73 protein-coding genes and 1 pseudogene are annotated in these 97,880 nt (G+C 71.1%); 41 read left to right on the forward strand and 33 right to left on the reverse strand.

Translation table 11 applies throughout. From position 1 onward, the window contains the following. Window positions 1–1,065 (reverse strand): ABC transporter ATP-binding protein (locus G3I42_RS05575; protein WP_164282908.1); only part of this gene is annotated, 1,065 nt, incomplete at its 3' end. Between the two features lie 158 nt (window positions 1,066–1,223). On the opposite strand from G3I42_RS05575, the gene G3I42_RS05580 reads away from it, so the two are divergent. Next, window positions 1,224–1,967, forward strand: a complete 744-nt coding sequence (locus tag G3I42_RS05580) for a hypothetical protein (RefSeq protein ID WP_164282910.1) — start codon at window positions 1,224–1,226, stop codon at window positions 1,965–1,967. A gap of 140 nt (window positions 1,968–2,107) precedes the next feature. Here the strand turns inward: G3I42_RS05580 and G3I42_RS05585 are convergent, their stop codons facing one another. After that, entirely contained in the window at window positions 2,108–5,044 is a 2,937-nt protein-coding gene (locus G3I42_RS05585) for an FAD-binding and (Fe-S)-binding domain-containing protein (protein WP_164282912.1), read from the reverse strand. Between the two features lie 67 nt (window positions 5,045–5,111). Further along, a complete protein-coding gene (locus G3I42_RS05590) occupies window positions 5,112–5,639 on the reverse strand; it encodes a MarR family transcriptional regulator (protein WP_164282914.1) in 528 nt (175 codons plus the stop codon). Window positions 5,640–5,784: 145 nt separating this feature from the next. Between G3I42_RS05590 and G3I42_RS05595 the strand changes: the two genes are divergently transcribed. Both G3I42_RS05595 and mltG read left to right on the forward strand, forming a co-directional pair. Continuing rightward, a complete protein-coding gene (locus G3I42_RS05595) occupies window positions 5,785–7,647 on the forward strand; it encodes an ABC transporter ATP-binding protein (protein WP_164282916.1) in 1,863 nt (620 codons plus the stop codon). A gap of 31 nt (window positions 7,648–7,678) precedes the next feature. Further along, window positions 7,679–8,578, forward strand: coding sequence for an endolytic transglycosylase MltG (mltG, locus tag G3I42_RS05600; RefSeq protein WP_164282918.1), 900 nt, complete (start codon window positions 7,679–7,681; stop codon window positions 8,576–8,578). Window positions 8,579–8,613: 35 nt separating this feature from the next. On the opposite strand, the gene G3I42_RS05605 is transcribed toward mltG, so the two are convergent. Next, a complete protein-coding gene (locus tag G3I42_RS05605) occupies window positions 8,614–9,726 on the reverse strand; it encodes an FAD-dependent oxidoreductase (protein WP_164282920.1) in 1,113 nt (370 codons plus the stop codon). A 53-nt stretch (window positions 9,727–9,779) separates the two neighbouring features. Here G3I42_RS05605 and G3I42_RS05610 point away from each other — a divergent pair, with 53 nt between their 5' ends. Then, window positions 9,780–10,205 (forward strand): YjbQ family protein, encoded by a 426-nt coding sequence (locus G3I42_RS05610; RefSeq protein WP_203606405.1) that lies wholly within the window; start codon window positions 9,780–9,782, stop codon window positions 10,203–10,205. A 356-nt stretch (window positions 10,206–10,561) separates the two neighbouring features. Here the strand turns inward: G3I42_RS05610 and G3I42_RS05615 are convergent, their stop codons facing one another. Then, the gene (locus G3I42_RS05615; protein ID WP_164282924.1) at window positions 10,562–11,785 is read right to left on the reverse strand and encodes a carboxylesterase family protein; all 1,224 of its coding nucleotides are present in this window, start codon (window positions 11,783–11,785) and stop codon (window positions 10,562–10,564) included. Next, a complete protein-coding gene (locus tag G3I42_RS05620) occupies window positions 11,782–12,171 on the reverse strand; it encodes a hypothetical protein (protein WP_239096278.1) in 390 nt (129 codons plus the stop codon). Before G3I42_RS05620 ends, G3I42_RS05615 begins: the two co-directional genes overlap by 4 nt. A 29-nt stretch (window positions 12,172–12,200) precedes the next feature. Here G3I42_RS05620 and G3I42_RS05625 point away from each other — a divergent pair, with 29 nt between their 5' ends. Then, window positions 12,201–12,596 (forward strand): ATP-binding cassette domain-containing protein, encoded by a 396-nt coding sequence (locus tag G3I42_RS05625; RefSeq protein ID WP_164282926.1) that lies wholly within the window; start codon window positions 12,201–12,203, stop codon window positions 12,594–12,596. On the opposite strand, the pseudogene G3I42_RS37395 reads toward G3I42_RS05625, so the two are convergent. Continuing rightward, window positions 12,508–12,699 (reverse strand): annotated as a pseudogene (locus G3I42_RS37395) (hypothetical protein); the annotation flags it as partial. The gene G3I42_RS05625 and the pseudogene G3I42_RS37395 sit on opposite strands and share 89 nt — an antisense overlap. Before the next feature lie 117 nt (window positions 12,700–12,816). Here G3I42_RS37395 and G3I42_RS05630 point away from each other — a divergent pair. The 15 genes from G3I42_RS05630 (at window position 12,817) to G3I42_RS05700 (ending at window position 28,239) form a co-directional block, all read left to right on the forward strand. Further along, window positions 12,817–13,410 (forward strand): DJ-1/PfpI family protein, encoded by a 594-nt coding sequence (locus G3I42_RS05630; protein ID WP_164282928.1) that lies wholly within the window; start codon window positions 12,817–12,819, stop codon window positions 13,408–13,410. A 421-nt stretch (window positions 13,411–13,831) separates the two neighbouring features. Further along, entirely contained in the window at window positions 13,832–15,370 is a 1,539-nt protein-coding gene (locus tag G3I42_RS05635) for a PepSY domain-containing protein (RefSeq protein ID WP_164282930.1), read from the forward strand. Next, window positions 15,367–16,056, forward strand: coding sequence for a DUF5134 domain-containing protein (locus tag G3I42_RS05640; protein WP_164282932.1), 690 nt, complete (start codon window positions 15,367–15,369; stop codon window positions 16,054–16,056). The genes G3I42_RS05635 and G3I42_RS05640 overlap by 4 nt, the downstream gene beginning before the upstream one ends. 193 nt (window positions 16,057–16,249) lie before the next feature. Continuing rightward, on the forward strand, window positions 16,250–16,474 hold the full coding sequence (locus G3I42_RS05645; protein WP_164282934.1) for a hypothetical protein: 225 nt from the start codon (window positions 16,250–16,252) through the stop codon (window positions 16,472–16,474). Then, entirely contained in the window at window positions 16,474–18,756 is a 2,283-nt protein-coding gene (locus tag G3I42_RS05650; protein ID WP_164282936.1) for a heavy metal translocating P-type ATPase, read from the forward strand. Before G3I42_RS05645 ends, G3I42_RS05650 begins: the two co-directional genes overlap by 1 nt. Continuing rightward, on the forward strand, window positions 18,756–19,274 hold the full coding sequence (locus G3I42_RS05655) for a copper chaperone PCu(A)C (RefSeq protein ID WP_164282938.1): 519 nt from the start codon (window positions 18,756–18,758) through the stop codon (window positions 19,272–19,274). Before G3I42_RS05650 ends, G3I42_RS05655 begins: the two co-directional genes overlap by 1 nt. 166 nt (window positions 19,275–19,440) lie before the next feature. Beyond that, a complete protein-coding gene (locus tag G3I42_RS05660; protein WP_164282940.1) occupies window positions 19,441–20,223 on the forward strand; it encodes a hypothetical protein in 783 nt (260 codons plus the stop codon). Window positions 20,224–20,507: 284 nt separating this feature from the next. Further along, a complete protein-coding gene (locus tag G3I42_RS05665; RefSeq protein ID WP_164282942.1) occupies window positions 20,508–21,143 on the forward strand; it encodes a sigma-70 family RNA polymerase sigma factor in 636 nt (211 codons plus the stop codon). Window positions 21,144–21,399: 256 nt separating this feature from the next. Continuing rightward, on the forward strand, window positions 21,400–21,633 hold the full coding sequence (locus tag G3I42_RS05670; protein WP_164282944.1) for a hypothetical protein: 234 nt from the start codon (window positions 21,400–21,402) through the stop codon (window positions 21,631–21,633). A 554-nt stretch (window positions 21,634–22,187) separates the two neighbouring features. Continuing rightward, window positions 22,188–22,442, forward strand: coding sequence for a type B 50S ribosomal protein L31 (locus G3I42_RS05675; protein WP_164282946.1), 255 nt, complete (start codon window positions 22,188–22,190; stop codon window positions 22,440–22,442). Next, window positions 22,439–23,620, forward strand: a complete 1,182-nt coding sequence (locus G3I42_RS05680) for a GTP-binding protein (protein ID WP_239096279.1) — start codon at window positions 22,439–22,441, stop codon at window positions 23,618–23,620. Before G3I42_RS05675 ends, G3I42_RS05680 begins: the two co-directional genes overlap by 4 nt. 496 nt (window positions 23,621–24,116) lie before the next feature. Next, entirely contained in the window at window positions 24,117–24,902 is a 786-nt protein-coding gene (locus tag G3I42_RS05685) for a TIGR03084 family metal-binding protein (RefSeq protein WP_239096280.1), read from the forward strand. A gap of 92 nt (window positions 24,903–24,994) precedes the next feature. After that, window positions 24,995–26,305 carry an AarF/UbiB family protein gene (locus tag G3I42_RS05690; RefSeq protein ID WP_164282948.1) on the forward strand — a complete coding sequence of 437 codons (1,311 nt, stop codon included), beginning with the start codon at window positions 24,995–24,997 and terminating at the stop codon, window positions 26,303–26,305. Between the two features lie 213 nt (window positions 26,306–26,518). Further along, window positions 26,519–27,541 carry an NAD-dependent epimerase/dehydratase family protein gene (locus tag G3I42_RS05695; RefSeq protein WP_343244464.1) on the forward strand — a complete coding sequence of 341 codons (1,023 nt, stop codon included), beginning with the start codon at window positions 26,519–26,521 and terminating at the stop codon, window positions 27,539–27,541. Further along, window positions 27,538–28,239: a maleylpyruvate isomerase family mycothiol-dependent enzyme gene (locus tag G3I42_RS05700; protein ID WP_164282952.1), complete on the forward strand. Its 702-nt coding sequence runs from the start codon at window positions 27,538–27,540 to the stop codon at window positions 28,237–28,239. The genes G3I42_RS05695 and G3I42_RS05700 overlap by 4 nt, the downstream gene beginning before the upstream one ends. Before the next feature lie 147 nt (window positions 28,240–28,386). Here the strand turns inward: G3I42_RS05700 and G3I42_RS05705 are convergent, their stop codons facing one another. The 5 genes from G3I42_RS05705 to G3I42_RS05725 form a co-directional block, all read right to left on the reverse strand. Beyond that, window positions 28,387–29,184, reverse strand: coding sequence for a helix-turn-helix transcriptional regulator (locus tag G3I42_RS05705; RefSeq protein WP_164282954.1), 798 nt, complete (start codon window positions 29,182–29,184; stop codon window positions 28,387–28,389). 358 nt (window positions 29,185–29,542) lie between these two features. Further along, window positions 29,543–30,598, reverse strand: coding sequence for a carboxymuconolactone decarboxylase (locus G3I42_RS05710; RefSeq protein ID WP_164282956.1), 1,056 nt, complete (start codon window positions 30,596–30,598; stop codon window positions 29,543–29,545). A gap of 274 nt (window positions 30,599–30,872) precedes the next feature. After that, the gene (locus tag G3I42_RS05715; protein ID WP_164282958.1) at window positions 30,873–31,754 is read right to left on the reverse strand and encodes an SDR family NAD(P)-dependent oxidoreductase; all 882 of its coding nucleotides are present in this window, start codon (window positions 31,752–31,754) and stop codon (window positions 30,873–30,875) included. Beyond that, on the reverse strand, window positions 31,751–32,386 hold the full coding sequence (locus tag G3I42_RS05720; protein WP_164282960.1) for a peroxidase-related enzyme: 636 nt from the start codon (window positions 32,384–32,386) through the stop codon (window positions 31,751–31,753). Before G3I42_RS05720 ends, G3I42_RS05715 begins: the two co-directional genes overlap by 4 nt. Window positions 32,387–32,639: 253 nt before the next feature. Beyond that, entirely contained in the window at window positions 32,640–34,187 is a 1,548-nt protein-coding gene (locus G3I42_RS05725) for a GMC family oxidoreductase N-terminal domain-containing protein (protein WP_164282962.1), read from the reverse strand. A gap of 304 nt (window positions 34,188–34,491) precedes the next feature. On the opposite strand from G3I42_RS05725, the gene G3I42_RS05730 reads away from it, so the two are divergent. Genes G3I42_RS05730 through G3I42_RS05750 form a run of 5 tightly spaced genes read left to right on the forward strand, consistent with a single transcriptional unit; the run spans window position 34,492 to window position 44,417 of the window. Then, window positions 34,492–36,471, forward strand: coding sequence for a VCBS repeat-containing protein (locus G3I42_RS05730; protein WP_164282964.1), 1,980 nt, complete (start codon window positions 34,492–34,494; stop codon window positions 36,469–36,471). Further along, window positions 36,468–37,487 carry an enediyne biosynthesis protein gene (locus tag G3I42_RS05735; RefSeq protein ID WP_164282966.1) on the forward strand — a complete coding sequence of 340 codons (1,020 nt, stop codon included), beginning with the start codon at window positions 36,468–36,470 and terminating at the stop codon, window positions 37,485–37,487. Before G3I42_RS05730 ends, G3I42_RS05735 begins: the two co-directional genes overlap by 4 nt. Beyond that, window positions 37,484–43,369 carry a type I polyketide synthase gene (locus G3I42_RS05740; RefSeq protein ID WP_239096281.1) on the forward strand — a complete coding sequence of 1,962 codons (5,886 nt, stop codon included), beginning with the start codon at window positions 37,484–37,486 and terminating at the stop codon, window positions 43,367–43,369. The genes G3I42_RS05735 and G3I42_RS05740 overlap by 4 nt, the downstream gene beginning before the upstream one ends. Continuing rightward, on the forward strand, window positions 43,366–43,842 hold the full coding sequence (locus G3I42_RS05745) for an acyl-CoA thioesterase (RefSeq protein WP_164282968.1): 477 nt from the start codon (window positions 43,366–43,368) through the stop codon (window positions 43,840–43,842). Before G3I42_RS05740 ends, G3I42_RS05745 begins: the two co-directional genes overlap by 4 nt. Further along, entirely contained in the window at window positions 43,839–44,417 is a 579-nt protein-coding gene (locus tag G3I42_RS05750; RefSeq protein ID WP_343244465.1) for a flavin reductase family protein, read from the forward strand. Before G3I42_RS05745 ends, G3I42_RS05750 begins: the two co-directional genes overlap by 4 nt. 167 nt (window positions 44,418–44,584) lie before the next feature. Here G3I42_RS05750 and G3I42_RS05755 read toward each other — a convergent pair whose 3' ends face one another. After that, window positions 44,585–45,982 (reverse strand): cytochrome P450, encoded by a 1,398-nt coding sequence (locus G3I42_RS05755; protein ID WP_164282970.1) that lies wholly within the window; start codon window positions 45,980–45,982, stop codon window positions 44,585–44,587. Next, window positions 45,979–46,962, reverse strand: coding sequence for a DUF1702 family protein (locus G3I42_RS05760; protein WP_164282973.1), 984 nt, complete (start codon window positions 46,960–46,962; stop codon window positions 45,979–45,981). The genes G3I42_RS05755 and G3I42_RS05760 overlap by 4 nt, the downstream gene beginning before the upstream one ends. A 268-nt stretch (window positions 46,963–47,230) precedes the next feature. Between G3I42_RS05760 and G3I42_RS05765 the strand changes: the two genes are divergently transcribed. Beyond that, entirely contained in the window at window positions 47,231–48,199 is a 969-nt protein-coding gene (locus tag G3I42_RS05765; RefSeq protein ID WP_164282975.1) for a hypothetical protein, read from the forward strand. Window positions 48,200–48,245: 46 nt separating this feature from the next. On the opposite strand, the gene G3I42_RS05770 is transcribed toward G3I42_RS05765, so the two are convergent. After that, window positions 48,246–48,896 (reverse strand): TetR/AcrR family transcriptional regulator, encoded by a 651-nt coding sequence (locus tag G3I42_RS05770; protein WP_164282977.1) that lies wholly within the window; start codon window positions 48,894–48,896, stop codon window positions 48,246–48,248. Window positions 48,897–48,976: 80 nt separating this feature from the next. On the opposite strand from G3I42_RS05770, the gene G3I42_RS05775 reads away from it, so the two are divergent. After that, the gene (locus tag G3I42_RS05775) at window positions 48,977–50,362 is read left to right on the forward strand and encodes a carotenoid oxygenase family protein (RefSeq protein WP_164282979.1); all 1,386 of its coding nucleotides are present in this window, start codon (window positions 48,977–48,979) and stop codon (window positions 50,360–50,362) included. 145 nt (window positions 50,363–50,507) lie between these two features. Here the strand turns inward: G3I42_RS05775 and G3I42_RS05780 are convergent, their stop codons facing one another. The 3 genes from G3I42_RS05780 to G3I42_RS05790 all read right to left on the reverse strand — a co-directional run bounded on the left by G3I42_RS05780 (window position 50,508) and on the right by G3I42_RS05790 (window position 52,965). Beyond that, window positions 50,508–51,944, reverse strand: a complete 1,437-nt coding sequence (locus G3I42_RS05780) for an MFS transporter (protein WP_239096284.1) — start codon at window positions 51,942–51,944, stop codon at window positions 50,508–50,510. Window positions 51,945–52,165: 221 nt separating this feature from the next. Next, a complete protein-coding gene (locus tag G3I42_RS05785; RefSeq protein WP_164282981.1) occupies window positions 52,166–52,522 on the reverse strand; it encodes a metalloregulator ArsR/SmtB family transcription factor in 357 nt (118 codons plus the stop codon). Then, the gene (locus tag G3I42_RS05790; protein WP_164282983.1) at window positions 52,519–52,965 is read right to left on the reverse strand and encodes an SRPBCC domain-containing protein; all 447 of its coding nucleotides are present in this window, start codon (window positions 52,963–52,965) and stop codon (window positions 52,519–52,521) included. The genes G3I42_RS05785 and G3I42_RS05790 overlap by 4 nt, the downstream gene beginning before the upstream one ends. 480 nt (window positions 52,966–53,445) lie before the next feature. On the opposite strand from G3I42_RS05790, the gene G3I42_RS05795 reads away from it, so the two are divergent. Further along, a complete protein-coding gene (locus G3I42_RS05795) occupies window positions 53,446–53,787 on the forward strand; it encodes a VOC family protein (RefSeq protein WP_164282985.1) in 342 nt (113 codons plus the stop codon). Window positions 53,788–53,927: 140 nt separating this feature from the next. On the opposite strand, the gene G3I42_RS05800 is transcribed toward G3I42_RS05795, so the two are convergent. The 8 genes from G3I42_RS05800 to G3I42_RS05835 all read right to left on the reverse strand — a co-directional run bounded on the left by G3I42_RS05800 (window position 53,928) and on the right by G3I42_RS05835 (window position 61,640). After that, a complete protein-coding gene (locus tag G3I42_RS05800; RefSeq protein WP_164282987.1) occupies window positions 53,928–54,335 on the reverse strand; it encodes a GFA family protein in 408 nt (135 codons plus the stop codon). A 98-nt stretch (window positions 54,336–54,433) separates the two neighbouring features. After that, window positions 54,434–55,150, reverse strand: a complete 717-nt coding sequence (locus tag G3I42_RS05805; protein ID WP_164282989.1) for an NAD(P)-binding domain-containing protein — start codon at window positions 55,148–55,150, stop codon at window positions 54,434–54,436. A gap of 57 nt (window positions 55,151–55,207) precedes the next feature. Next, entirely contained in the window at window positions 55,208–56,392 is a 1,185-nt protein-coding gene (locus tag G3I42_RS05810) for an acyl-CoA dehydrogenase family protein (RefSeq protein WP_164282991.1), read from the reverse strand. A gap of 33 nt (window positions 56,393–56,425) precedes the next feature. Beyond that, window positions 56,426–57,373, reverse strand: a complete 948-nt coding sequence (locus G3I42_RS05815; protein ID WP_164282993.1) for an alpha/beta hydrolase — start codon at window positions 57,371–57,373, stop codon at window positions 56,426–56,428. Window positions 57,374–57,646: 273 nt separating this feature from the next. Further along, on the reverse strand, window positions 57,647–58,393 hold the full coding sequence (locus G3I42_RS05820; protein ID WP_164282995.1) for an SDR family oxidoreductase: 747 nt from the start codon (window positions 58,391–58,393) through the stop codon (window positions 57,647–57,649). Between the two features lie 141 nt (window positions 58,394–58,534). Next, window positions 58,535–59,233: a DUF899 domain-containing protein gene (locus G3I42_RS05825; RefSeq protein ID WP_164282997.1), complete on the reverse strand. Its 699-nt coding sequence runs from the start codon at window positions 59,231–59,233 to the stop codon at window positions 58,535–58,537. Between the two features lie 23 nt (window positions 59,234–59,256). Continuing rightward, window positions 59,257–60,819, reverse strand: a complete 1,563-nt coding sequence (locus G3I42_RS05830) for an AMP-binding protein (protein ID WP_164282999.1) — start codon at window positions 60,817–60,819, stop codon at window positions 59,257–59,259. Next, window positions 60,816–61,640: a p-hydroxycinnamoyl CoA hydratase/lyase gene (locus G3I42_RS05835; RefSeq protein ID WP_164283001.1), complete on the reverse strand. Its 825-nt coding sequence runs from the start codon at window positions 61,638–61,640 to the stop codon at window positions 60,816–60,818. Before G3I42_RS05835 ends, G3I42_RS05830 begins: the two co-directional genes overlap by 4 nt. 495 nt (window positions 61,641–62,135) lie before the next feature. On the opposite strand from G3I42_RS05835, the gene G3I42_RS05840 reads away from it, so the two are divergent. The 5 genes from G3I42_RS05840 to G3I42_RS05860 all read left to right on the forward strand — a co-directional run bounded on the left by G3I42_RS05840 (window position 62,136) and on the right by G3I42_RS05860 (window position 78,161). Further along, entirely contained in the window at window positions 62,136–62,909 is a 774-nt protein-coding gene (locus G3I42_RS05840; RefSeq protein WP_164283004.1) for a DUF6008 family protein, read from the forward strand. A gap of 1,275 nt (window positions 62,910–64,184) precedes the next feature. Next, window positions 64,185–65,003: a helix-turn-helix transcriptional regulator gene (locus tag G3I42_RS05845; RefSeq protein ID WP_203606406.1), complete on the forward strand. Its 819-nt coding sequence runs from the start codon at window positions 64,185–64,187 to the stop codon at window positions 65,001–65,003. Window positions 65,004–65,733: 730 nt separating this feature from the next. Then, window positions 65,734–76,785: a LamG-like jellyroll fold domain-containing protein gene (locus tag G3I42_RS05850; RefSeq protein WP_164283006.1), complete on the forward strand. Its 11,052-nt coding sequence runs from the start codon at window positions 65,734–65,736 to the stop codon at window positions 76,783–76,785. A 75-nt stretch (window positions 76,786–76,860) separates the two neighbouring features. Further along, complete coding sequence (locus G3I42_RS05855) at window positions 76,861–77,364, forward strand: hypothetical protein (protein ID WP_164283008.1); 504 nt, start codon at window positions 76,861–76,863, stop codon at window positions 77,362–77,364. 254 nt (window positions 77,365–77,618) lie between these two features. Continuing rightward, window positions 77,619–78,161, forward strand: coding sequence for a BMP family ABC transporter substrate-binding protein (locus tag G3I42_RS05860; RefSeq protein ID WP_164283010.1), 543 nt, complete (start codon window positions 77,619–77,621; stop codon window positions 78,159–78,161). A gap of 132 nt (window positions 78,162–78,293) precedes the next feature. Here the strand turns inward: G3I42_RS05860 and G3I42_RS05865 are convergent, their stop codons facing one another. The 6 genes from G3I42_RS05865 to G3I42_RS05890 form a co-directional block, all read right to left on the reverse strand. Then, window positions 78,294–79,997: an ATP-dependent DNA helicase RecQ gene (locus G3I42_RS05865; protein WP_164283012.1), complete on the reverse strand. Its 1,704-nt coding sequence runs from the start codon at window positions 79,995–79,997 to the stop codon at window positions 78,294–78,296. 212 nt (window positions 79,998–80,209) lie between these two features. Then, window positions 80,210–81,217, reverse strand: a complete 1,008-nt coding sequence (locus G3I42_RS05870; protein ID WP_164283014.1) for a YdcF family protein — start codon at window positions 81,215–81,217, stop codon at window positions 80,210–80,212. A 70-nt stretch (window positions 81,218–81,287) separates the two neighbouring features. Further along, a complete protein-coding gene (locus tag G3I42_RS05875; protein WP_164283017.1) occupies window positions 81,288–82,079 on the reverse strand; it encodes a phosphatase PAP2 family protein in 792 nt (263 codons plus the stop codon). 3 nt (window positions 82,080–82,082) lie between these two features. Next, window positions 82,083–83,036: a YihY/virulence factor BrkB family protein gene (locus G3I42_RS05880; RefSeq protein ID WP_164283019.1), complete on the reverse strand. Its 954-nt coding sequence runs from the start codon at window positions 83,034–83,036 to the stop codon at window positions 82,083–82,085. Then, on the reverse strand, window positions 83,037–84,770 hold the full coding sequence (locus G3I42_RS05885) for a diacylglycerol kinase family protein (RefSeq protein WP_164283021.1): 1,734 nt from the start codon (window positions 84,768–84,770) through the stop codon (window positions 83,037–83,039). 298 nt (window positions 84,771–85,068) lie between these two features. Beyond that, a complete protein-coding gene (locus G3I42_RS05890) occupies window positions 85,069–88,464 on the reverse strand; it encodes a GH92 family glycosyl hydrolase (protein ID WP_164283023.1) in 3,396 nt (1,131 codons plus the stop codon). Window positions 88,465–88,684: 220 nt separating this feature from the next. On the opposite strand from G3I42_RS05890, the gene G3I42_RS38180 reads away from it, so the two are divergent. From G3I42_RS38180 to G3I42_RS05940, 7 genes are all read left to right on the forward strand, one after another. Then, window positions 88,685–89,917 (forward strand): hypothetical protein, encoded by a 1,233-nt coding sequence (locus G3I42_RS38180; protein WP_275405225.1) that lies wholly within the window; start codon window positions 88,685–88,687, stop codon window positions 89,915–89,917. Between the two features lie 351 nt (window positions 89,918–90,268). After that, window positions 90,269–90,841, forward strand: a complete 573-nt coding sequence (locus tag G3I42_RS05910) for a suppressor of fused domain protein (protein WP_164283031.1) — start codon at window positions 90,269–90,271, stop codon at window positions 90,839–90,841. 586 nt (window positions 90,842–91,427) lie between these two features. Then, entirely contained in the window at window positions 91,428–91,625 is a 198-nt protein-coding gene (locus G3I42_RS05920; RefSeq protein ID WP_164283033.1) for a hypothetical protein, read from the forward strand. Between the two features lie 31 nt (window positions 91,626–91,656). Next, complete coding sequence (locus G3I42_RS05925) at window positions 91,657–92,112, forward strand: hypothetical protein (protein WP_164283035.1); 456 nt, start codon at window positions 91,657–91,659, stop codon at window positions 92,110–92,112. A 150-nt stretch (window positions 92,113–92,262) separates the two neighbouring features. Continuing rightward, window positions 92,263–92,862 (forward strand): tetratricopeptide repeat protein, encoded by a 600-nt coding sequence (locus G3I42_RS05930; protein WP_164283037.1) that lies wholly within the window; start codon window positions 92,263–92,265, stop codon window positions 92,860–92,862. A 20-nt stretch (window positions 92,863–92,882) separates the two neighbouring features. Next, on the forward strand, window positions 92,883–93,101 hold the full coding sequence (locus G3I42_RS05935) for an SEL1-like repeat protein (protein WP_164283039.1): 219 nt from the start codon (window positions 92,883–92,885) through the stop codon (window positions 93,099–93,101). Between the two features lie 24 nt (window positions 93,102–93,125). Beyond that, on the forward strand, window positions 93,126–93,782 hold the full coding sequence (locus G3I42_RS05940) for a hypothetical protein (protein WP_164283040.1): 657 nt from the start codon (window positions 93,126–93,128) through the stop codon (window positions 93,780–93,782). Window positions 93,783–94,283: 501 nt separating this feature from the next. On the opposite strand, the gene G3I42_RS05945 is transcribed toward G3I42_RS05940, so the two are convergent. Then, on the reverse strand, window positions 94,284–96,509 hold the full coding sequence (locus tag G3I42_RS05945) for a catalase (RefSeq protein WP_164283042.1): 2,226 nt from the start codon (window positions 96,507–96,509) through the stop codon (window positions 94,284–94,286). A 392-nt stretch (window positions 96,510–96,901) separates the two neighbouring features. On the opposite strand from G3I42_RS05945, the gene G3I42_RS05950 reads away from it, so the two are divergent. After that, complete coding sequence (locus tag G3I42_RS05950; protein ID WP_164283044.1) at window positions 96,902–97,714, forward strand: SigB/SigF/SigG family RNA polymerase sigma factor; 813 nt, start codon at window positions 96,902–96,904, stop codon at window positions 97,712–97,714. The last annotated feature ends 166 nt before the right edge of the window (window positions 97,715–97,880 follow it).

Genomic DNA, 97,880 nt, shown 5'->3' on the forward strand with positions numbered 1-97,880 from the left:
CCCCGCGCCGGCCACCGCACCCTCGTCCGGGGCCCCCGCTTCCCCGCCCGTCGGCTCCGCGACGCGCCGCAGCGACAGCACGCGCGCCGCGCGCCGCGCCGAGGGGCGCGAGAAGGAGTAGGCCATCGCGATCTCCTCGAAGTGGCGCATCGGCCACGCGAGCAGCGTCACCATGCTGTACACGGTGACCAGTTCCCCGACCGACACGGTGCCCTCGCGCGCGAGCCGCACCCCGTACCAGACCACCGCGATGAGCAGCAGCCCAGGGATGAGCACCTGCACCGCGGCGATGAGCGACCACAGCCGCGCGCTGCGCACGGCGGCCCCGCGCACCTCCTGCGAGGCCGCCCGGTAGCGGCCGAGGAACAGCTCCTCGCCGCCGATGCCGCGCAGCACCCGCAGCCCGGCGACGGTGTCCGAGGCGAGTTCCGTCGCGTGTCCCGCCTTCTCGCGCTGGACGTCGGCGCGGCGCACCGAGGGCGGCAGGAGCGGCAGGACCGAGAGCGCCACCACGGGCGCGCCGATCGCCACGACGACCGCGAGGTGCGGCTCGTAGAAGAACAGCCCCGCGCAGATGAGGACGACCGTGAGCGCCGCCGCCATGAAGCGCGAGAGCGCCTCGACGAACCATCCGATTTTTTCCACGTCGCCTGTGGAAACCGCGACCACTTCTCCCGCCGCGACCCTGCGGGTGAGCGTCGAGCCGAGCTCCGCGCTCTTGCGGATCAGGAGCTGCTGGATGCGCGCCGCCGCGGTGATCCAGTTGGTGACCGCCGTGCGGTGCAGCATGACGTCGCCGAGCGCGACACCCGCGCCGAGCGCGAGGAGGAGCAGTCCCGCCAGGGCGAGCCGGCCGCCCGCCCCGTCGCCGCCGTCCGTGACGGCCTGGACGGCTATGCCCACGGGGTAGGGCAGCGCCGAGAGCGAGCCGAAGTTGAGCAGCCCCCAGGCGAGCGCGCGCAACTGGCCGCCCCGCTGCTGCCGTCCCAGCCAGTACAGGAAACGGGGGCCTGACCGTACGTCGGGGGTTCCGGGGTCCGCGTACGGAAGATCCTTGATGCGCATGAGAGTCCAGGCGGAGAGTCGAACAAATGAGGCAAGCCTTACCTGTCGGTCCCGGAAGAGCAAATGACTTTTCGTCGATCGGCAAAGGAATCGGCAGGTCCCGGGCCCGGACGGCCTTCCGGCGCAGGACCCCGCGCGCTGGGTGGGAGTATGACCGTATGCACAGTACGGGTGGCACGGTGAAGGTCCTGATCGGTACGGCGGCGGTGCTCGCGCTGCTCACCTCCTGCTCCGGACAGGGCTCCGGCCAGGACGGCGGGGACGGCGCGAAGAAGGCCGCCGCGTCCTCGGCCGCCGCGCACCGCGCCCCCGAGGCCGACCCGACCCGCATCCCCGGCGTCGGCGCCCGCCTCCTGTCACGCATCCCCGCCCAGAGCCGCCAGGTCGTCGCCGTCTACGGCAAGGGCGTCGACTCCGCCGACTCGACCGTCGTGCTCTACACGAAGACCGGGAAGACCTGGAAGAAGTCCGCTTCCTGGCAGGGGCACAACGGTAAGAAGGGCTGGACCACGGCCCACCACGAGAACGACAAGCGCAGCCCCGTCGGCGTCTACACGCTGAGCGACGCGGGCGGCGTCCTCGCCGACCCGGGCGCCGCGCTCCCGTACACGCAGACCGCCTCGATCCAGGCGCCGCACTACTGGTCGAAGTCGCACTGGCACGACTTCGACTACGTCATCGCCATCGACTACAACCGCGTCAAGGGCACCGCGCCCAACGACCCCACGCGCCCCGAGGGCCAGACCAAGGGCGGCAGCATCTGGCTGCACATGGACCACGGCAGCGGCACCTCGGCGTGCGTGAGCATCCCCAAGGCGGGCATGAGGTCCCTGCTCACGACCCTCGACCCGGCCCAGCACCCGGTGGTGGTCATGGGCGACAAGAAGAACCTGGCGGCCTGAGCGGGGTGTTCCGGCGGTAGGGGAGTGAGCGGGGCAGTACGGGAACGGGAACGAGCGCGGCGGCAGGGGGACGAGACCCGCCAGTACGCAGCCGCCCGCGCCCGCCCCGTACCGCCCGGCCCCCCCCGCACCCCGCCCCCTCAGCCCCGCGGCGGTCGCGTCGCCCGCTCCAGCTGCATGAGCACCGAGGCGTAACCCTTGCCGCCCGTCGCGTGGTCCATCCCGACCTCGCACATACGGTTCGCCGAGAGGTACGCGTCGAAGTCCCTGGCGGTCACCTCGGCCGCCTCCGCCGCCGTCGCCGACTCCGTCAGCTCCCGGTGGAGCATCCCCCGGTCGCCCGCGAAGGCGCAGCAGCCGACGTCGTCCGGCAGGACGACCTCATGGGCGCACGCCCCGGCCAGCTCCACGAGCTGGTCGACGTCGCCGAGGTGCTGCATCGAGCACGTCGGGTGGACGACGGCGGACTCCACCTTGCGGTGGACGGTCAGCTCCGGAAGCAGTTCCTCGGCCGCCCACACGAGTGAGTCCACGATCGTGAGCGCCTCGTGCAGTTCCTTGTTCTCCGGCGTCAGGTACGGCACCACCTCGTGGGCGATCCCGAGCGTGCACGAGGAGGCGTCGACGACGAGCGGCAGCCGCCCGCCGCCCGTCCAGCCCCAGGCCGCCTCGACGATGCGGTTGGCCATGACGGTGTTGGCGTCCTCGTAGCCCTTCGAGTGCCAGATCGTCGAGCAGCACGTGCCCGAGACGTCCTCGGGGATCCACACCGGCTTGCCCGCGCGCCGCGCGAGCAGCACGACGGCCTGCGGCAGCGAGGGCTCGTAGTCGCCCTCGGGACCGCCGAAGATGCGGTTGACGCACGCCGGGTAGTAGACGGCCGTCGCCGCCGACTTCTCCGTGCGCGGCAGCCGCCGGGCCGCCGCGCCGGGGATCTCCGGCAGCCACTCCGGCACGAGGTCGGGGCGGACCGCCTTGCGCGCCGTGCGCGTCACCGCGGTGAGCAGCCGGTCGCTGATCTTCTCCGCCGAGGCCACCGCGAGCCGCGCCCCGCTCTCCACGAGCTTGAAGTCCTTCGCCGTGTACGTGGCGATCTTCTCCTCGCGGGGGCTGTGCCGCTGGTGGCGGAACTCCTTCATCATGGCGCCCGTGTCGATGCCGACGGGGCACGCGAGCTTGCACGTCGAGTCGCCCGCGCACGTGTCCACGGCGTCGTAGCCGTACGCGTCGAGCAGCCCGGTCTCGACGGCCGAGCCGTCGGGCTGGCGCATCATCTCGCGGCGCAGCACGATGCGCTGGCGCGGCGTCGTGGTGAGGTCGTGGCTCGGGCAGGTCGGTTCGCAGAAGCCGCACTCGATGCACGGGTCGGCGACCGCCTCGACCCGCGGGATCGTCTTGAGGCCGCGCAGGTGGGCCTTCGGGTCGCGGTCGAGCACGATGCGCGGGGCGAGCACCCCCTCCGGGTCCATGACCTGCTTGATCCGCCACATCAGTTCCGTCGCGCGCGGACCCCACTCCAGCTCCAGGAACGGCGCGATGTTGCGGCCCGTCGCGTGCTCGGCCTTCAGCGAGCCGTCGAAGCGCTCGACGGTGCTCGCGCAGAACGCGTCCATGAAGTCGGCGTAGCGCCGCACGTCCTCGGGCTTCGCGGCGTCGAAGGCGAGGAGGAAGTGGAGGTTGCCGTGCGCGGCGTGACCGGCGACCGCGGCGTCGAAGCCGTGCGCGGTCTGGAGTTCGAGGAGCGCCTCGCACGCCTCGGCGAGCCGCGAGGGCGGCACGGCGAAGTCCTCCGTGATGAGCGTCGTGCCCGAGGGCCGCGTACCGCCCACGGCGGTCACGAACGCCTTGCGCGCCTTCCAGTACCCGCCGATGACCTTCGCCTCGCGCGTGAAGGCATTGGTCACCGAGGCCACCGGGGCCACCAGTTCAAGGCTCTCCATCACTCCGGCGGCGGCCCGCTCGTTCGCCTCCCGCCCCGCCTCGTCGGACGCCCGGAACTCCACGAGCAGCGCCGCCGTGTCCTTCGGCAGGTCCGCCCAGTCCGCGGGCACCCCGGCGACGCTCGTCGAGGCGCGCAGCGTGTTCCCGTCCATCAGCTCGACGGCGATCGCGCCCGCCTCGTTGAACTTCGGCACGGCGGCGGCAGCCGCGGGGAGCGAGGGGAAGAAGAGCAGCGCCGTGGAGTTCAGGCGCTCCAGCGGCAGCGTGTCGAAGACGACCTCCGAGATGAAGCCGAAGGTGCCCTCGGAACCGACCATCAGCCCGCGCAGGATCGACACCGGGTCGTCCCCGTCGAGGAAGGCGTCGAGCCGGTAACCGTTGGTGTTCTTGATCTCGTACTTCGCGCGGATACGGGCCGTGAGCGCCGCGTCCGCCTCGATCTCCGCCTTCAGCGCCATGAGCCCCGCGCACAGCTCCGGCTCCGCCGCCGCCAGCTTCTCGCCCGCGTCGGGCGCACCCGTGTCCACGACCGTGCCCGAGGGCAGGACCACGGTGAGCGAGCTGACGAGGCGGTACGAGTTCCGGGTCGTCCCCGCCGTCATGCCCGAGGCGTTGTTCGCGACGACGCCGCCGACCGTGCACGCGATGGCGCTCGCCGGGTCGGGCCCGAGCACGCGCCCGTGCCGGGCGAGCGTCGTATTGGCCCGTACGATCGTCGTACCGGGGCCGAGGCGCACGCGCGCGCCGTCGTCGAGCACCTCGACGCCCGCCCAGTGCCGCCGCACGTCCACGAGGATGTCCTCGCCCTGCGCCTGCCCGTTGAGCGAGGTCCCGGCGGCGCGGAAGACGACCTTGCGGCCCTTGTCCCGCGCGTACCGCATCACCGCCGCGACGTCCTCGGCCGACTCGGGGACCGCCACGACCTGGGGCAGGAAGCGGTAGGGGCTCGCGTCGGACGCGTAGCGCACGAGGTCGGAGATGCCGGAGAGGACCTTCCCGGGCCCGAGCAGCGCGCCCAGCTCGGCGCGCAGGGGTTCGGGGGTGCCGCCGGCGAGCCCCGCGGGGACCAGGTCCGGTGCGGTCTCCTCGCGCCCGGAGGGGCGCAGGGCGTTCGGGCTCGGTTCCAGCAGCGGCATGGGGCGGCACTCCTTCGTCCACGGTGCGCCGCCGGCACCACGGGGCGCCCGGCGGCGGAGGTCCCGCCTATTCTCGCTCCTCGCCCTTCCGCCCAGGCGTCCGGGGCGGCTGCGCGCAGTGTCCGTGCGCCTCCCCGGGCCCCCCGCTGACCAGCAGCTCCAGCAGGCCACCGAGCTGGGCGCGCTGTCCCGGGTCCAGCGGCGAGAGCACCTCCTGGGCCGCCTCGCGCCGCGCCCGGCGCAGTGCCTCCAGGGTCTCGCGCCCCTCGTCGGTCAGCTCGATGCGCGTCACCCGGCGGTTGCCCGGATCGGGCACCCTGCGCACCCGGTGGCTCGCCTCCAGGGCGTCCACGAGCGTCGTGATCGCGCGCGGGACGACGTCGAGCCGTGCGGCGAGGTCCGCCATGCGGGGCGGCTCGGGGAAGACCGTCACGGCGCGCAGGAGGCGGCTCTGCGCGGGGGTGATGCCGAGCGGTCCGAACTGGTGGCGCTGGAGGCGGTGCAGGCGGCGGTTGAGGCGGAGCAACTGCTCGGCGAGGGCGGCGTCGCTGTCGGGGGCGGCGTGAGGTGCGGCGTCGGGGGCGGGGGAGCGCATGGCGGAATATTATCAGGACAGCATTCATTGTGTACATAGGTAACAATGACTTATGCTCTCCGAGAGCCTTCTGCCGCTTCCCGGACGCGGGCCGCCGCTGCCCGAACGTCGTCCACGCCACCCCGCCACCTCGCTGAAGGAGCCCATGCGCCCGCCCGAGATCAACTGGACCCCGCCCGCCAAGCCCGCTCGCGAGGACCAGGAACCACGCCAGATCCGCCGCATCCTGCGGCTCTTCCGCCCCTACCGGGGCCGCCTCGCCGTCGTCGGCGTGCTCGTCGCCGCCTCCTCGCTCGTCTCCGTCGTCACCCCGTTCCTCCTCCGCGAGATCCTCGACACCGCGATCCCGGACGGGCGGACGGGCCTGCTGAGCCTCCTCGCGCTCGGCATGATCCTCAGCGCCGTCCTGTCGAGCGTCTTCAACGTCCTCCAGACACTCCTGTCGACCACGGTCGGCCAGCGCGTCATGCACGACCTGCGCACCGGCGTCTACGCGCGCCTCCAGCGCATGTCCCTCGCCTTCTTCACGCGCACGCGCACGGGCGAGGTCCAGTCCCGCATCGCCAACGACATCGGCGGCATGCAGGCGACGGTCACCTCGACGGCGACGAGCCTCGTCTCCAACCTCACGTCGGTGATCGCGACGGTCGTGGCGATGCTCGCGCTCGACTGGCGCCTCACGGTCGTCTCGCTCGTCCTGCTCCCCGTCTTCGTCCTCGTCAGCCGCCGCGTGGGGCGCGAGCGCAAGCGCATCACGAGCGAGCGCCAGCGCCAGATGGCCACCATGGCCGCGACCGTCACCGAGTCCCTCTCGGTGAGCGGCATCCTGCTCGGCCGCACGATGGGCCGCGCCGACTCCCTCACCCGCTCCTTCGCGCGCGAGTCCGAGGAACTCGTCGACCTCGAAGTGCGCTCCAACATGGCCGGCCGCTGGCGGATGTCCGTCATCAGCGTGGTCATGGCCGCGATGCCCGCCTTCCTCTACTGGGCCGCCGGACTCGCCCAGGCCAACGGCGCCGCGATCTCGCTCGGCACCCTCGTCGCCTTCGTCTCGCTCCAGCAGGGCCTCTTCCGCCCCACCGTGAGCCTCCTCGCGACCGGCGTGCAGGTGCAGACCTCGCTCGCGCTCTTCCAGCGCATCTTCGAGTACCTCGACCTCCCCGTCGACATCACCGAACGCGAACAGCCGGTCCACATCGACCGGGTCAAGGGCGAGGTCCGCTTCGAGAAGGTCGCCTTCCGGTACGGGGACGACAGCCCCGTCCTCGACGGCATCGACCTCACCCTCCCGGCCGGAGGGTCCCTCGCCGTCGTCGGCCCCACCGGCTCCGGCAAGAGCACCCTGAGCCAGCTCGTGCCCCGCCTCTACGACGTCAGCGGCGGACGCGTCACGCTCGACGGCGTCGACGTGCGCGACCTCGACTTCGACACCCTCGCCCGCGCCGTCGGCGTCGTCTCGCAGGAGACGTACCTCTTCCACGCCTCCGTCGCCGACAACCTCCGCTTCGCCAAGCCGGACGCGAGCGACGAGGAACTGCGGGCGGCGGCCCGCGCGGCCCAGATCCACGACCACATCGCGGGTCTTCCGCAGGGGTACGACACGGTCGTCGGCGAACGCGGGCACCGCTTCTCCGGCGGCGAGAAACAGCGCCTCGCCCTCGCCCGCACGATCCTGCGCGACCCGCCCGTGCTCGTACTCGACGAGGCCACGAGCGCCCTCGACACCCGCACCGAACGCGCGGTCCAGGAAGCGCTCGACACCCTCGCGGCGGGGCGCACCACGCTCACCATCGCCCACCGCCTCTCCACCATCAGGAACGCCGACCAGATCGTCGTGCTCGACGGCGGCCGCATCGCGGAGCGCGGCACCCACGAGGAACTCCTCGCCCGCGACGGCGCCTACGCGGCCCTCGTGCGCAGCGATTCCCGCAAGGGCGAGGCGCGTGGGGGCGAAGCTCCCGAGCAGGTGATCCTGCCTTCCGCGCCGCCGTCCACCGTCAAGGCGTAGAAAACGGGAGATAAGTGATTAACGTGCCCTTATGACCGACCCCTCGCGCCCCTCGCGCTCCCGCTCCACGCCCGCTCCCGGCCGCCCGGGCCCGCCGGGCGGCCGCCGGACCCGCATCACCCGCAGGGGCAGGCTCGTCCTCCTGACCACGGCCCTCGCCGCCGTCGCCGCCGCGATCGCCGCGCCGTTCGTCCTGGGCGGCGACGAGGACGAGGGCCCGCGGCACGCCGCCACGCTCACCGTTCCCGAGGGCTGGCGCGCGAGCCAGGTGTACGCGGCCGTCGACACCGCCCTGCACCTGAAGAAGGGCACGACCGGCAAGAAGGCCGCCGCCGCCGGGCTCGCGCTCCCCGGCGCCGCGGGCGGCAACCCGGAGGGGTACCTCTATCCGGCCACGTACCCGATCACGGAGAAGAGCACCCCGGAGCGGCTGCTGAGCACGATGGTCGACACGGCCAACCGCACCTACGCGGAGGGCACCGTCGCCGCCGGCGCCGAGCAGAACGCCGTCTCGCGCTACCAGCTCGTCACCGTCGCGAGCATCGTCCAGTCCGAGGCGGCCACCGACAAGGACATGGCCCGCGTCGCCCGCGTCGTCTACAACCGGCTCGACGAGGGCATGCCGCTCCAGATGGACTCGACCCTGAACTACGGACTCGGCCGCAGCACCCTGCACACCAAGACCGCCGAGACCCGCAGCAAGACCCCCTACAACACGTACGTCCACAAGGGCCTGCCGCCCACGCCCATCGCCAACCCGGGCGCCCAGGCACTGCGCGCGGCGACCCGCCCGGCCGAGGGCGACTGGCTCTACTTCGTCACGGTCAAGCGCGGCGACACCCGCTTCACGAGCGACTACGCGGAGCACCAGAAGAACGTGGCCGAGTTCAACAAGCTCCACAGCTCCCCGAGCCCGAGCGTTTCCTCCTGAGAGGGGGAGCGGGGGAGCGTGGGTGCGGCGCCTGCTCAGACGGTCGCCGGTACGGGTTGGGGCACGGGAGCGGAGCCGGACACGGCGGTGGGCGACGGCTCCTTGCCCAACAGGGCGCGGATGTCCCGTACGGCCGAGCGCCCCGCGCGGTTGGCGCCGATCGTGCTCGCCGAGGGCCCGTACCCGACCAGGTGCACCCGGGGATCGCGCACGACCTTCGTGTCCTCCATACGGACGCCGCCGCCCGGCTCGCGCAGGCCGAGCGGGCGCAGGTGCTCCAGGGCGGGCCTGAAGCCGGTCGCCCACAGGATGACGTCGGCCTCGAAGCGGCTCCCGTCCGCCCACTCGACCCCCTCGGGCGTGATCCGCGCGAACATCGGGTGCCGGTCGAGGGTGCCGTCGGCGAGACCCGCGCGGACCGCGTCGTTCAGCGGCAGCCCCGTCACCGAGACGACACTGCGCGGCGGCAGCCCGTCCCGTACTCGCGCGTCCACGAGCGCGACCGCGGCGCGCCCCTCCTCCTCGCCGAACGGCCCTTCGCGGAACACCGGTTCACGCCGCGTCACCCAGCGGGTCGCCGCCGCGTACGGCGCGAGTTCGAGCAGGTGCTGCGTCGCCGATATCCCGCCCCCGACCACGACGACGCGCTTGCCCGCGAAGTACTCGGGACCCGGGTACCGCACGGTGTGCAGCTGCTCCCCCAGGAAGCTGTCCTGACCGGGGTAGCGGGGCCGGAAGGGGCGGTCCCACGTGCCGGTCGCGCTGATGAGCGCGCGCGCCGACCACGTACCGTCCGAGGTCTCCACGCGCAGCCGCCCGCCCTCGCCCTCGCGCACCGCGCGCACGTCGACGGGCCGCCGCACCGCCAGCGCGAACCGCTCCTCGTACGCGCGGAAGTACCCCGCGACGACCTCGGACGAGGGCCGCGCGGGATCGGCCCCGGTCAGCTCCATGCCCGGCAGCGAGTGCATCCCGTTGACCTTGCCGTACGTGAGCGAGGGCCACCGGAACTGCCAGGCGCCCCCGGGCGCCGGCGCGTGGTCGAGCACCACGTACTCCATCCCCGTCCGCCGCAGGTGATACGCGGCCGAGAGCCCCGCCTGCCCGGCACCGACCACGACGACGTCCACCGCTCTGTCCTCACTCACACCCGCACCAACGACGCCGCGCCGCCGGATCTTCCCGCACCCGCTGCGCGAGGATGTGCGTCATGACCTTCCACACCGAGACCCTCGGCGTCCGTACCGGCGGGCACGAAACCGTCCACGACCTGACCGCCGACTGCGAACGCTTCCTCGCCACCCACGCCGCCGGCCGCGACGGCCTCCTCAACCTCTTCGTCCCCCACGCCACAGCCGGCCTCGCGATCCTCGAAACCGGCGCGGGCAGCGACGACGACCTCCTCGCCATCCTCCAGACCCTCCTCCCACCGACCCACCCCTGGCACCACCGCCACGGCACCCCCGGCCACGGCCGCGACCACGTCCTCCCCGCCCTCATCCCCCCACACGCCACCCTCCCCGTCACCGCCGGCCACCTGGCCCTGGGCACGTGGCAGTCGGTGTGCCTGGTGGACACGAACGTGGACAACCCGGACCGGCAGGTGCGGCTGAGCTTCCTCGGCTGAGCGAGATCGCTCATTTCCCTTTCAGAGCGATCCCTGCGCTACGTGAGTGTCCAGGAGAGTGTGACGGCGCCTCAGCCCTTCGCCTTGGGTGGGGCCAGGCTCGCCCCGGGTGATGAACGGGGCACCGTCCTGCTTGGACGAACCGTGGTCGTCGGCCCCGCAGGACGGCGTCGGAGACGACGTGGCAGACGAGGTGGGCAGGTCGTCGCGGAGATCGACAGCGGCCGGTGGCCGGACAGCCTGGTCGTAGCTCGTCGGTGCCTGCCGCGCCCGCTTCCCTTGCCGCACGCCGTCTCGCACGGGGCAGTGGTGGGCGGCCGGATGGGACGCGCGTCGTGACAGCTCGGGGCCGCGTATCAGGAGTCCCACGCGATCATGGGTGCCGGCATCGGGCCCGGGTTTCCCTCGCGGGCGAACGCGGCCCAGGCGGACCGTACGCGACGGCCGAACGCGTCCACTTCCTGCCAGGAGAGATCCCCCAGCATCGGGGCGTCCCGCCAGGCGTCCGCCGAGCCCAGGAGCAGGGGGATCTCGACGCAGTGGGTCGCTCCGTACGGGGAGCCGGGCGGACGCCAGTCCAGCCGGTATCCGTACACCTCGGCCCCGGCACTCTCCAGTTCCCGGCGCAGTGCCGTGAGCGGGATCTCGTAGGCGCGCCGGGTGCGCTCGGCAACGCTCCCGGTGTCCTGCGGGCCCTCGGGGAAGGCGGACATGTCGTCGGCGTTCCATCCGTAGAGAACATCCGGGGCACCCTCCGCGAAGGCGGGCGGGCCGGTGGTGCTGGACAGCGGTCCCCTTGCGCACACCGGTCCGAAGGGCGGAGCCAGGAAACTCCCCGTACGACGCCGCTGCTCGGCGGCGGTCAGCGCCTGCGCTGCCAGCAGCCGCTCCGGTGCGGCGGTGCGCGGGTCGGTGCCGAGGTGGGCTGCGAAGACACGCCCGAGCTCGTGCGCCTCGTCCGCGGTCTGGGTGGCGAGGGACAGCGGCGCGCTCTGCAGGATCGCGCGGCGGAAGAGGACGCGCGCCTCGGGCACGTCCATGAGCAGCCGGATCGACAACGCGCCGGCGGACTGGCCGAAGAGCGTTACATTGCCCGGGTCCCCGCCGAAACGGGCGATGTGGTCACGCACCCAGCGCAGCGCCTCCACCTGGTCCCACAGCCCGAGATTGCCCTCGCTGACCCCGTCGAGGAGGAGGTAGCCGAGCGCGCCCAGCCGGTAGCCGGCGCTGACGACGACCACGTCCTGCTCCGCTGCGAGGGAAGTGCCGTCGTACCAGTCGCGGATGCCCGCGCCGCTGCTGAAACCGCCGCCGTGGAACCAGACCAGCACCGGGCGGCCCGGCGAGCCGGGTGCCGGTCTGCCCTCCGGAGCGGTGACCGCCAGGTGGAGGCAGTCCTCGCTCTGCGGTCGCGGGTCGAGGGGTGGGCCCATCACCGCGTCCAGACGGGACGGTGGCTGCGGGCAGACGGCGCCGACCGGCCCGGCAGGGGCTTCGGACGCCGCGGGACGGGGCCGGGCGAAGCGCTCGGCGGTCGCGTACCGCAAGGGGCCGCTGCGGACGACGGGACGGTCGGTCATGCCTCACTCACCAGTTCCGGGGATGACGGTGCCCGCTCGGCCGGCGCCTCGGGAGCGATGCGGAAGAGAGCCACAACGCCGCCCAGGCTCAGGGCGCAGACACCCACCAAATACCACGTCACCCCGGCCGAGGAGCCGACCGAATCGAGGAGTGCGCTGGAGATCACGGGCGCCAGGCCACCACCGAGCACGGCACCGGCCTGGAGGATGAGAGAGGTGCCGGAGTACCGCACCCGCACCGGGAAGGTGGCGGCGATGATGGCGCCCTGCACGCAGTGGGTGGGCGCGATGATCAGGCCCATCCCGGCGAGCGCCAGCAGCGCCATGGCGGTGTTCCCGGTGTTCAGCAGCGGGAAGAACACCGCGCACCAGACGAGGACGGCCACGGAGCCGCCGATGGGACCCGGAGCGGGCCGTGTGCGAATCCCTCGCCACGGCCCGCGCGCTCGGGCTCGACCCCGACGCCCCGCGGCGCCGCCCGCACGCGCTCTCGGGCGGACAGCTCCAGCGCGCCGCGCTCGTGCGCGCGCTCGGCGCCCGCCCCGCCCTCCTTGTCGCCGACGAGTCGACCGCCGGGCTCGACCCGGTGACCGCGCGCCGGGTCCTCGACGTCCTCGCTGAAGCGGCGGAGCGGTACGGCACGGCGGTCCTGCGCGTCAGCCACACCCTGGGCCGGGACCGGGCACGGGCGACCGGGACGCTCACCATGGCCGGTGGGCGCCTCACTCCGGGCGCGAGCTCTCCCCTCCCGCCTCCGCGAGCGGAGGCCCGGCCCCGGCCAGCGGCTCCGCCGCGTACCGGAGCCGAATGACCCCGTCCGCGTGCCGCTCGGCACTCGCCCGCACGCCGAAGACCTCCCGCGGAAGGTCCGGCGTGAGCACGTCGAGGACGGATCCGGCGGCCACGAGGCGGCCACGAGGCGGCCGCGGTGGAGGACGGCGAGCCGGTCGCGGCGGGAACTCCCTGCCCCGTGTCGCGGACTCCTGAGTGGCGGCAGGTTTTCAGGTGTCGCCACGAGTGGAGGAGGAAACATGAGTCTGCGTGTCCAGATCCTGTTGTACGACGGCGCCGAGGAACAGGACTTCACCGGCCCGCACGATGTGTTCGGCTGGGCCGCCCACGCGGGCGGCGACGTCTCGGCCACCTACGTGCGCACCTCGGCCCCCGGCGAGGTGACCACGCTTTTCGGGAGCCGACACGTCGTACCGGACGTGTGGGACCCGGTGGCGGGCGATGTCGTGATCGTGCCGGGCGGGGAGGAGTGGCTGACAGGCGACGCCGCTACGCATCGCGCACTCGTGCGCGCCCAGGAGGCGGGAGTGACCGTCGCGGGTGTTTGCACGGGCGTCATCGTCCTCGCCGCGGCCGGGCTCACGCGGCGGCGCCCCTGCACGACGCACCATCTGGTCAAGGCCGAGCTGGCCGCGCACGGCGGCACGGTGGTGGACGCCCGCGTCGTGGACGACGGGAACCTCGTGACGGCCGGAGGTGTCACGAGCGGGATCGACCTCGCGCTGTGGCTCGTCGAGCGGGAGTGCGGGGCCGAACTCGCGCTCTCCGTCGAACGGATCATGGAGTACGAGCGGCGCGGCACCGTCTGGCGCGCCGACCGGGAAACCGGCTGAGGAAAGCGGGGCCCGCCGGTCGCGGCCCGTACCGGGGAGGCGGGCGTGGCGACCGCCCGAGACCGGCGGGCGAGGGCCGGGCCACGCTCGGGAAGGCGCATTCCCCGTGGCGCGGCCTGCCGATCGCACGTACTCGCGGGTAACGGGGTGCCTTGCCGCCCGGGTTCGCTCGTGAGGCGCGTCGCACTCCTCCTCGGGAACCAGTGGTGTCCGCGCGCCGACTTCCTGCCTTTGGTCCCTCCAGGCGCAACCGGTGCACACCGCATCTCGGCCACCTTCGATCCCAGGGCTGTCCTGCCGTCCCCGCACCTCCTACGCTCCTGCGTGATCCGCGTCACATCGTCTGCGCGGGAACTCCCGCACGCCTCGCACCGACTCCTGTACGTCACCGCCCCGCCGGTCCACGCACGAGGAAGAGCCGATGACCGAGACCACTTCCGCCGTTCCGCCACCGCCCGCGCAAGGCCGGTCCGGGGCGGCCGTTCCCCCCGAACCCCTCTCCCCGGACGAGGGCTTCGCGACGCCCACCCCCAGAAGCGGCGGCGCCTGGAGCGGACTACGCCCCCTCCTGCTCCGCCTGCACTTCTACGCGGGCATCCTCATCGGCCCCTTCCTTCTCGTCGCCGCCGTCACCGGGCTCCTCTACACCGCGACCCCGCAGATCGAGTCGGTCGTCTATCGCCACGAGCTCAAGGTCACCCCGCACGGCGAGGCCCGACCGCTCGACGCCCAGGTCGACGCCGCGCGCGCGGCGATACCGGGGGGCGAACTCGTCTCGATCACCAAGGGCGAGGGTCGCGAGGACACGACGCGTGTCACGTTCAACGTCAAGGGACTGCCCGAGGGCTACACGCAGACCGCCTTCGTCAACCCTTACGACGCGCAGGTGCGTGGACAGCTCCGCACCTTCGGTGAGTGGCTGCCCGTGCGCTCGTGGTTCGACAGCCTGCACCGCACACTCCACCTCGGCGACTTCGGTCGCAACTACAGCGAGATCGCGGCAAGTTGGCTGTGGGCCGAGGTGCTCGGCGGACTCGCGCTGTGGGTGGGCTCGCCCCGCGGCCGGGCACGACTGCGCAAGCTCTTCGTGCCGCGCCGGGGGCCGAAGGGCCGCAAGCGGACCCTGTCCTGGCACGGAGCGGTCGGCCTGTGGGTCTCGATCGGCTTCCTCGCCCTGTCGGCGACCGGACTCACGTGGTCCGCGCACGCCGGGATGAACATCGGTAAGATCCAGGATTCACTGGGTGGCGCGACTCCCGCTGTCTCGACGGCTGTCGGACGAGGCGACGGCTCGAATGGCTCGGACGGTGCTCCGGGTGCTTCCGCCGCGCGGATCGATCTCGACGAGGCCGTTCGCATCGCCCGTGCCGACGGTCTGCGGGGCAAACTGGTCATCACCCCGCCCGCCGACGCGAAGAGTACGTACGTCGTCGGCGAGAACACCCGGCACTGGCCCGAACAGCAGGACTCGGTCGCCATCGACCCCACCACTGGAAAGATCACCGACAAGCAGCTCTTCGACGACTTCCCCCTCCTCGCCAAGCTCACCCGGTGGGGCATCGACGCCCACATGGGGCTCCTCTTCGGCCTCGCCAACCAGATCGTCCTGGCCCTGATCGCCGTCGCCCTCATCGGGATGCTCTTCATGGGCTACCGCATGTGGTGGTTGCGCAGGCCCACCCGTGCGAGCGGGCGCAGGTTCGGCAGGCCACCCGCGCGCGGCGCCTGGCGACGCGTGCTCGGCAAGGCCATGGCTCCACTCGTCGTCGTCGGCGCCGTACTCGCGTACTTCCTGCCGCTGTTCGGTCTGCCGCTCGTCTGCTTCCTGCTCATGGACCTGGGGCTCGCCGGGACCCGCCGCGCGCGCAGCGCCCCGCGTCCCGCGCCGGCTACCGCCCGCGAGGAGACCCCTCGCGACGACAACCCCCGTGACGAGAACCCCAAGGAGCTGGCCCGATGATCGCCGCCACCGGGCTGCGCTGGATACTTACGCTGCTCTTCGTCGCCCTCGCCGCGTACGGCCTCTGGCGCGCCGTCACCGCGCGCTCGCACCCGTGGACCGCGCGCCTCGCGCACGTCCTGCACGCCGTCATGGCCCTCGCGATGTTCGCCATGGCCTGGGAGTGGGGCATGGACCTGCCCGCGACCCCCCAGGTGCTCTTCTTCTCCGCCGCCGCCGCGTGGTTCCTCCTGATCGCGCTCGCCCTGCCGAACGCGGTCGAATCGCGCGGCCGGGCGCTCGCCGCGGCCCTGCCCCATGCCGTCATGACCGCCGCCATGGCCTGGATGGTCGCCGCGATGTCCTCGGGCATGTCCATGGACGGCATGGGCGGCGGCCATGCCCACGACATGCCGGGGATGGACATGTCGGCGCCCGGCGCGCTCGCCGCGATGACACTCAGCGGAACCGGCGATCGCTGGAGCGCGGGCCTCTTCGCGCTCGCTCTCCTCGCCCTCGCCCTGTGGTGGCTCGCGCGGGGCTTCGATGCCGGGCGCTTTGTCCCTCGTACGGCGAATCCCGGCCGCGCGGACGGCGGCATCGGCGGCGGTACGGCGGCGGGCGGCGCGGTCCACGCGGCCTGGGACCTCGGCTGCCACGGTCTCATGGCGCTCGGGATGGCGGTGATGTTCGTCGTCATGGTGTGAGCCGGTACGGCGAGCGGACGGACTCCTGCCGCACGGCCCAGGGAGCGCGGTGGTTCCTGGGCCGGTGTGACAGGAGTCCATTGTGTGACGCGGGTCACGCGCGGGCCGGGGAACTCACCGTGCCGGGCGTCCGACTCCTGGACCGTACACATGCCCCACGCGCCCCACGCGCTCTCACGCCGGAGCCCCGCTCATGGACCACTCGGTGACGCCGCCCGCAGGACGGCGTGCCACCCCCGTGCCGTACGCGCTGCTCGGGGGCTTTCTGCTGCTGCTCGCCGGCCTCTTCACCGTCTCGTACGGTGTCGGGCACCTCGCCGGGCCCGTCGCCCCCGACCTGCGCGGAGTCTCGCACCACGACGAGGACCCCGACCCGCACCACGGTGGCATGGACGGCATGAACGGGATGGGGCACTGATGGGCTCCGCCTCCGCACCCCGTACGGCGCCCGCATCCGGCCTCGACACGACCGATCTCCTGGTCGGCGGCATGACGTGCGCGGCGTGCGTGCGCCGCGTCGAGAAGAAGCTCGCCGCGCTCGACGGCGTCAGCGCCACCGTCAACCTCGCCACCGGCACGGCCCGCGTGAGCCACCCGGAAGGGCTCGCCCCGGGCAAGCTGGTCGCCGCCGTCGAGAAGGCGGGCTACACGGCCCGACTGCCCGCACCGGCCACCGCGGGGGAGGAGGAACCGGTGTCGCCGCTCCTGCCGCGCCTCCTGATCACCGCCCTTCTCGCCGTCCCCGTCCTCGTGCTCTCGATGGTGCCCGCCCTCCAGTTCCGCAACTGGCAGTGGCTGTGCTTCATGCTCGCCGCGCCCGTCGCGGTCTGGAGCGCGCGGCCCTTCCACGAACGGGCCTGGCGCGGGCTGCGGCACGGCGCGGCGACGATGGACACCCTCGTCTCGCTCGGCGTCCTCGCCTCCTTCGGCTGGTCCGCCTACGCGCTCTTCCTCGGCGGCGCGGGCGACCCGGACATGCGCATGGCGTTCACGCTGCTGCCGACCGCCTCGGACGGCATGGCACACGTCTACCTCGAAGCCGCGGTCGGCGTCCCGCTCTTCGTCCTCGTCGGCCGCCACCTGGAGGCCCGCGCCCGGCACGGCACCTCCGCGGCCCTGCGCGCACTGGCCGCACTCGGCGTGAAGGAGGTGACGATACGGGACGGGGGCGTCGAACGGGTCGTCGCGGCCGACCGGCTCCGGGTCGGCGAGGTCTTCCTCGTCCGCCCCGGCGAGCGCGTCGCGACGGATGGCGAGGTCGTCGAGGGCAGTTCCGCGCTCGACCTGTCCCTCGTCACGGGGGAGACCCGACCGGTCGAGGCCGGGCCGGGCTCCGCGGTGACCGGGGGCGCCGTCAACGCGGGCGGCATCCTCCTCGTCCGCGCGAGCGCGATCGGCGCGGACACCCAACTCGCCCGGATCACCGCGCTGGTCACCGAGGCGCAGGCGGGCAAGGCCCGCGCGCAGCGCCTCGCCGACAGCGTCGCGGGCGTTTTCGTCCCCGTCGTCCTCGCTCTCGCCGTGACCGTTCTCGGCTTCTGGCTCGGCGCCGGCGCCGAGCCGCAACCCGCCTTCACCGCCTGCGTCGCCGTCCTCGTCGTCGCCTGCCCCTGCGCCCTCGGACTCGCCACCCCGACCGCGCTCATGGCGGCGACCGGGCGCGGAGCCCAGCTCGGCGTCCTCGTCAAGGGGCCCCAGGCACTCGAAGCCCTCCGCCGCATCGACACCGTCGTCCTCGACAAGACCGGCACCCTCACCACCGGCCACCTCATCGTCACCGCCCTCACCGCCCGCCCCGACGGCGTGGGCACCGCTGAGGCCCTGCGGCTCGCCGCGACCGTGGAGACCGGCTCGGAACACCCGCTCGGCCGTGCGCTCGTCCTGCACGCCGAACGCACGCTGCCCGAGGGCGCCGTCAGAGCTTCCGCGCTCAGCGACTTCGCCGCACGCCCGGGCACCGGCGTACGCGGGCACGTGGAGGGGCGTCTGGTCGAGGCGGGCACGGCAGACGGCCTTCTGCCCCCCGAGTTGGACGCCGCCCGCACCGCCGCGCTCGACGCGGCCCAGACCCCGGTGCTCGTCCGCGTCGACGGCCGGCCCGAGGCGCTCCTGGCACTCGGCGACGTCGTCCGTCCCGGCAGCTACCACGCCGTGGACCGGCTGCGCCGCCTCGGCGTACGCCCCGTCCTCGCGACCGGCGACGAGGAGAAACCCGCGCGAGCCGTCGCCGCCGCGCTCGGCATCACCGAGACCTACGCCCGCTGCACCCCCGAGCGCAAAGCCGGACTCGTCCGCGCGCTCCGCGACGAGGGCCGGCGCGTCGCCGTCGTCGGCGACGGCGTCAACGACGCGGCGGCACTCGCGGGCGCCGACCTCGGCATCGCGATGGGCACCGGCACGGACGTCGCGATCGGCGCAGCCGACGTCACCCTCGTACGGGACGACATCGAAGCGCTCGCCGACGCCGTCCGCCTCTCGCGCCGCACGCTCGCCACCATTCGCGGAAACCTGCTGTGGGCCTTCGGATACAACGTCGTCACGATCCCGCTCGCGATGGTCGGCCTGCTCGACCCGATGCTCGCCGCCGCCGCGATGTCGCTCAGTTCCGTCCTCGTCGTGCTCGGGAGTCTCCGGCTGCGCCGCTGGCAACCCGCGCCCGCCGCCGCCCGGCGGCGCCCGTCCCCGAGGGCGGCCTTCTGATGCCCGGCACCTTCGCGCGCTTTCGCGCCCCGCTCGCCGCTGTCGGCGTCCCCGTCCTCGCCTCGGGCCTGGCGCTCGCCGGTCTCGGCGCCTGGACGGCGAGCGGACGCGCCGGCAGCCCCGCGCGTGTCACCGTCACGAAGGCGTACGTCTACCAGCCGCTCGGGACGACCCCGGAGACCGCCGCCTTCTTCACCCTCGGCAACGACGGCGGCTCCGCCGACCTGCTCACCGGCCTGACCTCGCCCGACACCACCACGTCCCCCCTGCTCAGCCGCCACCGCATGACGACCTCCGGCGCCGCGTACCGGCAGCCCGTGGACTCCGTACGCGTACCGGCCGGGGACGGGCTCACCATGGCCCCGCACGGCATCGACGTGACCGTACGGCCCAAGAGCGCGTGGCGACCCGGAGACGAGGTTTCCTTCACTCTGCGCTTCGCCCATGGCGCGCCCCGCACGGTTCACGCCGTCGTGGTCCGCCCCGGCGCGGACACGGACGGGCTGCCCCGCCCGTAGCCCGTCCGTGACTCCTGAGAAGGCCGAACGTCCCGGCCGCACGCGCGCCGAATATCGCCCTCGCATATGCCCCAACTCCCCGCCGTACACGACCTTTCCGGCAAAGGTGGCGAGCCGGACACCCCGCCGTGTTCTCCGGTGCCGTGCGATGGGAGGATGAGGCGCCATGGAGGCCGGGCCGGTGGGACGCGTGCTGAGAGCGGCGATGTTCGCCGCCGTCTCCGTGACGCTCGCCGCGACCGGACACGTCCTCATGTCGGCCACCCCGCTGCCCCTCTGGGTACTCGCCGTCGCCTTCGTCTCCCTCGCGCTCCCCGGCTGGTGGTTCGCCGCCCGCGAGCGCGGCCCCTGGCTCGTGACCGCCCTCGCCGTCGCCACCCAGGGCGTCCTGCACAGCGCCTTCACCGCCGCGCAGTCCGCCCTCGGTCCGGCAGGAGGCCCGCCAGGCGGTACGACGACGGCCGCGCTCACCGCGTCCCCGTACGAAAACCTGTGCTCCATCGACGCGGGCGGCCCCGTGAGCGCCGGTGGCGGAGCCGGGGGAGCCGACCTCATGGCGGGCATGGACCACTCCGGCATGGCCGGGATGGACCACTCCGCCATGGGCCACATGGCGGGCATGGACCACTCGGGATCGCTCGCGCCCATGGCCCACATGGGCCACGACATGGGCGGAATGTCCTCGACCGGCATGCTCGCGGCGCACGTCCTGGCCGCCCTCGTCTGCGGCATCTGGCTCGCCCACGGCGAGCGCGCGGTCTTCCAGGTCCTGCGCGCCGTCACCGGCTGGCTGCGCGCCCCGCTCCACCTCCTCCGCACAGCCCCGCTGCCCGCGCCCCGCCGTCGCCTGCGCCCCCGCAAGGGCCTCAGCGACCGGCTGCCCCAAGGGCTGCGCTGTGCCCGCGCCCTGGAGCGGCGCGGGCCACCGGGGGTGCTCGCCGCGCCCTGACGACGCGGCAGGCATTCCGGAGGACGCATCCAGCCGCACGCGACCGGTCCCCGACCGGCCGCCCGGTGGCGTACCCGCACGGAGCGGCGGCCGGCCGCACCGGCGTCGGCACGCCTCATCCGTACGAGGAGTCCTCCGGCACACCCGGCCCCCGAGGGCCAGGGTGCCCCCTTTCACCGGAGACCCGGAACCGCGGGCAGGCTTCGGCCCGCCCTGCCGCGTGTCCGCACGCCGCCCGTGTGTTCCGTCGTCCCCGGACCGATCCGTGAAGGACTCACCTGGCGATGAACACCACGCTGCCCGCCCCGCGCGGGCCACAGCGCGCCACCGTCCCCCGGGACAGAACGGCGGAGGACTCCGCCGCGACCGCCTGGGCACTCGCCGCCCGCGCCGGCGACCGCGAGGCCGCCGACGCCTTCGTACGGGCCCTGCACCGCGATGTCGTGCGGTACGTGGCCCACCTCTCGGCCGACCCGCAGGCGGCCGAGGACCTCGCGCAGGACACCTTCCTGCGTGCGCTGCGGACACTGCACCGCTTCGAGGGCCGCTCCTCGGCCCGTACCTGGCTGCTCGCCATCGCGCGCCGCGCAGTCGTCGACGACTTCCGCAGGGCCGCCGCGCGCCCCCTGCTCGCCGACACCGACGACTGGTGCCTGACCGTCGAGCGGAACCAGCCGACCGGACTGCCCGGCTTCGAGGAAGGGGTGGTGCTCCAGGACCTCCTGGCGGCGCTCCCGTACGACCGCCGCCAGGCATTCGTGCTCACCCAGCTCCTCGGGCTCTCCTACGCGGAGGCCGCCCGCGAGGCCGGCTGCCCCATCGGCACCGTCCGCTCCCGGGTCGCACGGGCGCGCAGCGCCCTGACCACGCGACTGGAACAGGGAGAGGAGGAGACCGAAAGCCGGGCCCTCGCGGCATAGCCCGGCCGCATTCCGGAAGCGTGCGGACGGGACGGGAAGCCGCACCCCGTCCGCACGCACAAGGATTGGGCTGGACGCGCGCCCGCTCCGTCCTCGTCCCGGCGGGCGCACGTCCCCCTCGGTAGTCGGCGCGGTACCGAGGGGAGTTCCCCGGTTACGCGGAGGGACGACAAGAGTGAACTCCCGGCCATACGCGGGTACATCCGCCTCGTCCAAGGCCGCCACCAAGAGCGCGGCCCCGGCGGAAGGTGCCCCCATGACCCACGAGCCCAGCGTCCTCGACCTGACCTCCCTCGAACCGGTTGCCACGTTCTGCGGCAACTGCAATTGCGGCTGCCCCCAGCTCTTCGTGGACCCCGCCGCCACCGAGGATCGCCGGATCGTCCTCACCGACGACTTCGGCCAGCGCGTCCAGATGAGCCCCACCCAGTTCGCCGACCTCGTGAACGAGGCGAAGGCGGGCAGCCTGGACGGGCGGTTCGGCGCCTGACGGCGCGTCGGCGCGAAGCCCCGGCCTCCAGGCGGAGGGACCCGCCCGAACGTGGGGCACGACGCCGACCGGCGAATGACCGGACGACTTCGCGGATGGCCGGGTCCAGCGGGTAAGAGGGAGCCGGCCCTCGACTGCCGAGAGGTGACGCGGACCGCCTCGATCGCGGGGCGCTCCGTGCGGAAGGCGCGGCCCGTCAGGTCCGGGACCGGCCCCGCCTTCGCGTCCAGCCCGCCTCTGCCCAGCTCCCGGGCGACGGCTGCGACCGTCTTGCCCGGTGAGCCGACAGGCGCGAACGCGTATCCGCTCGGATTCCTCCGGCGGCGTCGCGGCGGTGGCTGTTCCGCGGGAGACGCCGAGTTGCCGGATCGCCGGCCGTCGGTCGCCGGCCGACGGCCGGCGGGTGTCGTCGGCCGCACGGGGCTGGATCGACGAGGGGTGTATCGGTAATGAAAATCATTGTCGTATGCTGTCTCCCGACCGCTGCGGAGCAGTCCGCGCGGGAGCCCCGCGAGGCGTGGGAGAGCACGTCCGCGCACGTACGAAGGACAGAGATGAAGACCGGTATCCACCCCCCGTACGGCCCCGTCGTCTTCCGCGACCGCGCGGCCGGATTCGCCTTTCTGACGCGGTCGACCATGACGAGCGAACGGACCGTCGAGCGGGAGGACGGCCGCACCTATCCGGTCGTCGATGTCGAGGTGTCGTCCGCGAGCCACCCCTTCTACACCGGCACCGCGCGCGTCATGGACACCGCGGGGCGGGTCGAGCGCTTCGAACGGCGTTACGGGCGCGGGACCGGCCGATGAGGCCGCGGGACAGCTCGCCCCTGCCGGTCGTGCTCGTGGCCGGGCTGCACGCCGAGGCGCGGGCGAGGACCGTCGACCACCTGCTGAGCGTCGTACCCGGCAGCGTCGCACTCCACCACGACCTGCGCGACGCCCTCTCCGGAGCGGTCGTGCGCGAGGTGCGCGATGCCTCCGGCACCCGCGCCACCGGTGAGACGCCCCTCGTCAACGACTGCGCCTGCTGCGCCTTGCGCGAGGACCTGGTCCCCGAGCTGCGGCGGCTCGCGGAGGACGGCACGACGCGCCTCGCCCTCGTGGAGTTGTGGGACTCCGTCGAACCGCGCGCGATGGCCGAGGTCGTCGTCGCGCACGCGGGGGAGTCGCTGCGCCTCGGCACCGTGCTCACCGCCGTGGACCCCGCCCTCGTCCTCGCCTGCCTCGGCAACGGAGACGACCTCGCCGAAGCCGGTCTCGCCGCCGCGCCGACCGACGAACGCACCGTGGGCGACACCTTCGCCCGGCAACTGGAGTACCCGCGCGTCCTCGTACTCGCCGGACAGCAGGAGGAGTGTGACCCCGACGACCTTGCCCTGCTCGCCCAACTGCACCCCACAGCAACGCGCCTGCCGCTGGGCTCCCCCGAACTGCGCGGCCTGCTCCGGGAGGGCTTCGACACCGAGGCGGCGGCAGCGGCCCAGCACCCGGCGATGGCACTCCTCCCGCAGGAAGCCCACGAGGCAGGGATCGGCACCCTCGTATGGCGCCACCGTCGGCCCTTCCACCCCGGGCGCCTCTTCGAGGCGCTGGAGGAGTTGTGCTGCGCGGCGGTACGCAGCCGGGGCCGTTTCTGGCTCGCCGACCGGCCCGACACGCTGCTGCACTGGGACGCGGCCGGCGGCGCGCTGTGCGTGGAGGCCGCCGGACCCTGGCTGCGCGGACTCCCCGACGCCGCCTGGGACCTCGTACCGCCGCTGCGCCGGGCCGCCGCGGCGCTCGACTGGCACCCCGAACACGGCGACCGCGAGCAGCACCTCGTCTTCACCTCGCCCGGCCTGGACCGCGAAGGCATCGCCGCCGTCCTCGCCTCCTGCTTGCTGACCGACGCCGAAATGGTCGGCGGCACGCAGGCGGAGCCGGACCGTACGTTCGCGGGACCGCGCGCCCGGGCCCGGCGGGCACGAGGCCGGGGGAGGGGGTGAGCCGCTCACGTCGGAATTCGGGGCGCTTTGCCCTGGTGAGTGGGGTTCCTGAGGGGAGGTGGGCGGCGGCTTGGGGCCTCGCGGCCCGTCGCAGTCCTCGACGCCCGGGGAGGCAGGCGCGGGAATCCGTGCCCGCGCTCGGACGGCCTCGGGTGCGTGAGGCGGCCCCCCGCTGGAACTGCTTGTCGGGGGGGCTCCTCGACGTCGTCCACAACGCAACGGGCCGAACTCACCCGGCGCTGGCAGGTGCTGGAGCTGGACGGCTCCGTGCGGCTCTCCTCCTTCGGCACCCTGGAGCCGCCATCCGCCTCGCGAGTACCTCCTCACGACCGTTGCCCTTTGCGGACAGTGCCACCCCTCGCCGTTGAGCACACAACATCCGGGGCGTCGGAGGCGGCGCGGAGAGCACGTGCGAAGAAGCGGCGGTCCGCCCGTGCCCGGAGGATGGACGCGGTTCGCCCGCCGCGTTCTCCGGCGCCTCGAAGGGAATGGACACATGACCGCGATGCAGGACGTGTACGCAGATCTGGCGGTGGAGGGTGCTGAGATCGGAGATCTCGTGTCGGAACTGAGCCCCGAGGAATGGGCGACGGAGACCCCCGCAGCCTCCTGGACGGTCCGTCATCAGGTGGCTCACCTGGCGTACGTCTCCCGCATGGTCCGGCTCGCGGTGAGTGACGCGGACGCCTTCGAGGCCGAGATCGCGCCGGTCCGGGAGGACTTTCAGTCCGGAATGGACGCCAGGCTCGCCGAGTATCTCGCGGAGCCTCTTCCCGGACTACTGCGTCGCTGGGCCGAGGAACGGTCCGCCGCCGAGAAAAGGCTGGCCGCACTGGAACGGCGTGCCCTGGTGCCGTGGCCGGCGGCCGGGCCGTTGCCGGCCAGTGTGCTCGCCGCGGTCGCGTTGACGGAACTGTTCGCGCACGGCCAGGACATCCGCGACGGCCTCGGACGTTCGCGCGTGATCACCGACCGGATCGGCCACATCGTCTTCCTCGGGACCCGCACCCGGGACCTGGCCTACCGTGCCCGCGGTCTGCGACCTCCGGCCGAGCCCTTCCGCTTCGAGCTGACGGCCCCGTCCGGAGAACTGTGGGCCTTCGGCCCGCCGGAGGCCGGGCAGCGGATCACCGGCCCTGCCCAGGACTTCTGTCTGCTCGTCACCCGGCGCAGACACCGCGACGACCTCGCCCTGCGCGCGGTGGGGACGGAGGCCGACCAGTGGCTGGACATCGCACAGTCCTACGTCGGACCGCCCGGCACGGGCCGGGCACCGCAGTGAGCAATATGGCGTATAGAGCGCCGGCCCGGTGGCTGCTTTCCTAGCTGGCGGGCCGTCTTCGGTCCGCCCGACACGAGGGATCTGGGGTTGCCGTGCGAGAACAACGGACCAGTTGGTGGCTGCTGCCGAAGCGTGCCTGTGCCACCGTCCTGATCGTCACCGGACATCTGATCGCCGCCCTGCCGCACACGGTGACCCGCGGCGGCCGGACCCGGCTGGCGCACCGCGCTCCCCGGCTGCTGACCGCGCTGGGGCCGTTCTTCGTCAAGGCGGGGCAACTGCTCAGCACGCGCCGGGACCTGGTCCCCGAACGCTGGTGCGACGCCTTGGGCGAACTGGCCGACGAGGTACGGCAGCCGAGACGCGCGGCGGTGGCACGCACCCTCGCCGAGGCCGGGTTCTCGGATGCCTTCGCCGAGTTCGACTGGCAGCCGGTGGCCTGCGGCAGTATCGCCAGTGTGCACCGCGCACGACTCGCCGACGGCACCGAGGTCGCCGTCAAGGTGCAGCGGCACGGCATCCGCCCAGTGCTGGAGACCGATCTGCGGCTGGCTCTGCTCGGCGCGCGGGCCGGCCGGCTGCTGCCGAGCATGCGGGACCTGCCCGCCGAGGAGATGATCGGACAGCTCGGCGGCGCCGTCCTGCGCCAGCTCGACTTCACCGCCGAACACGATTCCCTGCTCGCCCTGCGCGGCAACCTTGTCGACCACACCGAACTGCGCATCCCCGCGCCCGTCGAGGGACTGTGCGGACCGACGGTGCTCACCATGGAGTTCGTCCCGGACATCGGCCGGTTCCGACCCCACGGCATGTCGATGGCCCGCCGCCGGGAGGTGGTCCGCGATGTCCTCCGGGCGGTCTACCGGATGCTCTTCGTGGACGGCCTGGTGCACTGCGACCTGCATCCGGGCAACCTCTGCCTGGACGGTGAGGGACGGGTCGTGATGCTCGACGCCGGCTTCGTGGTGCGGCTGCCCGACGCGGTGCGGCGTTCCTTCGCCGGCTTCTTCCTCAACATGGCCCAGGGCAACGGCCCCAAGTGTGCGGACATCGTGCTCGACAGCGCCGCGCGGCTCCCCGCGGACATGGACCGGGAGGGATTCCGCGGCGCGGTGACGGAGCTGGTGGACGAGGTGGCCGGGGCACTGTCGAAGGACTTCGACCTCGGGGCGTTCGCGCCGCGGCTGTTCAAGCTCCAGAAGGATTTCGGCGTCTTCGCCGCGGCCGAGTTCGCCTTTCCGCTGCTGTCGCTGCTGGTGCTGGAAGGAATGATCAAGGAGTTCGACTCCGAGGTCGACTTCCAGGCCGAGGCGGTTCCCGTGCTCATGGCCTCCTTCGCCAAGGACGTCCAACTGGACTCCGAGCGCCGCGAGGACGGCCCCTCCGGCGGGTGGGCCGCTTGAGGACCGTGCCGGCCCGCCGCACCTCGTACCGTCCGCGGTCGCCCGTCCCCGCCTTCGTACGGACCGGGACGGACGGTACGAGCCGGCGCGCGGCGGGCATCACCCGACAGTTCCTGCCGGACCGGCGGCGCACGCCCGCGGACCGGCCGCGCCGACGAGCGAAGCGACCGGTCGAGCAGGGGACGGAAAAGGAGGAACGACATGTTGGTCTGTGTGACAGGAGGCACCGGCTTCCTCGGCTCGCACACGGTCGCCGCGCTCGCGGCCGGCGGAGCACGTATACGGCTGCTGACGCGCGACCCGTTACGGCTGGCGCCCGCGCTCGGCCCGCTCGGCATCGACCCGGACACGGTGGAGACCGTCACCGGCGATGTCGCCGACGAGGCGGCGGCGGCCCGCGCGGTCCGCGGCGCCGACGCCGTGATCCACCTGGGTTCGGTCTACTCTTTCGACCGTCGGCGCCGTGACGACATCACCCGCACCAATGTGGCGGGTACCGATGCGGTCCTGAATGCGGCGGTTAGGGCCGGGACCGGCTCGGTCATCTACGTCTCGACGGTCGGCGCGCTGATTCCCACCACCGCAGCCGAACTGCGCGCCGACAGCCCGGTGGGGGACCCCGACGAGCCCTACCTGGCGAGCAAGGCGGCCTGTGAGACGCTCGCCCGGCGGCACCAGGACGCCGGGGCGCCGGTCCACATCGTCTACCCACCGGCCCTGCTGGGCCCGGACGACCCCAGGCGCGGTGACCAGACCGGCCGGCTGCGCGACGTGCTGCGCGGCCTGATGCCGCTGTGGCCCACCGGCGGCTTCCCGCTCGGCGACGTGCGAGACACCGCCGCCGTGCTCGGGGGGCTGGCCCTCGGCCCGCCGCCGGACAAGCCGGTGCGGGTCTTCGCGCCCAACCGGTACGTGACGACGGCCGACTATCTGGCGGAGCTCCGCGCGGCGACCGGCCGCCGGCTCACGACGCTGCGGCTGCCGGGGCGGGCCATGCTTCCCGCCGCCCGGGTCGCCGATGAGGTCCAGCGGTGGTGGCCGTGGCACATCCCCGCCGAGTTCGGCGCCGCCTACACCTGCGTGCACGCGGTGCCGGTGGCCCGGGCCGCCACGGCCGACGTCCCCACGGCGCGGCCCGTCGCGACGACGATGGCCGACACCGCTCGCTGGCTGCACCGGGCCGGCCTGCTGACGCGGCGGCAGGCCGGGAGCGCCGCCGGGCGGAGCGGGGCATGACGGCGGCGGGGACCGGACACGATCCGGCCGAGCAGCACCACGCCTACCGGCGGGCCAGGGAGAACATCACCGGCCTGGTCACCCGGACGCCGGACACGGCCACCGCCGGCGTGCCCGCCTGCCCCGAGTGGACCGTGCGCGACCTGATCGGACACCTCGTCCACATCTGCGAGTCGTTCGCCGCACTGGAGGACAACCAGATAGATCTGCGTCCATCGGAGGGCGTTGACCTGCCCGGTCTGCTGGACCGGTGGGACGCCCTGGACAGCGAGTTGCGCGAGGCACTGGACCACACCCCCGAACTGCGGCGGCGCATCCTGTTGCTCGACGTGTTCTCGCACGAGATGGACCTGCGCGCCGGTCTGGGCGAGACGGTCGCGCCCTCCGGCCATCCGGCGTTCCCCGGCGCGCTGGACCTGGCCACCATGGGGTTCGGCCTCGCGGTGCACGGCGGGAATCTGCCGGCGCTGCGGATCGACACCCCGGAGCGGGACTGGGTGGTGGGGGAGGGGCCTCCCCTCGCCACTGTCCACGGCCCGGCCTTCGACGTCTTCCGGTCGCTGACCGGCCGCCGCACCCGGCGCCAGATCGAGGAACTGCGCTGGTCCGGGGGCGCGTCGGTGACCTGGATGCCGGCCTTCGCCTGGGGACCGTTCGCGCCGCCCGCCTACGAGGTGGAGCCGGTCCGCGGCTTCTGACCCACCGGACCCCGCGGGAGACGCGGCAGGACCGCCCGAAGCCGCACGGGCCGGTGCGGGGCCCGGCCCGTGCGGATGGGCCGTTCCGCTGGAGAACGCCCGACCCGCCGTACGACGGGCCGGGCGTTCTCCTTCGCGTCCACGGATTCAGGTGCCGGTGATGGCGGGCAGCTCGAAGGGAGCATCGCCGGCCTTCGGCAGGCCCGAGAAGTCCAGCTCCGGCAGCGCCAGAAGGATCGGCAGGTCCAGGGAGGTCAGCGGACGCCCGAGCAGGTTGACCCGGGTGTTCTGGCCCCGTCGTACGTTCAGTACCTGGCTCGAAGCCACCAGCAGCGGGCGCCGCTGACCGAGCGCCGAGGGCGGGTCGTCGATGGCGAGTACGGCCGCCCGGATGTACCAGGCGCCCTCCGGCAGGCGCAGCGAGAACGGACCGGGCCCGTCCAGGATCGCGCAGGAGGCCGGGCGGCCCTGCACGATGGACTCACGGAACGCACCGATGTAGATCCGTACCGGCTGTGCGGTACTCGGGAGACGAATGGTGCCCTCGAGTTCACTCGTGGGCCGGCCACCGTCGAGGAGCTGCTGCGGCCCCGTGACGGCCCCGCCGCTCGGCGTCAGCAGCCCGGCACGGGCCAGCGCCCGATAGCGGGCCGGGGAGTGGCTCACACTGCGGGTGAAACGACTGGTGAAGGTGCCGAGACTGTTGTAACCGACGCGGTAGGAGATCTCGGTGACGCTGAGATCGGTCTCCAACAACAGGCTCTTCGCCCGGTGCAACCGGACCACGGAAAGGAATCGGCCCGGAGAGGTCCCGGTGAGATTGCGGAACACCCGGGAGAAATAGAATTTGCTGAGAATCGCGGTGTTGGCGATCTCGTCGAGCGAGAGTGGTTCCTCGTATCGGTCCCACATCGTCGCTATCGCGCGCTCAACGGCGACCTGCATGGCAGTGCTCCAAGCTTGTCGATGAATCGAATGCGTCCTGACGGAAATGGCCGAGCGACATCTCAGAACTGACGCTCTGTCGGTGCGATAATGTGTACCGCAGAGATGTGCACGGTATTTCTCCGAGCGTGCCGATGAAGCGAGTGCGTCCTGACCGGACGCGCAGGGCAGCGCCTGTCGACGCGGGGCGGCGGGAAAGAGGTCCCGCTTTCGGGCGACGACATAAAAATGCCGGACCCCGCCGTGCCGCATCGGGTATCAATACCCGGAGAATTTAGGGCGCACGGACCCTATATCGGAACACCACCGCAAGGCGGTGGGCGGAACAAAGGCTGCCTACGCGAAGGGAGCGGGGTATTCAGTTGACGCGGAGCAATTGTCCGATGCGCCGCTGTGCCGCCCGCTGAGCGGCCCACGACGTGACCGCGAGGATCTCCCGGTCACCCCCGCCGTTCTGCCGGAAGGCCGCGATGGCCTTGTCGTCCACGCGGTAGGAGGCCAGGGCGGTGAGCAGTGCGAGGTTGCCCGCCTGCCGGTCGGCCGGCGGCAGTTCCCGCAGCGGCGCGTCCAGCCAGGCCCGGCCGAGGCCGGGGTCGCCGCCGTCCCAACGGGCCAGTTCGGCGGCCACCATGTCCCGGACCGACTCCGGCACCAGTTCGGCGGCTGTCAGCTCGACGGCCGCCGTGCCGCGGGCCAGCGCCCCGGCGATTCGCGGATCGGCCGCCGCCCAGCCCAGGTCCTCCGGCAGCGGGGCGTCGGGCAGTAGCGACAGCGACGTACCCGGTCGGGCCCTGGCTCTGACGGAGCCGCGCATCAGGCCGGTCAGCACCCGCAGCACGGGGCCCACCGCCCGGTCCGGGGCGTGCGGCGGCAGCGGTTGTGCGCCCAGGAAGACGTTGACCATCCGGTTGAGGTACTGGAGACAGAACGCGGTCCCGGCCAGTTCCGGAATGAGTTCGGGTGCGAACGGAGGCCTGCCCGCCGAGCCGATCCACGCCGTCAACTGGCCCGGCGTCGTCCCCGCGCCGCCGTCCGGTCCCGCCTTCGCTCCCCGACCGGACGCAGTGGGCCGGGCAGTCAGGGAGTCGTGCATCGTGGAGTGCATGGTGGTGCAGAAGGGACACTGGTTGTCCCGGGACACGGCGGCGGCCACCGCTTCTTTCGCGGCCCGCTGTACCAGCCCGTCGACCAGCATCGTCTCGCGCAGTGTCATCCAGGACGCCGCGAGCAGCGCCGGCACCGGGGCGTGCAGGGCTATGGGGGGAGCCAGCACCCCGAAGTCCCGTTCGAGCTCCCGGTAGACCCGGGCGGTGTCGCCGGTCGCCTCGCCGAACGGCACGGTCGCGAGGTGCCGGACCTGGAGCAGGGACAGCCTCCGGAGCGGCGACTGGACGAGGAGTCTCGGGTCCTTCATGCGTCCGCTCCGGGGTCCGGACCGATGACGTCGCGCCGTGGTGGCTCCGCGTGGCCTTCATACATCGGTGGCACTTCCCTCAGCTCCTCGGCGGATGTCTTTCGGTGCGCCAGTCAATCGTCACACCGATGCGGGAGTTCCCTCTTCTTCGTTCTTGCGGTCTGACGGCCGCCCCTGAACGAGTCGCCGGCAAGGCCTGCCGCGGGGCTCGCGTCCGCGCCCCGCCCGGCCGCCGCCATCGGCGGGCCCGGGCGGGGCCACGGTAACGGCAGGCCTAGGGGACGGGGAAGAACGCCCGGACGAAGCGCTCGAACATCCTGTCCCCGATGGTCCACCGCATCCGCGGCAGCAACCGGGACGGCATCCCGATCCGGTACCTGATCCGCGGGTTGTCGCTGGTCACCGCCTTCTCGATGACCTTCGCCACGGTATTCGCGCGCACCGCCATCCGGCCGCGGCCGCTCGGCCTCTCCGTCTCCCGGTAGGCGCCGTGCCAGTCGACGAAGTACCGCCAGAAGTCGTCGTACAGACCGTTGTTCTCCTGCCCCCCGGACATCCCGAGGTCGGCGACCGACATCGGTACGAACCCGCCGAGCACTGGCGACGGCTCGACCAGCACCACCTTGATGCCGAACCCGTCGACCTCCAGGCGCAGCGAATCGCTGATGGCCTCCAACGCGTGCTTGGTGGCCTGGTAGTAGCCGCGGCCCGGGGTGGCGAACTGACCGAAGATGGACGACATCATGATCACCCGGCCGCTGCCCCGGGCACGCATGCCGGGCAGTACGAGCTGGGTCAGCCGGCACAGTCCGAAGACGTTCGTCTCGAACTGGCTGCGCACCTCGTCCATCGGGGTCTCGCCGATGGTGCCGTTGAGGCTGTAGGCGGCGTTGTTGATCAGAGTGCCGACCGAGCCGTGCTCGGCGGTGATCTTGTCGACGACGGCCCTCATCGAATCCTCGTCGTTGACGTCCAGCTGGGGGACCTGGATGCCCTCGGCCTCCAGCTCGGCCAGTGCCTCGGGCCGCCGCGCGGTCGCGTAGACCGGCCAGCCGGCCCGGTGCAGCCGCAGCGCCACGGCCTTTCCGGTGCCGGAGGACATGCCGGTGCTCGACGACGCCCCGGTGAGCAGGATCGCTCGCGAGGGGCTGCTCATCGGGGCTCTGCCAGCCGCTGCTCGGACACGGTGGCGTCCTCCGGCTGCGAGGCGATCCGGCTGCGGGCCACCGAGTCGCCCAGCCCCAGGCCGTCCACGAGGCGGTTGATGAAGGCGAAGAGTGAAGCGGTGAAGACCGCTTCCAGCATCTCCGCGTTGGTCCAGCCCGCGGCCTCGGTCCTGGCCCAGTCCTCGTCGGTGACACGGAACGCCCCCGTGCAGATCTGGGTGACCAGGCGCATGAGTTCCTTGGTGCGCTCGTCGATCGGCAGGTCCTCCACCGAGGCGGCGTCGGCGATCGCGTCGGTGAGTTCCTGATCGCCGCCGAACTGGGCCAGGAACCAGTTGTGGGTGCCCACGCAGTACGGGCAGCCGTTGACCTTGGAGCTCCAGGCGGAGATCATCTCGCGGGTCGCACGCGGCAGTACGCCGTCGTTGAACACGCCGCCGTAGCCGGCGATCACGACCTCCAGCAGATCGGGGCGGCTGGACACAAGGCGGAACATGTCCGGCACGAAGGGAATCCCCATCCGGGACTTGATCGCCTCGTACAGCTCCGCGGTCCTGCCCTGGGCCTCGTCCTCCCCCACCAGGGGGACGCGGACCGTGCTCAGCACATTCGGATCGGTCATGGGTGATCGCCTTTCAACCGATTGTGGGAGCCGCCCCGCGAACCAATCGAGAAAAACAGAAAAATATCCGGGTCTGCTGTCCGGCGGGTAATTGCGGCGTTGTTTTCTCATATGGTGGCAGGAATAGTGACGGCGTCTCGTCTTTCATATTGCCCTGTGTGCGCCTGCCGGCGGCCGGACCGGGACATACGGACGGCCGTCCCGGCGCGGCAGGCGCCGGAACGGCCGTCGGGGGAGGCCGGGCGGGTTCAGCTCACTCGGCGCGCAGCCAGTCCGCCAGCCGCTCACCGATCATGATCGAGGTGAGGTTGGTGTTGCAGTTGACGATGCTCGGCATCACCGAGGCGTCGGCCACGTACAGGTTGTCCGCCCCGTGCACCCGCAGCTGTTCGTCCACCACGGCGCCCGCGTCGTCAGCGGTGCCCATGCGGGCCGTGCCCACCGGGTGGTAGCCGCTGTCCAGGCTCACCTTCACGTACTGCTCGACCATCGCGTCCTTCTCGATGAGCTTGTCGTTCAGCACGATGAAGCCGTCGCCCCGTGCCGCGATTCCCGGGTGGTTGGCCAGCTCCCAGCAGGTCCGGACGCCTTGGACCATCTTCTCCAGGTCCCGTTCGGTGGAGAGGAAGTCGAGCTGGATGTCAGGCCCCGCCGCCGGGTCGGCCGAGGCCAGCCGCAGCCGGCCGACGGACTCCGGCTGCTGGTCCACCACCATGACACCGAAGATCATCGAGGCGCCCGCCAGCATCTGAAGCTCGGGGAAGAGCTCCAGATCGAAGTGGTTGACCATGTAGTACTGCATGTCGTTGAAGTCGGTGGAGCCCTTGGCCGTGGTCCGCACCATGGACTGCAGGAAGGGCACGTTCTCGTCCAGGGCCCCGTCCTTGGGCCGCATGAACACGCCGGTCCGCGGGTGGTCCATCAGGTGGGCACCGACCCCGGGCCGGTCCAGCCGGACATCGATTCCGAACCTGGTCAGGTCGTCGGCCGGGCCGATGCCCGAACGCATCAACAGCGTCGGGGTGTTGACAGCGCCGGCCGACAGAACGACCTTGTGAGCCCGCAGTTCCTCGGGCTCGCCGCCACCGGCCGACACCAGGACGCCCACCGCGCGGTCGCCCTCGAAGAGCACCTCGTGCACCAGCGTCCCGCTGCGCAGGGTCAGGTTCTCCCGTGCCCGACTCTCGCGCGTCAGGTACGCCATCGCCGTCGAGACCCTGTGGCGAGGGTCGCGCCGGTTGGACGGGATCGGACCGATACCGGTCGCCTCGGGGTGGTTGTGGTCGGAGACCTCGGGGAATCCGGCCGCCAGGCTCGCTTCGGTGAAGGCGCGCTGCATGGTGGTCATCTCGTCCGGCTGGAACCGGCGGATCGGCACCGGTCCGCCCTTGCCGTGGTACCGGCCCCCGAAGTCCAGGTCGTCCTCCAGCCGGCGGAAGTACGGCAGTACCCGCTCGTACGCCCACGCCGGATTACCCGCCGCCGCCCACTTGTCGTAGTTCTCGGGCACGCCCCGCAGCGCGATGGTGGCACCGACCGCGGACGAGCCGCCGGTGACCTTTCCGCGGGGAAAGAGGATGCGTCGGCCGTCCATGATCTCCGCGCGGTAGTGCCAGTCGTGCTTGCTCATCGACATGGCATTGCCATTGGTGATGTCGTGCGGGATGCCGGCCGGATCGGGAAAGTCCGGGCCCGCTTCGATGAGGAGTACCGAACGAGCCGGGTCCTCGCTCAGCCTGGCCGCGAGCGCCGCACCCGCGGAGCCCGCCCCGACGATGATCGCGTCATACGTGTGCGTCATGGATTTAAAACCTCGCCAGAGTGTGATGCGAAAGGGACCGATCTCACCCGAGTTTTTCAGGGCCGCCGGCATCCGGTCTTCTCCGAGACTGCTCAATGACGCGGCCCTGGATATCCCCCGCACCGACCGAAGGCGTTGCCTCAACGGGCTGAAACCGCCCCCACGAACCGTGGCAACGTCAGAGAAGCAGTCCTTGCCGGGCTGATAGATCCTCAAGTGCCAGGTGCTGCGGCAGTAATTCCAGGATTACATTCGCAGTGTCCTCGGTCAGCTTTTTATTTCTCGTTCACGGGAGGGAAATGGGATGTCGTACCGACAGCGATTCCGCAGGCTCATCCCAGGGGTGGTCACGATATTGGTGGCGACCTCGCTGTTCTTCGTCGTCCGTACCTCGGTATCCGTCGCGGGCGGTGATCAGGCTGCTGCCGCGTACAAGTTCAAGGAGATGCCGATCGCGATGCCGCCCGGATACGACGCGCAGCCGAAGAAGACGATCCGTGAGGTGAACCCGGCCTACGAGAAGATTCGTGCCTGGATCTCCTCGGTCGGCGCCAGCATCGCGGTCAACGATGTCACCGGCCACGGACTCGCCAACGGTATGTGCATCGTCGACACCCGTACCGACTCGGTCGTGGTCACCTACACGCCGACCGCTCGTACCGCCGACCGGTTCACGCCCTTCGTGCTGGACGGCAAGCCGCTGCCGATGGACGAGGCCATGGCGCCCACCGGCTGCACCCCCGGCGACTTCAACGGCGACGGCCGCAACGACTTCCTGGTCACCTACTGGGGACGCACTCCGGTGCTGTTCCTGGCGAAGTCCGACGCCAAGACCCCGTCCGCGTCCGCGTACGTCCCGCGTGAGGTCGTCGCCTCGCAGAGTCTCGACGGCAAGTACCACGGGCCGCGGTGGAACACCGACGCCGTCTACGTCGCGGACCTCGACGGCAGCGGCCACCCGTCGATGATCGTCGGGAACTACTTCCCCGACTCCGACGTGCTCGACCCGCACGGCCTCGACAACGTCGAGATGAACGACTCGCTCTCCAGCGCGAAGAACGCCGGCGGTGACCACGTGCTGCGCTGGTACAACGCCTCGGCCGGCACCGACCCGGACGTCTCCTTCGTCGAGGAGAAGGACGCCATCCCGTACGCCAGCTCCACCGGCTGGACGCTGGCCATCTCCGGCGCCGACCTGACCGGCTCCGGGCTGCCCGACGTCTACATCGCCAACGACTTCGGCCACGGGCACCTGCTGCACAACCGATCCACCCCCGGCAAGATCCGCTTCACGGAGGCCAAGGGCGAGCGCACCCCGACGACCCCGAAGTCGTTCGTGCTCGGCAACGGCTCCTTCAAGGGCATGGGGGTCGACTTCGGTGACGTCGACGGCAACGGCAGCTTCGACATGATGGTCAGCAACATCACCGTCGCCTGGGGCCTGGAGGAGAGCAACTTCCTCTGGGTCAACCAGGCCGACAGCCCGGCCGCCGCGAAGACCGAACTGCGCAAGGGCGTCGCCCCCTTCAAGCAGGAGGCGCAGAAGAACGGCGTCGCCTGGACCGGCTGGGGCTGGGACGCGAAGATGGGCGACTTCCTCAACAACGGCCAGCAGAACATCCTGCAGGCCGACGGCTTCGTCAAGGGCGACATCGACCGCTGGCCGTGGCTCCAGGAAATGGCCATGACCAACGACAACCTGCTCTCCAACCCCGCGATGTGGCCGCACGTCGGCCCCGGTGACGACCTGGCCGGCGACGAGGTGATGGCGTTCTACGCCCGGACCAGCAGCGGCAAGTACGCGAACGTGAGCGAGCAGCTCGGCCTCGACGTCCCGATCCCGACCCGCGGGATCGCCACCGCCGACACCACCGGCAGGGGCGCGCTGGACTTCGCGATAGCCCGCCAGTGGGGCCCGCCCGCGTTCTACGCCAACCAGGCCCCGAAGCTGGGCAAGGACCTGACACTGCGGCTGTACCGGCCCGCGCCGGACGGCACCGCCGGAGAGGGCCTGGCCGCACCCGGCTCGCCCGCGTACGGCACCACGGTGAGCATCACCACCCCGCAAGGGCGGCAGATCGCCCAGCTCGACGGAGGCGGCGGACACGGGGGCTTCCGCAGCTTCGACGTGCGCTTCGGCCTCGACACCTATACGGGCCCGGTGAAAGCGCACTTCACGTGGCGCGACAGCGACGGCGGCCTGCACACCAAGACCCGGCAGCTCTCCGCGGGCAGCCACACCCTCATGCTGACCGACGACATCCAGGAGGTGACGAGCCGATGACCGAGACCCGTTCCCAGACTGTCGAGGCGGCTCCGCACGACGCCCGGCCCCACGCCGAGAAGAAGAAACCCAACCGGGACCCCCGCTACCTGGCACTGCGCAACTTCGCCATCTCCATGAGCGTGTTCAACATCCTGGGCTACACGCTGCTCGGCTTCGAGCAGCCCTGGCTGTGGCCTATCATCTGCGCGCCGTTCGCCTACGCCGTCGAGATGGTGCTCGAGGTGATCAGCGCCTGGGCCCACAACCGCCGGGCCCGCTTCCTGGGCGGGGGGTTCCGCAGGGTGTACGAGTTCCTGCTGCCCGCCCACATCACCGCGCTCGCGGTGAACATGCTGCTCTACGGCAACGACCTGCTGCTGCCCATCCTGCTCGGTGTCTTCATCGGCGTGGCCGGCAAGCATGTCCTCCAGGCACCGATCAACGGGCGCATGCGGCACTACATGAACCCGTCCAACTTCGGTATCACCGTCACACTGCTCATGTTCGGCTCCTGGATCAGCATCGCCCCGCCGTACGAGTTCACCGAGAACGCGAACACGTTCTTCCGTGTCGGCATTCCACTGGTCATCGCCACTGCGGGCACGGTCATCAACGCCATGCTGACCAAGCGAGTACCACTGATCGTCGGCTGGCTCGGCGGCTTCGTCATCCAGGCGGTGCTGCGCCACTTCCTGTGGGACGTGGCGATCTGGTCCGCGCTCGGGCCGATGAGCGGCGTCGCCTTCGTGCTCTTCACCAACTACATGATCACCGACCCCGGCACCACCCCGTCCAAGGGCCGCAACCAGTTCATGTTCGGCTCCTCGGTCGCCATGGTCTACGGGCTGCTGATGCTCTTCAACGTCGTGTACACACTCTTCTTCGCCACCACGATCGTGTGTGCAGTCCGCGGTGTCGGCTGGTGGGTCGCCCACGGTCTGCGACGACGCCGGGAACCGGACGAGGCGAGCGGAACGGTGGCGCGGCCCGCCGAGCCGCGGCGCCTGGCCGACAACGAGGCGGTGGCAGCATGAGCGTGCGCGAACCGCGGCCCGTCACCACGGCCGAGAACGACGAGCGGGAACTGTCCGGCCGGATCGCGGTGGTCGGGATCGCCTGCCGCTACCCCGACGCGGAGAACCCCGAACAGCTCTGGCAGAACGTACTGGCGGGCCGCCGTGCCTTCCGGAAACTGCCCGACCAGCGGATGCGTGCCGCGGACTACTACTCACCCGACCCCACCGCGCCCGACCGCTTCTACAGCGCCAAGGCCGCGGTGATCGAGGGCTTCGAGTTCGACCGGGTCCGCTACCGGGTGGCGGGCAGCACCTTCCGCTCCACCGACATGACCCACTGGCTCGCCCTGGACACCGCAGCCCGTGCCCTGGAGGACGCGGGATTCCCGTTCGGCGAGGGGCTGGCGGACGTCAACACCGGCGTCATCATCGGCAACACCCTCACCGGGGAGTTCAGCCGGGCCAATCTGATGCGGCTGCGCTGGCCGTATGTCCGCCGCACCGTCGGCGCCGCGCTGCGCGAGCAGGGCTGGGAGAACGAGGCGCTCACCGCCTTCCTCGACGGCCTCGAACAGCGCTACAAGAGCGCCTTCCCGCCCATCGGCGAGGACACCCTCGCAGGCGGCCTGGCCAACACCATCGCCGGCCGCATCTGTAACCACTTCGACTTCAAGGGCGGCGGTTTCACCGTCGACGGCGCGTGCTCGTCCTCCCTGCTCTCGGTCTCCACCGCGTGCGACGCGCTGGCCCGCGGCACGATGGACGTGGCGGTGGCCGGCGGTGTGGACCTGAGCATCGACCCCTTCGAGGTGATCGGTTTCGCCAAGACCGGCGCGCTCGCCACCGGCGAGATGCGGGTCTACGACAAGGGCGCCAACGGCTTCTGGCCCGGCGAGGGCTGCGGCATGCTGGTCCTGATGCGGGACGAGGACGCCCGCGCGCAGGGCCGGTTCCGCTACGCCACCATCGCCGGCTGGGGCTACTCCTCCGACGGGAAGGGCGGCATCACCCGGCCCGAGGCCAGCGGCCACCGCCTCGCCATACGACGCGCCTACCGCGCGGCCGGCTTCGGCATGGAGACCATCGGCCTCCTGGAGGGCCACGGCACCGGAACGGCCGTGGGTGACGCCACCGAGCTGCGCGCCTTCTCCGAGGCACGTCGCGCCGCCGGCGCACTCGCCCCGGCCGCCCTGAGCACCGTCAAGGGCAACTTCGGCCACACCAAGGCCGCGGCCGGCGTCGCCGGGCTCCTCAAGGCGATCCTCGCGGTCCGCCACCAGGTGATCCCGCCCGCCACCAGCCACTTCGACCCGCATCCCGAACTCCTCGGCCCCACGCCCGCACTGCGGGTGCCGGACCGCGCCGAGCTGTGGCCCGAGGGCATGCCCATCCGGGCCGGGGTCTCCTCCATGGGCTTCGGCGGCATCAACGCCCACGTCGTCGTCGAGCACGCCGACGGCTTGCGGCGCAGCGCCGTGCCGAGCGTCACCCGCAGACTGGTCGCCTCCCGGCAGGACGTCGAGCTGTTCCTGCTGGACGGCACCGACCCGGAGGAGCTGCGGCAGAAGGCGACGCGCCTTGCGGAGTTCTGCGCCCAGCTCTCGTACGCCGAACTCGGCGACCTGGCGGCCACGTTGCAGGGCGAGCTGGACGGCCGGCCCTTGCGCGCCGCGGTGCTCGTCGCCTCGCCCGAGCAGGCCACCGAGCGGCTCACCGAGCTGGCCGGACAACTGGCCGCCGGAGTCCGTACGCTGCTGGACACCCAGAAGGGCGTCTTCCTCGGCAGCGCCGGGTCGGCCCCCCGGATCGCCTTCCTCTTCCCGGGGCAGGGCGCCGGAAAGCGGGGCGACGGAGGCGCGCTGCGTCGCCGGTTCGCCGCCGTGGACGAGCTGTACGACCGGCTCTCGCTGCCCACCGACGGCGACCTGGTCGCCACCGAGGTCGCTCAGCCCCGGATCGTGGCCGCCTCGGTCGCGGGCCTGCGAGTACTGGACATCCTCGGCATCGAGGCGGTCCGGGCCACCGGACACAGCCTCGGGGAACTGACCGCCCTGCACTGGTCGGGCGCCATGGACGAGCCGACCGTGCTGAGCGCGGCCGGCGTCCGCGGCCGGATCATGGCCGCGGCCGGCGACGGCGAGGGCACCATGGCGGCGCTCGCGACGACCCCCGAACTCGCCGAGACCCTGACCGCCGGCGAGCCGGTGGTGATCGCCGGCTACAACAGCCCGCGCCAGACCGTGGTGTCCGGCCCGGTCGCGGCGGTCGAACGAGTCTGCGCGCTGGCGGCCGGACAGGGCGTCGGCGCGGCGAGGATCAACGTCTCACACGCCTTCCACTCACCGGCCGTCGCTCCGGCCGCGGCCGGACTCGCCGAGCACCTGAGGACCGAGCGGTTCGGCCGGATCGGGGAGGGCCTGATCTCCACCGTCACCGGCGGACTGCTGCCCGCCGACACCGACGTGGTGGACCTGCTCACCCGCCAGGTACTGCAACCGGTCCGGTTCACCGAGGCGCTCCAGGAGATGGACGGCGAGGTCGACCTGCTGATCGAGGTCGGACCGGGCCACGTGCTCAAGTCGCTGGCCGCCGAGATCCTGCCGGACGTGCCCGCGGTCGCCACCGAGGCGGACGCCCTGTCACTGACCGGGCTGCTCGGCACGGTCGCCGCCGCCTGGACGATGGGCGCACCGGTCCGGCACGGTCAGCTCTTCGCCGGGCGCTTCACCAGGCCGCTGCCGCTGGACAAGGAGTTCCTGTTCTTCGCCAGCCCCTGCGAGTCCAACGACGAGGACTTCGTGCTGGAGCAGTCCGTACCGGCCGCGCTGCCCGAGCTCACCGCTCCCGCGGCCACCGCGGGCACCACGGCAGCCGACAAGGAGGACGCCTCCAGCCTGGGAGTGCTGCTCCGGCTTGCCGCCGAGCGAGCCGAACTCCCGGTCGAAACGGTCGATCCGGCGGCCAACCCGCTCGACGAACTGCACCTCAGCTCCATCACCGTCGGCCAGATCATGAACCAGGCCGCCCAGGAGCTGGGCATCTCCGCACCCATGGTCACCACCGCCTTCGCCACCTCCACGCTGGGGCAACTCGCCGAACTCCTTGACGAGCTGTCGGAGCAGTCGCCCGAGGACCACCAGCCCTCCGCCGCCCCGGGCGTCGCGAGCTGGGTGCGCCCGTTCGTGGTCGATCTGACGCCGGCCGAGCTGTCCGGCGGTCCTGCTGCCGGGCCCGGTGGCGACTGGCAGGTCTTCGCCTCCGACCGGCACCCGCTGGCCGGCCCGCTGGCCGAGCGGCTGCGCACGGCCGGGCCCGGCGGGGGCGTGCTGCTCGCTCTTCCCCGCGACTGCGGTCAGGAGCACATCGGCCTGATGCTTGCCGCCGCCCGAGCCGCACTCGACCCGGACCGGCGTGCCGCCGGCACCCGGCTGGTCGCCGTCGGCGACCGCAGGGGAGCGGCGGGCCTGGCCAAGACGCTGCATCTGGAGGCACCGGACATCCCGGTCACCGTCGTCACCCTGCCGTTGCCCGGGGACATGACGGCCGAAGCCGCCGAACGGATCAGCCCCCGGATCGCCGCGGACGTGCTGGCCACCACCGGGTTCAGGGAGGTGCACTACGACCGCGAGGGCGTACGGCGGGAGCCGGTGCTGCGGGCGGTGGAGCTCACGACGGACTCCACCCACCAGGCGTTGGACGACGGCGACGTCCTGCTCATCACCGGCGGCGGCAAGGGCATCACCGCCGAGTGCGCCATCTCGCTGGCCGGGCCGAGCGGTGCGGCGATCGGGCTGATGGGCCGCTCCGACCCGGCCGAAGACGCCGAGCTCGCGGACAACCTGCGCCGCATGGAGGCGGCCGGTGTCCGGGTGCACTACGCGCGGGCCGACGTCACCGACGTCGACCAGGTCAAGGCCGCGGTGGGCGAGATCACCATGGCGCTCGGCCCGGTCACCGGCCTGCTGCACGGCGCGGGCCGCAACCAGCCGCAGGCGCTCGCCAACCTGGACGAGGACTCGTTCCGCCGCACGCTGGCCACCAAGATCGACGGTGTGGAAGCGGTGCTGGCCGCGATCGACCCGGCCGCGCTGCGGCTCTTCGTGACATTCGGCAGCATCATCGGCCGGGCGGGACTGCGCGGCGAGGCGGACTACGCCACCGCCAATGACTGGCTCACCGAGCTGACCGTCCGGTTCCAGCAGGACTACCCCGACTGCCGCTGCCTGGCGCTGGAGTGGTCGGTCTGGTCCGGTGCCGGCATGGGGGAGCGGCTGGGCGTCCTGGAGGCCCTGGTCCGCGAGGGCATCGAGCCGATCCCCGCCGACCAGGGCGTGGAACTGCTCGGCCGGCTGCTGGCCGACACCGGTACCCCGCCGGCCCTGGTGGTGATGGGCCGGGCCGGCGGCCTGCCGACGCTCACCCTGGAGCAGCGCGAAACCCCGCTGCTGCGGTTCCTGGAACGCGTCCAGGTGCACTACCCCGGCATCGAACTGGTCGCGGACGCCGAACTCGGCGCCGGCAGCGACCTCTACCTGGCCGACCACCTGCTGGACGGCGACCTGCTCTTCCCCGCCGTCCTCGGCATGGAGGCCATGACCCAGGTGGCCACCGCGCTCACCGGCCTCCAGCACACCCCGGTGCTGGAGGACATGCGGTTCCTGCGGCCCATCGTGGTCCCGGTGAGCGGCACGACGACCCTGCGGGTGGCCGCCCTGGTCACCGGACCCGGCACGGTCGAGGTGGTGGTGCGCAGCAGTGAGACCGGCTTCCAGGCCGACCACTTCCGCGCCGTCCTGCGCTTCGGCGGGCGGGAGCCGGCCGGTGATCCGGCGCCGGTCACAGAGCAGGTGCCGCGCGTGCCGCTGGCACCCGGTGAGCTGTACGGGCCGGTGCTCTTCCAGGGCGACCGCTTCCAGCGGCTGCTCGGCTACCGGGACCTGGCCGCCAAGCACTGCCTGGCCGAGATCGACGACACTCCCAGGGCCGACTGGTTCGCCGCCTACCATCCGGGCGAACTGGTACTGGCCGATCCCGGTACCCGCGACGCGCTCATGCACTCCATCCAGGCGTGCGTGCCCGACGCCACGCTGCTGCCGGTGAGCGTGGCACGGCTGCATCTCGCGGCCCGGCCGGCGCGACAGACCGGCCGGCTGCTGTTCCTCGACGCCCGCGAGCGGTCCCGGGACGGCGACAGCTACCTCTACGACCTGGACGTCCGCGACGAGGAGGGCCGACTGGTCGAGCGTTGGGAGGGCCTGCTGCTGCGGGCGGTGCGCAAGCAGGACGGTGCCGGCCCCTGGCTGCCGGCGCTGCTCGGCCCCTTCCTGGAACGGCGTGCCGAAGCGGCGCTCGGCCACCCGCTGCGGTGCGTCGTGCTCCCCGGAGGCCCGGTGGACGGGTCCTCGGTGGACGAGCGCAGGCAGCGCACCGCCCAGGCGGTGAGCTGGGCGCTGGGGCGGACCACCGAGGTGCGCCACCGGCCCGACGGAAGGCCCGAACTGGCCGAAGGCCGACGGATGTCCTCCTCGCACGCGGCGGGCGTCACCTTCGCCGTGGTCGCCGACCAGGCCGTCACCTGCGACGTCGAGGTGGCCGCCGAACGGTCGGCCGACGAGTGGGCGGCGCTGCTCGGCGCCGACGGCCTGGCACTGGCACGGCTGCTCGCCGAGGGGCGGGGCGAGGCACTGAGCCTGGCCGCCACACGGGTGTGGGGCGCGGTGGAGACACTGCGCAAGGCGGGCCACGCGGTGGCCGCGCTGAGCCTGGACGGCGACGCGGGACTGCCGGCCGGCTGGGTGGCCTTCCGCGGCGGCGCACACCGCATCACGTCATTCGCGACCGCCCTGGAGGGCGTCGCCGATCCGGTGTCGTTCACCGTGCTGACCGAGGGGACCCGATGACGCAACCGGACTACTACGAGTACCGCCACCTGGTCGGCTTTGAGGAGACCAACCTCGTCGGCAACGTCTACTACGTCAACTACCTCCGCTGGCAGGGCCGCTGCCGGGAGATGTTCCTGCGCGACCGGGCACCCGACGTGCTCGCCGACATCCGGGCCGACCTCAAGCTGTTCACCCTGAAGGTGGACTGCGAGTTCTTCGCCGAGATCACCGCCTTCGACGAACTGTCCATCCGGATGCGGCTCGTGGACCTCACTCAGACCCAGATCGCCTTCACCTTCGACTACGTGCGGCTCGGGCCGGACGGAAGCGAGACCCTGGTCGCCCGGGGGCAGCAGCGGATCGCCTGCATGCGCGGCCCCAACACCGACACCCGTCCGACCAGGGTCCCCGAGCCGCTGCGGCTCGCCCTGGTGCCCTACAGCGTCTCCGGTACGGCGTCCTCCCGGACGCTCACCGCTACTGCGAGGTGATCCACATGCCCATCCTCCCCTCCGCCTCCGTTCCGCTGCCCGGTCCGCTCGACCTGCCACCGCTTCCCGCGGAGGCGCCCGAGGCGGACATCCACGACCGTCGCGCACTGCGCGGGGTGCTGGGACGTTTCGCCACCGGGGTGACCGTGCTGACCGCGGGACGTGACACGCCGCGCGGCATGACCGCCAACTCCTTCACCTCCGTCTCCCTCGAACCGGCCCAGGTGCTGGTGTGCGTCGTGAAGTCGGCAGCCATCCACCAGCTCGTTCTGGACGAGCAGGCGTTCGCGGTCTCGGTGCTCAGCCGGGACCAGGAATGGGTGGCCCGGCACTTCGCCGACCACTCACGCCCGCGCGGCGCGGCGGAGTTCGCCGGCATCGACCACGCACCCGGCCGGCACACCGGAGCCCCCGTGCTGGACCACGTCCAGGCATGGCTGGAGTGCCGGCTCAGCGCCGTCCACGACGGAGGGGACCACACCATCTTCGTGGGCTCGGTCCTGTGCGCGGGCAACGCCTCGGGAGAGGACCCGCTGCTCTTCCTGGGCGGGGCCTTCCGCCGCGTCGCCGCCTGACCCCGGTTCCCACAGGAAGCCCGGCCGGCTGCCCCGGCCGGGCTTCCCGCGTCGCCCCCGGCAGTCCCGGGTGGACGCCGGAACGCGAACGGCCGCCCCGGGCAGCTGCTGCCCGGGGCGGCCGTTCGCGTGACCGGTCCGTCCTCGCCGCCGGCGGCGGCGCACTCTCAGTTCCGCGGTTCCACGGTCATCGGCAGGCCGCCCTTGACCCGCAGGGTCAGCATCGGCTCGGCCCGTACCCTGTGGCCCGGGGGGACCGAGAGACGCAGCCGGCGCAGCAGGACGGCGAGCACCACCGTGGCCTCCATCATCCCCAGGCTGCTGCCGACACAGACCCGCGGTCCCGCACCGAACGGTACGTAGCTGTACCGGTGCCGGCCCGCGGCGCGGCCCGTGGCGAACCGTTCCGGGTCGAACCGGTCCGGGTCCTCCCAGAAGTCCGGGTGCCGGTGCAGTGTGTAGGGGCACAGCACCACATCGGCGCCGGCCGGCACCCGGTAGTCCCCGATCCGGTCCGCCGCCAGCGCCCTGCGCGGCAGCAGCCACACCGCCGGGTACAGCCGCATCACCTCCTGGAGCACCATCGACGTGTACGTGAGCCGGTGGAAGTCCTCGATGGTGGGCAGCCGGTCGCCCAGCACCTCGTCGACCTCGGCGCGTACCCGGTCGCCCGCTTCCGGGTGCCGGTCCAGCAGGTACAGCGTCCAGTTGAGGGTGCTGGCAGTGGTGTCGTGCCCGGCGAGCAGCAGGGTGATGAGCTCGTCGCGCATCCGGTTCTGCCGGACTGCCGGATCCCGCTCGTCAGCCGTCGCGTCGATGAGGCGCGAGAGCACGTCGTCGCGGGTGCCGTCGGAAGCCGGGTGCCGTTCCCGCTCCTGGGCGAGGGCGGCCACGATCCGGTTCAGTTCGGCCCGCGCCTTGCGGAACCTCAGTTGCAGGGGCAGCGGGACCCACGTGGGCACCGAACTCAGGCTCATCATTTCGAAGACGGCCTGGTCCTGGACGATTTCGAAGGCCTCGCCGATGGCTTCGTACGCGCCCAGGTCCGCGTCCAGCAGCGAGCGGCCGAGCACCCCGAGGGTGAGCCCGGTCATCTCCTGCCGGATGTCCACCGCTCCCGCGCCCGCCGACAGCCTCAGCCGGTCCGCCAGCAGCAGCGCCTCCTCGCCGATGGCCCCGATCTGCCGGGCGATGCGGCGCGGCTGGAACGCCGGCTGGATCACCTTGCGCTGGGCTCGCCACAGCGGGCCCTCACTGGTCAGCAGGCCGTTGCCGAGCGCGCGCCGGGCGTGCACCAGGCCGATGCCCTTGTGGTAGTTGGCGCTGTTGTCGGTCAGCACCCGGCGGATGTGGTCGGGGTGGTTGAAGAAGTACAGGGTCTTGGGGCCGAGCGGCAGCCGTACCGCGTCGCCGTAGGTGGCCGCCGCCTCGGTCATCACTGCCAGCCGGTCGGAGGCCATCCGGGCCAGGAGCACCGGGGTGCTGGCCCGCGACGGCCCCGGAGGCCGCCGCGGCCGGTCGCCGCTCGGCAGGACCGGGGCCGGTACCGAGTCCATGCCCGTCATGCCCGCGCCTCGGGCGCTTCGCTGGAGATCCGCTCGGCGATCTCCCGGCGCCACACCTCGTAGGCTGTCAGCCGGTCGTCGACGACGGGGGTGGGCCGGGCCCGCGAGCAGACCTCGGTAACCTGCTGCGGGGTCATGCCGCAGAGCAGCCGCGCGGCCATCTCGGTGTGCGGTGTCAGCAGTCCGGACTCCACGCGGGTCGTCGAGGCGAAGGCCGCGCCCTGGGCGAGTTGCGGCCGGTAGCTGCCTGCCCGTTCGAGCAGGTACAGCAGCTCGGCCTCGTCGGCACCGCCGGCGTAGCAGGCGGCCAGTCCGACCCCGCTGTAGAGGTCGGCACGCCGGTCCGCCGTGAAGCCGTCCACCAGGTCCGCCACTACGGCCGGGTCGGTGCCCCCGATGAACCACAGCGCCCGTCCGATGCCCTGGTCGACGGCGTGCCCCGCGTACCGCCGGGTCTCGTCGCCGGGCCACCGGAAGGACGGGTCCCGGTACTGCTCGCGCACATAGCGCTGGGTACGGAAGTAGGCCTGGTGGAAGCCGTATCCGTCCAGGGACAGCCAGCGCAGCAGAGGGTCGGCGGGCGCGATGGACGCCCACCGGAAGCGGGGCAGCCGGGCCATCGCCCAGCCGACGCCGACGTGCACCATGTACTCGTGCGGGGCACCATGGCCCGCCAGAAAGGCCGATATCCGGCCGTTGCCGGGTATCGGGAGGCCGTCCAGCATGGCCAGTCCCATGGCCGCGCCCTCGTAGGCGAAGCCGCGGAACCGCACCGGGATCCGCTCAAGCCGCTGGTGCGCCTCGTCCTGGTCGCGTGCCTCGACGGCGTACGCGTAGCCGTCGAGGAAGGTCGCCCCGACCGTCTCCAGCGTCTCCCGTGCCTCGGGGCTCTTCTCGTGGAAGCCCCGGGTCGACAGCTTGGTCTCGTTGTGGCTCGGTGTCATCAGACGGCGTCTGACCGTGCGCCAGCTCGCGCTCATCGTTGCCCTCCAGCCCGCCGCGAGCCCGGATGGCCGCAGCTCTCCGGTTTCATGCTCCGGCCCCTCGGACCGCGCCACTACTTCTGCCGTGCCGGTACCGGGCAATTCAGGAGTAGGCAGTGAACGGGCCGGCTCCCGACACTCAGTCGCACTGCCCGCACGTCCCCGTGTGCGAGGTCTCGCGTGGGGCCACCCCGAACCGGAGCGGCCGAGATCGCGGACCTCGTGCACCGATTCCGGCACCGCCCTGCGACAGAGGAGACCTCGCGTGACCGATACCACCCTTGCTCCCACCTCGACGGCACCGCCGCACGCCACCTCGCTTTTCGTCAACGGCCTGTTCCCGCGCCGCCGGGTCCTGCTCCTCGTGCTCAGCGTGCTCGGCGGCCTGCTGATCGCCTACGCGTGGTCCTCGAAGCTGGCGGACGACGAGATCGGCTTCCGCACCGCCAGCCAACTGCTTGGTCACGACGCCGAGGACACGCCGCTGTCCGGCATCGCCTCCGGGGTGCTCTTCGCCCTGGTGTCCGGGCTGGCGGGCTCCTTCACGGCCTGCAACGTGGCCGTGTTCGGAGCGGTGGGCCCGCTGGTCGGACAGATCAGCCTGACCCGCCGTCAGCGGCTGGCACACGCGCTGCGGCCGCTGGGCTGGATGGCGGCCGGCATGCTGCCGGTCTCGGCCGCCTACGGGGTGCTGGTCGGTCTCGTCGGCACCCACATGCCGCAGTTCTCGACGGCGCAGACGCACGGCATCTCACCCCGGATCGCCCAGGCCATGATCGTGTACGGGGTGCTCGGCCTGTTCATGCTGGCACTCGGGCTGGCCGCGGCCGGTCTGATCCCCGACCCGCTGGCGGCTGTCTCGCGCCGGTATCCGAACGCCCCGCTGGTGCTGATCGGCGCCATGGTCGGCGCCTTCCTGATCGGCCGCCCCTACCCGCTGTTCCGCAACCTGTTCCGGCAGGCGGCCGAGGAACACAACCCGCTCTACGGGGCAGTCGCCTTCTCGCTCCAGTCCATCGGCAACTTCGTGGTGATGGCGGTGCTCTTCCTGCTCCTGTCCTACATCCTCAGCCGGCCCGTCCAGCGCTGGCTGGCCACCAAGCCGGGCCGGGTGGCGACGCTGACGGCGTCCGCGTTCCTGGTGGCCGGCGCATTCACGGTCGTTTACTGGGACATCCGGATGCTGGGCAGGCTCGATTACCTGTGGTTCCCGACAGCTCCCTGGAACGCGTAGCAATTTCTCCCCGCCCCGGCGGAACCACCAACGGCGGCTCCGGGCCCTACTGGGTCCGGAGCCGCCGTTGTGTCGCCCTGGCCAGGGATTCCTGGGCGCGCTGAGGGTCGTCCCCCGCGCCCAGGATCATTCCGCCCACCTGTGCCTCGAAGCAGACGTCCGCGGTGTTGGGCTCGACCAGGTAGCCGCCGAGGTCAAGGGTGACGAGTCCGTGCAGGGCGATCCAGAGCTGATGGGCGAGCAGTTCGGGGTCGAAGGGGCGGAAGCGGCCGGTCGCGGCGCAGCGCTTGACCGCTCCGACGAGGATGTCCAGGGTGTAGCGGCCGTGCTGCCGGTCGGCGTCGGTGAGCGAGAAGCCGCTCAGGCTCGACCCGCCGAACATCACGTTGTACAGGTGCCAGTGCTCCCGGGCGTTGTCCCGGTACGCCCAGCCGAGGGCGAGCACGTCGGCGACCGGGTCGTCGCTCTCCTCGACGGCTCTCATCCGGTCGCCGAGCAGCCTGAACCCTTCGTGGACCATCGCCCGCACCAGGTCGTCCATACCACCGAAGTGCGTGTAGACGACCGTGGTGGAGGTGCCCACCATGGCTGCCAGTTTGCGGGTGGACAGTGCGGCCGGCCCCTCCTCGCCGAGCAGCTTCGCCGCGGCGTCGATGAGTTGGGGACGCAGGTTCGGGTCAACTCGGCGTGGGCTCACCCTTGACAGTATGGCGGGCGGCTGTGACGCTATTCCGTGACGGTGTTACGTAACGATGATACTCGACGGAGGAGGCGGCCATGCCTCGCACCACTGACCCTGTCCGCGGCACACTCCCGCACAGCACGGTGCACCTTCTCGGGCGTGGCTATCAGCCGGTGCCGGCCGAGGCCGAACACACGGAACTGACGGTGCGCGGCACGCTGCCGCCGCAGCTCGACGGAACCTTCCTGCGGATCGGGCCCAATGCCCGGGGCCCCCACGACCCCGCCGTCGACCACGCCCTGGCGGGCGACGGCATGGTGCACGCGATCCGGCTGGGCGGCGGCCGCGCGCTGTCGTACCGCAACCGCTGGCTGCGGACCGACGCGATCAGCGGCGCGCTCAACGAGCTGCCCACTCCCGGGCCCCGCAACGGGCCGGACGACAACGTCAACGCGAATCTGATCCGGCACGCCGGCCGTACCCTGGCCGTGGCCGCCGCCACCGCCCTGCCGCTCGTCCTCGATTCCGGCCTCGCCACCCGCGCCCGCACCGACTTCGACGGCACCCTCCCCGGCGGCTTCTGCGCGCACCCCCTCACCGACCCGGTCACCGGAGAACTGCTCGCGGTCGCGACCGATCATGCGCGGGACGAGGCGGTCCTGCTCACCCTCGACGTCGCGGGCCGGGTCCGCGAAACACTGCCGATCGTGGTCAAGGGCCGTCCCTGGATGCACTCCTTCGCCCTCACCGAACGCCACGCCGTCCTCTTCGACCTGCCGGTGACCCACGACCCCGCCGAGGCGCGGACCGGCTCGCCCGTGCCCTACTCCTGGCAGCACGACCACGGTGCCCGGATCGGGATCGTGCCGCGCGGCGGCACGGACGCGGGCGCACTCTGGCTCGACGTCGCACCCTGCTTCGTCTTCCACCCGGTCAACGCCTTCGAAGAGGGCGACGGCCGGATCATTGTGGACGTGATCCGCCACGAGCGGGCCTTCGATCGTGACCGGCTGCACGCCAGCGAGTCGGCGCCATCCCTGTGGCGCTGGACCCTCGATCCGCGTGAGAACGCCGTAGCGGAGCGACAACTGGACGACCGGGTCCAGGAGTTCCCCCTGATCGACGAGCGATACACGGGGCTGCGGTACCGGTACGCCTTCACCGTCGAACTCGACGCGGGCCAGGGCGCCGCGCTCTGCGGCCCGGCACTACTGCGGCACGACCACGCCACCGGCCGCTCGGACCGGCATGCCTTCGCCGGTGGACGGCTGACCGGCGAACCCGTCTTCCTGCCGCGCGAGGCGCGGGCCGCGGAGGCCGACGGCTGGCTGCTGACCCTGGTGTACGACCCCGCCGCCGACCGCAGCGAACTGGTGGTCCTGGACACCGCCGATTTCACCGGGCCGCCGGTCGCCGTGGTCCCGCTGCCGGTCCGGGTGCCGCACGGCTTCCACGCGCAGTGGGTGCCGGGGGAGAGGTGAGCGGCGCGCGTGACCACGAAGACCCGCCGAGGAAGGCCACCCGGCGCTCGCCCACGCCACCGGCACGGACTCGGCGGAATCCGGCCCGGAAGACCGCGGGGTAGCACTCGGCCGAGTGCTACCCCGCGGTTTCCCCGGCCGGGTGTCAGTCCAGAGGACGGGCCAACGCCTGGTCGGCGTCCCCTCGCAGCGGCACGCTCGCCGCCGGAGCGTCCGCGCCGCGGGCACGCAGCCCGAACCAGACCAGGACCATGCTCGCCATGGTCACCGCCACGTCCACGATCAGCGCGAGGTGGATGCCGTCCAGTTCCACCGCCTGGGTGGCGGCGACCGCGCTCAGGATCGGGATGCCGATCGTGACGGCCACCTGCTGGGTCATCGCGGTCATGCCGGTGGCCAGGCCCTGCTCCTCGTTGGGCAGGCCCGAGGTGCCGGTCACCGTGTAGGCCACGATGGAGGTCACGTGCCCGAAGAACCCGATGAACAACGCGGGGACCAGGATCACGAGCGCCACCCGGTCGATACCGAGGAAGATGAGGGGAACGATCGCCAGGCCCTGCACGGACATGCCCACGGCCAGCACCTTCCGGCTGCCGTGGCGTCCGATGGAGCGCCCGGCGATGACCCCGGCGGCCACGGCCGCCAGGCCCGGGACGCCGAAGACCAGGCCGGTGGTCAGTGGGGAGTAGTGCAGGACGTTCTGGAGGTAGAGCGTCATCAGGAAGATCATGGCGGTCTCCATGGAGAACACCACGAGCCCCGCGTAGTTGCCCCACTTCACCGTGGGCCGCTTGAGGATGCGCACCGGGGCGAGCGGCGCGGGTGAACGGAGCTCGATCACCCAGAACGCGACCAGCAGAGCCGCGCCGATGATGCCCGGGTATATGTTCGTCTCGATGACCGCGTAGATGACGGCCAGCAGACCGCCGGCCGCGGTCACCGCCCCGGGCACGTCCAGCTTCACCCGGTCGGGGACGCTGCTCTCCCTGATCAGCGAGGGGGTGAACGCCAGGATGACCGCCGCCACCGGTACGTTGATGAAGAACGCGGCTCGCCAACTGAGCAGGCTGACCAGGACTCCGCCGACCAGCGCGCCGACCGTGAAGCCGCCGGAGAGCAGCGCACCGTTGAGGCCCAGGACCCGGTCCCGCTGCGAGCCTTCCGCGAAGGTGCTGGTGAGCAGGGACAGCGACGCGGGGATCGCCATCGCGGTGGCGAAGCCCTGCAGTGCGCGGGCGGTCAGCAACACTTCGGCGTTCTGGGCGAATCCGCCGAGCAGTGAGGCCGCGCCGAGCAGCGCCATGCCGGTGATGAAGAGTCGGCGGCGGCCGAACAGGTCGCCCATCCGTCCGAAGAGGAGGGCGAAGCCGGCCGCGGGGAGGGCGTAGGCGGAGGTGACCCAGGGCAGCCCGGACAACCCCAGCCCGACGCCCGCGCCGACCTCGGGCAGCGCGACGTTGAGGATCGAGAAGTCAACGGACAGCATGAATCCGGACCCGAGCAGGAGGAACAAAATCATCCGTTCCCTGCTGGTGAAACGTGGAACTGAGCTCACTTCGCTCTTGCCTGCGTCGGTCGTCATGAGATGGTTCCCTCGATCGAGAGTCCGATTTCGTGAACGGTCACCGCGTCGGCCGACCGTGCCGCCCGGCGGCACTCGTCACCGAGCGCCCGGCCGACGCCTGACTGGCAGTCAGTCCGGTGCCCCTGCGGGGTGACCTGGAGCTGGGGGAGTGCTGGGGACTGCCGCCCCGTTCCCGTCGTTCGCCGGGGGTGCGACGGACGGGAACAGGACGACAGTGTCTAAGGGGCGTCTCGCCGTTCCGCTGCCTCGGCGATGTGCTTGATCTTCGCCAGACGCCGATCCCAGTCGGCGGCGAGCATGGTCATCCACCGCGCCGTCGCGTCGAGGGTCGCCGGCTTCACCGCGTACCGCACCTCGCGTCCGACCCGGCTGCCGGAGACCAGCCCGGCGGCGTCCAGGACGGTGAGGTGTTTGGCCACCGCCTGTCGTGATATCGGCAGACTCTCGGCAAGCGTCGTCGCCGTGGCCTCGCCCTGTGCGGCGAGCAGTTGCAACAGCTCGCGTCGCGTGTTGTCGGCCAGCGCGACCAGCACGCTGTCCACCACCTCGACGGAGCCCTGGCGTTCGTCCGTCACACGGACGACGCCTCGACGCGCGTCTTGACCGCGTCGAGAACCTGTAGCCAGCCGTCGGCGTTGTCGCTGTGCGCCTTGGCCCGCACATCCTCGGACCCGGCCAGCGTCGCGAACCCGCTCTCGACGACGCGCAGCCGCGTCTTGTCACCCTCGGCGGTCAGCGTGAACTCCACCAAGGTGCTGTTGGTCTCGCTCAGTTCCTCACCGGGGAACGCGCTGGCCCAGCGGTACGCGACGTAGGTCTGCGGCCGCACCTTCTCCACCCGCACGGGGAAGCTGCCGTACTCGGGGTTCTTGGCCACCGTCGATTCGCCCTCGACGGCCACGGTGCCGGACGCGCTGGCCGGGTCGGCGACCCAGAAGCCCGGCTCGGTCACCAGCGACCACACCCGGTCCACGGGGGCCGCGATCAGGGTTTCGCGTTCGATCAGCCGTTCGCTCATGAGGAACTCCTTCATTGGTGCTCTTGCCAGCAACCCGACTGTTGCACATCGGATCGTCAGGCGCAATCGTAAGGTTGCGTTCGCGCGGAGGGGCGCGGTACTGCCGCAGGGGTGCGGTGGTGCATGGGAGCAGGGCGCGCGCGGTGTCGCGCTTTCGGAGGTGGCGGCGGATTGCGCAAGAGTCGGGTTGCGTATGAGGTAAGTAACATGCAACACTTTGGTTGCGGAATTCGGCGGACCAGCTGCCGGGCAGGTCGGCTTGTCCTCGGCAACCGGTCGGGGCGCGCGGTGAGGCAACCCGCGGCTTCCCGACCGGACGGCGCCTACGGTGGAGGTCCTCGCGGCCGGCCGGTGCCATCGGGCGGTGGCCGTCGGGTGCGCCGCCGAGGCGGACGACTTCACAGAGCACAGAGCACCGAGAGACGTGGCGTGGCGGCAGCCGCCGTCGCGACCTCGGATCACACATCAAGGAGATGCGACATGGCGACACTGAAGCCCGGAAGCATGCTGGTCGGCTCGACCCGTCCCGAGGAACTGCGGGCCTGGTACATCAAGGCGCTGGCTCCGGGGTTCACCGGCGACGGCCCGATCGACTTGGGCGGCTTCCATCTGGTCGTCTGCGAGCGCGACGACATCGACGCGAAGAACGGCCAGCCGGGTCGCTCCATCGTCAACTTCCACGTCGACGACTTCGACGCGGTGGAGGCCCAGCTGAGCGCGGCCGGCGCCGAGTGGATCTCGATCGACGACCGTGAGCCGGGCAAGTTCGGCACGTTCGCCGACCCCGACGGGAATTACCTCCAGATCATCCAGTGGAAGTAGGACGCCCGAGGCCGAGTGTTCCCGCAGCCCCTCCTCCCGTCCGAGACGGACCGGCAGAGGGGCTGCCCCCTTGTGCGTCCCTTGGGCGTCGGGGGCGCCCGCTCTTCTCATCGTGCCGCCCGCAAGGAGGCCAGCCGCGGTCACACGGCGGCCGTGGGCTCCGGTACCTGCGGGAGCCAGGACACGGCGTCGTCGCGGAAATGCTGGTTCCGCGGAACGAATCCACCGTCGTCGTCCAGGCTCATGATGGTCACGAAGACGGCGTCCGAGCCCTCGTCGAGCGCGCACACCCGGGAGCCGCAGTCGCCGCAGAACCCGCGCCCGGCGCCCGGCGAGGTCGCGTACCAGGTGGGCTCGCCCCCCGGACCGTCCCAGGCGAAGCCGGACAGAGGGAAGCCCACGAAGGCCATCATCGGGCCGCCTGAGAGCTTCCTGCAATGCGCGCAGCTGCACACATGGGGGTAGAACGGCCGGCTGGCCGCGCTGTACCGGATCTTTCCGCACAGGCAGCCGCCGGTATGGGTTCGCTGCTGGTCGATCTCGCTCATCGTGGTGTCCCCAGGCTCTCGGTCCGTCGGTTGTGCTGCGCGGGGAAGCCCGCCGTCGCCGACGGGCTTCCCTGTCTCATCCGGGCGTCGGGCAGAGGTCAGAAGGTGCGCTCCGCCACCCGGACTCTCTCCGCGTTCTCCAGTGCCGTTCGCAGCGCGGCGGCCGACAGGGGGGCTCCGAGGGCTTCGGTCCGGTCCTCGAAGGCGGTGTTCTTGTCGGCCATGTAGAGCCAGGTGTACGCGGAGGTCTCCGGCTCGAAGCGCCAGCTGTCCGCCAGCGAGCCCGCGTCGACGGTGTCGAAGCCGATCGTGTGGATCAGCGCCGACGCGCCGGCCTTCGCGGAGGCGTCGTTGCCGGCGATGGCCACGGCGCTGCGCTCCGGATGGCCGGAGGGACGGGCGAGCTGGGCGATGTGGTGGGCCAGGATGCCGCTGAACGCCTTGACCAGGTGGACCCCGTCGAAGTGCTGCTGGATCAGCTCGCTGGTGGTCAGCTTCTCCGAGTCCAGCTCCTCGATGCGGCCGTCGCGGATCGGGTAGTAGTTGCTGGTGTCCAGCAGGGTCCGCCCCCGCAGCGGCGCCGCCGGGACGCGCCGGTAGTCGGTGACCGGCACGGCCATCACGACGAACTCGCCGGCTCGGCTGGCTTGTTCCACGGTCCCGGCCGTGGCCAGCGGGCCCAGGTCCGCGACGAGGCCGGCGAGGCTCTCGGGGCCGCGGGAGTTGGACATCACGACCGGAATGCCGTTCCCGACGGCGAGCCGGGCGAGCACTGTGCCCATGACTCCGCTGCCGATGATTCCCAGGGTGGACATGACGACTCCTCAGGTTTTTCGGTGGACTCTCTCGTACCGGGGACGGCTCGGCACCGGTCAGATGTAGTAAGTGTTGGGCTCCAGGCCGCAGAGGATGCGGCCGTAGGTCTCGGCGTTGACATCCGGATTCATCATCGCGTGCAGACCGAACGTCTGGAGGTCGTTGGCTATCCGCTGCACCGGCACCTTGGTATAGGCCGCGGAGCCGCCGCTGGACGAGGCGAGGATCTCCACCGCCTCCCGGGTCAGCCGCACGGCCGAGCCCTCGTCCGCCCGGCTGCGGCCGCGTTCCGCCATCTCCCAGGGCTCGGCCGAGGCGCACTTGGCGTCCAGCAGCGCGGCCAGCCGGGTCGCGTGGAACTCCGCCTCGTCGAGCTTCATCGCCGCTTCGGCGACCCGCAGATGGGTCACCGGGGCCTCGCTCTGGCTCGGGTACTCGGTGTAGGTGATCTTGCGACCGGGGAGCCGCTCGAAGAAGAGGTCCCGCACCGCCTTGCCCATGCCGACGGCGACCCCGACCGTGGACGCCGCGCCCACCACGATCAGCGGAGCCCGGTACATCGGCGAGTCGGCGTTCAGCTTGGAGACCGACTGGCCACCGAGCACCATGGGCGCCGGCAGGATGCGTTCCTGCGGGATGAACAGGTCCTTCGCGATCGTGGTGACGCTCCCGGTTCCGCGCAGGCCGCCGGTGTGCCAGTCGTCGACGATCTCAAGCTCCGAGACCGGGACCGGGCCCATCACCGGGTACGGCTGCCCCTCAGGGTCCAGGAATATCGCCGCGACCTGCTGCCAGGTGCTGCTGAGGGCGCCGCTGATGAACGGCCACGAGCCGTTGACGAGGACGCCGCCGGGAACGGGGACGGCCGTCGCGGTCCCGGGCCCGATGGTGGCACAGAGCCCTGTGCCGGACTCCGCGAACACCTCGTCCTGGACCTCGTCCGGGTACAGGCCCACGCCCCAGCCGGCGACCCAGGAGCTGGCCACCACCCATGCGGCGGACCCGTCGGCCTTGGCTATCTCCTCGGCCACCGCCACCATGGTCTGCGCGTCGCTCTCGTACCCGCCGTAGCGCAGCGGGATACGCATCCGGAAGACACCCGCGTCGCGCAGGGCCTCCACCGAGTCAGGGTGCAGTCGGCGGTTCTCCGTCGACCACGCGGTGTTGGCCCGCAGCACGGGCGCGATCGCGGACACCTGCCGCACCAGCTCTTCCCGGGTCGGGATGACGAATGTCGACATGACTTCTCCTCGACGTGCTTGTGGGATCAGGGCTCAGACGAAGAACGTGTTGAACGCGTCGATGACGGCCTCGGGCGCCTCCTCGACGAAGTAGTGGCCCGCGTCCGGCACCAGCACGACCCGCACGTCGCTCCCCTGGGTGGGCAGCGTCGCCTCCATCTGCTTGGCGAACATGCCGTCGGCGAGGTTGGAGACCAGGCCGAGCATGGGCGCGGTCACCTGCCCGTAGGTTCCGAGGTCGGCGATGTCCTGGCCGAAGGTCTGGTACCAGCCGTTGCCGCCGCGGATACCGTCCGCCGTGTCGTAGGCCCGGGTGTAGACGGCCCGGTCCGCCGGGGTCACCGCGTCCGGGTCCAGCAGGAAGTTGTCGAAGACCCAGTCGATGAGGAAGTGGGCGCGTCCGGCCAGCAGTTGTTCCGGCAGGCCGACGACCTGGTTGAAGGCGAACCACCACGGGAAGAAGGGCAGCCCCGGGGCCGGCAGCACGGGGATCTGGTACATCGACGCGTCCGGGTGGAGCACATCGAGCAGGGCGACCCTGCGGGTGGCCTCCGGGTGGTTGACCGCGAAGCTGAAGGCAACCTGTGCGCCGACGTCGTGGCCCGCGATGTCCACCTGGTCGTAGCCGAGGGCACGGACGAATCCATGGACGACCGAGGCCATCGTCTTCTTGTCGTACCCGGTGGCGGGCTTGTCCGAGCCGCCCATGCCCGGGAGGTCGAGCGCGATGACCCTGCGGCCGGCCGCGGCGAGGGCGGGCATCACCTTGTGGAATTCCCACCAGGTCTCCGGCCAGCCGGGCAGCAGGACCAGCGGAGCGCCCTCCCCGCCGCTGACGTAATGGAGGCGGAGACCGTTCACGGTGGCGTATTCGCTGCTGAAGCCGCCGTCCAGGGAGCTCGCGAGTTCGGCGTCGGTCGGGACGCCGGAGGCTTCTCCGCCGGTGTCCGGTGTGCTCGTACCGCTGCTGTTCGTCGTCACTGTTCCCACTCCTCGTCGTCGTGGCCGAAACAGGTATGCGAAGGACCGGCCCACGGGCTCGGTGCTGCTCAGTCATCATCGAAGACGGAAATTCCCCCGGCCTCTTCCTACGTGCCCTCTCGCGTTCCCGGGTGGAGGGCGACGTCGGGTCCGGCGTACGCGTGCTCGACGGGTCTGTTCTCTCGGCCCGCCAAGCCGTATCCGGCAGTCGCGACGACGTACGGGGCAGGGCCGACCAGCGGCCCTGCCCCGTACCCGTGGCGCGGAAGCGAGTCAGGGCAGCTTCTTCAGGCCGGCCCCGGTCAGGAGGTAGCCGGGCGCCACCGCACTCGCCTGCGTCCGGGCCAGCTCGACCATTGCCGAGCCGGCGATCTCCGGGGTGAGCAGCGGCCCCATCTGCTTCACGTACTCCTCCTCCGACCGGCCGTCGCGAGCCGCGTACGCACGGGCCGCCGACCTGCCCAGCTCGGTCACCGGGGTGATCCGGGGAAGCACCGCGGAGAAGGTGATGTCCAGTCCGGCGCGCTGCGCCTCGTCCTGGGCGTATCCGGTGAGGAAGCGCTGGGTGGCCTTGGCGCCCGCGTAGCCCCCGGAGAGCGGCGAACCCGCCATCGCGGCACCGCTGCTGACCACGATCACCCTGCTGCCGGGGCGCAGCGGAGTGAGCAGGACCTCGCGCAGCCAGTGGAAGGTGATCCTGACATCCGTCTGCCAGTTGACCGAGAAGGTCTCCCAGGTCTGGTGTTGCAGCGGACGCATGTGCGGGCTCGCCCCGGCCGCCAGGACGACCACCTCGGGCCGGTAGCGGTCGAGGAGGCTGCCGGCCACTGTGGGGTCGCCGGCGTCGGCGAGTTCGGGAACGGTGCTGCCGGCGCCGCCGGCCGGCTCGGCGAACGGCGCCGCGGTGCGCGAGACGGCGACCACTCGGGAGCCGGCCTCGGCGAAGGCCGTGGCGATCCCGTGGCCGAGGCCGCGGCTCGCGCCGACGACGATGGTGGTCTTGCCGGACAGGTCGCTCATGATGTCCTCCTGGTAAGGGGCGTGTCCGGTCGCGGACGGTCGACAATTCCGGCCCCGGGACCTGTCGCGGGGAGGCAGCGGGTCCCGGAGCCGGAGTCAGGGGCCCTCCCGGGTGTCGCCCGGAGGGCGGGAATCGACGCGCTACGACTTGAAGCGTGTCCCGTTCCACCAGTTGTCGCCGGGCACGGCCGCGTCCGTGCTGTCGTAGCTGTCCTTGTAGCGCCACCAGTCCCAGGGGTGTTCGAGCTCGTCCTCCTGCCGGCCCAGAGCGGTGATGTCCAGGTAGTTGTAGAAGTTCTTGAAGATGTCCCCGCCCCGGTCGAAGACCGAGTAGGTGTGGTAGACGTCGTCGCCGTCACGGATGAACGCGCTCACCCCGGGCGACTCGCCCATCTCTGTGGCGGCCTCGTAGTCGTAGTTGAAGTCGCTGCCGAACGACGAGTACCAGGGGTAGTTCCAGCCCATCCGGGCCTTGAAGGGTTCCAGCTTCGCCAGCGGCGCCCGGGAGACCAGGGCGAAGCTGGTGTCCCTGGCCCACATGTGTGCGAGCTCGCCGACGCTGTCCGTCTGCATGGAGCAACCGATGCAGCCCTCGTCGTCGTCCGGGCCGAACATGAAGTGCCGGACGATGAGCTGGCGGCGTCCCTCGAACAGGTCGAGCAGCGTCACCGTGCCGTTCGGTCCCTCGAAGAGGTACTCCTTCTCCGCCTTCACCATCGGCAGCTTCCGGCGCTCCGCGGCGATCATGTCGCGGGCGGCGGTGACCTCCTTCTCCTTCTCCAGGAGCGCCCTGCGGGCCTCCAGCCACTCCGATCGGGAAACTATCTTCGGAAGGTTCATCGGTTCTCCCTGGATGGTGTGCTTCAGAGTTGCGGTGACCGGCCGGTCCGCTCGCGGGTCAGAAGACCGCGGCGGTGGATCTTGCCGACCGGAGTGCGGGGGATCTGATCGATGAACTCGATCTGCCGGACCTTCTTGTAGGGGGCGACTCGTTCGGCGACGAACGCCATGACCTCCTCCGGCGTGACCGGCTCGCTGGTCACCACGAATCCCTTGGGGATCTCGCTGGCCTCCTCGTCGGGCACGCCGATCACCGCCGCGTCCGTGACCTTCGGGTGCGACATCAGGACCGCTTCGAGCTCGACCGGGGACACCTGCTGCCCCTTGTACTTGATGAGTTCCTTGATGCGGTCGACGAGGAAGAGCTCCCCGTTCTCGTCCACACGGCCGAGGTCGCCGGTGTGCAGGAAACCGTCCGGTTCGAGCACCTCGGCGGTGGCCTCCGGGGCGTTGAGGTAGCCCTTCATCACATGTGGGCCGCGGATGAGGACCTCGCCGTCCTGGTTGTGCCCGAGTTCCTCGCCGGTGGTGATATCGACGATCTTGCAGTCGATGTTGGGGGAGTTGGGGCCGACCGATCCAGGGGCCACCGGGTCGGCGAGCTGCATGAACGAGACCAAGGCCTCGGTGAGGCCGTATCCCTGGCCGATGCTCACCCCCAGGCGCCGCCGGCAGAGCTCGGCCGTCCCGGGGTCGAGCGCGGCGCCGCCGGAGACGATCGAGCGGAGCGAGGAGAGGTCGTACCGGTCCACCAGCGGGCTCTTCGCGAGGAGGACGGCGATGGTCGGTACGACGTAGAGGCGTGTGACGCGGTGCTCCTGGATCGCGTTGAGGTAGGCCTCGGGGTCGAAGCGCGGCATCGTCACGAGTGTCGCGCCCTGGAGCAGACTGGCGTTCATCGTCATGATCAGGCCGAACGCGTGGTGGAAGGGCGGGACGGCGAGTACCGTCTCGTGCTCACCGAGGGGCGCGACCAGGCTGGTCTGGAGCACGTTGGCGATCATGTTCCGATGGGTCAGCAGCACCCCCTTGGGGTAGCCGGTGCTGCCGCTGGAGTGGAGCACGGTCACGACGTCCTGCGCGGGGTCGACGGCCGGCTCGGGCGGCACACCGTCGGTGAGCAGCGCGGAGAACGACGTGGCGCCCTCCGCCTCACCGAAGACGATGATCTCTTCGACCTTCGTCCGCGCGGTCACCGCCGTGGCCTTGACCACCTCGGACGGCATGGTCACCAGCAGGCGCGCGCCGGTGTCGTTCAGGTGCGCGGTGAGATCGTCCGCCGTGTCGAGGGGATTGAGCACCACCACCGTGCCGCCCGCCAGGGCGGCGGCGTGGAACGCGATCGGGTACGCGGGCACGTTCGGCGCGAGGAGGGCCAACACGTCGCCCTTGCCGAAGCCGCGGGCATGAAGCCCGGCGGCGGCGCGGCGCACCGCCGACGCGAGCTGGCCGTAGGTGTGACCGTTCTCCCCGTCGACGTCGACCGTCGCCAGGCGGTCCGGGTACTGCTCCGCCTGTCGCAGTACGAAGGAGGTGAACGTGGTCTCGGGGACGTGGACGCGTGGACGTGGGCCGGTGAAGATCATGACGCGGCTTCCACCCGGCTGTACGTGCTGAGACCGGGCTGGTAGTCGCGCTTCTCGAACTGCTTGAGCGCCACGTTGATCCACTCGTTGCCGCTGAGACGGGAGAGCTCCCAGAGCTTCGCCTGGTCGTAGTCGATCGACGCCGGAAGGTCCATGGTCGTGGTGCGCTCATAGACCTGCTTCGCCAGTTCCAGGGTGATCGGGTTCTTGTTGATGACCCGTCCGACGATCCGGTCGGTCTCCGCGTCCAGCTGATCCGCCGGAACGGCCTTGTTCACCAGCCCGTACGTCTCCGCCTGCCGCCCGGTGAGAGTGTCCCCGGTGAGGATGTAGTACAGCGCCTGCTTGCGCGGCAGGTTGTGGGTGGCCGCCCAGGTGGCTCCACCCGCCGGGAAGATGCCGAAGTTGATCTCGGAGAGTCCGAACTTCGCGGTCTCCGACGTGATGGCCAGATCGCAGATCCCCGCGACCAGGAACCCGCCGCCGAAGGCGTATCCGTTTACCTTGGCGATGGTCACCGCGGGAAAGGCCTTGAGCCGCTTGAACCAATTGAGCGCCACCAGATTGGTCCGGTAGAACAACTGCGGGTCATCGAAAGGCTGCAGGAAGCACTCTTCGAGGTCCATCCCGGAGCTGAAACTGTCACCGCTGCCGGTCACGACGACCGCCTTCACGGTTCCGGCTTCCTCGATCGCGTCCAGGGCCTTATTCATATCCAGGTGCATCTGCGGATTCATCGCGTTCTTCTTGCCCGGCCGGTTCAGGTAGATCGTGGCCTTCGGTCCGTCGATCTCGACGTTCACCGTGTCCAGCGTGATCATTTTTTGCCTCTTCTCCAGACGAAGTGCGCACGCGCACAGCAATTCACCAGTCCACCGTCCGTGGCTCAGGTCACGGATGTGAGCATCACAGTTTCTGTATCGGGTCGACTTCTCCCAATGTGCTTTGCCGTGAACCGGTGTGGAGCGCTCGGAGGCGGTGCCGGCAGCCAGGGCGCCTGTCCGGTGTCGGGCGCGGGCGGAGGGCCCTGCCACCGGCGAGATCCGGGGCGCGCCCTGCCGAGACCCGAAGAGAGCAAATTGGAAGAGGCGAACTCCGCGGACCGGGGGCAGTTTGTTGTGCGGGAGGCACGCAGGCCGGCCGGTTCGCGATCGTGAGCAGCGGGAGGGTGCTGATTCTGCTCGTGCCGGGGAACCCAGGACGTGCTTTCTCGCTGGTCTCGTATTTCGGCCGCTGCCTCAGGGTGATGCCGAATGCCGACAGCTGTTTCCGCGATCTCTCCGCGCAGGTGAGAGACAACCAGGGAGGAACTTCATATGGATCACTCCGGCATGCCTGGGATGGCACCCGCCGTTTCGACGGTGGACACCGTGGGCGCTGTCCTCTTCATCGGCTGGGCCGTCGCGATGTGGGCCGCCGTCGCCGTGCTCGCGGTCGGGAACCGAAAGGCGGTGAAGCCCTGGCTGTACAAACTCGCCGTAGGGCTCGTGGGCGTGGGCGTGGTGGGTCAGGTCGGCCATTTCCAGGAACATGTCACACAGGCGGGCTACTGGATCGCCCATCCCTATGCCCCGGCGTGGATGACTCCGTGGGCTGACAGCTTTGCCCGCGGGCTGGGTCAGGTCGACGCCGGCAAGCCCGCCCTCGGGATGGAGATCCTGCACCTGGTCGGCAATTTCATCTTCCTTGCCGGACTGGTCGGCATCGTGCAGATCACGCACCGGGTCGCCGGGCCGCTGAAGTCGCGCAAGTGGGCCAGGGCGGGCGTCTGGATGCAGGGCATGCACGGCATCGAGCACGTCGTGCTGACGGCTTCCGTGGCGCTGGGCGCGAGCCGGGCCATCGGCCTGTCCACCTGGTTCGGGGCCATCGAACCGGGCCCGGCGCTGACGACGTACCGGGTGTGGTGGCACTTCGTCGCCAACGCGGTGGGCACGGTCATCCTCGGTATCGCCGTCTACCACCTCTGGAAGGAGAAGCGGGCGGTCAAGGAGAGTTACGGTCTTCTGGGGGACGTGGAAACAGTGGCTGCCCCGGCCGGCTCCGAGGAGGATTCCGCGAGCGCCCTCGAACCTCTGGTGCGGCGCTGAGGGGCGGTGGCTCCCGGGCCTGTTCGATACCGAGCCCTTCGCGGCGCGATGCGGCCCGGCTCGGGTAGCCGCGCTCCCCGATGGGGACCGCCCCCGGGAGTCCAGGGCGTACTTCGGGGGCCCTTGCCCCCGCGGCGGGTGGCCCTCGTGGGGCGTGATGAGCGTGACAGGAATATCAAAAGGGCGCCCGTGCGGACGAGTTGAGGCTTCGATTGTCTCCTCGGCGCACGGGCGCCTCACGCATTGTGCCTTCGGTGCCGTCATCTCAGCGGTGGCCACTGCGAATTGCTCACTCATGGGCGCGATCCGGGGACCTGGACCGCGAAAGCCGCACCCACGGTGGTTCGAGCACTTCAGCGATTTCGTGCCGCGCATTCTCGGCTTCGTCGCGAGAGCCGTGCGCGGATACCGCGAAGCAATGCTCGATGAGTGTGGGCAGGGGGCGTGGAAGTACGGCGGGTCCACAGGGACCGCCGGCCGACGCGTGCGGCGTCGGGCGGAGCGTTGAGGCGTGCGGGGTCGGGCAGAGCGTCGACGCGTGCGGCGTCGGAGAGCGCCGACGTGGCGGTGTGGAACAGAGGCGGAGACAGGCCACCTCGCCGTGACGTCCCGGTGCCGGCAGGAGCTCCGGTCCCCGACTCAGGCAGGGACAGCGGACCTGAGGAACCACCTCATCACGGCCACGGCGATGAGGTGCCGCGCGGAGGCGTGAGCGAGTAGACGCGTCCCGGTTCTGCCGTGTCGCCTCGAACACCCGCGACCGGCCTCCGGCTCCACCAGCGGGTGAAGCCGTTGAAACCCGTTCGGGGGCGGAGATTCAATCTGCACCGCGCTAAACCCCGTCAAAGGAAGCTGTACCGTAAACGCGATTTTCGGCCATCTTCTCCAGGCGTCCATCTCAAACCGCAATTTTGAAGATGCGAGCGGTTTCGAACGGCTAAACGATATTCCTCCGCCAGACTCGGCCGCCACGGCATCGGCCGGGTTCGACACGTTCGGGAGGGGTGTACCGCCACATGAGGGAGCCACCGCGCGACCGGTACGGAACGATCAGGCGACCCGAGGCGGACCCGCCAACCCGCAGGGCAACGCGCTGTGGTGAACGCCCCGGTGGGCCGGGGCGCTGCGACGGCTCAGCGGAACGATTCCCAGCGGGATTCCGAAATTCCCGACGGGCAATTGGCACTTCCGTGCACATGCAAATGCATTCTCAGCGTCCAAGGTCGGGGGATACGGGTGACCGCAGAGGCAGCGATCGAGCGCAGCATAAAAGCTATGTGGAATCACCACGCCGGACCGCTCTCCTTGGGACAGCTGGCGGACACTGCCTTTTACAGCAAGTTCCACTATTCGCGGATGTTCAACGAGGTGACCGGGACGTCGCCGGGCCGGTTCCTCGCCGCGATCAGGCTCTTCATGGCCAAGCGGCACCTGCTGGAGACCGCGGCCAGCGTCTCGGACATCACCCACCGGGTGGGCTACAACAGCCTGGGCACGTTCACCAGCCGCTTCACCCGCAGCGTCGGCATCGCGCCGACCAGGTACCGATTTCTGGCCCGCTGCGGCATGCCTCCGCTCACCCTGCCGGCCGCCCAGGCCGGACACGGGCTGTCCACGGTGGCCGGACGACTGCACTTCCCGGCGGACGTCGGCCCGGTCCGGGTCTACGTGGGTGCGTTCAGCACCCCGATCATGGAGGGACTGCCCCGCTCCTGCGACATCCTGGACGAGTGCCGCCCGTTCCGCCTGAACGTCCCCGACGGGCTGTGGTTCATCCGGGCGGCGGCCGTGATGCTGCACGATGGCGCGCCTGGCCCGGAGGTCCGCCTGCCGAGGCTGATCGGTTCGGGGTGGGCGGTCCGCGCCCGCGGAGGACGCATGTACAACGCCGATGTGCAGTTGCGAGCGGCCACCCCGCTCGATCTGCCGATCCTGCTGGCTCTACCGGAACTGGACGGCCCGTACCCCCAGCCGCCGCACGCCGTCCCGTCCGGTGAGGCCGGGGCCGCCGCCAGCGGTGTCGGGCGGACTCCCCGCGCGGGCGACTGGCAGGCGGATCATCCGTGGGGGGCCCGGCCGGAGCGCACCGGCTGAGGTCCGTGCGGGAGGGCTCACCGTAGGCGGAACCCTGCCCGGCCCCTGAGGGGCACCACGGATGCGAGTCGGCCGGGCGGTCCGGGCCCGGCCGAGCGGTCCGGCGAGGAGACGAAGACCTCGCCGGACCAGTTGCCGCCGCACGGACCCGCTCTCCGGGCAACCGACTCCGGGCGCGGTCCGGCCGCAGCGACCACCGCCGTGCCGGGCGCTGGCACTGCCGATGTCACGACAGGAGGGTCACCTGCTGGAGTTCGGCTGTGCACGGTGCGCAGCCTGAGGGCGGCGCAATATGCCCCGCGGTCCGCCGGGAGCGTCCGGCCCCCTGCAAGCGACCGATTCCGGGGTAGGCCACGGGTTGACGGTCGCGGTCGTCCCGCCCCAGCCATGCGGCCCGTGCCCCCGTACCCGCGCGGACACTCCGGCCTCCCCGCCTGAGATCGCTGGCGAGGGACGTCTCCGGAGGGACGCGGGGGCCGGGCGCGCGCTCGGTGTGGTGGCGTGGTCTCAAGCCTCGCCTCGCGATTGGCATATGCAGAGCAAAGCCATGTGTCCGATCTCGTCGGTTAACCGCCGGTTCGGCGCTTTGCGTGAGCCAATAGCGCGTCAAGTTCCGGTGCGAACGCCTTTTCGCTTCCTTCACAGGTGTGCGGATACGGCAAGATCCTCTCCGTTTCCTGTGACCGGCCTGTCCTCGCTCTGAGCCGGGCCCCTGCCGCCCGGAGCCACCGTGCCCTCCCCCCGCCGCGCCCACCGACGGCTCGCCCGCCGTGTCGCGCTCCTGGTCCTCACGGCCCTCGCCCTCATGCTGACGACCCAGCAGGCGGTCGCCGACGGACGCGAACTGCACGCTGTCGACCTGCCCTCGCTCTCCTCGATCGGCGGCTGGTTCAAGGACCCGCACTGGGGCAAACTCCCGCACCAGGACGGCGGCACGGCCGCAGGCCACCGGCACCACGTCTCCGCGGCCCGTACGGCCGCGCATCGCGGGGCCGGTCACGCGCGCGGCAAGGGGCGCGGCGAACTGTCCACGTACAAGGCGCACAAGCCGCAACTCGCGCACGGTCCCAGCGGTCACCCGCGCGGGCACTTCAACGCCGCGACGAGCAAGCGCAACGCCAAGTCCTCGTCCCGCACCGTCACCGTCTTCGACAACGCCGACGGCTCGCAGACCCGGCGTATCTCCCCTCAGGCGGTCAACTACCGTACGAAGAAGGGCACCTGGTCGCCCATCGACATCGACGTACGCGCCGGACTCGCCGGGCGCTGGTACGAGAAGGCCAACTCGCTCGCCGTCGACTTCGCGCCCCGCGCCACAGACCCGGCTCTGGTCTCCTTCGCCAAGGACGAGAACCACGTGCTCGCCTACGGGATGAGCGGGGCCGCGCCCGTCACCGGCACCCGCTCCGCGGACGGCTCCCACGTCACGTACCCCGGTGTCCTGCCCCACACCGACCTCCAGGTGGCCGCCACCGCCACCGGCGTCAAGGAAGCGATCGTCCTCGACGCTCCTGAGGCCGCCCACGAGTGGACCTTCCCGCTCGACCTCGACGGACTCACCCCCGTCCAGCTGCACGACGGCTCGATCGACCTGCGCGACACCGCCGGGAAGACCGTGGAGCGCATCCCGCACGCCTACGCGTACGACGCGAAGGTCGACCGCCGCTCCGGCGACCCGGCGACGACATACGACGTCGACTACCGTCTGCGCCACGACACGGCGGGCTGGTCGCTCACGGTCACCCTCGACCCCGCCTGGCTGCACGACCCGGCCCGCCGCTTCCCCGTCACCGTCGACCCGACCGTCGTGGACGGCTGGACGACGACGTACGCCGAGTCCGGCTACGACCAGGACCACTCCTTCGAGCAGACCATCAAGGCCGGTTCGTACGACGCGGGGCCGCACTCCGCCGCCGCGTACATCAACCACTGGGACACCGCCTGGGACGGTTCCAAGGCGACCGTGACGGCGGCGAGCCTGCACCTCTTCGACACCTGGGCCGCGACCTGTACGGCCACCCGCTTCGACGTCGCGCTCGTGACCAAGGCATGGACACCTGAGGGGGTTCGCACCTACCCGGGCCCCGCCCACGGTGCCTCGATCGGCAACGCGACCCCCTCCGTCCCGCACGCCTGCGCCAACACCGCGGCCGACCGCACCGTCGGCGACGACGTCACCGTCAAGCTCTCCACCTCCGCGATCCAGGGCTGGTTCAACGGTACGACGCCCGACTACGGGCTCGCGGTCTACGCGGCCACGAACGACACCGACCACTGGAAGCAGTTCGGCTCCTTCAACGACCCCGGCAAGGGCCCCTACCTCGACGTCACCTACACCGGTACCACGCCGCCGCAGGTCTACGAGCAGTTCCCCGCCGACAACGCCGTCGTCCACACGACGACCCCCGAGCTGACCGCCTGGTCCGGTGGCGCCGACTCCCAGGCCAACACGACGACGAAGTACCTCTTCCAGGTCTTCGACGCGCAGGACAAGAAGGTCGCCGACTCGGGCCTCCAGGCGAAGGGCGACTGGATCGTCCCCGCCGGCAAGCTCAAGTGGAACACCGGCTACTACTGGACCGTCCAGGGCTACGACGGCGGCATGTACTCGGACGCCACGCCCTACTCGCTGAGCGTGCAGGTCCCCGAGCCGGTCATCACCTCCGGTCTCTCGCAGAACAGCAGCGACCACGGTTTCGACGCCTCCATCGGCAACTACACGACCTCCGACACCGACGCCTCGATCTCGACCGCCGGTCCCTCGCTCGATGTCGAACGCGACTACAACTCCCGTGACCCGCGCTGGGACGGCGCCTTCGGCGCGGGCTGGTCCTCGATCCTCGACTCCCGGGCCACCGAGCAGTACACCCCCGCCGGTGCGGTCGCCGCCGTCAACGTCACCTACCCGGACGGCTCCCAGGTCGGCTACGGGAAAAACAGTGACGGCACCTTCACTCCCGGCAGCGGACGCTTCGCCACCTTCAAGGCCGTGACCGGCGGGTACACGCTCACCGACAAGGACGACACCCTCTACACCTTCACGCAGTCCCTCGGCTCGGGCGGCTACGGGCTCACCTCCGTCACCGACGCCGACGGCCGGGCCGTGAAGCTCACCTGGACCTCCGGCCACGTCAGCCGCATGGCCTCCGCCGTCTCCGCGCGCGCCCTCGGCTTCACCTGGACCACCCCTTCCGGAGCCAGCGCGGCGCACGTCGCCACCGTCGTCACCGACCCGGTGACCCCCGGCGACACCGCGACCGCGCAGACCTGGACGTACGGCTACAGCGGAGACCAGCTCACCAAGGTGTGCTCCCCGCTCTCCGCGAGCAAGTGCACGACGTACGGCTACACCTCGGGCTCCCAGTACCGCAACGCCTCGCTCGACCTCGACCCGCACGGACTGTGGCAGCTCGCCGAGACCAGCGGCACCAGGGCCAAGGACGCCGTCCTCGCCAACCAGGGCACCGACGACGCGACCTACGAGCACGTGACCCTCGGAGCCGCGGGTCCCTTCTCCGGCTCGCGCGGCGCCACCTTCGACGGCGCCACCTCGGACGTCGTCCTGCCCGACAACCTCGGCAACGACACCGACTCGGGCGCACTCTCCCTCTGGTTCAAGACCTCGGCCGGACCCGGCGTCCTCTACTCCTACGCCTCCCAGCCCATCACCTCGGGCGAGGCGGCGGGCTTCTACACCCCCGCCCTCTACGTCGGCAAGGACGGCAAGCTCAACGCCGAGTTCTGGTACAGCGGCGGCATCAACCCGATCGTGACCAGCGCCTCCGTCGCGGACGGCAAGTGGCACCACGTCGTGCTGTCCGCCGCGGGCAACTCGCAGACGCTGTTCCTCGACAACGCCAAGGTCGGTTCCCGTACCGGGACCGTCTCCATCAAGTCCGCGACCGCCTTCGGCAAGAATCAGGTCTTCAACTACCTCGGCACCGGCTACCTCGGCGGCGACTGGCCCGACGCCCCCGCGCCCAAGAGCGCCGACGACACCGACGGCCACCCCGTCTGGTTCAAGGGCACCCTCGCCGACGCGGCCTTCTACGATCACCCGCTCGTCGCGGCTGACGTCAACGCCCTCTACCAGTACGGCAGTCACCCGGCCGCTCTGCTCAGCTCCGTCAAGCGGCCCTCCGGCAAGACATTCGCCGCGATGACGTACGACGGCGACACCGCCGCGCTCACCCAGCTCACCGACGAGAACGGCGGCACCTGGAAGCTCCAGGCCCCCACCGTCGCGGGCTCCAGCCAGACCTACCGCGGCGCCGTCCTCGGCCGGAACCCCGCCCACTACTACCGCCTCGGCGAAGCGGCGGGCGCGAGCACGGCGGTCGACGAGGTGCGCGGCGGGGACGCCACGTACACGAGCACGACCCTCGGCTCCGCCGGACCCTTCAGCGACGCCAAGGCAGCGACGTTCAACGGCACGTCGTCGGTGCTCACGCTGCCCTCCGGCATGGCCCCGGGCACCGGCGCCGAGTCCCTCAGCATGTGGTTCAAGACCTCCACGGCCAACGGCGGCGTCCTGCTCGGGACCTCCAAGGACGCCTTCGGAGCGACCACACCGACCCACTACACCCCGGTCCTCTACGTCGGCAGCAGCGGCAAACTCCACGGCGAGTTCTACTTCACCGGGGGGACGACGAAACCCCTCGCCTCCACCACCTCGGTCGCGGACGGCAAGTGGCACCACGTCGTCCTCGCGACCTCCGCGACCAGCCAGAGCCTCTATCTGGACGACAAGGCGGTCGGCACCCAGACGGGCACCGCCGCACAGTCGGGCCAGGACACCGTCACCCTCGGCTCCGGCTTCAACGGCGGGAGCTGGCCCGACGAGCCCCACTCCTCGACGACCGTCTCCACCGGTTACGCGAGCTACTTCAACGGTTCCATAGCCGACGTCTCCTTCCACCGCGCGCAGCTCTCCGCCGACGACGTGGACGAGCTGTGGGGCGCAGCGAAGAAGTCCGGCGGCTTGCTCCCCGTCGAGACGGTCAAGGTCACCACGCCCACCGGCTCCACCACCACCTACACCTACGACGTCACGCACGGCGGACGCGCGCTCACCGAGACCGACGGCCTCGGCGCGAAGACCAGTTTCGGCTACGACACCGCCGGGTTCGAGCACACCGTCACCGACCCCAACGGGGTCGTCACCGTCACGGGCCACGACGTCCGCGGCAACATCGTCTCCTCCACGACGTGCCAGGACCAGGCGAACAACCACTGCTCGACCGAGTACTACACGTATTACCCGGACGACACGACCGCCCAGCTCACGACGGCCGACCCGCGCAACGACCAGCTCCTCACCTCCCGTGACGGCCGCTCCGCGTCCGCGAGCGACACGAGCTTCCTGACCTCGTACACCTACGACGCGAACGGCGACCAGACGGCGATCACGGGCCCCGCCGTGCCCGGTTTCCCCGACGGGCGCACCACGACGACCGTCTACGCGGACGGCACGAGCGCCTTCCCCGCCACCGGCGGCGGTTCCGTCCCCAAGGGCCTTCCGGTGCGCACGGTGAGCCCCGGCGGCGCGGTCAACTCCGTCGCGTACTTCAAGAACGGCGATGTCGCCTCCACCACCGACGCGGGTGGCCTCGTCACCTCCTACACCTACGACGGACTCGGCCAGGTCCTGAGCCAGAAGGCCGTCTCCGACACCTACCCGGACGGTCTGACCACGACCTACGTGTACGACGCGGCCGGACAGGTCGTCGAGGAGCACGACCCGCGCCTGACCGACCGTGTCACGGGTGCCACGCACGCCGCCGTCACGAAGACGGTCTTCGACGACGACGGTGATGTCCTCAGCCAGTCCGTCAGCGACGCGAGCGGCGGCGACAAGCCCCGTACGGAGGCGCAGACGTACGACGCCTTCGACCGCGTCGCCACCGAGACCGATGCGAACGGCACCGAGGGCGCCCCTAACGGCAACACGTCGACGTACACGTACGACACCTCCGGCAACCGCGTGAAGGAGGTCGACTCGGCGGGCACCGAGACCCGCTACACGTACGACGACAACGGCGAACTGCTCACGCAGACGCTCATGACGACCGGCGACCCCGACCACCCGAGCGACCCCACGCCCCTGGTCGAGTCCTCGCGCGCCTACGACCCCTCGGGCCGGCTCGCCTCGGTGACCGACGCGATGGGCAACACGACCGCGTACACCTACACCGACGACGGCCTGACCGCGACCGTCACACGGACCTCGGCGGACGGCAAGTCCTCCTACGTCCTGGAGTCGCACACCTACGATGCCGCCGGGAACACCCTCTCGACCACCGAGGACAACGGCGAGACGCTGACCACCTTCAAGGTCGACGCCGCCGACCGCACGACCGAGAGCGCCGTCGACCCGGGCGGCGTCAACCGCGTCAGCACCGTCGCCTACACCCCGGACGACGAGGTCGCCAGCGAGAACGACCACGACTCCTCGGGCTGGTCGCGCACCACGACGAACACCTACGACGCCATGGGCAACGTCCTCAAGGAGACGCTCTACGGCGACGCATCCGGACACCCCGCGGGCTGGTGGAAGCTCGACCAGGACAGCGGACGCCACGTCACCGACGCGTCCGGAACGGGGAACACGGCGGCGGTCTCCGGCTCCGGTGTCACCTGGGCCGACGGCGCGGCGGCGTTCAGCGGCGCCGCGGACGAGAGCATCGCCACGAACGGCCCCGTCGTCGACACGACCGCCTCGTACACCGTCTCCGCCTGGGTCAAGCTCTCCTCTCTGCCCACGAAGAACGCCACCGTCGTCGCCCAGTCGGGCAGCAACAGCAGCGCCTTCATGCTCCAGTACAACTACGCGCACACCAGCGCCCCGCTCTGGAGCATGGAGCAGACCAACGGTGACGCGGCGAGCGGCGTCACCTTCCCCTCCGCCTACGGTTCCACCGGCACCAAGCCGACCACGGGCACCTGGACCCACCTCGTCGGCGTCTACGACTCCTCCGACAGCGGCATCAAGCTCTACGTCAACGGCTCCCTCGCCGGGAGCGGCACGAACACCTCCGCATGGAGCGCGAGCGGACCGCTCACCATCGGCCGGGCCCTGTACGCCGGCAAGAACACCGACCAGCTCCCCGGCTCCGTCGCGAACGTCCAGGTCTACCCGCGCACGCTGAGCGCCACCGAGGTCACCTCGCTGTACGGCAAGGGCCGCGCGGGGGGCACGGTCGGCTCCTCCGGCGAGCAGACCACGACCTACACCTACGACAAGCGCGGACTGCCCCTCACCGAGACCGACGCCGAACACCACACGACCGAGTACGCCTACGACGAGGCCGGGAACCTCGCGACGACCACCGCGCCCGCCGTCCAGGCCGAGCCGGACGGCACGGAGGCGAACCGCGCCACCGTCCGCCCGGTGACCGCGAGCGGCTTCAACACCTTCGGCGAGGCGACCGAGGAACAGGACCCCAACGGTCTCGTCACGACCACCGCGTACGACGCCAACGGCCAGAAGGTCTCCGAGACCCTGCCGCCGTACACGCCGGACGGGGAGTCCTCGGCGCTCCCCGGCACGACGGTCTACACCTACGACAGCGAGGGCAATCAGACCTCCGTCACGACCCCCGGCGGCCGCACGACCTCGTACGCCTACGACCGTTCCGGCAATCTCACCCGCACCACGCTGCCGGACGGCAGTAGCGAGCACGCGACCTACGACGCGGCCGGCGACGCCCTCAGCGCGACCGACGCCACCGGCGGCGAGTCCCAGGCGACCTACGACTTTCTGGGCCGCCAGCTCACCAGCACGACACTGGAACGCAAGCCGGTCGCCAAGTCGTTCACGACGACCAGCTCCTACGCCGTCACCGACGGCAACCCGTACGGCGCCCACCTCGCCAAGACGACGAGCCCGGGCGGCGTGACGGCCTCGTACGGTTACAACCGCGCAGGGGACGTCACCTCCGTCACCGACGGCGCGGGCAACACGACCCGCTACACGTACGACTTCGAGGGCAACCAGCAGAAGACGACGCTCCCCGACGGCACCTGGACCGAGGTCGACTACAACGCCTCGGACGACCCCACCGACACCTACGCACACGCCGCCGACAACTCCGTCCTCACCCACACGTCGAACCAGTACGACGGCGTCGGCAACCTCACCGCCGCCACCGACGCGAACGGGCACACCACGCGCTGGACGTACGACGCCGCCGGCACCATCACGCAGCAGATCGAACCGGTCGACGCGAACACCTCCCTCACGACGAGCTTCGGCTACGACGCGGCGGGCAACCGCACCCGCTTCACCGACGGGCGGGGCAACAACTGGCGCTACGCGTACACCCCGTGGGGCCAGCAGAGCACCGTCACCGAGCCGACGACGAGCCGCTGGACCTCGGCCGCCGACTCGACGACACGCTTCGCCTACGACGCGGACGGCCGGATGACGCGGGCCACGCTGCCCGGCGGCACCTCGACCTCCATGACGTACGACGATCTCGGCCAGCTCACCCGGATGTCCGGGCAGGGCGCGGACGCCGCGACCGCGAGCCGCGGCTTCACGTACGACAAGAACGGACGGCTCACCGTCGCCGACACCGACGAGGCGGGCATCGCCGGGGCCGTCGACCACCAGGCGGCGACGCACGAGACCTTCGGCTACGACGACCGCGGCGACCTGCTCGACGCGGCGGGCTCGGCGGGCGCCTCGTCCTTCACGTACAACGCCGACGCGCAGATGCTCACTCGCAAGGACGCGGCCGGGACGACCAGTTACGGCTACGACTCGGCCGGCCGCCTCGCGAGCCTCGACGAACCGGCCACCGGCACCCGGCTCACGTACTCCTACGGCAAGCTCGACGAGCTGCGCTCGATCAACTACGGCACCGGCGGCCAGACCCGCGCCTTCTCCTACGACGACGACCACCAGCTCACCGGGGACGTCCTCACCAAGGGCGCGACGACCCTCGCGAGCTTCGCCTACGGCTACGACCACAACGGCAACCTGACCGCGAAGAAGACCACGGGCGTCACGGGGGCCGCGCCCAACACCTACACCTACGACTGGTCCGACCGGATCACCTCGTGGAACGACGGTACGAAGACGACCGCGTACAAGTACGACGCCTCGGGCAACCGCGTCCAGGTCGGTGCGGACGTTTACACCTACGACGCCCGTGACGAGCTGACCTCGGACGGGAAGACGACGTACGAGTACTCGGCGCGCGGCACCCTGACCGCCGAGTCCTCGGCCACCGGGACCAACGCCCTCTTCCACACGGACGCCTTCGGCGACCAGATCGTCGCGGGGGAGCAGGCGTACACGCAGGACGCCCTCGGCCGGAACATCACCGACACGAACACGGCGGACAGCGCGGGAGGCAGCCGCACATTCGCCTACTCCGGCGCGGACGACACGATCGCGTCGGACGGCGACAACACCTACACCTACGACCCGGCCGGTGGTCTCACCGGCGTCAAGGACGCGACCGGTGGCGTCCTCGCCCTCACCGACCAGCACAACGACGTCGTAGGCACCTTCGGCCAGAACGCGAGCGCGCTGACCGGCTCCGCCACCTACGACCCGCTGGGCAAGGTTCTCGCGAGCAACGCGATGAGCGGTCACCTCGGCTTCCAGTCCGGCTGGACCGAACCGGGCACCGCCCCGGGCGCGACGGACACGGCTTCCGACGACGACGGGACGGGAAACACCGGCAACGTCGGCACGGCCTCGCGCTGGTACGACCCGCGCACCGGCCAGTTCCTCAACAAGGACAGCCTCGCGCTCGGCGCGATACCCGACTCGGTGGCCGCGAACCCCTTCGCCTACGTCGACGACAACCCGCTCGCCGGGACGGACGAGTCCGGCAACTGCTCCTGGTACGACGTCGTGTGCGGCGCCAAGAAGGTCGCGCACAAGGCGAAGAAGAGCGCGAAGAAGGCCGTGCACAAGGCCAAGAAGGCGGTGCACAAGGTCTACCACGCGGCCAAGCACGTGGCCCGCAAGGTCGTCCACACCGTCAAGCACGCGGTGCACAAGGCCGTGCACAAAGTGCGGGACTACTACCGCGTCACCGTCCGGGTCGTGCGGCGCGTCTACCACTACACGGCGAGACATGTGAAAAAGGCGGCTCATCGCGTCGTACACGCGGTGCACACCGCCTATCACAAGGCCAAGAAAACAGTGCACCGCGTGGTCCACGCGGCGAAGAAGACCGCGCACAAGGTCGCACACACTGTCAAGAAGGCGGCGCACGCGGTCTCGCACGCGGCCCGCACCGCCTACCACGCGACGGTGAAGGCCGCGAAGAGCACGGCGACCTTCGTCAAGCACCACGCCGCCGCCATCACCTCGTTCGTCGTCTCGACGGCGGTCTTCGCGGGGTGCGAGGCGGTGACCGGCGGGGTCGGTTCGATCGGCTGCGCCGCCGTCGCGGGGGCCGCTGGCTCTCTCGTGACCCAGGGCTTCGCCTGTGCCCAGTCGGGTGGGGACGAGTGCTCGGTCGGCGCCTTCGCGGGCTCGGCGGCGGAAGGCGCGCTCGCCGGCGGGGCAGGGGGCCTGCTCGGCAAGGCGGGCGGCGCGCTGCTCGCCAAGGCGGCCCCGAAGGCGATGAAGGTCGTCGGCGGCCTCTTCGGCCGGGGCGCCACGGACGCGGGCGGCTCCGCGGCGGCGGACGCGACGGACCAGGCGGCGCTGGCGCAGGAGACGCGCGGGGCGGTGTCGGAGTCGGGTTCCCGTTCGGGCTGCACGGTTCCGCACAGCTTCACCGGGGCGACCCGGGTACTCCTGGCGGACGGCACGACGAAGCCGATCGACCAGGTCAAGGCCGGCGACAGGATCGCCAACGCGGTACCGGGGCTGACGGCCACGGAGGCGCACGAGGTCACGGCGGTGATCGTGACGCGCACGGACCGGGACTTCGTGGATGTGAAGGTGCGCGACCACGCGGCGAAGAAGCCGGGCACCTCGCTCTCGGCGAAGGCGCGGGTGAAGGTCCGCAAGGCGGCGGTGGCGCTCACGGCGCTGGGCGCCCTGGCGGGAGCGGCGGGCCCGGCGGCGGCCTCGGCACCGCCTGCGACCGCGGCTTCGGCGTCGGCCTCCGCAGCGTCCTCGCCTTCGTCTTCGTCCGAGCTGCACACCACCTTCCACCACCCCTTCTACGACGTCACCCGCTCCGCCTTCGTCGAGGCGAAGGACCTCCACGAGGGCGACCTCCTCCAAACCCCCACGGGCACAACGGAGATCACGGGAGTCCGCCTCTACCACGCGCACACCACGACCTACGACCTGACGGTCGGGGAACTGCATACGTACTACGTGCTGGCGGGCGGTGTGCCTGTCCTCGTCCACAACGACGACGAGGTGGCGTGTCCGCGTACGGCTGCGGGGTTGCTGCGGGATGCCGAAGCGCTGCACGATGCGGGAATCCGCAGCCCTCAGAAGCCGCCCACTATCGGGAACAAGAAGGCGGATCAGGGTATTACTGTGGCCACTGGTCATTTGGGCGGGAGGTCCGTCTACACCGTCAGTCGCAACGCCACGACTCCTGAGATGCGTGCTCTGGCGGAGAAGCTCGGTTACGAGCGCATCAATGGTGCCGAATACACTGTTCCGGGTCTGCAAACGGACGCTGAACAGATCATGCTGAACGCCGTGGAGGACGGCACGCTCGCGGACGAAGGCATGATTGCGGCATCACGCCCGTTCTGTGGCCCTGGTCGGCAGGATTGCCGAGCAAGAGTGGCCGGTTTCCCGAAGATCGAGGGGTTTGAACAAGCGAGGGTGGCTCCATGGGATCGTTAGGATCTACTCCGGCTACTGGGTGTGGCAGTTCTGACAAGGGACGGATTCGTTCCGTAATCGCGAGGACGGAAAGTCATGTTGTACTGGGATTATGAAAGCGAAGGCTGGGAATCGCGAATCTCCAGTATGCCTGAGGCGGGGCAGAGGGAATTGGCTCTTTCCTGTCTTGAGCGTACGCTGGATATGATGGATGCTCCTGGTTCAGGTGAATTCAGTGGCCCCTCGATAGCTTTCTTCAGGGATGCTGTTCAGGACTTCAGGGCAAAAGTGGGCTCTCCTGGACAATGTGTCGCGGTGCTGGATGAAGAGAATTTCTTCGAAGCTCTTCATGCCCTTCCGGATATCGATCCAGCACCTGGCGTTCCCCCGCTCGTCATGGCCTTCTCCGATTACGCGGATTGTCTCCGTAATCGCCCACTGAGTAGTCGCGAGGTGCTGGGCATCATGTCTTCGTGCTACGAGGCGATCTTGAATGAGGCGGGCCTTCCGAGGGTCACTGTGGAAGCGGAGCGCGAGAATGAGATGTGTCGTCGTGCCTTGCAGATGCAGCAACAACTGATCGGCAACGCACTGTCCTGAATGGGAAATGGTCGCCGAGCGTTTTGAAAGGGGCACGGGGCGACCTTTCCACCTACGTCGCCGACTACAGCCTCGGAGCCGGTACGCGCGTCTCGTCGATGCCGGCCTCACCTGATGGGTGGTGGGATCTCCTGTGTCGAGTGGGTCGTGCGTGAGGTGAACGTGAAAGCCGTAAAGAGCCGTTTGAGTAAGAGGACGAGGCAGAGTAGGGGATGGCCAGGGTGAGGAGTGCCGGAGACAGGCCGGGGCGCGGTGTGCTGGGCCGGCAGTCGCGGGGGCGGCTCGTCGTGTTCGGGGGGCTGGGGCTCGTGCTCCTGGCCGCTGTCGTCAGCACCGTCGCGGTGGTGGCCGGTGGGGGCGGGAGCGGGCGGCCGCCGGTGCCACCGACCAGAGCGCGGGCCTACACCGAACAGGACGCCTGTTTGCTGACCGGTTCGTCCGGGGTCGCGAAAGGTGGCGAAGCCGCGAGGGTCTGGGACGGGATGCGCGAGGCCTCCCGCGACACGCGCGCACGGGCCGCGTACACGCCTGTGACCGGGGCGCAGACCGCCGCCAACGCGACTCCCTTTCTCAACGGCCTCTTCCAGCGGTCCTGTGATGTCGTCGTCGCCTCGGGTCGGGCAGAGGTGGCGGCGGTGCGGGAGGCGGCCGGTGGGCGGCCGAAGACGCGTTTCGTGCTGGTCGGCGGCACGGTGAACGAGGAAGGCGCCGGAGGGAACACCACCGTGGTCGCGGCGGGTGCCGGTCTGGGCGGGCGCGTGGCATCGGCGGTGCGTGAGGCGCTCCAAGAGCACTGAGGGCTTCCAGGCGTCGCGTGCCCGAGAAGGTGCTCGGCTTGGGTGCGGGCGATCGCTCGGTAAGGTCCGGCGGCGTCGGAAGACCGGTCAGCGGTGGCCCCTTGGAGCGGCCGTGCGCACGTGCGGACCGCCTCAGACCTCGGCGAGCGGAGTCAGCAGTGACTGTTCCCGCACCGCGCTGAGCGACAGGGTCCGGTAGCCGGTCTCGGTGAAGAGGACCGTGAGGCGGTCCGGTTCGCCGCTCATCACCTCGCCCTCGCCCCACACGCGGTGGCTCACCCTGGTGCCGGGCGGGAAGGCGGGGCCACCCGGCGGCTCGGGGGTCGGGATCGTGTGTCCGCCGGTGCCGGCGAGTACCGCGACGCCGCCCGCGTCGCTGCCGCGCTCGCCCGCCTCGCAGTTGTCGCAGCCGGCGCACCCTTCCGCGCCGAGGTCCTCGCCGAAGTAGCCGAGGAGCGCGCGCCGTCGGCAGCCCTCGCTCTCGGCGTAGCCGCGCATCATCTCCACGCGGCTGTGCTCCAGGCGGGTACGGGCCTCGGCGAGGCGCACCGCTTCGCGCGCGCACGTGTCCCTGCGGGCACCGGGCACCGCCCGTATCCCCGCCTCCTCCAGCACGAGCCCCCCGGCCTCCGCGAGCAGGTGCAGCAGGGAGGTGAGCGTGGTGTGCGTCAGGCCGGTCTCCTCGCGCAGCACCGTGGCCGGTACGGGCCCCGCGTGGGCGCGCACCCGGTCCATGAGCCCGCTGAGTGTGCTCTCGTCCGGATGGCCGGAGGCACGGTAGCGCTGGACGCCGAGGTCCTCGGGCCGGTAGCCGAGGATCGCGCGGGCGGGCCGCCCGTCGCGGCCCGCGCGGCCGAGTTCCTGGTAGTACGCGTCGAGCGAGCCCGGCACGGAGGCGTGCAGCACGAAGCGCACGTCGGTCTTGTCGATGCCCATGCCGAAGGCCGAGGTGGCCACCACGACGTCGAGTTCGCCCGCGTGGAAGGCGTCGTGGACCGCCGAGCGTGCCGCGGACGTCATACCGGCGTGGTAGGCGGCGCCGCAGAGGCCGAGCGAGGACAGCTCCGCCGCGTACTCCTCGGTCTCCTTGCGGGTACCGGCGTAGACGATGCCCGGCTTCGGCTCTCCCGCCGCGCGCTCGACGACCCAGCGGCGCTTTGCCTCCTCGTCCTGGTGCCGGACCACTTCGAGGTGGATCTCGGGGCGGTCGAAGCCCGCCACGATCTCGCGCGCGTGCGGCATCGCGAGGTGGCGCAGGATGTCGGCGCGCACCGGGGGAGCGGCGCTCGCCGTGAGGGCGAGGAGCGGCGGGCGGCCGATCCGGTCCCGGACGCGCCCGAGCGCCAGGTAGTCGGGGCGGAAGTCGTGGCCCCAACCGGACACGCAGTGCGCCTCGTCCACGACCATGAGAGCCGGTCCGGCGGCGCCGACCATGGCGAGCACGTCGGGCTTGGCGAGTTGTTCGGGCGAGACGAAGAGGAAGTCGAGCGCGCCCTCGCGCACCCGCTCCCACGCCTGGGCGTTCTCCCGCGCCCGCTGCGCCGAGTTGACCGCCGAGGCACGGGCACCGGCGCTGCGGCCCAGCGCGGTGACCTGGTCGCGCTGGAGCGCGATGAGCGGGCTCACGACGAGGACGGGTCCTTCGAGGAGCACTCCGGGAACCTGGTAGACGGCAGATTTCCCGGCGCCGGTCGGCATCACGACGATGGTGTCCTCGCCTGCCATCACGGCCTCCATGGCGAGGAGTTGCGCGGGGCGCAGTTCCTCCCAGCCGAAGACCTCGCGCGCGGCGGCGCGCAGCCGGGAGCGGACCGGGGAGCGGCGGGCGGTGGGCATGGGGCCTCCTGGTACGGGTGCGGCGAGAACCCCGTCCGGAAAGCCCCGGCGAGGACGCCGGACGTGTACCCGGGCCGGGCCCGCCCACGACCCGCGGAGCGATATTTCCCGGGGCATGCGCACGGCACCGTCGTGCTCGACGTCACCTCACCCTGAACGGGCCGCTTCCCGGCATCCGCCGGTCGCGCCTATGCCGACGTCCGGGCGCGCCGTCACCGGCTGAGCCACCACACGAGCGCCCCGCCCAGGACCAGCAGCAGACACAGGGCGATGTTGGTGCGCCGGTAGTCGACGAGGAGCGCGACGAACTCGCGGATCATGGCGCTGGGCCAGAAGTACGAGGCCGTGGGCGCCCCCACGACGTGGCCGCGCACGCCGACGCGGCGCGCGGTGACGGCCGTGCGGAAGACGTGGTAGTTGCTCGTCACGACGACGCAGCGGTAGCGGGGGTTCGCGCCCGCCATGAGGGCGTGGCTGTTGCGCAGGTTCTCCTCGGTCGTCGCGGACCGGTCCTCGCACACCACCAGCCGCTCGGGAAAGCCCTTCGCCCGGACGTACCGTGCCATCGCCTCCGCCTCGGACAGCGCCTCGTCGCCGCCCTTCCCGCCGGAGACGAGCAGGAACGGTTCCCGCTTGCGCTTCGAGAGCACGCGCTGTGCGGTGAGCCCCCGGTCGAGCCTGGCGGCCAGCAGGGGGGAGACGCGTTCACCACCGAGCAGTCCCGCGCCGAGCACCACGACGTAGTCGGTCCTGCGCCGTACGCGCAGATGCCCGTAGAGCATGCCGTAGGCGAGTACGCACGCGAAGAGGAAGCCGACGTACCCGGCGATCGCGGCGGTGGTGACGGCGATCGCGAGGAGCGTGTGGGCGTGCAGGACGAAGGCGGCGACGAGCAGTGCGGCGAGCGCGAACAGCCCGAGACCGGCGAGGAGGGAGAGGAGGTTGGCCGGGCCGCGGCCCTCCTTGCGCACCATCGTGACGCCGTTGGCGAGGAGGAGGGGCGCGGGGACGAGGACGCACAGCGCGCCGACGACGACGGCCGCCACCGCCACGTCCCGCCCGGCGAGGGTGCCGCCGTGCACGAGGGTGAAGCACCAGGCCGCGAGGGCGAAGACGAGGGAGAGGCCGAGGAGGACCGCGTTGCTGAAGCGGCGGCGGTCCCGGAGTACCCCCACGCAGAAGACGAGGAATGTCACGGCCGCGGGGGCGTAGGCCAACATGCGGAAAGTGTAAGCGCCTTGGGGGAGTGGCCGGGCCCCTCGCCCTTCCCCGGGGGCTCGGTCGCCCGGCTCAGGAGGTGACGGGACGGCTCTCGTCCGGGTCGGGCTCGGGGTGCGGTCCGGTGAGTTCGGGTTCGAGGCCGTCCGTGAGCGCTTCGCCCGCGTGCCCGGTGTCCGTGCGCCAGCCGCGGAAGGCCCACGCGGTCGCCGCGACGACGGCGAGGCCGAGGAGCCAGCCGCCGACGACGTCGCTGAACCAGTGCACGCCGAGCGCGACCCGGGTGAAACCGACGCCGAGGACGGAGACGATGCCGAGGGCCCAGCACACCGGGCGCCAGGCACGCGGCACGAAGGGCAGCAGGGCCAGCAGGAGCACGGCGACGGACGTCATGGCCGTCATCGCGTGCCCCGAAGGGAACGAGTAGCCCGGCGCGTGCGCCACCGGGTCCTCGAACGCGGGACGGGCCCGTTCCACCACGAGCTTCACGAGCAGCCCCACGACGCCGCCGGCCACCGCCGTCACCCCCGACCAGAGGGCGAGCCGCCAGGCCCGCCGGTAGAGCAGCCAGCAGGTGAGCACGGCGACCGCGATCCGCAGCGTCACCGGGTCCCACACGTGATCGGACAGGACCCGCAGCGCCCGGGTCCAGGCCGGGTGGTCGAGCGCGATCCGGTTCAGCCGCCCGGCCGCGCCCGCGTCGACCCGGTGCAGCGGCCGCCACTTGGTCTCCACGAGGACCACGAGCAGGCCGAAGGGGACGGCGGCGAGCGCGGTGACGGCGGCGGCGCCGAGCAGCCGGACACCGAACCTGCGGTCGGCGGGCCGCCGGTAGCGGTCGGCGAGGCGGCGCAGCAAAAGCACGGGTCACACTCCTGGATCGGGTTGTTCGGGCCCGGGCACGTGGGCGCGCGAGGCTTCGAGCTGCGCGGCGAAGGAGAGCCCGAGGAAGAGGGCGACCGAGGTGAGGTACGCCCACAGCAGCAGCGACATGAAGGCGCTGAGCGGCCCGTAGACGGTGTCGAAGGAACCGCTCAGCCGCAGGTACAGGCTCAGCAGCCAGGTCAGCAGCGTCCACAGGCTCAGGTAGACACCGGCCCCGAACGCGAGCCACGTGTAGCCGGGTTGCTTGCGGCGCGGGGCGCTGCGGAAGACGACGCTCGCGGCGATGAGCGCGAGCAGGAGGCCGACGGGCCAGCGCCCGTACTCCCAGACCGTGCGGGCGCGCGCGCCGAGCCCGTAGACGGTGGTCGCCGCGGCGGCCAGGTCGCCGCCCGCGATCATGACGACGAAGCCGAGGCCGAGGGGGAGCCCCGCGGTGACCGCCATGACGAGACCGCGCCCGTACTTGAGGTGGAAGGGACGGTCGCGCTCGTTGCCGTAGATGCGGTTCGCGCCGCGCTCGATCTGGCACATCGCGGTCGTGACGTTGACGAGCGAGAAGATCGCGCCGAACCACAGCGCGATCTCGTCGCCGTCGCCCGCCGCGCTCTCGCCGCGCTCCAGCGCCTCGTCGACGACCTCGGAGCTGGGCCCGGCGGTGATCCGGTGGAGGGTCAGCTGCGCGAGCCGCCCCAGGTCCTCGGTGTGGAGCGAGGTGGACAGACCGACGAACGCGATCACGAGCGGGATGACGGCGAGCACGGTCTGGAGGGCGAGGGCGCGCGCGTTGGTGAAGCCGTCCGCGTACCGGAAGCGGACGAAGGAGTCCCGTACCAGCTGCCAGCGGCCGTAGCGGCGCAGCGCCGCGAGCGCTTCGTCGGCGGAGAGTTCCTCACCGGTCATGTCCCGCGTCACCGGGACCTTCGAGACGCTGCCCATCTACGCGGTCACCACCGGCGCCGTCGTCCGCGCGTCCCGCGGGGCGGCCTTCTCGCGCGGTACGAGAACGGTCAGCGCGCCGGGGAGCACGGAGACCGTCAGCCGGGTGCCGTGCGCGGCGGTCTCGCCGTCGTACTCGCGCGGCTGCGGGGCGGAGAAGGTGAGTTCGGCGTGCCGGAACCGGAAGTACTCGACGGGCGGCAGCCCGGTGCCGGGCGCCGGGTCGGTGCTCTCCTCGCGGCGCAGCAGGGTGCGCAGGGAGCGCAGCCAGCCGCCGGCACCGCGCGGGTCCAGGATCAGCAGGTCGAGGTGGCCGTCGTCGGGGCGGGCCCCGGGAACGAGCCGGATTCCGCCCTGGAGGGCGCCGACGTTGGCGACGAGGGCCATGCGCGCCGCGCGGCGCAGTTCCGGGCCGCCGTCGAGCCGCAGGACGACCTCGGCGCGGCCGTGGCCGATCTCCTCCATACCGGCGAGGACGTAGGCGGGCCAGCCGAGCGCCGACTTGGCGCGGTCCCCGGTGCGCTCCATGACGGCGGCGTCGAGCCCCGCCCCGGCCATGACGGCGAAGACGGTGGCGGGGAGTCCGTCGCCCTCGACGCGGCCCAGGTCGATGCGCCGGGTCCGCCCGGCGAGCGCGGCCTCCAGCGCGGTGGCGGGGTCGAGGGGCAGGCCGAGGTTGCGGGCGAGGAGGTTGCCCGTGCCGCTGGGCACGATGGCGAGCGGGACGCCGCTGTCGACGAGTTCCTCGGCCGCCGCCCGTACCGTTCCGTCGCCACCGCACACGACGACGAGCGCCGCTCCCCTGCGCACCGCCTCGCGGGTCTGCCCCGGGCCCGGGTCCTCGGGCGTCGTCCCCAGGAACTCGACATCCTGCCTGCCGTACCGCCCGAGCAGCGCGCGCAGTTCCTCGCGGGCGCCCGCGCCGGTGACGGAGGGGTTGTGGACGACGAAGACCGTGCCCTCGGCGAGGTCGGGCGCGTCGGCGGGCGCGTCGGTCGCGGGGTGCGGCTCGGCGGTCACCGAGGCGTCGATCAGCAGGAGCCGGGCGGCGACGGCGACCGAGAGCAGGCCGTTGACGAGTCCGCCGACGACGTCCGTCGGGTGGTGCATCCCGCGGTAGAGGCGGGCGAGGCCGACGAGGAGCGGCAGGAGCAGGAGGAGCCCGGCGAGCGCCTTGCGCCAGGGGCGGCGCACGCGGGTCAGGACGAGGACCGCGAGCCCGGTGTAGAGGGCGGTGGCCGCTCCGGTGTGCCCGGAGGTGTAGGAGGAGGTGGGGGGTGAGGCGTCGAGGCGGTGCACGTCCGGCCGGTCGCGGTCCACGGAGAGCGTGATGAGCAGGAAGACGAGCGCCTGCGTGGAGACGGCGACGGCGAGGAAGACGGCCTGGCGCCACATGGGCAGCCGCGGGATCAGCAGCAGGCCGAGGCAGACGAGCAGCGTGCCGATCACGACGGTGAGGGTGTTTCCTCCCTCGGAGCCGACCGAGGAGAGCGTGGTCAGCGTGCCGGTGCGTATCCCCTCCAGCCCCTCGTCGACGCGGTCCTCCACCGTCAGCGGCCATACGTGCTCGGCCGGGCCGGTGATGAGCAGTCCCGCGCCGACGAGCAGCCCCGCCTGGCTGACGGTCAGTACCGCGACGCGGCCCAGCGCTCCCGCGCTGCCGAGCGGCAAGACGCGTTTCCTGGCATGCGGTCGTGCGTTCGCCGCTGCTGTCGCGGACACGGATACGGACATGGGCCCCCACCTTCGGCGCCCTGGTGGGCGCGCTCCCGCCGGCTCTCTTCCGCCGGTCCCCAGCCGTTTGCCCCTGCGGGAGGAAAACAGGCCGACCGGTGTGCGGCGGGGGAGGGGGCGCCGGGGCCGGGACGCGCCGGGGCCTCGAAGAGGACGGTCTGCCGGACCTCACCCGACGGGGCCTCACGACCGGGAGGACCTGGCCCAGGACCGGAAAAGGGACGCCCCCGTGCCGGTGCACCGGCACGGGGGCATTCGCCGACAGCCGCCGCCCGCCTGGTAGCGGCGGCGGCCGCGATCAGCGCCGCAGGGTCATGGCGTAGATCGCGAGGTCGCTGTCGCGTTGCCAGTCGAGCCCTCCGGACCCGGGAGCGACCCAGGCCGGCACGGAGGGCCTGGCCAGGGAGAGGGACCGGACCTGCTTGCCGGCCTTGAGGGGGATGGTCGTCTCGTAGAGCGACGCCTTGGTGTCGGTCTTCCCGCTTCCGGCCTTGAGCTGGTAGGCGGTGGTCAGGGACACGGCGTTGCCGAAGTCCGGTGTCCTGTTCGCCCAGCCGGTGAGTTCGAGCGGGACCGTCGCGGTGCTGCCGTCCGTGTAGGTCACGACGGCGGTGGCCGACGCGGCGCCGGTGCTGCCGTTGTCGGACGCGCCCACGAGGTGCAGGCTGCGGTACGTGCCGGTGGGCAGGGCGATCGCCTGTCCGGTGGACTTGACGAAGTTCTTGCTGCTGCCGCCGGTCGGGGGCGCCTGGTACGTCACCCCGCCGAGGGTGACCGGCCCCGGCGCGGGCAGTTGGTCGGCGGCCCAGCTCAGCCCCGTACCGTCGAAGTCGCCCTGACCCGGTGCGTCGAGCGTGGCGACCCCGTCGTTGTTGTAGGCCGCCTTCAGGTCGACCGCGCACGACGTGCTCGTCCGGATGGCGCAGGTCGCGGCCCGCTGGACCACGACGGTGACGTCCTTCTCGACCGCGGGGGCTCCGGGAAGCTTCGCGGTGACCCGTACCGTGTAGGTGCCCGCCGCGGTCCCGGCGGGGACGGTGATCCGCAGACGGTCGTTCAGCTGGGTGGGCAGCCCGTCCGACGCGGCCGTCGCCGTCGCGTGGGCCGGCGCCGCCGTCCATCCCTTCGGAGCCTTCGTGGTCACCGCGACCCGCGAGGTGTGCGGGGACGTGGCCAGCAGCGTCACGTCGATCTGCTGCTGCGACGGGCCGTCCGCCGGGGGCTCCATGACGACCTGACCGGGGGCGACCGCGGCGCTGAGCCGGTGCTGCGGAGCGGCTGTCGTGTCGATCGACGGCGGGACGTTCTTCGCGGCCGTCGCCCAGGCGGTGGGCTCGGTGCTCAGATCGAACCGGACGTGTCCGCCGTGGGCGATGTCGGCCTGCTCCACCCATGCCTTGTCCCAGGCCCGGCCGTTCACCGTCGCGGAGGCGATGTAGCGCTTGGCCATGCTGCTGCCCGGCGCCGAGATCGTCAGGGTCCCGCCCTGCGTCTTGCCGTAATGGCCGATCTCGACGCGGGCGTTCGGGAACTGCGGCGTGGTGATGACGTCGAAGTTGCCGCCGGACACCACGGGATAGAGCCCCAGCGACGACATCACGTACCAGGAGGACATCTCGCCCATGTCGTCGTTGCCGGGGACGCCGCCCGGGCTGTTCGTGAACAGGGTCTCCTGGGCCTTGACCACGGTCGAGGTGCGGCCGGGCTGCCCCGTCCACGCGTAGAGGTAGGGCGCGATGAGGTTCGGCTCGTTGTTCGGGTTGTACTTCGTGGAGCCGTAGTAGTCGTACGGGTCGCTGACCCAGGCGGTGCGCGCGGTCCCCGCCGGGTCGGCGAGGAGGTCGTCGTAGGCGAAGAACTGGTTGAGCCGGTCGGTCGTCGCCGCCTTGCCGCCCAGCATGCCGACCAGGCCCGCCGGGTCCTGGGGCACCAGCCACTGGTACTGGCTCGCGTTCTGCTCGTGGAAGCCGTGGTCGCTCGTGACCGGGTCGTACGGGGTCAGCCAGGTGCCGTCGTCCGCCGTGCGCGGACGGAACTGACCGGTCTGCCTGTCGTAGATGTTCTTGTACGACTGGCCGCGCTTGGCGAACATCGCGGCGTCCGCCTCGTGGCCGAGGCCCTTCGCCATCAGCGCCAGCGAGGCGTCGGCAGCCGCGTACTCCAGCGTGGCCGACGCGCCGTAGTAGCAGTCGTTGTCGTTCGACTTGGTCGGGCAGCAGTTGCCGGCCGTGCTCCCGTCGCACTCGGCGTTCGACCTGACGTTCAGGCCGTAGGGGACGTAACCCCGCTCCGCGTAGTACGCGACGCCGGCGCGCCCGTTCTGGCGGACGTCGGCGGACGGCACCTCGGTCGCGTTCGCGCGGAGGTACTTGTACGCCTCACGCGCGTCCGCCCCGGTGAGCAGCCCCTTGGACCAGCCCTCGACCAAGTACGGGGTGACCGGGTCGCCGGTCATGATGTTGCCTTCCTGGTCCTCCAGGTACCAGCGCGGCAGCGCGCCGCCCTCCCGCGCGACCGCCAGTATCGACATGTCGATGTCGTGCGCGACTTCGGGGACGAGCATTTCGAGGAGCTGGTTCTGCGTCCGGAAGGTGTCCCACAGCGAGAAATTGCTGTAGGGGGTGTAGCCGTCGGCGGTGTGGGTCCTCTTGTCGGCCCCGACGTAGCGGCCGTCGACGTCACCGATGAGGTTGGGATCGACCATGGAGTGGTACAGCGCCGTGTAGTAGGCGACCTGCTGGTCGTGCGAGCCGCCACCGATCGCGGCCTTGTGCAGCATCGTGTTCCACTGACGCTTCAGTGCCTTGTGGACGGCGTCGAAGTCGAACCCGAACTTCCCCGTCTCCGCCGAGAGGTTCTTGTGGGCGCCGGCGAGTCCGGTGAAGGAGAGCCCCACCTTCGCGACCACGGGAGCGTCGTTCTTCGTCGTGTCGAACGTCACCCACGCCCCGTTGGACCCCTTGGCGGCCGACTCGCGGGAACCCGGGGTCCGGTCGGTGCCCTTCCAGGTGCCGTAGGACGAGAACGGGCGGCTGAGCCGGGCGACGAAGTAGGTCTTCTTGGAATCCTCGACCCACCCCTCGATCGTCCTGTCGCCGACGACGTGGATCTCCGAACCCGACACCCCCGCACCGGCGTTGAACAGCACGTTCGCCTGACTCGTCCGCGGGAACGTGTACTTCTGCCACCCCGTGCGCGCGGTCGCCGTCAACGCGGCGGTCACGTCGTACTTGTCGAGCTTCGTCTGGTAGTAATCAGGCCCCGTCGTCTCGTTGGCGTGGCTGAAGGGCGACGCGTACTGCGCCGGGTCGGTCGAACTCACCGCGCCGGTGGTGGGCATCATCGGCAGGTAGTTGAACCGGCACCCGTTGATGGTCGTCTGGCTGAAGCCGGTGACCGTGTCGGCGGACTCCCGGTCGCACCCCGTGCCCCCGCCCGACTTCATCAGCGGGCTCTCCTGCACCAGGCCGAACGGCGCGCCCGCGGCGGGGAAGTCGAGCCCTTCGTTCTCCGTCCCGATGAACGGGTTGACCAGCTTCGTCAGATCGGCGCCCGCTCCCGGTGCCGCCTCGGACACCGACGCCGAGGGCGTGGCGGCGCTCGCGACCGTCCCGGTCCCGGCGACGGTTCCGGTGGCCGCGAGCGCTATGCAGAGAGTGGCCGCCGCCCACCGGTCCTTCATGCGCCGTGTCATCGCTCTGAGGCGGGAGGCGTGGGGTGCGGGGACCGCGCGGGGCGCATGGGCCGCACGGGTTGCTGGGGAATGCTCTACAGGCATATCGCTCCCACAAACGTCCGGAGACATCGTTGTCATGGGCTGACGCACGACGCTAAAACGCTTTCTTCCGCTCCCGCAAGGGGTCGGCACCCGCCGCTCGCGAGGACCCGCCGGTCGGGCGGCGCGCTCCGGCGCCTTGCTCGCCCGACCGGACGAACACCCCCGAGTTCCCCGCTCGCAGTGCTCAACGCACCTGCTTTCCTCGGGACTTCTTGTCCTGTCGCGCTCCCACCGCCGGCACAAGGCGAAGAAGACCGCGCACAAGGTCGCACACACCGTCAAGAAGGCGGCACACGCTGTCTCGCACGCGGCCCGCACTGCCTACCACGCGACCGTCAAGGCCGCGAAGAGCACGGCAACCTTCGTCAAGCACCACGCCGCCGCCATCACCTCGTTCGTCGTCTCGACGGCGGTCTTCGCGGGGTGCGAGGCGGTGACCGGCGGGGTCGGTTCGATCGGCTGCGCCGCCGTCGCGGGGGCCGCGGGCTCCCTCGTGACCCAGGGCTTCGCCTGTGCCCAGTCGGGTGGGGACGAGTGCTCGGTCGGCGCCTTCGCGGGCTCGGCGGCGGAAGGCGCGCTCGCCGGCGCGGCAGGGGGCCTGCTCGGCAAGGCGGGCGGCGCGCTGCTCGCCAAGGCGGCCCCAAAGGCGAAGAAGGTCGTCGGCGGCCTCTTCGGCCGGGGCGCCACGGACGCGGGCGAATCCGCGGCGGCGGACGCGACGGACCAGGCGGCGCTGGCGCAGGAGACGCGTGGTGCGGTGTCGGAGTCGGGTTCCCGTCCGGGGTGTACGGACCCGCACCGGGTACTCCCGGCGGACGGCACGACCAAGCCGATCGATCAGGTCAAGGTCGGCGACACCATCGCCAACGCGGTACCGGGCCTGACGGCCATGGAGGCGCACGAGGTCACGGCGGTCATCGTGACCCAGCCGCGCACGTCCCTGTCGGAGAAGGCACGGGCGAAGGCCCGCAGGGCGGCGGTGGCGCTGACGGCGCTGGGCGCTCTGGCGGGAGCGGCGGGCCCGGCGGCGGCCTCCGGACCGGCTTCCGCTTCGGCGCCGGTTTCGGTCCCGGCTCCCACTTATGCTCCGGCCGCGCTGCACACCACCTTTCACCACCCCTCCCTTCTACGACGTCACCCGCTCCGCCTTCGTCGAGGCGAAGGACCTCCACAAGGGCGACCTCCTCCAAACCCCCACGGGCACGGCGGAGATCACGGGACTCCGCCTTTACCACGCGCACAGCACGACCTACGACCTGACGGTCGGGGAACTGCACACGTACTACGTCGTGGCTGGGACTACCCCGGTCCTCGTTCACAATTGCGGGGGCGCCCGGTTCGAAGTGGATTCCAGCGGGGTTGCGAGTGACCTAGAAAACCCGGTCACGGCGACAGTTCCGTACAATCGGGCTACGCACTACGGTGGCTCTCAGACAAATGGCCCTGGCGGCCGGGCGGCGCGAACAGCGGGTGAGGGCCAGCCATGCCCGGAGTGCGGCGCTACGGTGACAGCAGGAACCGCTCATGCCCCCGTTCCCGAGCATGACCCACCGCTTGTTCTCTACTACTATCGCGGCGGCGGGTCGGCAATGACTAACGCAGAGCGAAGAGCCTACGCAAGGAATGACGGCATCAATGAGGCCGCATGTCAGGTCTGCCAGCGATCGCAGGGGGCCGAGATGGCGAAGGTCTCCAAGGCGATAAAAAGGAATCTGGAACTATGACCGAAGAAAGCGAACGTTTGTCGGCCCTTGAGCGGCATGTTCGGAGATTCTGGGATGGTCATATTGTGGAATCCGCCTCCTGGGATCGCGGGCCGATCCTCGAGCGGGTTCCGCACTTCGCCACCTACCGGGTCTACCCCCAGCGTGCTGGTGAGGCATGGGTTTACGTAACAGTTGGGTCCTCTATGTGTGGATCTGCAGTCGGTGGAATTGAGTTCTTTGTGATGTCTCCCGTGGCTGCCGACATCCACTCGGAAACGCTGGCAATGGTGAGTCACTTCCACTCGTATGAGGCTCATCAGTTGGACGTGGGATCGGTCATCGATATTGGCCGCCCTTGGATGCCGGGTTCGCGCATGGATTACCTCTTGGTGAGTCTTCCCTATCCATACGGTCCTGAACTTGAATGGTCTCCTGGGGAAGCGGGTAGTGCGCGATTCTTGTGGCTGCTTCCGATCCACAAGAGCGAGGCTGATTTCATCAAGCATGAGGCTCTCGATGAGCTCGAATCCATGCTGGACGCGGAAGGCGTGAACGTATTGGATCCCAATAGGAATCCGGTTGTCTGAGAAAACCCTTGTCGTCTTACAGCTCGCATTGTGAGCCGTAAGTCGATTGGCCCCTTCCGGGCTGCCGCTTATCGCTACCCGTGGGACGCAGGAAACCCACTGTAGGGCCCGGCCAGGAATATAGTCTGGCGGGGCCCTACAGCGGTTTTGACGGCAACGCTGACGGCAGCGTTAGCGGACAGCGGTTGTGACAGACGGGTCGCTGGGTTCTCCATCGGTGGGGCTGAGGGCGTCGTTCAGGATGTCGATAGCTTGGCGTTGGAGGCGGAGCCTTACGTGGCGTAGACGCCGGCGGTGACGCCGATGTGGGCGTGCCTAAAAGCTCCTTCAGGTCAAGGCCGGGGACACGGTCGCCAACGCGGTACCGGGCCTGACGGCCATGGAGGCGCACGAGGTCACGGCGGTCATCGTGACCCTACCGGCCGGGACTTCGTGGACGTGAAGGTGCGTAACCACGTGGCGAAGAAGCCGCGTACGTCCCTGTCGGAAAAGGCGCGGGCGAAGGCCCGCAAGGCGGCGGTCGCGCTGACAGCGCTGGGTGCGGTCGACGGGGCAGGGCAGTCGCGCAGAGCCCAAAGCCTGGAGGATGATGCAGACGGATCTCGTAAACTCCGGCCGCATCGATGCAGCCATGATGAATGACATCAATGACGTCCTTACGCGCTTCCCTGGAAAGTACAACAACGCCATCGGCGATATGATTGGCGGCCTGAATGGAAACGCGCAGTACCAAGCACTGCGCGGCGTCTCTCAACAAGTTCACGTTCAACTGACTCTGTGGTAGACCACCGCAGGTACCGTTCTGGAGGCGATTCATGGTTATCGATCTCGACCCTCCCCGGGGGTTTGGCAGCCTGCAGATCGGCATGTCGATCGAAGCCGCCGAGCAGGCCCTCATGGAGCTGCCGGGGTTCGTTCCCCCCGCAGTGGGGGAGGTTAGGAATAAGGGATTTGCTCACTATGAATCCCAGCTGTCGATTTCTCTTGATTTCGATCCCCGCGGAGTGGTGAGCGCCATAGAGCTGTTCCGCCCCGACGAAAACGTTCAGGTCACCTTCCGTGGACTGTCCCTGTTCGAGGAACCTGCCGACGTCGTTATCTCGCGGCTAGCCGAAATGTTTCAGCTCGAAATCGAAGACGATGGGTTGAATGTTATGGCCCCCGACGTATTCATCGGGCTTTGGAGAAGGACACTTCCCGAGATATCTGGCGATGACGATGGGCGATACTTCGAGTCTGCTCTTATCGCTGCACCCGGGTACGGTACGTAGGTAATTTGAGAACCAAAGCAGAGGAAGTCGGGAAGCCAGGTGTGTGCGCAGAAGCGCGAATGTGCGCTAACGCCCTGAGTCGCCTTGAGGTAAAGTTCTTCCGATTGCCATGAAAGGTGCTGGGCGTTGGGTTCCGGCGAGGAGGCATTCATGGGCGAAGTAACGTCGTCCTGGCGTGTGTTCCCTGAGAAGGTGCCCGTCCAGCTTCTTCTGCGGAAGGGGGAGCGGGCGGAGGCATGCCTGGACTTCGTGGCCGCCGGGCACTGGTATTTCCATGCCAAACGCAAAGGCTCCGCAGAGGGGTGGGAGAGAGCGGAGGGCCTTCGCACTCGATTCGAGGTTCTTGCTGAGCAGGGAAACCTCGACGCGAAGGTTCTCCTGGCGGGGTTGCTGCTCGCGCGAGGTGAGCAACTTCCTCTTGCGGTATCGATGCTGGAAACTGCTGCCGCCGGCTCCGTGCCCGAGGGCATGAGGGGGCTGGGCTTCCTTCTGACAAGGGGGTTGGGTGTGCCGGCTGATCCCCAGCGGGCCAACGACATGTATCTCGCTGCCGCAGAACTGGGTGACGGCTACGCGGCCTTCAATCTCGCGGTGAATTTCTATCAGGGCAACGGTACAGGTAGAAATTATCGAAAGTTTTTCAAATGGCTTGAAGCGGCGGGGAGCCTCGGGATTCCCGAAGCCTGGGCCATGTTGGGCAGTCAGTGTGCGAAAAAGGTCTTGAACGTGATTCTTTGCGTTGGTACGTGAGGGCGGCTGAGGCGGCACACGTGCCCGCGATGTTCATTGCCGCCTGCTGTTATCAGGAGGGAACGGGTACCGAGGTCGACAGGGTTCAAGCGCTCCGCTGGCTCCTTGCGCCGCTGGAACGAGGCAACGGAGATGGCGTTCATGACGCGCGTGCCCTGGCCGGGTCCATGACGCCGGAACAGGTTCGCGAGGCCGGTCGTCTGTCTGGGTTTCCGCAAGCTGCCGAGTCGTTCCTGTGATCACGCACAGGAGCCGACCGGGCGATGTCGAGCAACGGTCGTGAGGACGTGATGGGGAAGAGGACGGGAAAGTCCGTAGCGGTGGCCAGGACGGGGAGAGGGGGGAAGGGGGCGTGGGCGAGGCTGCGGGAGCGGCAGTCGCCGCGTCGACTGTGGAGACGAACGCTCGCGCTTGGAACGGCGGCCCTTCTGCTCGTTGCCGCTGTCACCGTCACGGTGGCCGTTCTCCTGGGGAGGGACGGTGGGGGGCGGCCGCCGGTGCCGCCGACGCGGGCGCGTGCCTACAGCCAGCAGGACGCTTGTCTGCTGACCAGCGCGTCCGGGGTCACGGCCGGTACGACGGCCGCCGTGGTCTGGGACGGAATGCGCGATGCCTCCCGTGACACGCACGCGCGGGTCGCGTACACGCCGGTGACCGGGGCGCAGACCGTCGAGAACGCGACTCCCTTCCTCAACGGGCTCTTTCAGCGTTCCTGCGAGGTTGTCGTCGCCTGGCGCGGGGCGGAGGTGGCAGCGGCGCGGGAAGCGGCCGGTGAACGGCCGAGGACACGTTTCATTTTGGTGGGTGGCGTGACGGACGGGGGTGGCAGCAAGGGGAACAACACCGTTGTCGTCGCCCCGGACGGCGAGGTGCGCGCGCACATCGCGGATGCGGTGCGGGAGGCTGTCGCGGGAAACTGATGCGCCTCGCGCGGGCGGCGCGGCCGAAGCCGGCCGATCAGGCCAAGGTGGGCGACAGGGGCGACAGGGGCGACAGGGGCGCCAGGCGGCGCCAGGCCTGCCGTGCCCACACCGGCCCACAAGGCCGCGGCGGCGCCGGCCGGTGTGGGCACGGCAGGCTGCGCGGTGGGGCTCGGTGCCGGTCACGGCTTCGGCATCGGAGCAGGCGCCGGTGGCGGCCTCCGCTCCGGTGAGACGGTCTCTGCGCCGGCCCCCGTTTCGGCTGAGAAGGCGCACGGGGGAGCGGTCGCGGCGGGCGGACCCGGCGGGACGGGCAACGTGGCGCGGACCACCGGCTGAGCCCGTCGCTCCCTCGCCCCCGCCGGGCCCCGGAAGAGCACGCGCCACCCGTTCGCGCACGAGCGACCCTCACGAAGGACAGGGGGCACGCCGCCGATGCGTTGCGTGCCCCCTGTGCGGTGCGTGTCCCTCGGGCGGTGCGTGGCCCGCGCGTGGTGCGGGTCAGGAACCGGCCGGGAAGCGGTCCCAGACGCGGTGCGTGCGCAGCAGGCCCGTGAGCTGTTCGAACACCTGCGTGCCGGAGCCGCCGAGCACCACGCCCGGCGCGTCCTGCGGCACGCGGGCCGCCGAGAGGGCGGCCTCGGCGCCCGCCCAGCCGCCGATCGCCTTGCCGTGCCGGTACGCCTCACCGAGCAGCAGCGCGAGCCGCGGCTCCACCTCCGCGCCCTGGACGCCCGTCTTGGCGTCCCGTACCGGCAGCGAGTCGGCGGCCGGGGCCGGGGAACCGGCGACGAGCAGGGCGTCGAACTCGATGGAGCGCGCGGTCGCGAAGGTCCGCTGGACGGTGACGCCGTCGAGCGTCCCGCCCGCCGGAGCGACGACCAGCGGCACCATGTCCGCCGCGAACACCGCGTCGCGCAGCGCCCGCACCCCCTCCGGGTCGGCGCCCGGCGCGACGACGATGCCGATGTTGCGGCCCTCGGTGGGCCACTCCTGGCCGAGCTGCGAGAGCGCGGGACTCACGAGGCCGTCGTCGGAACCCGTCTCGGGAGCCGGGGCGGGCAGCCCGAGCGCGGTGGCGACCTCGGAGCACAGGCGCTCGTCGATGTGCGCGAGCGTGAGCAGGACGCGCTCCTTGACGGCCTGCTCGTAGCACTTGCCCAGCTCGAAGCTGTAGGCGCCGATGATGTGCTCCTGCTCGACCGGCGACATGCTGCGCCAGAAGAGGCGCGCCTGGCTGTAGTGGTCGTCGAAGGACTCCGCCGCCTCGCGGACCTTGCGCGAGGCGGGCAGCGCGACCGGGACCTCGATGTCCGCGCCCTGCGCCGCGCCCGCCTGGAAGGGACAGCCGCCGTCGAGCGAGTTCGGGCGGTACGGGGCGACGCCCTGGTGCACGGCCGTCTGGTGCATGCCGTCCCGCAGCATGTCGTTGACCGGCGCGTGCGTGCGGTTGATCGGCAGCTGCGCGAAGTTGGGGCCGCCGAGGCGCGTGAGCTGGGTGTCCAGGTACGAGAAGAGCCGTCCCTGGAGCAGCGGGTCGTCCGTGACGTCGATGCCCGGGACGAGGTGACCGACGTGGAAGGCCACCTGCTCGGTCTCGGCGAAGTAGTTCGAGGGGTTGCGGTTGAGGACGAGCCGCCCGATCGGCTGGACCGGTGCCAGCTCCTCCGGCACGATCTTCGTCGGGTCGAGCAGGTCGATGCCCTCGAAGGTCTGCTCGGGGGTGTCGGGGAAGGTCTGGATGCCCAGCTCCCACTCGGGGAACGCGCCCGCCTCGATCGCGTCCGCCAGATCGCGCCGGTGGAAGTCGGGGTCGGCCCCGGCCGCGAGCTGGGCCTCCTCCCACACGAGGGAGTGCACACCGAGCTTCGGCTTCCAGTGGAACTTCACGAGCGTCGTCTCGCCGGCCGCGTTCTGGAGCCGGAAGGTGTGGACGCCGAAGCCCTCCATCATCCGGAACGAACGCGGGATGCCCCGGTCGGACATGTTCCACAGCGTGTGGTGGGTCGCCTCGGTGTGCAGTCCCACGAAGTCCCAGAAGGTGTCGTGGGCGCTCTGCGCCTGCGGGATCTCCCGGTCCGGGTGCGGCTTGCCCGCGTGGATGACGTCGGGGAACTTGATGGCGTCCTGGATGAAGAACACCGGGATGTTGTTGCCGACGAGGTCGAAGACGCCCTCCCCGGTGTAGAACTTCGTCGCGAAGCCCCGCGTGTCGCGCACGGTGTCGGCCGAGCCGCGCGAACCGAGCACCGTCGAGAAGCGCACGAAGACGGGAGTTTCGGCGTCCTTCGCGAGGAAGGCCGCCTTCGTCACGCCGCTCGCCGTGCCGTACGCCGTGAAGACGCCGTGCGCCGCGGCGCCGCGCGCGTGCACCACGCGCTCCGGGATGCGCTCGTGGTCGAAGTGCATGACCTTCTCGCGCAGGTGGTGGTCCTGGAGGAGCACCGGCCCGCGCGGGCCCGCCTTGAGCGAGTGGTCCGTGTCGTGCATCCGGTCGCCCTGCGCGGTCGTCAGCCACTCGCCCTGCTGCGCCACCGCCTGCTGCGGGGCGCCCGTGGGCGCTCCCGTGGGACTCCCCGTCGCGGGGCCGCTCTGGTCGCCCTTGGGCGGGGCGGGCTCGTGGGGCTCGACGGGCTCGGCGACCTCCGGGGTCACCGTGGACGGCACACCGGGCACGCGGGGCTCGTCCGAGGATTCCGGCGGTACGGCGGCGGGATTCGTGGGCATGGGGGTGGCCTTCTCTCGTACGGGGGCCCGCCTCTCGCGGGGCCGCTCACGGGGTACCCGGTGAACGGTGGCTCACGCGTGACCGGCCGTGGATGGGGCCGGGAGAGTGAGGGGGAATCACCGCCATGGCACGTCGGCGGCGACCGGTGCACGAGCCGGACCCGCCCGCTGTCCCGCCAAGACGACACGAGAAGGAAAGCAGGGGAAAAACCGACAAGATGCGGTATGCCGCGAAACCGGGAGGATGGACGGGACAGCGGTGCTCAGGAATCAGGCACGCGAGGGCGCTGCTGGTCACGTGGGCGCGTGTTTCCGCCACCGCTCGTGTGACCGGACGGGGCCGTCGCCCGGACAAGGCCCTCCCCAAGGCCGGCGTCGACAGGAGCTACGTGGTGGATACGACCACCTCCCCGCAGAAGCCGGAGCACTCCGGCGGCTCCGGCGGCGCGTGCGGCTTCACGCTCCTCAGACGTCTGCCTCCCGGCCCCGACAAGGAGCGCCAGCGTGCCGTGCTCGTCGAGGCATGGCTCCCCATGGCGCACCGCATCGCCGGTCGCTACCGCGGTCGTGGCGAGACGCTGGAGGACCTGTGCCAGGTCGCCGCGCTCGGCCTGCTCAAGGCCGTCGACCGCTTCGACCCCGAGGTGTCCGAAGCCTTCGAGACCTACGCGGTGCCCACCATCCAAGGCGAGCTGAAGCGGCACTTCCGCGACAACACCTGGGGCGTGCACGTCCCGCGCCGGGTGCAGGAACTCCGCAGCGCCGTACGCGCGGCTCTCCACGAACTGGCCCCGCACACCGCGCCCCGCCGCCCCTCGGTGGGTGAACTCGCCCAGCGCGCGAAGCTGAGCGAGGAGGAGGTGTGCCAGGGGCTCGAAGCCCTCGACAGCTACCGGTCCGTCTCCCTCGACAGCACCGCGCCGTCCGAGGACGAGCACGCGCTGCGCGACCGGCTGGGCGCGGAGGACCCCGCCTACGCGACCGTGGTCGACCGGGAGTCGGTACGGCCGGCTCTCGCCGAGCTGCCCGAGCGCGAGCGGTACATCCTCTACCTGCGGTTCTTCCACGCGCGCACGCAGCGCGCCATCGCCGCCGAACTCGGCCTCTCGCAGATGCACGTCTCCCGGCTCATCACCCACGCGTGCGGACGCGTCAGGCGCCGGGTCGAGGCCCGCCCCCCACGCGGCGGGCCCACGGAACGCTGAGTCCGACGCCGCGCCCCGCGTCGACGTCGGACGGCCCGCACCGGCCACGCACCGCATGGCCGCTGGCGGCGCCGCCGGGCTCTCAGCCCACATAGCGGCGCGCCGTACCGGAGCGTTGCGCGGCTTCCAGCGCGGCGAGGCGGTCCTCTAGCCAGGGCGGTACGGC

This window comes from Streptomyces sp. SID11385 (assembly GCF_010548245.1).
Classification (GTDB): Bacteria; Actinomycetota; Actinomycetes; order Streptomycetales; family Streptomycetaceae; genus Streptomyces.

Excerpts from the sequence above, each read along its gene's own strand:
- G3I42_RS05720 (WP_164282960.1), bottom strand. The coding sequence starts at position 32,386 with ATGACCGATCCGAATGTGCTGAGCACGGTCCGCGTCCCCCTGGTGGGG.
- G3I42_RS05590 (WP_164282914.1), bottom strand. The coding sequence starts at position 5,639 with ATGCGCTCCCCCGCCCCCGACGCCGCACCTCACGCCGCCCCCGACAGC.
- G3I42_RS05670 (WP_164282944.1), top strand. The coding sequence starts at position 21,400 with ATGACCCACGAGCCCAGCGTCCTCGACCTGACCTCCCTCGAACCGGTT.
- G3I42_RS05945 (WP_164283042.1), bottom strand. The coding sequence starts at position 96,509 with ATGCCCACGAATCCCGCCGCCGTACCGCCGGAATCCTCGGACGAGCCC.
- G3I42_RS05615 (WP_164282924.1), bottom strand. The coding sequence starts at position 11,785 with ATGACCGACCGTCCCGTCGTCCGCAGCGGCCCCTTGCGGTACGCGACC.
- G3I42_RS05775 (WP_164282979.1), top strand. The coding sequence starts at position 48,977 with ATGCCTCGCACCACTGACCCTGTCCGCGGCACACTCCCGCACAGCACG.
- G3I42_RS05790 (WP_164282983.1), bottom strand. The coding sequence starts at position 52,965 with ATGAGCGAACGGCTGATCGAACGCGAAACCCTGATCGCGGCCCCCGTG.
- G3I42_RS05640 (WP_164282932.1), top strand. The coding sequence starts at position 15,367 with ATGATCGCCGCCACCGGGCTGCGCTGGATACTTACGCTGCTCTTCGTC.
- G3I42_RS05825 (WP_164282997.1), bottom strand. The coding sequence starts at position 59,233 with ATGAACCTTCCGAAGATAGTTTCCCGATCGGAGTGGCTGGAGGCCCGC.
- G3I42_RS05755 (WP_164282970.1), bottom strand. The coding sequence starts at position 45,982 with ATGACGGGCATGGACTCGGTACCGGCCCCGGTCCTGCCGAGCGGCGAC.
- G3I42_RS05795 (WP_164282985.1), top strand. The coding sequence starts at position 53,446 with ATGGCGACACTGAAGCCCGGAAGCATGCTGGTCGGCTCGACCCGTCCC.
- G3I42_RS05925 (WP_164283035.1), top strand. The coding sequence starts at position 91,657 with ATGGTTATCGATCTCGACCCTCCCCGGGGGTTTGGCAGCCTGCAGATC.
- G3I42_RS05645 (WP_164282934.1), top strand. The coding sequence starts at position 16,250 with ATGGACCACTCGGTGACGCCGCCCGCAGGACGGCGTGCCACCCCCGTG.
- G3I42_RS05675 (WP_164282946.1), top strand. The coding sequence starts at position 22,188 with ATGAAGACCGGTATCCACCCCCCGTACGGCCCCGTCGTCTTCCGCGAC.
- G3I42_RS05910 (WP_164283031.1), top strand. The coding sequence starts at position 90,269 with ATGACCGAAGAAAGCGAACGTTTGTCGGCCCTTGAGCGGCATGTTCGG.
- G3I42_RS05635 (WP_164282930.1), top strand. The coding sequence starts at position 13,832 with ATGACCGAGACCACTTCCGCCGTTCCGCCACCGCCCGCGCAAGGCCGG.
- G3I42_RS05835 (WP_164283001.1), bottom strand. The coding sequence starts at position 61,640 with ATGATCACGCTGGACACGGTGAACGTCGAGATCGACGGACCGAAGGCC.
- G3I42_RS05780 (WP_239096284.1), bottom strand. The coding sequence starts at position 51,944 with ATGACGACCGACGCAGGCAAGAGCGAAGTGAGCTCAGTTCCACGTTTC.
- G3I42_RS05820 (WP_164282995.1), bottom strand. The coding sequence starts at position 58,393 with ATGAGCGACCTGTCCGGCAAGACCACCATCGTCGTCGGCGCGAGCCGC.
- G3I42_RS05930 (WP_164283037.1), top strand. The coding sequence starts at position 92,263 with ATGGGCGAAGTAACGTCGTCCTGGCGTGTGTTCCCTGAGAAGGTGCCC.
- G3I42_RS05920 (WP_164283033.1), top strand. The coding sequence starts at position 91,428 with ATGATGCAGACGGATCTCGTAAACTCCGGCCGCATCGATGCAGCCATG.
- G3I42_RS05595 (WP_164282916.1), top strand. The coding sequence starts at position 5,785 with ATGCGCCCGCCCGAGATCAACTGGACCCCGCCCGCCAAGCCCGCTCGC.
- G3I42_RS05800 (WP_164282987.1), bottom strand. The coding sequence starts at position 54,335 with ATGAGCGAGATCGACCAGCAGCGAACCCATACCGGCGGCTGCCTGTGC.
- G3I42_RS05610 (WP_203606405.1), top strand. The coding sequence starts at position 9,780 with ATGTGCGTCATGACCTTCCACACCGAGACCCTCGGCGTCCGTACCGGC.
- G3I42_RS05630 (WP_164282928.1), top strand. The coding sequence starts at position 12,817 with ATGAGTCTGCGTGTCCAGATCCTGTTGTACGACGGCGCCGAGGAACAG.
- G3I42_RS05940 (WP_164283040.1), top strand. The coding sequence starts at position 93,126 with ATGTCGAGCAACGGTCGTGAGGACGTGATGGGGAAGAGGACGGGAAAG.
- G3I42_RS05680 (WP_239096279.1), top strand. The coding sequence starts at position 22,439 with ATGAGGCCGCGGGACAGCTCGCCCCTGCCGGTCGTGCTCGTGGCCGGG.
- G3I42_RS05715 (WP_164282958.1), bottom strand. The coding sequence starts at position 31,754 with ATGAGCAGCCCCTCGCGAGCGATCCTGCTCACCGGGGCGTCGTCGAGC.
- G3I42_RS05740 (WP_239096281.1), top strand. The coding sequence starts at position 37,484 with ATGAGCGTGCGCGAACCGCGGCCCGTCACCACGGCCGAGAACGACGAG.
- G3I42_RS05730 (WP_164282964.1), top strand. The coding sequence starts at position 34,492 with ATGTCGTACCGACAGCGATTCCGCAGGCTCATCCCAGGGGTGGTCACG.
- G3I42_RS05745 (WP_164282968.1), top strand. The coding sequence starts at position 43,366 with ATGACGCAACCGGACTACTACGAGTACCGCCACCTGGTCGGCTTTGAG.
- G3I42_RS05830 (WP_164282999.1), bottom strand. The coding sequence starts at position 60,819 with ATGATCTTCACCGGCCCACGTCCACGCGTCCACGTCCCCGAGACCACG.
- G3I42_RS05685 (WP_239096280.1), top strand. The coding sequence starts at position 24,117 with ATGACCGCGATGCAGGACGTGTACGCAGATCTGGCGGTGGAGGGTGCT.
- G3I42_RS05840 (WP_164283004.1), top strand. The coding sequence starts at position 62,136 with ATGGATCACTCCGGCATGCCTGGGATGGCACCCGCCGTTTCGACGGTG.
- G3I42_RS05870 (WP_164283014.1), bottom strand. The coding sequence starts at position 81,217 with ATGTTGGCCTACGCCCCCGCGGCCGTGACATTCCTCGTCTTCTGCGTG.
- G3I42_RS05725 (WP_164282962.1), bottom strand. The coding sequence starts at position 34,187 with ATGACGCACACGTATGACGCGATCATCGTCGGGGCGGGCTCCGCGGGT.
- G3I42_RS05855 (WP_164283008.1), top strand. The coding sequence starts at position 76,861 with ATGTTGTACTGGGATTATGAAAGCGAAGGCTGGGAATCGCGAATCTCC.
- G3I42_RS05805 (WP_164282989.1), bottom strand. The coding sequence starts at position 55,150 with ATGTCCACCCTGGGAATCATCGGCAGCGGAGTCATGGGCACAGTGCTC.
- G3I42_RS05585 (WP_164282912.1), bottom strand. The coding sequence starts at position 5,044 with ATGCCGCTGCTGGAACCGAGCCCGAACGCCCTGCGCCCCTCCGGGCGC.
- G3I42_RS05710 (WP_164282956.1), bottom strand. The coding sequence starts at position 30,598 with ATGAAGGACCCGAGACTCCTCGTCCAGTCGCCGCTCCGGAGGCTGTCC.
- G3I42_RS05735 (WP_164282966.1), top strand. The coding sequence starts at position 36,468 with ATGACCGAGACCCGTTCCCAGACTGTCGAGGCGGCTCCGCACGACGCC.
- G3I42_RS05655 (WP_164282938.1), top strand. The coding sequence starts at position 18,756 with ATGCCCGGCACCTTCGCGCGCTTTCGCGCCCCGCTCGCCGCTGTCGGC.
- G3I42_RS05810 (WP_164282991.1), bottom strand. The coding sequence starts at position 56,392 with ATGTCGACATTCGTCATCCCGACCCGGGAAGAGCTGGTGCGGCAGGTG.
- G3I42_RS05660 (WP_164282940.1), top strand. The coding sequence starts at position 19,441 with ATGGAGGCCGGGCCGGTGGGACGCGTGCTGAGAGCGGCGATGTTCGCC.
- G3I42_RS05890 (WP_164283023.1), bottom strand. The coding sequence starts at position 88,464 with ATGACACGGCGCATGAAGGACCGGTGGGCGGCGGCCACTCTCTGCATA.
- G3I42_RS05885 (WP_164283021.1), bottom strand. The coding sequence starts at position 84,770 with ATGTCCGTATCCGTGTCCGCGACAGCAGCGGCGAACGCACGACCGCAT.
- G3I42_RS05845 (WP_203606406.1), top strand. The coding sequence starts at position 64,185 with ATGTGGAATCACCACGCCGGACCGCTCTCCTTGGGACAGCTGGCGGAC.
- G3I42_RS05580 (WP_164282910.1), top strand. The coding sequence starts at position 1,224 with ATGCACAGTACGGGTGGCACGGTGAAGGTCCTGATCGGTACGGCGGCG.
- G3I42_RS05650 (WP_164282936.1), top strand. The coding sequence starts at position 16,474 with ATGGGCTCCGCCTCCGCACCCCGTACGGCGCCCGCATCCGGCCTCGAC.
- G3I42_RS05700 (WP_164282952.1), top strand. The coding sequence starts at position 27,538 with ATGACGGCGGCGGGGACCGGACACGATCCGGCCGAGCAGCACCACGCC.
- G3I42_RS05760 (WP_164282973.1), bottom strand. The coding sequence starts at position 46,962 with ATGAGCGCGAGCTGGCGCACGGTCAGACGCCGTCTGATGACACCGAGC.
- G3I42_RS05665 (WP_164282942.1), top strand. The coding sequence starts at position 20,508 with ATGAACACCACGCTGCCCGCCCCGCGCGGGCCACAGCGCGCCACCGTC.
- mltG (WP_164282918.1), top strand. The coding sequence starts at position 7,679 with ATGACCGACCCCTCGCGCCCCTCGCGCTCCCGCTCCACGCCCGCTCCC.
- G3I42_RS05880 (WP_164283019.1), bottom strand. The coding sequence starts at position 83,036 with ATGGGCAGCGTCTCGAAGGTCCCGGTGACGCGGGACATGACCGGTGAG.
- G3I42_RS05865 (WP_164283012.1), bottom strand. The coding sequence starts at position 79,997 with ATGCCCACCGCCCGCCGCTCCCCGGTCCGCTCCCGGCTGCGCGCCGCC.
- G3I42_RS05705 (WP_164282954.1), bottom strand. The coding sequence starts at position 29,184 with ATGCAGGTCGCCGTTGAGCGCGCGATAGCGACGATGTGGGACCGATAC.